The 111383-nt window shown below is 58.5% G+C and carries 110 protein-coding genes, 1 tRNA gene and 1 riboswitch (1 of these 112 running past the window's edge); of the genes, 63 read left to right on the forward strand and 48 right to left on the reverse strand.

Annotated features, from left to right (window positions below):
• The coding region (locus tag ACR0AA_RS11435; RefSeq protein ID WP_480756172.1) for a transposase at positions 1 to 179 on the forward strand (179 nt) is incomplete at its 5' end.
• A gap of 156 nt (positions 180 to 335) precedes the next feature.
• On the opposite strand, the gene ACR0AA_RS11440 is transcribed toward ACR0AA_RS11435, so the two are convergent.
• Both ACR0AA_RS11440 and ACR0AA_RS11445 read right to left on the reverse strand, forming a co-directional pair.
• Positions 336 to 2726 carry a 1-deoxy-D-xylulose-5-phosphate synthase N-terminal domain-containing protein gene (locus ACR0AA_RS11440; protein WP_480756102.1) on the reverse strand — a complete coding sequence of 797 codons (2391 nt, stop codon included), beginning with the start codon at positions 2724 to 2726 and terminating at the stop codon, positions 336 to 338.
• 10 nt (positions 2727 to 2736) lie between these two features.
• Positions 2737 to 3939, reverse strand: coding sequence for a methionine gamma-lyase (locus ACR0AA_RS11445; protein ID WP_480756103.1), 1203 nt, complete (start codon positions 3937 to 3939; stop codon positions 2737 to 2739).
• Positions 3940 to 4053: 114 nt separating this feature from the next.
• On the opposite strand from ACR0AA_RS11445, the gene ACR0AA_RS11450 reads away from it, so the two are divergent.
• Positions 4054 to 4512 carry an Lrp/AsnC ligand binding domain-containing protein gene (locus ACR0AA_RS11450; RefSeq protein ID WP_170758992.1) on the forward strand — a complete coding sequence of 153 codons (459 nt, stop codon included), beginning with the start codon at positions 4054 to 4056 and terminating at the stop codon, positions 4510 to 4512.
• 292 nt (positions 4513 to 4804) lie between these two features.
• Here ACR0AA_RS11450 and ACR0AA_RS11455 read toward each other — a convergent pair whose 3' ends face one another.
• Complete coding sequence (locus tag ACR0AA_RS11455; RefSeq protein ID WP_480664853.1) at positions 4805 to 5818, reverse strand: zinc-binding alcohol dehydrogenase family protein; 1014 nt, start codon at positions 5816 to 5818, stop codon at positions 4805 to 4807.
• Positions 5819 to 5899: 81 nt separating this feature from the next.
• Positions 5900 to 6190, reverse strand: a complete 291-nt coding sequence (locus tag ACR0AA_RS11460; RefSeq protein ID WP_480664854.1) for a putative quinol monooxygenase — start codon at positions 6188 to 6190, stop codon at positions 5900 to 5902.
• A gap of 104 nt (positions 6191 to 6294) precedes the next feature.
• Between ACR0AA_RS11460 and ACR0AA_RS11465 the strand changes: the two genes are divergently transcribed.
• A complete protein-coding gene (locus ACR0AA_RS11465; RefSeq protein ID WP_480664855.1) occupies positions 6295 to 7188 on the forward strand; it encodes a LysR family transcriptional regulator in 894 nt (297 codons plus the stop codon).
• Positions 7189 to 7324: 136 nt separating this feature from the next.
• On the opposite strand, the gene ACR0AA_RS11470 is transcribed toward ACR0AA_RS11465, so the two are convergent.
• On the reverse strand, positions 7325 to 7984 hold the full coding sequence (locus tag ACR0AA_RS11470) for a TetR family transcriptional regulator C-terminal domain-containing protein (RefSeq protein ID WP_480664856.1): 660 nt from the start codon (positions 7982 to 7984) through the stop codon (positions 7325 to 7327).
• A gap of 190 nt (positions 7985 to 8174) precedes the next feature.
• Here ACR0AA_RS11470 and ACR0AA_RS11475 point away from each other — a divergent pair, with 190 nt between their 5' ends.
• The 7 genes from ACR0AA_RS11475 (at position 8175) to ACR0AA_RS11505 (ending at position 16979) form a co-directional block, all read left to right on the forward strand.
• Positions 8175 to 9038, forward strand: coding sequence for an ABC transporter permease (locus ACR0AA_RS11475; protein ID WP_480664857.1), 864 nt, complete (start codon positions 8175 to 8177; stop codon positions 9036 to 9038).
• On the forward strand, positions 9035 to 9829 hold the full coding sequence (locus tag ACR0AA_RS11480) for an ABC transporter permease (RefSeq protein ID WP_480664858.1): 795 nt from the start codon (positions 9035 to 9037) through the stop codon (positions 9827 to 9829). The genes ACR0AA_RS11475 and ACR0AA_RS11480 overlap by 4 nt, the downstream gene beginning before the upstream one ends.
• 20 nt (positions 9830 to 9849) lie before the next feature.
• Positions 9850 to 10965, forward strand: coding sequence for an ABC transporter ATP-binding protein (locus ACR0AA_RS11485; RefSeq protein WP_480756104.1), 1116 nt, complete (start codon positions 9850 to 9852; stop codon positions 10963 to 10965).
• Entirely contained in the window at positions 10962 to 12017 is a 1056-nt protein-coding gene (locus ACR0AA_RS11490; protein WP_480664860.1) for an extracellular solute-binding protein, read from the forward strand. Before ACR0AA_RS11485 ends, ACR0AA_RS11490 begins: the two co-directional genes overlap by 4 nt.
• Before the next feature lie 93 nt (positions 12018 to 12110).
• Positions 12111 to 14177 (forward strand): oxidoreductase, encoded by a 2067-nt coding sequence (locus tag ACR0AA_RS11495; RefSeq protein WP_480756105.1) that lies wholly within the window; start codon positions 12111 to 12113, stop codon positions 14175 to 14177.
• An 8-nt stretch (positions 14178 to 14185) separates the two neighbouring features.
• Entirely contained in the window at positions 14186 to 15385 is a 1200-nt protein-coding gene (locus ACR0AA_RS11500) for an aromatic ring-hydroxylating oxygenase subunit alpha (protein ID WP_480664862.1), read from the forward strand.
• Positions 15386 to 15410: 25 nt separating this feature from the next.
• On the forward strand, positions 15411 to 16979 hold the full coding sequence (locus ACR0AA_RS11505; protein ID WP_480664863.1) for a trimethylamine methyltransferase family protein: 1569 nt from the start codon (positions 15411 to 15413) through the stop codon (positions 16977 to 16979).
• A gap of 64 nt (positions 16980 to 17043) precedes the next feature.
• Here ACR0AA_RS11505 and ACR0AA_RS11510 read toward each other — a convergent pair whose 3' ends face one another.
• Entirely contained in the window at positions 17044 to 18438 is a 1395-nt protein-coding gene (locus ACR0AA_RS11510) for an aminotransferase (RefSeq protein WP_480664864.1), read from the reverse strand.
• Between the two features lie 172 nt (positions 18439 to 18610).
• On the opposite strand from ACR0AA_RS11510, the gene ACR0AA_RS11515 reads away from it, so the two are divergent.
• On the forward strand, positions 18611 to 19213 hold the full coding sequence (locus ACR0AA_RS11515) for a TetR/AcrR family transcriptional regulator (RefSeq protein WP_480664865.1): 603 nt from the start codon (positions 18611 to 18613) through the stop codon (positions 19211 to 19213).
• Positions 19214 to 19249: 36 nt separating this feature from the next.
• Here the strand turns inward: ACR0AA_RS11515 and ACR0AA_RS11520 are convergent, their stop codons facing one another.
• The 8 genes from ACR0AA_RS11520 to ACR0AA_RS11555 all read right to left on the reverse strand — a co-directional run bounded on the left by ACR0AA_RS11520 (position 19250) and on the right by ACR0AA_RS11555 (position 27188).
• Positions 19250 to 21061 carry a BCCT family transporter gene (locus ACR0AA_RS11520; RefSeq protein WP_480756106.1) on the reverse strand — a complete coding sequence of 604 codons (1812 nt, stop codon included), beginning with the start codon at positions 21059 to 21061 and terminating at the stop codon, positions 19250 to 19252.
• A 269-nt stretch (positions 21062 to 21330) separates the two neighbouring features.
• Complete coding sequence (locus tag ACR0AA_RS11525; RefSeq protein ID WP_480664867.1) at positions 21331 to 21765, reverse strand: hypothetical protein; 435 nt, start codon at positions 21763 to 21765, stop codon at positions 21331 to 21333.
• A gap of 167 nt (positions 21766 to 21932) precedes the next feature.
• Positions 21933 to 23861, reverse strand: coding sequence for a 1-deoxy-D-xylulose-5-phosphate synthase (dxs, locus tag ACR0AA_RS11530; protein ID WP_480664868.1), 1929 nt, complete (start codon positions 23859 to 23861; stop codon positions 21933 to 21935).
• A 14-nt stretch (positions 23862 to 23875) separates the two neighbouring features.
• Positions 23876 to 24742, reverse strand: coding sequence for a polyprenyl synthetase family protein (locus ACR0AA_RS11535; RefSeq protein ID WP_480664869.1), 867 nt, complete (start codon positions 24740 to 24742; stop codon positions 23876 to 23878).
• The gene (locus tag ACR0AA_RS11540; RefSeq protein ID WP_058272726.1) at positions 24743 to 24985 is read right to left on the reverse strand and encodes an exodeoxyribonuclease VII small subunit; all 243 of its coding nucleotides are present in this window, start codon (positions 24983 to 24985) and stop codon (positions 24743 to 24745) included. It lies immediately after the preceding gene.
• Positions 24982 to 25908 (reverse strand): histone deacetylase family protein, encoded by a 927-nt coding sequence (locus ACR0AA_RS11545; protein ID WP_480756107.1) that lies wholly within the window; start codon positions 25906 to 25908, stop codon positions 24982 to 24984. The genes ACR0AA_RS11540 and ACR0AA_RS11545 overlap by 4 nt, the downstream gene beginning before the upstream one ends.
• Positions 25909 to 25977: 69 nt before the next feature.
• Positions 25978 to 26679 (reverse strand): response regulator, encoded by a 702-nt coding sequence (locus ACR0AA_RS11550; protein WP_480664871.1) that lies wholly within the window; start codon positions 26677 to 26679, stop codon positions 25978 to 25980.
• Positions 26676 to 27188 carry a MarR family winged helix-turn-helix transcriptional regulator gene (locus ACR0AA_RS11555; protein WP_239340233.1) on the reverse strand — a complete coding sequence of 171 codons (513 nt, stop codon included), beginning with the start codon at positions 27186 to 27188 and terminating at the stop codon, positions 26676 to 26678. Before ACR0AA_RS11555 ends, ACR0AA_RS11550 begins: the two co-directional genes overlap by 4 nt.
• Before the next feature lie 159 nt (positions 27189 to 27347).
• Here ACR0AA_RS11555 and ACR0AA_RS11560 point away from each other — a divergent pair, with 159 nt between their 5' ends.
• The 4 genes from ACR0AA_RS11560 (at position 27348) to ACR0AA_RS11575 (ending at position 31462) form a co-directional block, all read left to right on the forward strand.
• Positions 27348 to 28214, forward strand: a complete 867-nt coding sequence (locus ACR0AA_RS11560) for a branched-chain amino acid aminotransferase (protein WP_480664872.1) — start codon at positions 27348 to 27350, stop codon at positions 28212 to 28214.
• Between the two features lie 127 nt (positions 28215 to 28341).
• Positions 28342 to 29292, forward strand: coding sequence for an AraC family transcriptional regulator (locus ACR0AA_RS11565; protein ID WP_480665054.1), 951 nt, complete (start codon positions 28342 to 28344; stop codon positions 29290 to 29292).
• 109 nt (positions 29293 to 29401) lie between these two features.
• Entirely contained in the window at positions 29402 to 29767 is a 366-nt protein-coding gene (locus tag ACR0AA_RS11570) for a hypothetical protein (protein ID WP_480664873.1), read from the forward strand.
• A gap of 126 nt (positions 29768 to 29893) precedes the next feature.
• Positions 29894 to 31462 (forward strand): alkaline phosphatase D family protein, encoded by a 1569-nt coding sequence (locus tag ACR0AA_RS11575; protein ID WP_480664874.1) that lies wholly within the window; start codon positions 29894 to 29896, stop codon positions 31460 to 31462.
• A gap of 439 nt (positions 31463 to 31901) precedes the next feature.
• On the opposite strand, the gene cobO is transcribed toward ACR0AA_RS11575, so the two are convergent.
• From cobO to ACR0AA_RS11600, 5 genes are all read right to left on the reverse strand, one after another.
• Positions 31902 to 32501 carry a cob(I)yrinic acid a,c-diamide adenosyltransferase gene (gene cobO / locus ACR0AA_RS11580; RefSeq protein WP_480664875.1) on the reverse strand — a complete coding sequence of 200 codons (600 nt, stop codon included), beginning with the start codon at positions 32499 to 32501 and terminating at the stop codon, positions 31902 to 31904.
• A gap of 57 nt (positions 32502 to 32558) precedes the next feature.
• The gene (locus ACR0AA_RS11585) at positions 32559 to 33494 is read right to left on the reverse strand and encodes a DMT family transporter (protein ID WP_480664876.1); all 936 of its coding nucleotides are present in this window, start codon (positions 33492 to 33494) and stop codon (positions 32559 to 32561) included.
• Positions 33495 to 33538: 44 nt separating this feature from the next.
• Positions 33539 to 34201 (reverse strand): HD domain-containing protein, encoded by a 663-nt coding sequence (locus tag ACR0AA_RS11590; protein ID WP_480664877.1) that lies wholly within the window; start codon positions 34199 to 34201, stop codon positions 33539 to 33541.
• Positions 34185 to 35285, reverse strand: a complete 1101-nt coding sequence (aroC, locus tag ACR0AA_RS11595) for a chorismate synthase (RefSeq protein ID WP_480664878.1) — start codon at positions 35283 to 35285, stop codon at positions 34185 to 34187. Before aroC ends, ACR0AA_RS11590 begins: the two co-directional genes overlap by 17 nt.
• A gap of 94 nt (positions 35286 to 35379) precedes the next feature.
• Positions 35380 to 35820, reverse strand: a complete 441-nt coding sequence (locus ACR0AA_RS11600) for a 6,7-dimethyl-8-ribityllumazine synthase (protein ID WP_480664879.1) — start codon at positions 35818 to 35820, stop codon at positions 35380 to 35382.
• 129 nt (positions 35821 to 35949) lie between these two features.
• A riboswitch (FMN riboswitch) is annotated at positions 35950 to 36149 on the reverse strand.
• 53 nt (positions 36150 to 36202) lie between these two features.
• Here ACR0AA_RS11600 and ACR0AA_RS11605 point away from each other — a divergent pair.
• Both ACR0AA_RS11605 and ACR0AA_RS11610 read left to right on the forward strand, forming a co-directional pair.
• On the forward strand, positions 36203 to 36832 hold the full coding sequence (locus tag ACR0AA_RS11605; protein WP_480664880.1) for an FMN-binding negative transcriptional regulator: 630 nt from the start codon (positions 36203 to 36205) through the stop codon (positions 36830 to 36832).
• 56 nt (positions 36833 to 36888) lie between these two features.
• Positions 36889 to 37497, forward strand: a complete 609-nt coding sequence (locus ACR0AA_RS11610) for a glutathione S-transferase (protein ID WP_480664881.1) — start codon at positions 36889 to 36891, stop codon at positions 37495 to 37497.
• A 54-nt stretch (positions 37498 to 37551) separates the two neighbouring features.
• On the opposite strand, the gene ACR0AA_RS11615 is transcribed toward ACR0AA_RS11610, so the two are convergent.
• The 3 genes from ACR0AA_RS11615 to ACR0AA_RS11625 form a co-directional block, all read right to left on the reverse strand.
• On the reverse strand, positions 37552 to 37995 hold the full coding sequence (locus tag ACR0AA_RS11615) for a c-type cytochrome (protein ID WP_480664882.1): 444 nt from the start codon (positions 37993 to 37995) through the stop codon (positions 37552 to 37554).
• A 187-nt stretch (positions 37996 to 38182) separates the two neighbouring features.
• Complete coding sequence (locus tag ACR0AA_RS11620; RefSeq protein ID WP_480664883.1) at positions 38183 to 38716, reverse strand: GNAT family N-acetyltransferase; 534 nt, start codon at positions 38714 to 38716, stop codon at positions 38183 to 38185.
• Complete coding sequence (locus tag ACR0AA_RS11625; protein ID WP_480664884.1) at positions 38713 to 39273, reverse strand: helix-turn-helix domain-containing protein; 561 nt, start codon at positions 39271 to 39273, stop codon at positions 38713 to 38715. Before ACR0AA_RS11625 ends, ACR0AA_RS11620 begins: the two co-directional genes overlap by 4 nt.
• 420 nt (positions 39274 to 39693) lie before the next feature.
• Between ACR0AA_RS11625 and petA the strand changes: the two genes are divergently transcribed.
• From petA to ACR0AA_RS11645, 4 genes are all read left to right on the forward strand, one after another.
• A complete protein-coding gene (petA, locus tag ACR0AA_RS11630; RefSeq protein ID WP_170349660.1) occupies positions 39694 to 40278 on the forward strand; it encodes a ubiquinol-cytochrome c reductase iron-sulfur subunit in 585 nt (194 codons plus the stop codon).
• Between the two features lie 11 nt (positions 40279 to 40289).
• On the forward strand, positions 40290 to 41621 hold the full coding sequence (petB, locus tag ACR0AA_RS11635; RefSeq protein WP_480664885.1) for a cytochrome b: 1332 nt from the start codon (positions 40290 to 40292) through the stop codon (positions 41619 to 41621).
• Between the two features lie 17 nt (positions 41622 to 41638).
• Positions 41639 to 42424: a cytochrome c1 gene (locus ACR0AA_RS11640; RefSeq protein ID WP_480664886.1), complete on the forward strand. Its 786-nt coding sequence runs from the start codon at positions 41639 to 41641 to the stop codon at positions 42422 to 42424.
• 149 nt (positions 42425 to 42573) lie between these two features.
• Positions 42574 to 42987 carry a nuclear transport factor 2 family protein gene (locus ACR0AA_RS11645; RefSeq protein ID WP_480756108.1) on the forward strand — a complete coding sequence of 138 codons (414 nt, stop codon included), beginning with the start codon at positions 42574 to 42576 and terminating at the stop codon, positions 42985 to 42987.
• Between the two features lie 12 nt (positions 42988 to 42999).
• Here the strand turns inward: ACR0AA_RS11645 and mtaB are convergent, their stop codons facing one another.
• Both mtaB and dapF read right to left on the reverse strand, forming a co-directional pair.
• The gene (gene mtaB, locus ACR0AA_RS11650; protein WP_480664888.1) at positions 43000 to 44256 is read right to left on the reverse strand and encodes a tRNA (N(6)-L-threonylcarbamoyladenosine(37)-C(2))-methylthiotransferase MtaB; all 1257 of its coding nucleotides are present in this window, start codon (positions 44254 to 44256) and stop codon (positions 43000 to 43002) included.
• Complete coding sequence (gene dapF, locus ACR0AA_RS11655) at positions 44253 to 45095, reverse strand: diaminopimelate epimerase (RefSeq protein ID WP_480664889.1); 843 nt, start codon at positions 45093 to 45095, stop codon at positions 44253 to 44255. The genes mtaB and dapF overlap by 4 nt, the downstream gene beginning before the upstream one ends.
• 210 nt (positions 45096 to 45305) lie before the next feature.
• Between dapF and ACR0AA_RS11660 the strand changes: the two genes are divergently transcribed.
• The 11 genes from ACR0AA_RS11660 to ACR0AA_RS11710 all read left to right on the forward strand — a co-directional run bounded on the left by ACR0AA_RS11660 (position 45306) and on the right by ACR0AA_RS11710 (position 53514).
• A tRNA-Lys gene (locus ACR0AA_RS11660) sits at positions 45306 to 45381 on the forward strand.
• 384 nt (positions 45382 to 45765) lie between these two features.
• Entirely contained in the window at positions 45766 to 46428 is a 663-nt protein-coding gene (locus ACR0AA_RS11665; protein ID WP_480664890.1) for a lipopolysaccharide biosynthesis protein, read from the forward strand.
• Between the two features lie 666 nt (positions 46429 to 47094).
• A complete protein-coding gene (locus tag ACR0AA_RS11670) occupies positions 47095 to 47367 on the forward strand; it encodes a hypothetical protein (protein WP_480664891.1) in 273 nt (90 codons plus the stop codon).
• Between the two features lie 58 nt (positions 47368 to 47425).
• A complete protein-coding gene (locus tag ACR0AA_RS11675; protein WP_480756109.1) occupies positions 47426 to 47842 on the forward strand; it encodes a hypothetical protein in 417 nt (138 codons plus the stop codon).
• 246 nt (positions 47843 to 48088) lie between these two features.
• Positions 48089 to 48910 carry a hypothetical protein gene (locus ACR0AA_RS11680; RefSeq protein WP_480756110.1) on the forward strand — a complete coding sequence of 274 codons (822 nt, stop codon included), beginning with the start codon at positions 48089 to 48091 and terminating at the stop codon, positions 48908 to 48910.
• A 204-nt stretch (positions 48911 to 49114) separates the two neighbouring features.
• A complete protein-coding gene (locus ACR0AA_RS11685) occupies positions 49115 to 49549 on the forward strand; it encodes a hypothetical protein (protein ID WP_480664893.1) in 435 nt (144 codons plus the stop codon).
• Positions 49546 to 50211: a MotA/TolQ/ExbB proton channel family protein gene (locus ACR0AA_RS11690; protein WP_480756111.1), complete on the forward strand. Its 666-nt coding sequence runs from the start codon at positions 49546 to 49548 to the stop codon at positions 50209 to 50211. Before ACR0AA_RS11685 ends, ACR0AA_RS11690 begins: the two co-directional genes overlap by 4 nt.
• Positions 50212 to 50242: 31 nt before the next feature.
• Positions 50243 to 50569: an ExbD/TolR family protein gene (locus ACR0AA_RS11695; protein WP_480664895.1), complete on the forward strand. Its 327-nt coding sequence runs from the start codon at positions 50243 to 50245 to the stop codon at positions 50567 to 50569.
• Positions 50566 to 50943, forward strand: coding sequence for an ExbD/TolR family protein (locus tag ACR0AA_RS11700; protein ID WP_480756112.1), 378 nt, complete (start codon positions 50566 to 50568; stop codon positions 50941 to 50943). The genes ACR0AA_RS11695 and ACR0AA_RS11700 overlap by 4 nt, the downstream gene beginning before the upstream one ends.
• Positions 50940 to 52085 carry an energy transducer TonB family protein gene (locus ACR0AA_RS11705; RefSeq protein WP_480756113.1) on the forward strand — a complete coding sequence of 382 codons (1146 nt, stop codon included), beginning with the start codon at positions 50940 to 50942 and terminating at the stop codon, positions 52083 to 52085. Before ACR0AA_RS11700 ends, ACR0AA_RS11705 begins: the two co-directional genes overlap by 4 nt.
• 382 nt (positions 52086 to 52467) lie before the next feature.
• Positions 52468 to 53514 carry a porin gene (locus ACR0AA_RS11710; RefSeq protein WP_480756114.1) on the forward strand — a complete coding sequence of 349 codons (1047 nt, stop codon included), beginning with the start codon at positions 52468 to 52470 and terminating at the stop codon, positions 53512 to 53514.
• A gap of 61 nt (positions 53515 to 53575) precedes the next feature.
• Here ACR0AA_RS11710 and ACR0AA_RS11715 read toward each other — a convergent pair whose 3' ends face one another.
• The 5 genes from ACR0AA_RS11715 to ACR0AA_RS11735 are packed head-to-tail and all read right to left on the reverse strand — an operon-like array spanning position 53576 to position 57782.
• Positions 53576 to 54118 carry a DUF3833 domain-containing protein gene (locus ACR0AA_RS11715; RefSeq protein ID WP_480756115.1) on the reverse strand — a complete coding sequence of 181 codons (543 nt, stop codon included), beginning with the start codon at positions 54116 to 54118 and terminating at the stop codon, positions 53576 to 53578.
• The gene (locus tag ACR0AA_RS11720) at positions 54115 to 54732 is read right to left on the reverse strand and encodes a DUF3833 domain-containing protein (RefSeq protein WP_480756116.1); all 618 of its coding nucleotides are present in this window, start codon (positions 54730 to 54732) and stop codon (positions 54115 to 54117) included. Before ACR0AA_RS11720 ends, ACR0AA_RS11715 begins: the two co-directional genes overlap by 4 nt.
• Complete coding sequence (locus ACR0AA_RS11725) at positions 54729 to 55952, reverse strand: MFS transporter (protein ID WP_480756117.1); 1224 nt, start codon at positions 55950 to 55952, stop codon at positions 54729 to 54731. Before ACR0AA_RS11725 ends, ACR0AA_RS11720 begins: the two co-directional genes overlap by 4 nt.
• A complete protein-coding gene (locus tag ACR0AA_RS11730; protein WP_480664902.1) occupies positions 55952 to 56497 on the reverse strand; it encodes a hypothetical protein in 546 nt (181 codons plus the stop codon). Before ACR0AA_RS11730 ends, ACR0AA_RS11725 begins: the two co-directional genes overlap by 1 nt.
• Positions 56451 to 57782, reverse strand: coding sequence for an NAD(P)/FAD-dependent oxidoreductase (locus tag ACR0AA_RS11735; protein ID WP_480756118.1), 1332 nt, complete (start codon positions 57780 to 57782; stop codon positions 56451 to 56453). Before ACR0AA_RS11735 ends, ACR0AA_RS11730 begins: the two co-directional genes overlap by 47 nt.
• 229 nt (positions 57783 to 58011) lie before the next feature.
• On the opposite strand from ACR0AA_RS11735, the gene ACR0AA_RS11740 reads away from it, so the two are divergent.
• Positions 58012 to 58737: an SDR family NAD(P)-dependent oxidoreductase gene (locus ACR0AA_RS11740; RefSeq protein ID WP_480756119.1), complete on the forward strand. Its 726-nt coding sequence runs from the start codon at positions 58012 to 58014 to the stop codon at positions 58735 to 58737.
• Between the two features lie 16 nt (positions 58738 to 58753).
• On the opposite strand, the gene ACR0AA_RS11745 is transcribed toward ACR0AA_RS11740, so the two are convergent.
• Together ACR0AA_RS11745 and ACR0AA_RS11750 are read right to left on the reverse strand one after the other, a co-directional pair.
• Positions 58754 to 60406 (reverse strand): DUF6504 family protein, encoded by a 1653-nt coding sequence (locus tag ACR0AA_RS11745; RefSeq protein WP_480756120.1) that lies wholly within the window; start codon positions 60404 to 60406, stop codon positions 58754 to 58756.
• Between the two features lie 61 nt (positions 60407 to 60467).
• A complete protein-coding gene (locus tag ACR0AA_RS11750) occupies positions 60468 to 60755 on the reverse strand; it encodes an I78 family peptidase inhibitor (protein WP_480664906.1) in 288 nt (95 codons plus the stop codon).
• 130 nt (positions 60756 to 60885) lie between these two features.
• On the opposite strand from ACR0AA_RS11750, the gene ACR0AA_RS11755 reads away from it, so the two are divergent.
• Positions 60886 to 61998, forward strand: a complete 1113-nt coding sequence (locus ACR0AA_RS11755) for an S-(hydroxymethyl)glutathione dehydrogenase/class III alcohol dehydrogenase (protein ID WP_480664907.1) — start codon at positions 60886 to 60888, stop codon at positions 61996 to 61998.
• A gap of 63 nt (positions 61999 to 62061) precedes the next feature.
• Here the strand turns inward: ACR0AA_RS11755 and ACR0AA_RS11760 are convergent, their stop codons facing one another.
• The 3 genes from ACR0AA_RS11760 to ACR0AA_RS11770 all read right to left on the reverse strand — a co-directional run bounded on the left by ACR0AA_RS11760 (position 62062) and on the right by ACR0AA_RS11770 (position 66546).
• Entirely contained in the window at positions 62062 to 63018 is a 957-nt protein-coding gene (locus ACR0AA_RS11760; protein WP_480664908.1) for a DMT family transporter, read from the reverse strand.
• Between the two features lie 147 nt (positions 63019 to 63165).
• Positions 63166 to 63579 (reverse strand): group III truncated hemoglobin, encoded by a 414-nt coding sequence (locus tag ACR0AA_RS11765; protein ID WP_480664909.1) that lies wholly within the window; start codon positions 63577 to 63579, stop codon positions 63166 to 63168.
• Between the two features lie 48 nt (positions 63580 to 63627).
• Positions 63628 to 66546 carry an error-prone DNA polymerase gene (locus ACR0AA_RS11770; RefSeq protein WP_480664910.1) on the reverse strand — a complete coding sequence of 973 codons (2919 nt, stop codon included), beginning with the start codon at positions 66544 to 66546 and terminating at the stop codon, positions 63628 to 63630.
• Positions 66547 to 66655: 109 nt separating this feature from the next.
• On the opposite strand from ACR0AA_RS11770, the gene ACR0AA_RS11775 reads away from it, so the two are divergent.
• Positions 66656 to 67120 carry a DUF1203 domain-containing protein gene (locus ACR0AA_RS11775; RefSeq protein ID WP_480664911.1) on the forward strand — a complete coding sequence of 155 codons (465 nt, stop codon included), beginning with the start codon at positions 66656 to 66658 and terminating at the stop codon, positions 67118 to 67120.
• Here ACR0AA_RS11775 and ACR0AA_RS11780 read toward each other — a convergent pair.
• Positions 67117 to 68109: an ABC transporter ATP-binding protein gene (locus ACR0AA_RS11780; RefSeq protein WP_480756173.1), complete on the reverse strand. Its 993-nt coding sequence runs from the start codon at positions 68107 to 68109 to the stop codon at positions 67117 to 67119. The two genes, ACR0AA_RS11775 and ACR0AA_RS11780, sit on opposite strands and share 4 nt — an antisense overlap.
• 87 nt (positions 68110 to 68196) lie before the next feature.
• On the opposite strand from ACR0AA_RS11780, the gene ACR0AA_RS11785 reads away from it, so the two are divergent.
• Positions 68197 to 68373 (forward strand): zinc-finger domain-containing protein, encoded by a 177-nt coding sequence (locus ACR0AA_RS11785; protein ID WP_480664912.1) that lies wholly within the window; start codon positions 68197 to 68199, stop codon positions 68371 to 68373.
• Positions 68374 to 68380: 7 nt separating this feature from the next.
• On the opposite strand, the gene ACR0AA_RS11790 is transcribed toward ACR0AA_RS11785, so the two are convergent.
• Positions 68381 to 68872 (reverse strand): hypothetical protein, encoded by a 492-nt coding sequence (locus tag ACR0AA_RS11790; protein WP_480664913.1) that lies wholly within the window; start codon positions 68870 to 68872, stop codon positions 68381 to 68383.
• Between the two features lie 27 nt (positions 68873 to 68899).
• Between ACR0AA_RS11790 and polA the strand changes: the two genes are divergently transcribed.
• On the forward strand, positions 68900 to 71701 hold the full coding sequence (gene polA / locus ACR0AA_RS11795) for a DNA polymerase I (protein ID WP_480664914.1): 2802 nt from the start codon (positions 68900 to 68902) through the stop codon (positions 71699 to 71701).
• A gap of 43 nt (positions 71702 to 71744) precedes the next feature.
• On the opposite strand, the gene ACR0AA_RS11800 is transcribed toward polA, so the two are convergent.
• A complete protein-coding gene (locus ACR0AA_RS11800) occupies positions 71745 to 71975 on the reverse strand; it encodes a DUF2798 domain-containing protein (RefSeq protein WP_480664915.1) in 231 nt (76 codons plus the stop codon).
• A gap of 62 nt (positions 71976 to 72037) precedes the next feature.
• Positions 72038 to 72793 (reverse strand): hydroxypyruvate isomerase family protein, encoded by a 756-nt coding sequence (locus ACR0AA_RS11805; protein ID WP_480664916.1) that lies wholly within the window; start codon positions 72791 to 72793, stop codon positions 72038 to 72040.
• A 176-nt stretch (positions 72794 to 72969) separates the two neighbouring features.
• On the opposite strand from ACR0AA_RS11805, the gene ACR0AA_RS11810 reads away from it, so the two are divergent.
• Positions 72970 to 73914: a DMT family transporter gene (locus ACR0AA_RS11810; protein ID WP_480664917.1), complete on the forward strand. Its 945-nt coding sequence runs from the start codon at positions 72970 to 72972 to the stop codon at positions 73912 to 73914.
• Here ACR0AA_RS11810 and ACR0AA_RS11815 read toward each other — a convergent pair.
• Positions 73911 to 74489: a DUF1285 domain-containing protein gene (locus ACR0AA_RS11815; protein ID WP_480664918.1), complete on the reverse strand. Its 579-nt coding sequence runs from the start codon at positions 74487 to 74489 to the stop codon at positions 73911 to 73913. The two genes, ACR0AA_RS11810 and ACR0AA_RS11815, sit on opposite strands and share 4 nt — an antisense overlap.
• Positions 74490 to 74553: 64 nt before the next feature.
• On the opposite strand from ACR0AA_RS11815, the gene ACR0AA_RS11820 reads away from it, so the two are divergent.
• From ACR0AA_RS11820 to ACR0AA_RS11835, 4 genes are read left to right on the forward strand one after another with little or no spacing between them, the layout of a single operon-like run.
• Complete coding sequence (locus ACR0AA_RS11820) at positions 74554 to 75561, forward strand: AAA family ATPase (protein WP_480756121.1); 1008 nt, start codon at positions 74554 to 74556, stop codon at positions 75559 to 75561.
• Positions 75558 to 76433, forward strand: coding sequence for a DUF58 domain-containing protein (locus ACR0AA_RS11825; RefSeq protein WP_480664920.1), 876 nt, complete (start codon positions 75558 to 75560; stop codon positions 76431 to 76433). Before ACR0AA_RS11820 ends, ACR0AA_RS11825 begins: the two co-directional genes overlap by 4 nt.
• The gene (locus ACR0AA_RS11830) at positions 76430 to 79192 is read left to right on the forward strand and encodes a DUF4159 domain-containing protein (protein ID WP_480664921.1); all 2763 of its coding nucleotides are present in this window, start codon (positions 76430 to 76432) and stop codon (positions 79190 to 79192) included. Before ACR0AA_RS11825 ends, ACR0AA_RS11830 begins: the two co-directional genes overlap by 4 nt.
• Complete coding sequence (locus tag ACR0AA_RS11835; RefSeq protein WP_480664922.1) at positions 79189 to 81231, forward strand: hypothetical protein; 2043 nt, start codon at positions 79189 to 79191, stop codon at positions 81229 to 81231. Before ACR0AA_RS11830 ends, ACR0AA_RS11835 begins: the two co-directional genes overlap by 4 nt.
• Before the next feature lies 1 nt (position 81232).
• Here the strand turns inward: ACR0AA_RS11835 and ACR0AA_RS11840 are convergent, their stop codons facing one another.
• Positions 81233 to 82078, reverse strand: a complete 846-nt coding sequence (locus tag ACR0AA_RS11840; RefSeq protein ID WP_480664923.1) for a 2-keto-4-pentenoate hydratase — start codon at positions 82076 to 82078, stop codon at positions 81233 to 81235.
• A gap of 115 nt (positions 82079 to 82193) precedes the next feature.
• Here ACR0AA_RS11840 and ACR0AA_RS11845 point away from each other — a divergent pair, with 115 nt between their 5' ends.
• Together ACR0AA_RS11845 and ACR0AA_RS11850 are read left to right on the forward strand one after the other, a co-directional pair.
• A complete protein-coding gene (locus tag ACR0AA_RS11845; RefSeq protein ID WP_480756122.1) occupies positions 82194 to 84407 on the forward strand; it encodes a response regulator in 2214 nt (737 codons plus the stop codon).
• Positions 84408 to 84416: 9 nt separating this feature from the next.
• Positions 84417 to 84878 (forward strand): VOC family protein, encoded by a 462-nt coding sequence (locus ACR0AA_RS11850; protein ID WP_480664925.1) that lies wholly within the window; start codon positions 84417 to 84419, stop codon positions 84876 to 84878.
• Here ACR0AA_RS11850 and yaaA read toward each other — a convergent pair.
• The 3 genes from yaaA to ACR0AA_RS11865 all read right to left on the reverse strand — a co-directional run bounded on the left by yaaA (position 84869) and on the right by ACR0AA_RS11865 (position 88078).
• The gene (yaaA, locus tag ACR0AA_RS11855; protein ID WP_480664926.1) at positions 84869 to 85639 is read right to left on the reverse strand and encodes a peroxide stress protein YaaA; all 771 of its coding nucleotides are present in this window, start codon (positions 85637 to 85639) and stop codon (positions 84869 to 84871) included. The two genes, ACR0AA_RS11850 and yaaA, sit on opposite strands and share 10 nt — an antisense overlap.
• 33 nt (positions 85640 to 85672) lie before the next feature.
• Complete coding sequence (recQ, locus tag ACR0AA_RS11860) at positions 85673 to 87712, reverse strand: DNA helicase RecQ (protein ID WP_480756123.1); 2040 nt, start codon at positions 87710 to 87712, stop codon at positions 85673 to 85675.
• A gap of 78 nt (positions 87713 to 87790) precedes the next feature.
• Positions 87791 to 88078 carry a YggT family protein gene (locus ACR0AA_RS11865; RefSeq protein WP_239343434.1) on the reverse strand — a complete coding sequence of 96 codons (288 nt, stop codon included), beginning with the start codon at positions 88076 to 88078 and terminating at the stop codon, positions 87791 to 87793.
• Positions 88079 to 88208: 130 nt separating this feature from the next.
• Here ACR0AA_RS11865 and ACR0AA_RS11870 point away from each other — a divergent pair, with 130 nt between their 5' ends.
• The 10 genes from ACR0AA_RS11870 (at position 88209) to smpB (ending at position 96425) form a co-directional block, all read left to right on the forward strand.
• Complete coding sequence (locus ACR0AA_RS11870; protein WP_480756124.1) at positions 88209 to 89576, forward strand: MFS transporter; 1368 nt, start codon at positions 88209 to 88211, stop codon at positions 89574 to 89576.
• On the forward strand, positions 89573 to 90436 hold the full coding sequence (gene mepA / locus ACR0AA_RS11875) for a penicillin-insensitive murein endopeptidase (protein WP_480664929.1): 864 nt from the start codon (positions 89573 to 89575) through the stop codon (positions 90434 to 90436). Before ACR0AA_RS11870 ends, mepA begins: the two co-directional genes overlap by 4 nt.
• A complete protein-coding gene (locus tag ACR0AA_RS11880) occupies positions 90409 to 91293 on the forward strand; it encodes an esterase-like activity of phytase family protein (protein WP_480756125.1) in 885 nt (294 codons plus the stop codon). Before mepA ends, ACR0AA_RS11880 begins: the two co-directional genes overlap by 28 nt.
• Before the next feature lie 91 nt (positions 91294 to 91384).
• Positions 91385 to 92029: a queuosine precursor transporter gene (locus tag ACR0AA_RS11885; protein ID WP_480756126.1), complete on the forward strand. Its 645-nt coding sequence runs from the start codon at positions 91385 to 91387 to the stop codon at positions 92027 to 92029.
• A gap of 264 nt (positions 92030 to 92293) precedes the next feature.
• Positions 92294 to 92713, forward strand: coding sequence for an alternative ribosome rescue aminoacyl-tRNA hydrolase ArfB (gene arfB, locus ACR0AA_RS11890; protein ID WP_480664932.1), 420 nt, complete (start codon positions 92294 to 92296; stop codon positions 92711 to 92713).
• 60 nt (positions 92714 to 92773) lie between these two features.
• The gene (locus ACR0AA_RS11895) at positions 92774 to 93520 is read left to right on the forward strand and encodes an SDR family oxidoreductase (protein WP_480664933.1); all 747 of its coding nucleotides are present in this window, start codon (positions 92774 to 92776) and stop codon (positions 93518 to 93520) included.
• An 81-nt stretch (positions 93521 to 93601) separates the two neighbouring features.
• Positions 93602 to 94612: a P1 family peptidase gene (locus ACR0AA_RS11900; protein WP_480756127.1), complete on the forward strand. Its 1011-nt coding sequence runs from the start codon at positions 93602 to 93604 to the stop codon at positions 94610 to 94612.
• Positions 94613 to 94730: 118 nt separating this feature from the next.
• Positions 94731 to 95144 (forward strand): c-type cytochrome, encoded by a 414-nt coding sequence (locus ACR0AA_RS11905; protein WP_480664935.1) that lies wholly within the window; start codon positions 94731 to 94733, stop codon positions 95142 to 95144.
• A gap of 208 nt (positions 95145 to 95352) precedes the next feature.
• Positions 95353 to 95895 (forward strand): isopentenyl-diphosphate Delta-isomerase, encoded by a 543-nt coding sequence (gene idi / locus ACR0AA_RS11910; RefSeq protein ID WP_239343416.1) that lies wholly within the window; start codon positions 95353 to 95355, stop codon positions 95893 to 95895.
• 47 nt (positions 95896 to 95942) lie between these two features.
• A complete protein-coding gene (gene smpB / locus ACR0AA_RS11915; RefSeq protein ID WP_170382128.1) occupies positions 95943 to 96425 on the forward strand; it encodes an SsrA-binding protein SmpB in 483 nt (160 codons plus the stop codon).
• Positions 96426 to 96438: 13 nt separating this feature from the next.
• On the opposite strand, the gene glpK is transcribed toward smpB, so the two are convergent.
• The 3 genes from glpK to panB all read right to left on the reverse strand — a co-directional run bounded on the left by glpK (position 96439) and on the right by panB (position 99662).
• Positions 96439 to 97917: a glycerol kinase GlpK gene (glpK, locus tag ACR0AA_RS11920; RefSeq protein WP_480756128.1), complete on the reverse strand. Its 1479-nt coding sequence runs from the start codon at positions 97915 to 97917 to the stop codon at positions 96439 to 96441.
• Positions 97918 to 97983: 66 nt separating this feature from the next.
• Positions 97984 to 98826, reverse strand: a complete 843-nt coding sequence (gene panC / locus ACR0AA_RS11925) for a pantoate--beta-alanine ligase (RefSeq protein WP_480756129.1) — start codon at positions 98824 to 98826, stop codon at positions 97984 to 97986.
• Positions 98823 to 99662 (reverse strand): 3-methyl-2-oxobutanoate hydroxymethyltransferase, encoded by an 840-nt coding sequence (panB, locus tag ACR0AA_RS11930; protein ID WP_480664938.1) that lies wholly within the window; start codon positions 99660 to 99662, stop codon positions 98823 to 98825. Before panB ends, panC begins: the two co-directional genes overlap by 4 nt.
• A gap of 170 nt (positions 99663 to 99832) precedes the next feature.
• Between panB and ACR0AA_RS11935 the strand changes: the two genes are divergently transcribed.
• From ACR0AA_RS11935 to ACR0AA_RS11960, 6 genes are read left to right on the forward strand one after another with little or no spacing between them, the layout of a single operon-like run.
• Positions 99833 to 101320, forward strand: a complete 1488-nt coding sequence (locus ACR0AA_RS11935; RefSeq protein WP_480756130.1) for an ABC transporter substrate-binding protein — start codon at positions 99833 to 99835, stop codon at positions 101318 to 101320.
• Between the two features lie 59 nt (positions 101321 to 101379).
• Positions 101380 to 102450 (forward strand): ligand-gated ion channel, encoded by a 1071-nt coding sequence (locus ACR0AA_RS11940; protein WP_480664940.1) that lies wholly within the window; start codon positions 101380 to 101382, stop codon positions 102448 to 102450.
• 40 nt (positions 102451 to 102490) lie between these two features.
• Entirely contained in the window at positions 102491 to 103438 is a 948-nt protein-coding gene (locus ACR0AA_RS11945) for an ABC transporter permease (RefSeq protein WP_480664941.1), read from the forward strand.
• Entirely contained in the window at positions 103435 to 104250 is an 816-nt protein-coding gene (locus tag ACR0AA_RS11950) for an ABC transporter permease (protein ID WP_480664942.1), read from the forward strand. Before ACR0AA_RS11945 ends, ACR0AA_RS11950 begins: the two co-directional genes overlap by 4 nt.
• On the forward strand, positions 104247 to 105845 hold the full coding sequence (locus ACR0AA_RS11955) for an ABC transporter ATP-binding protein (RefSeq protein WP_480756131.1): 1599 nt from the start codon (positions 104247 to 104249) through the stop codon (positions 105843 to 105845). The genes ACR0AA_RS11950 and ACR0AA_RS11955 overlap by 4 nt, the downstream gene beginning before the upstream one ends.
• A gap of 34 nt (positions 105846 to 105879) precedes the next feature.
• On the forward strand, positions 105880 to 107331 hold the full coding sequence (locus tag ACR0AA_RS11960) for an aldehyde dehydrogenase family protein (RefSeq protein WP_480664944.1): 1452 nt from the start codon (positions 105880 to 105882) through the stop codon (positions 107329 to 107331).
• Positions 107332 to 107334: 3 nt separating this feature from the next.
• On the opposite strand, the gene pncB is transcribed toward ACR0AA_RS11960, so the two are convergent.
• A complete protein-coding gene (pncB, locus tag ACR0AA_RS11965; RefSeq protein ID WP_480664945.1) occupies positions 107335 to 108627 on the reverse strand; it encodes a nicotinate phosphoribosyltransferase in 1293 nt (430 codons plus the stop codon).
• A gap of 165 nt (positions 108628 to 108792) precedes the next feature.
• On the opposite strand from pncB, the gene ACR0AA_RS11970 reads away from it, so the two are divergent.
• Positions 108793 to 109326: a hypothetical protein gene (locus tag ACR0AA_RS11970; protein WP_480664946.1), complete on the forward strand. Its 534-nt coding sequence runs from the start codon at positions 108793 to 108795 to the stop codon at positions 109324 to 109326.
• Here ACR0AA_RS11970 and pncA read toward each other — a convergent pair.
• Entirely contained in the window at positions 109323 to 109916 is a 594-nt protein-coding gene (gene pncA / locus ACR0AA_RS11975) for a bifunctional nicotinamidase/pyrazinamidase (RefSeq protein WP_480664947.1), read from the reverse strand. The two genes, ACR0AA_RS11970 and pncA, sit on opposite strands and share 4 nt — an antisense overlap.
• Positions 109917 to 110012: 96 nt before the next feature.
• On the opposite strand from pncA, the gene trhO reads away from it, so the two are divergent.
• Together trhO and ACR0AA_RS11985 are read left to right on the forward strand one after the other, a co-directional pair.
• A complete protein-coding gene (gene trhO / locus ACR0AA_RS11980) occupies positions 110013 to 110918 on the forward strand; it encodes an oxygen-dependent tRNA uridine(34) hydroxylase TrhO (RefSeq protein WP_480664948.1) in 906 nt (301 codons plus the stop codon).
• 75 nt (positions 110919 to 110993) lie between these two features.
• Positions 110994 to 111383: the 5' portion of an ion channel gene (locus ACR0AA_RS11985; RefSeq protein ID WP_480756132.1), read on the forward strand. The gene runs 114 nt beyond the window's last position; 390 of the gene's 504 nt are visible here — the first part of the coding sequence; it begins with the start codon at positions 110994 to 110996; its stop codon lies off the right edge, out of view.

Below are 111383 nucleotides of genomic sequence, written 5' to 3' on the forward strand. Positions count from 1 at the left end.
GGAAGCAGCGCAAGACAACGGTGAAGCACGACAAGCGCCGATACAAACGCCGCAACCGGATCGAGATCATGTTTGGCAGGCTCAAGGATTGGCGCCGCGTGGCAACCCGGTGCGACAGGTACCCGAAGGTCTTCCTCTCAGCAATCGCCCTCGCAGCTCTCGTCATCTATTGGCTATGAGTCCTGACCCTAGCGCCTGCGTGGCGAGCGCCACATTCCGGACATTCGCTGCGGTCGCTAAATTCGTGCTGTGAGTGAGAGGTTACCTCACGGAAGGTCGGGCAGCCGCCATTCGCCGCACCAGCGTCGAATGACGGCTTTGGTGCGACGTTAGTTTTAGACCGAGGGCACCAAGTTGGCGCGGCACACATGCTTCCCTACCGTCAATCCGTTTACCTTTTCGACGATGGCATCGGCGTCAATGCCGTGATGGCGGTAGAGGTCACCGATCGTGCCGGTTTGACCGAAATGTTCGACACCCATCGGGATGGTCTGATGGCCAGCAACAGAGCCAAGCCAGGACAGCGTCGCCGGGTGACCATCGATGACCGTGATGACTTTGCAGTGGGGCGGAAGGTCCCCCATCAGGGTCTCGATGTGGGACTGCGCGGACTTATTCCCGCGAGACCGGGCACGTTGGGCTGCGGTCCAGCCTGCGTTGAGTCGATCGGCTGAGGTCACGGCCAGCACTCCGACGTCCTTGCGCCCCTCTCCGATCATCCCGGCCGCCTTGATCGCCTCGGGGGCGACGGCGCCTTGATAGGCGATCACGATCTCGCAGTTTGGTCCGGGTTCGCGCAACCAATAGGCCCCGTCGATGGCCCCTTGTTTGAACGCGTCGTCATGGCGCTTGCCGGGTTGCTCGATCGGGTTGGTGGTCAGGCGCAGATACACCGAGCCTCCTGTTTCGTCTCGTAACCATGTGCGCTCACAGGGATCGCCCTCTCCATCGCGCTGAAGATAGTCGAAGGCCCATTTCATGATCACCGCAAGCTCATCTGCATAGGCAGGCTCGAACGAGGCAAGCCCGTCCTGGCTCATCCCGATCAGAGGCGAGCCGACCGATTGGTGCGCTCCGCCTTCCGGGGCCAGCGTGACGCCAGAGGGGGTGCCCACCAAGATGAACCGGGCATCTTGGTAGCAAGCGTAGTTCAGCGCATCGAGGCCGCGCGCCACGAAGGGATCATAGACGGTGCCGATGGGGATTAGCCGCTTACCGAAGATCGAATGTGACAGGCCTGCGGCGCCCAGAAGCAGCATCAGATTCATCTCGGCGATACCCAACTCGATATGCTGTCCTTCCGGCGTGAATTCCCATTTGGCGGTCGACGGGATGCGATGTTCGATAAAAGCATCTGCCTGTTCGGACCGGGCGAAAAGCTTGCGCCGGTTCACCCAAGGTCCAAGGTTGGTGGTCCCCGTTACATCCGGGGACGTGGTGACGATCCGGGCAGCCAAATCACTGTTCCCCTTCGAGAGTTCGTCGAGGATCTTGCCAAAGGCCATCTGGGTCGAGGTCTCACGGGAGGTATCAATTTCGATGGCGGGCACGGCAAGCTTGTCATCGTGATACCGCCGGATGCCTTTGGCAAAAAAGGGAACCTTGGTCAGGAAGTCACGCAGTGCGGAGGGGTTTTCGACCGTGGCCAGAGGCTCCCACTCGTCACCCGTCGCTACACCCATGTGCTTTTGCCAGGCGGCGAACTGCGTGTTGTTCATCAGCCCCCCGTGATTGTCCTTGTGGCCAGCAATGGGCGTACCCCAGCCTTTCACCGTATAGGCTAGGAAGCAGGTGGGGCGGTCGTGATCGATGGCATCAAAGGTTTCCGCCATGGTCTGGACGCAGTTACCGCCGAGGTTTTCCATCAGGGCAGCCAGTTCGTCGTCGCTGTGCCTGTCGATCAGGGCAGAGACATCGCCCTGGTCTCCAAGATCATCCATTAACCGCTTGCGCCAGACTGCTCCGCCCATAAACGTCAGCGCCGAATATTCCTGGTTGGGACAGGCGTCGATCCAGTCGCGCAATTTGTCGCCGCCCGGCTCCTCAAAGGCCGCGCGCTGCAATGCCCCATGCTTCACCCGCACCACGTCCCATCCGAAGGCATCGAAAATCTTCTCGATCCGTGCAAACAGCCCCTCGCGCACGATCCCGTCCAGCGACTGCCGGTTGTAATCGATGATCCACCACGTGTTACGCAGGTCGTTCTTCCAGCCTTCCTGCAGGGCCTCATAGATGTTGCCCTCATCCAGTTCGGCATCGCCCACCAACGCAACCATGCGCCCCATCGGGGCATCGCTTCCCCAGCTCTTGGCATTGATGTAATCTTGGATGATCGAGGCGAAAGAGGTGATCGCAACGCCCAGTCCGACCGAGCCGGTCGAGAAGTCCACATCGTCTGTATCCTTGGTCCGACTGGGATAGGACTGCACCCCGCCAAAGCCCCGGAAGTTCTCCATCTTCTCGCGTGTCTGGTTGCCCATCAGGTATTGCATTGCGTGAAATACCGGTGATGCATGAGGCTTGACGGCCACGCGGTCCTCAGGCTTCAGCGCCGAGAAGTAGAGCGCCGTCATTATCGACACCATCGAGGCCGACGAAGCCTGGTGCCCACCGACCTTGATACTGTCCACCTTTGGGCGCACGTGATTGGCGTGGTGGATCATCCAATGTGAAAGCCACAAAAGGCGTTGCTCGATGGTCTTCAGGTGGGTGATGTCCGTGGGCATGAGGCTCTCCTTATTCGGCGGCGTGATGCAGGGGGCGAGGCAAGGCTTGATCCAGGTCGGCAATAATATCCGCGACATCCTCCAACCCGACTGACAGGCGGATCAGCCCGTCACTGATACCGTGTTCGGCGCGCTCTTCGGGCGTATAGGTCGAATGGGTCATCGAGGCCGGATGCTGGATCAGCGTTTCGGCATCGCCCAGAGAAACGGCCCGCTGTATCATATTGAGATTGTTCATGAACTCAACGCCAGCCGCCATGCCGCCGTCGACTTCGAAGGCAATCATCGCACCGGGTTTGAACATTTGGCGCGTGGCAAGTGCATGTTGAGCAAAGCTTTCCAACCCGGGGAAATGCACGGCCCGCACCGACGGGTGATTTTGAAGGTAGTCGGCAACGACCTGGGCCGAAACGCAATGGCGCTCCATCCGCAGCGACAGGGTTTTCAACCCCCGCAGGATTAGCATTGCGTTGAACGGTGCCATGACAGCGCCTGTCATGTCTTTCATTCCTATTAGTCGGATCTCGGCGATCTGTTCGGTTTTTCCAGCTACCAGCCCCGCGACCACGTCGCCATGTCCACCAAGGTATTTGGTGGCCGAATGCACAACGAGATCGGCACCCAGCTCAATCGGCCGTGTCAGAAAGGGGGTGGCGTAGGTGTTGTCGACGACCACCTGTGCCCCGGCCTCATGCGCGATCGCGGCGGTGGCAGCGATGTCAACAAGTCGCATATTCGGGTTGGCGGGGGTTTCGAAATAGATCGCTCGCGTCCGCTCCGAAATCGCCGCGCGCAGGTTTTCAGGGTTGGTCATATCCACATGGGTGATTTTCACTCCCCATTTTTCCAGCCCATGCCGCATGAAGGCGAAGGTGCAGCCATAAAGGGTTTTGTCCACGATCACCTCGTCCCCAGGGGACAACAAGGTCCACAGCACAGCGGTGATCGCCCCCATGCCTGATGAAAGCGCAAGCCCGGCCTCGGCTCCTTCAAGTGTTGCAATACGGCTTTCAAGCAGATCACAGGTCGGGTTCGAAATCCGGCTATAGATATGCCCCTGGCGTTCACCAGCGAACATCTCGCTCCCGGCCTCTGCGGTCTCGAACACGAAGGTCGATGTCAGGTGCAGGGGCGGCGTCAGTGCACCATCGTTCTGCTGGGGGTCATAGGCGTAGTGGATGGCTCGGGTGGCGAAGCCTTTGGGTGAGTTCATGGCAACCTCTCTCATAGTGTTTGAGGCAGGATACGATGTGTTGGCAGGCAAAAGATTGCAAGTTATGCTGCATTGGTTAATGAATTTGGCATTATCTGCCAATGAGTGAGGGAAATGGACGCTAAAGACCGACAGATCATCCGCGCCCTGCAGGCAAACGGGCGTATGACCAATCAGGATCTTGCGGCTGAAGTTAACCTGTCGCCTTCGCCCTGCCTTCGCCGATTGCGCAATCTCGAAGACAGCGGCACGCTCCGGGGTTACAGCGCCGAGGTGGACGCGAAGGCCTATGGTCTGCCGATCACGGTCTTTGTGCGTGTTCGGCTGGAACGGCACAACGAAGACGATGTCCGGCGCTTCGAGAGCCGCATTCATGCGATTGATGAAGTGCTTGAGTGCCATGTCTTGACCGGTGCTTCAGATTATCAGTTGCGTGTGGTGGTGCCTGGGCTGGATGCCTATGAGGATTTCATCCGCCATCGCATCCATCCCATCGGAGGCATTGCCTCGATCGATACCAGTTTCGTTTATTCTACCGTGAAGAAGACCAACGTGTTTCCGGCAATCGACTGACTGCCCCTGTACCGTCTGTATTCATTCAATGCAGTTGGCCCGGGGAAGTGAGCACAATCTATTCCGGTAGAAGGCACACCTTTTTTGATCGCGTCTACTTCGGGGCGCAGGTGGGTCGCATAACGGATCATCCGGTGCAACAGCCACCTTGGGCGATGCCAGACAGTGCTCAGGTTCTTTGCGCAGGTCCCCATGTTCGTCGTCTCCGCGGGCGATCGTTTTCGTTCATTCTTTGGCGGCGAAATCGAAGGCCTTTTTCCTTCAGCCTGCCGTCGAACTCCGCACCTGCATTTCAGAAGCCTTCCAGCACGATCTTGCCCTTGGCCTTGCCACTTTCCAGCAGTGCATGGGCGCGGGTCAAGTTGGCAGCATTGATTGTGCCGTAGGTCTCGGTTGCCGTGGACTTGACCTTGCCGATGTCAATCAGCTCGGCGACTTCGTTCAGAATGTCGCTTTGCCGCGCAATATCGCCCGTCTCGAACAACGACCGCGTGTACATGAACTCCCAATGGATCGAGACCGACTTCTGCTTGAATGGCTTGATGTCAAAATTCTCGGGATCGTCGATCAGGCCGAATCGACCCTGGGGGGCAATGAACTCGGCAACTTGCTGGACATAGTTTTCCGAGTAGTTGGTCGAAAAGACAAAGGCTGGCGCCCCAATGCCAAGGGCTTCGATCTGTTCGGGCAGCGGTTTGGAGTGGTCCACTACATAGTCGGCGCCCAAGCCTTTGACCCAGTCCCGCGTTTCAGGGCGCGAAGCTGTTGCGATGACGACCGTATCGGTCAGCGCCTTCAAAAGCTGAATGGCGATCGAGCCAACACCTCCGGCGCCACCGATGATGACAATGGCGTTGAGCGCGCCAGAATTTGGTCGGATGACGTCTAAACGGTCGAATAGCATTTCATAGGCTGTCAGCGTCGTCAGAGGCAGAGCCGCTGCCGACGCCGTATCGACAGAAACTGGTGCCTGCCCAACGATGCGTTCGTCAACAAGATGATATTCGGAATTCGTGCCTGGGCGATTGATCGCACCCGCATACCAAACCTTATCGCCCACATTGAAGCGGGTAACGTCCGCTCCAACGGCAACGACCTCGCCTGCAGCATCCCAACCCAGAATGCCGGGCGTGTCGCCTTCGGGAGCGTGGCGCTGCCGGATCTTGGTGTCCACCGGGTTGACAGAAACCGCCTGCACCTGGACCAGCAGGTCGTGGCCAGCGGCAACAGGGTCTGCAGCTTCGAAATCAATTAGCGCATCGGAGCGGTCTATCGGGCCAGCGCTGTTGTAACCTACGGCTTTCATATTCATTTCCTCTTGAGTGCGGCGTCGGAGTTTGCCGTTGTTTTTTGTTGGCGGAGGGCCTCGCCCGCAGCCTGAGCGGCCTTAGGCGATCACGCTCATTTCGTTCAGCGTGAATTTAGCAACGGCACCCTCTGTGGCTGCCATGTAGGCCGCCAGATGCGGTGCGCTCATGTGGATCTGCCACAGTTCACGGCTCTCCCAGTTTTCATAAAACATGAAATGCGCCGGGTTTTCGTTGTCCTGATGCAGATCGTAGTTGATGCAGCCATCTTCGGCGCGGGTGATATCAACCAGCTTTTCAAGCTCGGCCTTCACAAGATTGATCTGGTCCGGATTGGCTTTGATGTTGGCGACGATGGTCAGTTTCGACATTTAATATTCCTTTCGGTGCGTCGATTGCTTGAGCGGAATATACTGCTGTGATAAATCCGGATAAACGCGTAGATCGAAAAAATATAATCCGGAAATTTCGTATAATGCTGATCGACAATATCCGCTTGTTTTTGAAGATTGCCGAGAAGGGCAGCATGGTCGCAGCTGGCCGGGAAGTTGGGCTGTCGGCGACGACCGTGTCCGAGCGGCTTGCAGCACTCGAAAACCACTATGGAGTTGTTCTGTTCAATCGAACGACGCGTTCCCTCAGCCTGACTGATGAAGGGCGCACCCTCATCGAAGGCGCAAAGGCCGTATTGGCAGAAGTGGATGATCTGGACACACGCATTCGCTATGGCGCGGAGGCCATTTCGGGGCCCATCCGTGTCAGCGCACCCGTTGATCTTGGGCGAAGCATCATTTCCGAGGTTATCGCCCGTTTCACCGAGAAGCACCCGGCGGTTTCGGTCGAGTTGTCCTTGTCAGATGGATACGTGGATATGGTTGGTGAAGGGTTCGATCTGGCCCTCAGATTTGGAACAGTAACCGATAGCACTCTGCGCGCAAGAAGGTTGGGTGAGTACAGGCGCGTTGTGTGTGCAGGTCCGTCATACCTCGAAGCGCACGGTATTCCTCGGAAGCCGTCCGACCTAGCGGATCACAATTGCCTAGTTATGCGGTTTGGTAGAACCTTGGACAATGTTTGGCGTTTCGGGACTGGCAAGGCGTCACAAGTCGTGACGGTGCGTGGAAACAAGATCGTCAATGACGGCTCATTGGTGCGCCACTGGGCCTTGGCGGGGCATGGCATTATCCTGAAGTCGGAGCTTGATGTGGGCGCCGATCTGAAAGCAGGAAAGTTGATCGCCTTACTGGAAGATCATGCCTCGCCCGCGAACCCCTTGCAGATGATGTATCCCCCAGGCCGTGCACAGCCACGGCGTGTACAGGCACTTGCCGAAGAGCTGAGTAATGCCATGGCACGAGTTTCGGTTTAAGCCCTCTGGAACAGACCACAATTGCGATGTTTGCCGCAGTTACACCGAACCATCCCAGGGGCCGGTTGCTTGCCTTGCCTGTTATGGCGGTGCCTTTTCGAAATGTACTTGTCTCATGGCGCGCAAAAGCGTGAACTCAAACCTGCCGCAAATTCTGCGCATGTATCAAGGCGCCGCTCAGGTCAAAATGCTGAGGGAACATTGCGCGCAGAAATCGAAAAACAATTCTCATTGCTTCGTCGCGATCAAATGAATCCGGGTGGAGTAGGTAATCGGTCCACATGCCTTCCAACATGGCGAGTGTGCCGTGCGTAGCGTCCCTAGCAACTTGATTAGGGTGTTCGGTTCCGGCTTCTTTCGCTATTCGAACGAAAGCGTTGAAAACCAGATTACGAAGCTTAGCATCGCGGGTATCTGAAAACGCAGCGATTGCGGCTCTGTTTCGGGCTTCGCCGCGAAATGCGTACCAAATTGACACGTTCTTCTTGTTGAGGATGGCTTCACTTAAGTCTCCTCTAACAATCATCTCAATATGTTCCTGACCCGTTTGTCCGGTCGTTTCCAGCAAAGCGTTGATACCGTTGTAGTATTGCTCGGACGAATAGCGGGCGGCTTCGTCAACCAGGTTGTCCTTGCCGCCAAAATGAAGGTGAATCATGCCACGGGACAGCTCGGCGCGTTGAATGATTTCGCTGACTGAGGTCTCGGAAATCCCTTTTTCTGCAACCGAGTCGAGTACTGCCTCGATCAGGGAAAGGCGATTTCGTTCGCGTATTTCTTGGCGTCTTCCAGTCATAGGATTAGGCGGCTCTGTTTGTTTTCAGTCTCTTGCGGTGTCTTCTAGTGGCCAGTGTGAAATTGGCCATCTCCAGATGCGAATTTATCAGTTGACACAGCTAGTCCAAAAATTCCAGATTTAAATGGACGATTGTCCATTTTGTGATCGAAATTGTCGCGCCACCGAAAGTACAGTTAAGCAGGGAAGCATGGCCGGAGTACTACGAAGTGAAACGGGCAAGGGCCTGGCACTGAGCGCGCCTGCGACGCTCTACGTCGGCCTGCTTGTGGCTGTGCCTCTTTGCATTCTTGTCGCCTATAGCTTTTGGACCCAGACCTATGTCGAGATTGACCGCACGCTGACATGGGCGAATTACCAAGAGGCGTTCACTGACCCATTGGTCCGACACCTGATGATCCGTTCCGTTGCGATTGCGGGAGCGGTGACACTAGCGACGGTCTGTCTTGCCTATCCGATCGCCTATTTCATCGCATTTCGGACACAGAAGAAAACCCTCTGGCTATTGCTGATCACCATTCCCTTTTGGAGCAGCTACCTGCTGCGGGTGTTCAGCTGGAAATTGATCCTTGGCTTCAATGGGGTGATGAACTCAGCATTGATTTCGCTGGGGCTGATACAGGAGCCGCTTACATTCCTGCTCTACAATGAATTCGCCGTTGTCCTTACACTTGCACATGCCTGGGCGCCGTTTGCGATCCTGCCGATTTATGTGTCGCTGCAAAAGATCGACCGCAGCCTGTTAGAGGCGGCAACCGACCTTGGTTGCAGCAAGTTGGAACGGTTTGTGCGCGTAACTTTGCCCCTGACGGTGCCAGGGATCATCGCCGCTTGCTTGATTATCTTCATCCCCACGGTTGGCGACTATGTCACGCCAGCCCTGGTCGGCGGATCGCAGGGGAAAATGGTGGCCAATTTGATCCAGGTTCAGTTTGGCGCGGCCAATAATTGGCCATTGGGTGCAACCCTGTCTCTGCTTGCCATGCTTTCGGTCGGCTGCGTCGCAATCCTGTTTGTGGTGGTCGTCACCGCACTGGGGCGGAGGATCAGATGACCAAGGCGTTTCGTATCCCATGGTTGCTTGTTTACGCGATCGCCTATCTGGTGTTTCTGTACCTGCCAGTTCTGCTGTTGCCGCTGTTTTCATTCAATGACGGAACCATCGTGGCTTTCCCGCTAAAGGGGTTCACGTTGAAGTGGTACGCGCAGTTGGGTCAGCAAGACACGTTGCTGCAGGCGATGGTCAATTCGCTGATCGTCGGCAGCGTGACTGCCTTGATGGCGACGTCTCTGGGCCTGTTCGCCGCCCGCGCCTATGTCCGGTACCGTTTCAAGGGTCGGGAATTCTCCGAAGGTCTGGTCATGCTCCCGCTGGTCGTGCCCGGTATCATTGTCGCCAGTTCGATGCTGGTACTGTTCATCAGCGTCGGGCTGAAGCCATCGCTGACGACGGTGATCCTGGGCCATGTCTTTGTGGCTTTGCCCTTTGCCGTATCGATCATGAAATCCGCCTTTGACGATTTCGACCAGTCGTTGGAAGAGGCCGCCTTTGACCTCGGCGAAAGCGTTGTGGGAACATTTAGGCGTGTCACACTACCAATCGTTGCGCCGGGGATCATCGCCAGCCTTCTGGTCACGTTCACCGTGTCGTTTGACGAGTTTGTCCTGGCCTTCTTCCTGTCCGGGAACAGCCCGACATTGCCGGTCTATATCTGGAGCCAGATCCGCTTCCCGGCAAAATTGCCCAACACACTGGCGCTTGGGTCGTTGCTTTTGCTGTCTTCGGTCCTGCTGCTGTTGATTGCCGAATACTTCCGCCGCCGTTCCATCCAATCCTCCGATTGAAGCCAAAGGAAACGAGTAAGATGAGCGAACAGAACATCATCGAAATTCAGGGCGTCGAAAAACGCTTTGGTTCCTTTGTTGCTGTGTCTGATCTGAACCTGACCTTGAAAGAGGGTGAGTTCTTTTCGCTGCTTGGGCCTTCGGGCTGCGGTAAGACAACAGCGTTGCGCATTATTGCGGGTTTTCAAGATCACGAAGAAGGCGAGATCCGGATCGATGGTCGTACGATGGGAGAGGTGCCTGCCAACAAGCGTCCCACTAATATGGTGTTCCAAAGCTATGCGATCTTTCCGCATCTCAATGTCGGCGACAATGTTGGGTTCGGTTTGCGCAAGACAAAGCTATCGCGCAAGGAAATCAAGGAGCGCGTTGCCGAGGCGCTTGAGATGGTTGAGCTTGGCGGCTTGCAGGACCGTAAAGCCAATGAGCTGTCGGGAGGTCAGAGGCAACGTGTAGCGCTCGCCCGAGCGCTGGTCATGCGGCCTAAAGTGTTGTTGCTCGATGAGCCTCTATCCGCATTGGACAAAAATTTGCGCGAAGCGATGCAATTGGAAATGCGCCGTCTTCAGCAGAAGCTTGGAATTACTTTCGTCATGGTCACGCACGACCAGTACGAGGCGATGACCATGTCTGACCGCATCGGCGTCATGTTTGCGGGGCGGCTCAAGCAGGTGGATAAGCCAGAGGTCCTGTATTCCCAACCGTGTAACCGGGAAGTGGCGTCTTTCATCGGTGGAATGAACTTTCTGGATGCCGAGGTGACAACAGAGAGTTCTGAAGTGCTGGAAGTCAATGTTCAGGGCTTTGGGCAGATGAAAATCGGGGTGAACCCCAATGTTCAGGTGCATGACAAGGAACTTCTTGTCGGCGTTCGGCCTGAGCAATTGGAGATCAGCGCCGAAAAACCGGATGGTTACGACGCTCTTGTTCAGGGCGAGGTGTCGGACGTCGCCTTCTATGGTGAGAGCGTCCACTATTATGTGCGCGTCGATGGCCTGAAAGATAGCATCGCCGTCGCAGTGCCTAACTACTTTCACACAGTTGATCACAGCCGGGGCGATACCGTCTGGCTTGGCGTTCAAAGCGCCTCGGTGATCGACTTGGGCAAACGTGAATCTTTGGGAGGAGAGAAATGATTAAAACAGCATCACTTACAGCAGCAGTCGTTGCTACCTTTGCCGCCGGCCAGGCTCTGGCAGACGCGGCTGATCTGACTGTCTTCGACTGGTCCGGATATGAGGATCAGGGGTTTTACGGCGACTATGTCGAAAAGTACGGCGGGGCACCCAGCTATACTTATTTCGGCAGCGTGGAAGAGGCGTTTACCAAGCTTCAATCCGGGTTTGAGGCTGATCTGGCCCACCCCTGCACAGACGCCCTGAGAAAATGGGTGGCGGCAGACATGATCAAGCCGATCGACACCAGCAAGCTGGAGTACTGGGACAAGCTGATGCCCCAGATCAAAGAGGTCGATGGCATCACGATCGACGGGCAGACCTACATGGTGCCGTTCGAATGGGGCAACACTGGCCTTATCTATCGAACCGATATGATTTCGGCAGACGATGTTTCGCTACAACTGCTTGCGGATCCTGCTTATCAGGGCAAGGTCGCCGTTCCGGACGCTGCGTCCAGCGCGTTCGCTATGGCCGCATTGGCCACTGGTGCCTCCAGCTATACCGATATGAGCGACGAGGAATTCCAGAAAGCGGCGGACTACCTGCGGGCGATTCATCCAAATGTGCGCTTTTACTGGTCTGACGCTGGCCAGCTGGACCAGGCAATTGCCAGCGGCGAGGTGACACTGGGCTGGGGCTGGAACCAATCGGAACTGAACCTGATCTGGAACGAGACCCCGGCCGTCATGATGCGGGATGTGGACAAAGGCATCGCAACTTGGGTCTGCGGTTACGTGCATCTGAAATCCGCCAAACAATCGGATGAGCAGGTCTATGACATGCTGAACGCGCTCAGCTCCGCGGCAAGCGGCAAATACATCATTGAAAGCTGGGGATACGCCCACGCCAACGAAGAGGCATTTGCACAGGCAGATCCGGAGTTGATTGAAACTTACGGGTTCTCGGATGTGGACAGCTTCTTTGAGGGCAGCCTGTTTTTTGACGCTGTTAACCCTGAGCTGGAAGCTAAAATGTTGAAGGAGTTTGAGCGCATCAAGGCTGGCTTCTAGGCGCACCTGAACAACACAGCCGGGTGTGGAGGGACTAAGAAACCCCTCCGTTCCCACGAAACTATTTCCGATATTTTTGGAGGAAGCGCGGCAATGTCAGGCGCTGACGGATACTCTGTTCTCTTCGAACCGGTTCAGATCGGGCCAGTGACGGCTCGAAACCGGTTCTATCAGGTGCCCCACTGCAACGGATTGGGGCATTTGCGACCTCAAGCCGAAGCCGCCATGCGGGCGATGAAGGCCGAGGGCGGTTGGGCCGTGGTGTCTACCCAGGAGGCCGAGATTCATCCAACTTCGGACCTGTCTCCCTATTCGGAGAACCGGATTTGGGACGATCGGGATATTCCTGCACTGCGTCTGATAACCAACTCAGTTCATGAAAAAGGGTCGCTGGCTGCAATCCAGCTGGCGCATAACGGCCACCATGCGCAGAACCACCTGAGCCGCGCCCCGTTGTTGGCCCCGTCGGAACTCGCCCTGCAAACCGCGTATCCCAAACAGGCTCGGGCAATGGACAAGTCGGACATTCGTGAGTTCCGAAAATGGCACCGTGCGGCGGCCCGGCGCTCGCGCGAAGCGGGCTTCAATATTGTTTATGTCTATGCCGGCCATCACATGACTTTGCCGCATCATTTTCTGCTGCCGCAGTTCAATGACCGTACAGATGAATACGGCGGCTCGTTAGAGAACCGGGTGCGCCTGACTCGTGAGCTTCTGGAGGAAACCAAAGGAGAGGTCGGGGATGATTGTGCCATCGCCCTTCGGTTTGCGGTCGATGAAATGCTCGGGTCAGACGGGATGCAGGCGCAGGAAGAAGGTCGTGCTGTAGTCGAATTGCTGGCCGAGCTTCCGGACCTTTGGGATGTAAACGTGGCGGATTGGAGCAACGACTCTGCAACGACCCGCTTTGAGCCACAAGACGGCTTTCAAACCTCATATATCGAATTCGTCAAACAGGTGACTTCCAAGCCAGTCGTGGGCGTCGGGCGCCTGACTTCTCCGGATTTGATGGTGTCACTGGTCAAGCAAGGCATTCTTGATTTTATAGGCGCGGCGCGACCATCCATTGCTGATCCATTTCTTCCGAACAAAATCAAGGAAGGTCGCATCGAAGAAATCCGCGAATGCATCGGCTGCAATATCTGTGTTTCATCCGATACGTTGGGCGTTCCAATCCGCTGTACCCAAAACCCGACGATGGGCGAAGAGTGGCGGAGGAAATGGCATCCTGAGATCATAGAAAGCCGCGCGAATGAAGAAGCCGCGCTTGTTGTCGGCAGTGGACCAGCCGGACTTGAATGCGCCATGCAATTGGCGCGTCGTGGCTATGAGGTGACGTTGGCCGAAGCCAAGCAAGAGCTTGGTGGACGTGTGTTGCAGGAATCCAGCCTGACCGGTCTATCCGCCTGGAGGCGTGTGACAGATCACAGGATTTATGACCTTCAGCAACGAGGGAATGTCCAACTGTTCACCGACAGCCATTTGTCAACAAGCGAGGTGGTCGAGTTGGGCATTCCAAATGTCTTTCTGGCCACCGGCACGACATGGCGGCGAGATGGTCGCGGAAAATCCGCGTTTCAGGGCGTTTCGATAGATCCAAGCTCTCAAGTATTGACTCCGGACAACATTATGTCGGGCACAATGCCTGGGGACGGTCCGATCATGGTCTACGATGATGACCAAGCTTATCTCGGAGGAGTTTTGGCGGATCATTTGGCTCAGTCCGGTCGAGAGGTCGTCTTTGTGACGCCGGCCTCAATGGTTTCGCCGTTTACCGAATTGACGTTGGAGCAGACCAAAGTGCAACGAAGTCTGTTGGAAAAAGGCGTTCATCTGAACCTGTCGCAGACCTTGGTCAATATCGCGTCCGGTCAGGCGACCTTGCAGTGCGTCTACACGGGACGAGAGAATTTCATTGAATGCGGCTCCGTCGTGCTGGTGACGCAGCGAATGCGAGAAACCACCCTTTACGACGAGCTTTGCGGTTTGACTGCAAGTCCGCTGAATACGTTGGAATTGATCGGAGATGCCGCAAACCCAGGCTTGATCGCGGACGCTGTATATGCGGGCCACATGGCTGCCCGAAATTTCGAACGTAACGCGGAAGACATCGACCGTGAATTCTTCCGCCGGGAAGTCGTTTCCCTTGAATCTGTATGAGGTGCGCTATGCCAAAAGATGACTTGCAAGTAATGCGCGATTTGATGGAAGCACAGCGGAAAGGGTTCGCCTTGCCGCGTCACTTCTATACGTCTCAGGCGGTTTACGAAAACGATATCAGCACGTTCTGGAACCGCAACTGGATCTGGGTCGGCCATGTCAGCCAGATCGCTGAACCCGGTGACTATTTCTTGTTCGACTATGGGACCGAGTCCATCATTGTTGTTCGGGATCGTGAGGGCGAGGTGCGAGCGCATCTGAACGTATGCCGCCACCGTGGATCGCGGGTTTGCATTGAACAGAAAGGCAAGGCGCGCAACTTCATATGCCCTTATCATGCATGGACTTTTGACCTGAACGGCAAGCTACGAAACGGGCGATCGATGGGGCAGGACTTTGATCCAGGCCAGTACGGGTTGTTCCCGGTGCAGGTGAAGATTTTTCAGGGTCTGATATTTGTCTGCGCCGCAGAAGATGCTCCGCCGCTGGATGCTGCCTTGGAAAGGCTGGGCCCACTTTCAAAGCCTTTCGATTTTGAAAACCTGAAGGTCGCGCATGAGGCGTCATACCCGGTTCCAGCGAACTGGAAGCTGGCCCTTGAGAATTACTTGGAATGCTATCACTGCGCGCCGTCCCATCAGGATTATTCGCGCAGCCATTCCCTGAAAGACCCCGCCCAGGTTCTGGAGTTTAGCGGGGCACTTCATGAGCGGATGGAAGAGGTTGGAGTACCTGCTGAGGAGCTGGACCTGACCGGAGAAAATGCGGTCGCGCCAGGTGCGGATGTCTATTGGCGGCGTTACCCGCTGTTCCCGGGGTATCTGACAGGCAGCAAGGATGGTGCGCCACTTGCGCCACCTTTGGGTGAGCTAAAGGGCCATGACGGTGGCGCTACTGATCTGGGGATCGGGACGCTGAACTACTTCCTCGTCTACGCAGATCATGTGGTTGGGTATCGGTTCGTGCCGCGTGCCCTACAGGACACGGATATTCAGATCGTCTGGTACGTGCGCGGCGACGCCAGAGAGGGTCGAGACTACGATAAGGACGCCCTGACATGGCTCTGGCATGTCACGTCGCTCGATGATGAGCGGATCATCCGTCACAATCAGGAAGGCGTGAATTCCCACCATTTCGTCCCTGGACCGCTGTCCGAGATGGAATGGAGTATTCCAGGCTTCTATCGCAACTACTTCAGCATGATCTGACACGCTCAGTATTCGGAGATTAAACATGACAGAATTTACGCAGCGCAGATCAAGGCGGCGCGGGGGCGGGCGTGAAGCACGTGCAGCAGTACGAACCAGCAACGCCGCCTCGCAGGCAATCTGGCCCGGTATCCCGGGTGGTCGGTATAAGCCACTGTCAGACGCCGATATGGTGCGCATTCACGAAGCCGCGCTCAACATTCTGGAACGGACTGGGGTAGGGGACCCCACGCAAGAAGTTCTTGATCTCGTGTTGCCCAAGGGGGCGACGGTGAACGAGCACGGCAGGCTGTGCTTTCCTCGGGCGTTAATGGAAGATCTGTTGGCCAAGGCGGCCAGCGAATTCTATGTCCACGCACGCGGTTCACGAGCCGGCAAGGACGACATGCATTGCACCAAGGACAAAGTGTACTACGCAAATTCCGGTACGGCAGTGACCACGTTCGACGCGCAAACGCGCAGTTACCGACCGTCAACACTAAAAGACATCTACGATTTCACACGTCTGGTAGACCGGCTCGACAACATTCACATGACCGGCGACACGGTTCTGGCAACGGATGTCCCGCAGGATTACGAGCATGACATGAGCATGCTCTACGCCATTCTGGCGGGTAGCGAGAAACCATCCTGTCTGACGTTCCGCACGCGCGAGCACATTAAAGACGCGATCCATCTGTTCGATTTGGCGTCGGGCGGTGAGGGTAAATTCCTCGAGAAACCCTCGGTCATCTTCGGTGGCTGCCCTGTCGTTTCACCGCTCCGTTTCGGGCGAGAAAATCTGGAAATCCTGATTGATACAGCGAGGATGGGCCTTGTCTGCGATCTGGCTGTTCCGCCGCAAGCCGGGGCTACCTCTCCTGCGCCGTTGGCCGGTACGTTGGCGCAGGCGGTGGCCGAGACCCTGTCATGTGTCGCCATTGCCAATTTGATCAATCCGGGAACCCCGGTGGTCTTTGCGGCTTGGCCATTTATCACCGACCTGCGTACCGGCTCGTTCACGGGCGGCAGCGGCGAACAGGCGTTGATTTCGGCTGCGGCCATCCAGATGGGCAATTTCTACAATCTGCCGACCAGCGTCGGATGTGGTATGACGGATTCCAAGATACCCGACGCGCAATATGGTTTGGAAAAGGCGCTGACCTTTGCGTTGGCGGCCCATGCCGGAGCTAACCGGCTCTGCGAGTTTGGTGGAATGCTTGGCAGCCTGATGGGCTGTAGCTTTGAGTCAATGGTCATCGACAACGAGGCTGCGGGCATGATCTCGCGAACGCTCCGGGGTATTGAGGTGAGCGACGACACGCTTTCGGTCGACGTCATCCATGAATGTGCTATCGACCCCGGACATTTCCTCGGGAATCCTCAAACCTTGCAGTACATGGAAACCGAGTATGTCTACCCGACACTGATGGACCGAGAGTTGACCGACACCTGGGAGAAAGCCGGTCGTCAGGACATGTTCGAACGGAGCCGATCCGTTGTGGATGACATTCTGTCCAATCACTACCCGAACTACTTTGGCAGCAAGGTGGACGAAGAGGTTCGGTCCAGATTCCCGATCAAATTGCCCCCCGAGGCAATGCGCGCTGGGTAAGCGCCGCGGAGCGTAGGGCAGGCTTCGTAACGTAAAAAGTTGCGAAGCCGCGCCGAGGTTGTACCTAAGATCTAAACGCGCCCTGGCGCGCAAGGTCGTCGGTCGCCAGCCGGATGCCTTTTTCAAGGATGTCAAACATCTGGTTCAACTCACCTTCCGTGATAATCAGAGGCGGCGAAAACACGCACATATTGATGATGGGCCGCAGGATCAGCCCGTTCTCCTGACAATGCAGGTCAATCAATGCGCCAACGGATTTATCCAGGTCCAATAGGTTCTCAGCCTCGGCGTCCGCAACGCACTCAACGCAGCCAACGAGGCCCATGCCTCGGGCATCGCCGACCAGCGGCAAGTCTGCCAGAGCCTGAAGACGCTCTTCGAACAAGGGCGTGATCGCGCGGACATGTTCCAGAATGCCGTCGCGCTCCATGATTTCGATTGTTTTCAAACCTGCCGCTGCGCTCACAGGATGGCCTGAATACGTGAAGCCGTTTGAAAAAGTAGCGTTCCGCCCGTTGTTTCCGCTCACATCTGCAATCAGTCGATCAGAGATGATACAGGCCCCCATAGGTATATACCCGGACGTCATGCCTTTGGCGCAAGTGATTATGTCAGGCTGAATTCCAAAGACGTCTTCGGACGCAAACCAATGTCCTAGCCGCCCAAATCCGGTTACGACCTCGTCTGAAATATACAGGACATCGTATTTCCGGCAGATTTCCAAACAGCGTTGATGATAACCCTGCGGAGGCACAATGACACCACCTGAGCACAGTATAGGTTCAGCGATGAAGGCAGCGACCTTGTCTGCTCCGGTCTGCAGGATCATGTTTTCCAGATCCGCTATTTTTTCGTCCAGAAAGTCGTCGACAGTCTGATCGCAGCGACGCGTATGCGGATTCACATTCGGCAGGAAACGCGTCAGGTGACTTGCCTGATCCAACCACCCCTTGTCACGTTCCTTTCCAGATACCGAGGCGGCCAGGTACGTCGATCCGTGATAGGCCTTCTGCCGCGAGATCACGATCTTCTTTTCGGGATTCCCCAGCAGGTTGTTTCGGAATTGGACGAAGCGAAGCGCGCTGTCCACCGCTGTCGACCCACCGGTTGTAAAAAACACATGGTTCAGGTCACCCGGGGTTCTCTTGGCAATCTCATGTGCCAACCGGGCCGGGGCCGAGTTGGCATTATTGAAGGGCGAAAAATACGCCATTTCTTTCGCCTGCCGGGCCATTGCGTCGGCAATCTCGGTGTTTCCATAGCCCAGTTGAACGCACCACATGCCGGCAGGCCCGTCTATCAGGCGCTTTCCGTCCTCTGTCACGACGTGGATACCAAGACCGCTTTCGGCAAAGGTTCGGTCATTTTGACCCAGATATGCCATGCCCTCCCACGGGTGCAGAAAGTTCTCGTTGTCCCAATTGCGTATGGATTGAAAGTCGGAGTTCGAAAGGGTCATAGGGCACCGTGATGTAACACATATCACAAAATGAACAATCATTCATTCAAAGTCAATCCTTGAACCCCCGCTCTTTAAAATGCGAGAAGATCAAGATAGAGCACCCCAGCGAAGGACAAGCAAAATTACTCTCGAGCCCGATACTCCGACCAACGCCCGGGAGCTCAGCAGGTTGCAGAACCGAAATCAGCTGATCCACGCGGCTGCAGAAGCTATCCATATATTCGGAATACGCGGAACAACCACGGCAAGAATTCAAGAGTTGTCGGGATTGTCGAGAGGGATGGTGAACCTGCACTTTGGTTCCAAAGAGATGCTGTTGCTTGCGGTGGCTGAGGAACTCTCAGCCCGCTATGCCGGGCAGTGGAAGGCAATCTCAAACGATCCAGAGTTAAGCCCTGCAGAAAAGTTGATTTCCATCGTAGAAGCAGATTTCGACCCCTTGGTCCTTAATGCGAGAGACGTTGCGATATGGTTTTCTTTTAGGGCCGAAGCACTCTCGAACCCACACATATTTCCCTTCATCGACTCTCGAGACAATCGATTCCGGGCGGTAATTCTGAAGCTGTTAGAACAAATAAAGAGCGACGGTGATTACGAGGATGTAGACACCAAACTTGCAACAGATGCATTGATTGCTTTGCTGGAAGGGCTCTGGACCGACTTCCATTTGCATTCGGATACCTTCAAATCCGAAGATGCATTGAAGATCTGCCTGTTTGTCCTGCAGTCAATGTTTCCGAAGCACTTTGTGACACAGTCGTTTCACATGTGACCGCGACTGAAAAGATCGGGAGCGGACAACGGTTAATCACAAACCAGTTCGGGTTTCGCGGTTCAATCGGCGCAGGTCGTTTATCATTGCTTTGGCCAGAGAGATGCACATGAGCAGCAAGACGACACTGAACGGCAGTGCGCCGATTATCATGGAATTGGTCAAAGCCTCTAACCCGCCGCCGCCCGCGATAAGCAAAGTTCCAATGACAAGAGTCAGAAGAACGCCCCAGATGATGCGATGAAGCAAACCGGTCACTTCAGACCCTCCGGACATGATCGTGTTCATCACAAGGATGCCAGAGTCGGCGGATGTAACAAGGAATGTCATAGTTAACAGAACACACATGACGCTCACTACCGTGAGCAAGTCACCCGATATCATTTCCCCTAAGGTGACGAACAGTGTTGCCGTTGTTGATGCGGCAAGGATCGATCCATTGGCATCTCCATTCAATTCCAAATCAATGGCGGCCCCGCCCAGAATGGCCATCCAGGCGAAACAAACGAGGGACGGGGCAATGACCGCTCCAAGAATAAACTCGCGTACGGTTCGCCCTCTGGAGATACGCGCTAGAAAAAGGCCGACAAAGGGTGAAAACGCGATCCACCATGCCCAATAGAATGTAGTCCACCCGGCCTGCCATCCGAACAACCTGCCTCGTGTGCCCGCGTCGTAAGCTGCGGTCTTGGTTGCATCGGGAAGGCCGGCGGTATCGTTACTCAAACCTTCAAGAAAGGCTGCTTTTGTTCCCCAAGGATCAGTTGCACCTGTGAAGAGCTCTCCGACGTAGGGGGCCGCCTCAGCCGGTAAAACTGATGCAAACTCGACTTCGGAAATCGTGCGAAATGTTTGGAAACTAAGGGGGATGAAGTTTTTTATGTAGTCAACCAGCGCCGTAGCATAGGTCGTCGACGCAAAAGCGAATGAGCCATAAACAATGAAAACTGCCAGCAAAACCAGTGAAAATAGAAGATTAATATTGGACAAGTATTTGACACCGCGCCCAACGCCAGAGACTGCAGAAAGTGTCGACATCAACATGACAACTACTAACGCCGAAATCAGGCCGGTGGTCGACGGTTTCTTTGTGGTTGTCGCATTCTCCACAAGCCAATTCGCACCGGTAATCAGAAACGCACCATCCACCAATTGAGAAACGCCATATCCGATTGTTACCGCCACGCCGAGTATCGTCGCCACGACCCCGAGTATATCGATTGCATGACCTGCAACACCGTTTGAGTATTCGCCCAGTAACGGGGTCAGCGCAGTGCGTATCGTAAGCGGCATGCCTCTGGTAAATGCGTAATAGGCAAGGCTCAGACCGGTGACGACGTATATTGCCCAGGCGTGAAAGCCAGTGTGCAAAAACGTATAGCGATAAGCTCCTTCAACCGCCTCCTCGCTCTTGGGTGTGACTTCCCCGGAAACGGTCAATGGATTGGTTTCCCAAAGGCCAAGTGGTTCAGCGGTTGCATAGACCATGAGACCCACGCCAAGCCCCGCTCCAAACATCATTGAAAACCAGGAGAAGTTCGAAAATTCGGGTTTCTCATCTTCTGCGCCCAGCCGCATTCGTCCGGTTGAAGGAATGAGCGCGATAAGAAACAGGAAGATTACAAACAATCCAACGGAAAGGTTGTAGAAGGTATTGAACTCGGCCAACAACCCTGACTTCCAAGATCGCAGTGTATCGTTCGCAGATAGAGGCCACACCAGTGCCCAGAGGATCAGCAGGGAAACCGAAAATTTGCTCACCACCGCAATCGGCAGATTGTATCCTTTGTAAAACCCAGTCCGCTGAGTTTTTATTTTGAGGTCTGTGAAGGGATCCTCAAGCGCCATATTATCCCGGTCTTACAAAGATAGACTGCCTTGCGCGCCTCGCCGCCAGTCGTCAGCATTCGCGAGGACGTTTACGATGCTTTTAGCATCCAAAGAATAGACATGAACTGCAACATTTTTCCACTGCACTGCCTTTGATACGCCGGATGAACCAAATAAGTTTCTGAATGTTTGGCGGTTGGATGTTGCCCGAAACAAGTGGAGTTTGGCTGCCTCAAAGGCGTCGAAATTCTGCCTATGTGTCTGTCACAACCTGAGAGCACAGAGCCCTAAGCGCATTCCTTTATGCCGAGCCCTATCAGGTGCTCTCCGGAAACAAACAAAAGCTCATCCGGTCCCACAAATCTCGCTTTGGACATAAACCAGCTTCGTATCGGATGAGGGTAGTACTGGGAAAGAGACGCGCTTTGTCTGTCGAATTCATCGACCGTCATTTTGGCCCGTTTGAAACGGTGGGGGCCATGGAAGCCAAACATTGTTTCGGGTGAGATGCAGACATCATCCGCGCCCAGCAACATGGTGCAGCTGGAATGGCAATACTCTCCGATGATTTGGAACTGCGCGTTGGTCTTGTTGGCAATTTCAATCTGCACCATGCGGTCCACAATGCGACCGCCGGGATCATCGACAACCTGTATCTCTTTCGATGCCGCCGGCACACTCATCAGGAAGAGCGCTGCCAACGCTGCTATAGTGCCTCTCATCCGCCCGCCTGCTCAAAGGGTGGAGTTTTTTGGTTTTCAGGCCATTTAACAGAAAAATTGAGACACAGAAAGATACGCCAGAGACGAGCAAAAAACCTGTGGGAACAAAACCTCACCCGGCGGATAGGAAAAGCGCGCAGCCCGATTGCGCGCTCTGAACAGGCCTCTTAAGCTCGCTTCTCGCCGATTGTTGCGACACCCAGAACGGATAGCACTTTGGCTTCGATCTGCTCGGCATTCAGGCCTGCGACCGCATACATATCGGCCGGGCTGGCCTGATCGATAAACGTGTCAGGCAGCACCATCGAGCGGTACTTCAGCCCGTGATCAAACACGCCTTCATCCGCCAACAGTTGGGCAACATGGCTGCCGAATCCACCAACTGCGCCTTCTTCGATCGTGATCAGGGCTTCGTGGTTGGCCGCTAGGTCCAAAATCAGGTCGCGATCCAGCGGTTTGGCAAAACGGGCGTCCGCGATGGTGGGGGTGATGCCCCGCGCAGACAGAGCTTCGGCCGCTTTCTGAACTTCGGCCAGCCGTGTTCCAAAGGACAGCAGCGCGACGCGTGCGCCTTTCTGGATGACCCGTCCTTTGCCGATCTCCAGAACCTCACCGCGCTCGGGCAGGTCGACGCCGACGCCCTCGCCTCGTGGATAGCGGAAGGCAATCGGGCCGTCGTTATGCGCGGCGGCTGTGGCCACCATGTGCACCAGTTCGGCTTCGTCCGCAGCGGCCATGACGACCATGCCCGGAAGGTTGGCCAGATAGGCGATGTCAAACGATCCCGCATGGGTCGCGCCGTCTGCGCCAACCAGACCCGCGCGGTCGATGGCGAACCGCACCGGCAGGCGTTGAATGGCCACGTCATGTACGACCTGATCGTAGCCACGCTGCAGGAAGGTGGAATACATCGCACAGAAAGGTTTCATCCCACCGGCTGCCAGAGCCGCGGCGAAGGTCACACCGTGCTGCTCGGCAATCGCCACGTCAAAACAGCGAGATGGATAGCGGTCGGCAAACAGGTTCAGCCCGGTTCCGTCCGGCATGGCGGCCGTCACGGCAACAATCTTGTCATCCCGCGCGGCTTCTTCGACCAGTGTTTTACCAAAGACCGAGGTGTAAGAGGGCGCATTTGACGGTGCCTTCTTTTGCTCACCGGTAACAACGTCGAACTTCGCCGTAGCATGGCCCTTGTCGCGGGCCTGCTCGGCGGGTCCGTAGCCTTTGCCCTTCTTCGTCAGCACATGGATCAGGATGGGTCCGGTCGCCCGCGCCTTGACCGTGCGCAGAACCGGCAGCAGCTGATCCATGTCGTGGCCGTCGATAGGCCCAATGTAAGAGAACCCAAGCTCTTCAAAGAACGTCCCGCCCATCGCCATGCCCTTGAGCATTTCCTTGGCGCGCTTGGCCCCCTCGCGGAAGGGCTCCGGTAGCAATGAAACCGCGCCCTTGGCAGCGGCTTTCAGATCGTGGAACGGTGCCTCGGTGTAAAGCCGGGACAGATAGCTGGACAACGCGCCAACCGGCGGAGCAATGCTCATTTCGTTGTCGTTCAGGATGACGATCAGGCGCTTTTTGAGGTGGCCGGCGTTGTTCATCGCCTCAAAGGCCATACCGGCGGACATCGAACCGTCGCCGATTACAGCAATCGCATCGCCCAATCCTTCGGGCGTGACGCCACCCAGATCGCGCGCGACCGCAAACCCCAACGCAGCGCTGATCGAGGTCGAGCTATGCGCCGCGCCAAACGGGTCATAGGGGCTTTCGCTGCGCTTGGTGAAGCCGCTTAGCCCTTCTTTCATCCGCAGGGTGCGGATGCGATCCCGCCGCTCGGTCAGGATTTTGTGCGGATAGCACTGATGGCCAACGTCCCAGATGATCTTGTCGCGTGGCGTGTCGAATACCGCATGCAGCGCAGTGGTCAGTTCGACCACACCCAGACCTGCGCCCAGATGCCCGCCAGTGACAGACACGGCCGAGATCGTCTCTGACCGCAATTCCTGTGCCACCTGATGCAATTGCGCGTCCGAAAACTGCTTGAGGTCCGCAGGGCGGCTCACAAGGTCCAGCAGGGGTGTGTTCGGGCGGTCAGACATTTGGCGTTCCTGGCTTAGCTGTCCCGGGCAATAACGAAGCGAGCCGCGTCCTTCAAGGTTTCAGCCCCGGAACCGTATCCATCCAGCGCCGCACAGGCCTGATCCACCAGATCAGCGGCGCGGGATTTTGCGGCGTTCAGACCCAAAAGCGAAACAAACGTGGCCTTGCCGGCCTCGGCATCCTTTTGCAGTCGTTTACCGGCCTTCTCGGCATCACCTTCAACATCCAAAATGTCATCAGCGATTTGAAAAGCAAGTCCAAGCGCTTGGGCATATTGGCGCAAGGGTTCAGGGTCGGCCTGCGCCAGACGGGCCCCTGCGCAGGCTGACCATTCGATCAGCGCGCCGGTTTTGCCGGCCTGCAGCTTGGTGATCTGCTCAAGCGTCAGTGGATCAGGTGCCGTCTCGGCCGCAATGTCCAGCGCCTGGCCCAATACCATCCCCTGTGCTCCGCCGGCTTTGGCCAGTGTTAGAGCCAAATCGGCGCGAACGTCGGCATTTCCAACTTCTGGTCGGGTGCACAGTTCAAATGCCAGTGTCTGCAGGGCATCACCGGCCAGAACTGCAGTGCCGTCATCCCACTTCACATGCACCGTCGGGCGTCCGCGTCGCAGATCGTCGTCATCCATGCAGGGCAGGTCGTCATGAACCAGCGAATAGGCATGCAAGGCTTCGATCCCTGTTGCAGGCCAGATCGCTTGCGCGGCGTCGACGCCATGCATCCGGGCGCTTTCCAGCACCAGAAAGCCGCGCAACCGCTTGCCGCCTTCGGTGGCATAGGCCATCGCCTGGGTCACATCCAGATCGTCCAGCGCGCTCAGGACCAGATCGAACTGAGCCTGAATCCGCGCGGCGTCCTGCGCCAGAACTTCCTTGAACATTTACTGACCTTCGACAGGGGTCGTCCCGGTTGGCTGTCCATTAGCGTCCAAAGTGATCGCCGCCACTTTTTCCTCGGCCCGCTTCAGTTCGTCTTCGCAGCGTTTCTTCAACGCGGCACCGCGCTCATACAGGGCAATGGACTGATCCAGAGCCACGTCACCACGCTCCAACTGGCCGACAACGGCCTCAAGCTCTTTCATCGCTTGTTCGAATGTCATCTGATCAACTGGAGTATCGGTCATCGGGCTGCCTTCATCAGTTCTTCCACATGGGCGCGAGTGGCCTCGGCAAGTGCGTTCAGATCATACCCACCTTCCAAAGTCGAGACGATACGGCCTTCACACAGCTCGTCGGCGATTTTGCACAGCTCGGCGGTGATCCAAGCAAAATCGCCTGTGGACCAGTTCAGATTGGCCAGCGGATCGTCCTGATGCGCGTCAAAGCCTGCCGAGATGATGATCAGTTCCGGCTTGAACGCGCGTAGGCGCGGGAAGGCCTGCGCCTCATATGCGGCGCGCATCTCGGCCCCGCCCGAACCGGGGGTAAGCGGGATGTTCAAAACGGTGTCATAAGCACCGGTCTCATCCGGACGACCCGATCCGGGCCATAGCGGCATCTGCTGGCTGGTAACCACCAGAGCGCGGGCTTCGTCCCACAGCAAATCCTGCGTGCCATTTCCGTGGTGCACGTCGAAATCCACGACGGCCACGCGGTTCAAGCCGTGATGATCCAGCGCGTGTTTGGCGGCCAGCGCCGCATTGCCGAACAGGCAGAACCCCATTGCTGTTTCCGTTTCGGCATGGTGCCCAGGTGGGCGAATGGCGCAAAAGGCGTTCGGGGCCTCGCCGCCCAAAACCATATCCACCGCGCGCACAACTGCTCCGGCGGAGCGATAAGCCGCATCGACCGAACCCGGCGACATGAACGTGTCACCGTCAATCTGCGTAAAACCGTCCGACGGCCGGTTGTCACGGATATCCCGGATGTGGCTTTCGGGGTGGACGCGCAGCAGATCGTCATCTGCGGCCAAAGGGGCCGTTATACGGGCAATGTCCAGCCCTTCCAGCGCGTGAAGGATGTGTTCCAACCGCGCTACCCGTTCGGGGTGTCCGTCAGGCGTCACGTGGCCAAGGCAATCGGCGTGGGTCAAAAGGGCGGTCTTCATCGTGATCCCCAGTTCATCTTGCTAAAAATACCTTCGCCGAAAGCGCGAAAACGCCGCGTAGCGGCAGGCTTAATCCGGCGCCAACATATATCCGGCCCCGCGAACAGTCTGCAAATAGCGCGGCTGCTTGGGGTCCTGTTCGATCTTGCGGCGCAGACGCGTGATCTGAACGTCTACCGCGCGCTCCTGCGCCTGACCCTTGTCGCGACCCAGATCCTCGACCAGTTTGGCCCGGCTGATCGGCTCGCCGGGTTGGGCCGAGAAAATCTTCATCAACTGGCTTTCCGTCGCCGTCAGGCGAACCGGTTCCTCGCCCTGCCACATCTCGCCACGCTCGATGTCGTACCGGATCGGACCGAGATGCAAAATTTTTGCAGCCGTATCCTGCGCCGGAGTTTCTGGCATCCGCCGCAGGATCGCGTTGATCCGCAACAACAGCTCTTTCGGCTCGAACGGCTTGGCCAGGTAGTCATCGGCACCGGCCTCAAGCCCGGCAATGCGGTGCTCGGTCTCACCGCGCGCGGTTAGCAGCAGGATCGGTGTGGCATGGGTCTCGCGCAGGGCTTTGGTCAGGCTGACACCATCTTCGCCCGGCATCATCACGTCCAGAACGATCATGTCGAAATCCAGCCCGGACAACACCCGTCGCGCATGAGCAGCATCCCGCGCGGCCGTCACCAAAAAACCGCTCCGCATCAGGAACTTCTTCAACAGGTCACGAATGCGTTCGTCGTCGTCGACGATCAGCAGGTGGGCGTCCATATCGCTCATGAGGTGGTATCCCGCAATTTCGTATATGCATGACGCATATCAGCATCCATCATCGCTTCAAGCACTTTACGAAACCCTGACACCGCCTCAGGACCCGCCTCTTTATAAGCCGCGCGCATCCGCACGCGCTGGGCCTCAGAGAGTTTGGCTTCAAGCGCCTTGCCTTGTTCCGTCAGAAATAGGTGTCTTTCGCGTTTGTCCACCGATCCGACCCGGCTTTCGACAAGACCATCCTCGATTAGCGTGCGCAAAACACGGTTTAGAGACTGTTTTGTGACGCCGAGAATGGCCAGCAGGTTGTTGACCGTTGTCCCCGGCGCACGGTTGATGAAGTGGATCGCCCGGTGATGCGCCCGACCATAGGCCATCTGTGTCAGGATTCGGTCCGGGTCGGCGGTAAAGCCGCGATAGGCGAAGAACATCGCCTCGATCCCCTGTCGCAACTGCTCGTCGGTCAAAAACAGCAGGCTCTCGCCGCCGAAGACTTGGGCGGGGCGCGTATCCGACATATTATGCCTCATTCGTTACACCGAGCCGAGTTTATGTCAGCGTTATTGACATTCCAAGGGTGGACAGGTATCGAATCTCAGTTTTTGCGCAATAATATGTCCGGTTCGGACTTAAGTCGCGCAACAATCGGAAATTGATCCCGGGTCAGGAGGATTCGTATGGCGGGGTATGATGATCGTGATGGAGTCATCTGGTTGGATGGCAAACTGGTGCCCTGGCGCGAAGCCAATGTGCACATCCTGACCCACGCGATGCACTACGCGTCTTCGGTGTTCGAGGGTGAGCGCGCCTATAACGGCAAGATCTTCAAAAGCCGCGAACATTCCGAGCGTCTGATCGCCTCGGCCGAGGCGCTGGACATGCCGATGCCCTATTCGGTTGATGAGATCGAAGCGGCCAAGGAAGAGGCGCTGAAGGCCAGCGGTCTGCAGGATGCTTATGTCCGTGCGCTGGTCTGGCGCGGGTCCGGGGAAGATATGGGTGTGGCATCGGCCAAGAACCCGGTTCGGATGGCCGTCGCCGTCTGGCCCTGGGGGGCCTATTATGGCGATGCCAAGATGCAGGGCGCCAAGCTGGACATCGCGGAATGGAAACGCCCCAGCCCAGAGACCATCCCGGTTCACGCCAAGGCGGCCGGTCTTTATATGATCTGCACGATTTCGAAGCATAAGGCCGAGGCCAAAGGCTGCTCGGACGCGTTGTTTATGGACTGGCGCGGCTACGTGGCCGAGGCCACCGGGGCCAATGTGTTCTTTGTAAAAGATGGCGAGGTCCATACGCCTCTGGCCGACTGCTTCCTGAACGGCATCACGCGTCAGACAGTGATCCAGATGCTGAAAGACAAGGGCATCACCGTCCATGAGCGCCGCATCAAGCCCGAGGAAATGGCCGATTTCGAACAATGCTGGCTGACCGGCACGGCGGCTGAGGTCACTCCGGTGGGTCAGATCGGCGACTACACGTTCGAGGTCGGAGACCTTACGCGCGAGATCGCCGCAGATTACGAGGCTCTGGTCCGCGTCTGATCGCATCCAAAAACGTAAACCAGAACCCTCGCGTATTCGCGGGGGTTTTTCTTTGCCGAGCGTTCAAGTTTCTGTGCAGATCGTTCAGGTGACTGGACGACTGCGCAATCGCGTATACGTTACGACCATGTTGGACCTGCTCAGCGATATTCTCACCCGCCTGTCCCTGCGCGGGACATTCTACTTCCGAACCTCGTTCACGCCGCCCTTTGGCATTCAGGTGCCAGCGTTACAGAACGTCGCCCGGTTTCACTTTGTGCAGCGTGGGGAATTGAAAGTACATGTCTCTAACACAGGCGAAACGCTGCGTTTGAAGCAGGGCGACCTGATCCTGATTCCTCACGGCACCGCCCATGCGTTGCTGTGTAATGAGGTCAAACCGCTGGATGCGTTGCCGCTGGAGCAAGTGCTGGAAGATGCCGGGTATCAGGGTGATGGCGTCCTGATATATGGCGGCGAGGACAAAAGCCGCGACACCCAGCTGATCTGCGGCCATTTCTCGTTCACCGGTCCGCCCGGACGGCAAGGCACCGGGCATATGCTGATCGACCGACTGCCCCCATACATCCTGATCGAAAACTACGGCGAAGAAGCGGGGTCGTGGATTGAGGCCACACTGCGCATGATCGGGTCCGAGATCAACGGCGCACGGATTGGAGGCGACCTGATTGCCCTGAAGCTGTCCGAAGTGCTGTTTGCCCAGGCCATTCGCGCGCATCTAGAACATCAAAGCCCCAGCGACACCGCTTTGGCCGGGTTCGCTGATCCACGAATCTCACGCGCGTTGACCGCCTTTCACAAGGCTCCGGCTGAAAATTGGAGTGTTGAGACACTGGCGCGCGAGGCCGGGATGTCGCGCACTGCTTTTGCACAACTGTTCGCCGAGAAGATGGGGACGACACCGATTCAGTATCTGACCGATTGGCGAATGCAGATTGCCTGCCATGGTCTGACGGAAAGCCGCTGGAACGTCGCCGATGCAGCCGCTGAGGTTGGATACGCGTCCGAGGCAGCGTTTTCACGGGTGTTCAAGAAACAGATCGGCCTGTCGCCGGCCGCTTATCGATCAATGCACTGATCCAACCCGGTTCTGAACGATCTGCAATTTTTTGCGGACGATGCGGAGTTAAACGTTCGGGCTCTCCGACCTAGCTTGAGGCTATGCCAAGCAAGGAAAGGAAATTTAAATGTCCGTTCGTTTCGTTACCCGCTCTGTTCACGCCTATCTGGACTACCCCGTTGCCCTGGCCCTGATGGGGCTACCCTTTGTGCTGGGCTTGGGGCAGTCCAACCCGATAGCCTTGTGGCTGTCCGTCGCTACAGGGGTAGCCGCCTTTGTGCTTACGGTCCTGACAGACCATCACTTGGGGATCTGGAGGGTTCTGCCCTACAAGTTTCACCTGGCGGTCGATCTGCTGGTCGGCGTTGTTTTTCTGGCCGCGCCCAGCCTGTTTGGGTTCTCGGGGTTGGACGCGATATATTACTGGCTGAATGGCGTGGCGGTCGTGGCCGTTATTTCGCTCAGTGCGCCGGAAGAGGGCGTGACAGCCTAAGCCATCCGGTGTCACAAATTCATCGTGATAGTTTCAAGAATCTGAGCCGCTTGTTTTACAAACAGGCGGCTCACTGCCGCTCACCAATCGCGTGACCCCGATGGGTCGCAAGTCAGGAGAGCTTTAATGACACGAATCCTTCGCCCCAACCGCCGTGCCTTTCTGGCCGGCAGCACCGCATTTGCCGCGTCTTTGTCGATGCCTGCGATCAGCCGAGCATCGTCGCGCCCGGTGTTCACCCACGGTGTCCAGTCGGGCGATGTGGATATCACTTCGGGTATGATCTGGACCCGAACAGACCGCCCCGCCCGCGTGACGATGGAGGTGGCGACAACCGAAAGCTTTGCCGATGCCCGCAAGCTGGCTCCGCTGGACGCAATCCCGAACAGCGATTTCGCCGTAAAGCGGCTTGTTGACGGGCTGCCATCCGATCAGGACATATTCTACCGGTTCGTGGCCGCCGATCTGAGCGATATCAACGTCACATCAGACCCTATTGTAGGTCAATTCCGCACTGCACCGACCTCGCGTCGCAATATCCGCTTTGCCTGGTCGGGTGACACGGCCGGTCAGGGCTGGGGCATTGATGACGAGGGTATGCGCACTTACGCCACAATGGCGCAGCATAAGCCGGACTTTTTCATCCACTCTGGCGACACGGTCTATGCAGATGGTCCGATGAAGGACGAGGTCGAAAAAGACGGGCAGGTGATCTGGAAAAACACCACTCTGATTGACGAGAAACGCAAAGTGGCCGAAACGCTGGACGAATTCCGCGCCCAGTGGAAATACAACATGATGGATGAGCATGTGCGCGCGATGAACGCCGGCTGCCCGACCTTCTTCCAGTGGGACGACCATGAGGTCGTCAACAACTGGTCGGACGCCAAGGATCTGATCTCGGATGACCGTTACACCGAGAAATCGGTGCATGTGCTGCAATCCCGTGCCGGCCGCGCCTTCCATGAGATGACGCCGCTGCGTTTCACACCGGCTGAGCCGGGGCGAGTGTATCGCAAGATCTCGTACGGCCCGATGCTGGACATATTTTTCCTTGATCTGCGCAGCTATCGCGGACCCAACGGGCCGTCCATGGAAGAGGGCATCACTGATCAATCCCGCATTCTTGGGGCCAAGCAGCTGGCATGGCTCAAGCGCGAGCTGGCATCGTCGCAGGCGACATGGAAAGTGATCGCATCGGATATGCCGATTGGACTGATTGTCTGGGACAACTGGAAGGAACAGGCCGGAGCAGAGGCGATCTCGAATGGTGACAGTGGACTGGCTAGGGGGCGTGAGTTGGAGATCGCCGATCTGCTGCAATATATCAAAACAGCCAATGTCACCAATACGGTCTGGTTCACTGCCGATGTGCACTACACAGCTGCGCATTACTATGACCCTAACAAAGCGCAATTTCAGGATTTCGTGCCATTCTGGGAGTTCGTTTCAGGCCCACTGCACGCCGGAACATTCGGTCCGAATGGGCTGGACGGAACGTTCGGCCCCGAGGTGAAATTCATCAAGGCACCGACCGAAGAGCAGGGCGCGAACCTGCCACCAAGCGCTGGTCTGCAGTTCTTTGGTCTGGTCGACATCGACGGAAGGACCCAGCAGATGACCGTGCGCCTGATGGACCGGGCTGATAACGAGCTCTGGTCGATCACTCTGGACCCGCAGACCAAAGCCATCTGATCGTTTTGGTCGATTTCTACGCGCCCCGACAGTTAGGTCGGGGCGTGTCCGTTTTCACTTGAAATTTCCGACAAAAATAATCAGATAATGGCCAGGGCCAGATGTGTTGACATCCAGCACAGGATTTCGAGGCGGTCTGCGGGCTTAGCGCAAATTTGGTGAGGGCGCGCCACCGCCTCGGAAACGACGCAGATAACAGAGGTTGATGATGGGCGATCCGCTCGACGAAATCATGGCGCGACACGAGGCTGCAACCGCGTGCGGATGTTGCTGTGATGACGACTATTGCGCCTATGTCGATACACCCAAAGCCATAGGTCCTGACAAAGAGGATCTGTCGCTACCCCACAGCGCCGCAAGCAGACGCGGGTCGGTTAGGTTTCTCAACGAACATCCGCCGGCATAGCAGCCCCATTTGGGGCTGTTTAGGCTCTGACCTTCAGAAATCCACGCCGCGCTGGGCTTTGATTCCAGCTTGGAATGGGTGTTTCTCTTCGGTCATTTCGGTGACCAGATCGGCATAGTCACGCAACGCCTGCGGGGCGTCTCGCCCGGTCAGGAACACGCTGGTTTTTTCAGAGCGTTCGTTCAGCCCGTCGATCACTTGTTCGATCGACAGGTATTCATAACGCAAGGCGATGTTGATCTCATCCAGCACCACAAGATCGTAGTCGCCGCTGGACATCAGGGCGCGGGCCTTGTCGAAGGCGGCATTTGCGGCGGCGATGTCCCGCTCGCGGTCCTGCGTGTCCCAGGTAAAGCCTTCGCCCATCGTGTGCCAGGTCACCAGATCGCGCTCTTCGAAGAAACGCCGCTCACCGGTTTTCCATTTACCTTTGATGAATTGCACAACGGCGACCTTCTGGCCCCACCCCAGCGCGCGGATCACAACGCCGAACGCGGCCGAGGATTTGCCTTTGCCCTTGCCGGTGTTGATCAGAACAAGCCCGCGTTCCGGATCGACGGCCTCGGACACTTTCTTGCGGTGCTGGGCTTGCACCTTTTGCATCTTTTCCTTGTGATCTTGTGCGTCGCTCATGGGAAACCCTCATCTTTTGTTGGGCACACCCTAGGGGAAGTTCCGCAAAGGTAAAGGTCAGGCTTTGGGATCCGTGACCGCGCGGGCCTTTCCGCGTTCCAACCCCAACTGATGTTCGCGCCAGATCACCACGATGTTGCCTGCGATCACCAGCGCTGCACCGGCCAGCATCACCAGAGTCGGCAACTCGCTGAACCAGACATAGCCAATGATGATGGCAAACAGCATGGATGTGTAGTCATAGGGCGCCAGCATCGAAGCCTGCCCAAAACGATAAGAAGAGGTCACCAGAATTTGGGCAACGCCACCGACCAGACCAGCCAGGATCAAAAAACCAGCTTGCTCCCACGTCGGTAAAACCCAGCCCCAAAAGAAGGTCAGCCCGGACAGAATGGTCGCGGTCATCGAGAAATAGAACACGATAGCGGCCGGATGATCGACCTGCACCAACTGCCGGATATGGATCTGCACAAAGGCGCGGGCGACGGTCGCGCCCAGAATGCACAATGCGCCGATGGTTGCCGCGGCTTCCATGTTGTTGCCGCCCAGTCGAGGCCAAATCATGATCAGAACACCCAACAGGCCGATGGCCACGGCGGCGATTCGGATTGCTCGGATGCGCTCACCCAACATGATTGCTGCCAGGATTAGAGTGAAAATCGGCGTGGCGTATCCAATCGCGGTGGCCTCGGGCAGAGGGATCAGGCCAAGGCCGGTGAAGGTCAGCCCCATCGCGGTGGTCCCCAGCACGCCGCGCCAGAAATGGCCCATGGGTTTGCGCACAACGAATCCCCGCGCCAATTCTCCGCGTGCGATCAGCCAGATCATAATCACTGGAATGGCAAAGAGGGACCGGAAGAACACCATCTCGCCCGGTGGAAAATGATCAGACTGCGCCTTGATTATCGCCGCCATGACCGTGAACAGAAACACCGCGCTCGACTTCAGAGCGACGGCCAATATGGGTCGATGCGATGTTAAGGGTTTTGCCATCGGCGCGAACCTGCGCTTTTGGCCGGGAAAGATCAACGCGTAGTTTACAGATTCGTCCAATCAGGCGGCAGAGGACTGCCGATCTCTTGCGCGAATTCTTCGAGAAACCGGATCATCCGTTGGATCCTCCGCTCGGCGATCTCTTTACCGGTTTCCGTCAGCATGTCGCCGGGCAGGCGCAACAGTTTGACCTTCCAGTGATCGATTGAAAAATGCAGATCGTCCAGCGGGCGATTGGCGGCAAACGGGTCCGCCGGGTCATACAGCGACCGCCCCAATGCTCCGGATACCGAGAAGTTTCTAGCCACCCCTATGGCCCCCAGCGCATCCAGCCGGTCCGCATCACGCAGGATACAGGCCTCGGGCGTTTCCGGCGTGATATTGGCCGAAAAACTATGTGCCTCGATCGCGTGTTTGATCGCTTGGACCTGATCTTCAGAATAGCCGAGATTGCCAAGAATAGGCTCTGATTCTTCGGCTGATCGGCGCGATGCCATTTGGCGATCCGGGTCATCTTTGGACAGGTTGACCAGATCATGCAGATAAGCCGCAGCCAGCAGCACAGGCATGTCGGTTTGGTCAGTGGCTATGGCCTGGGCGTTCACCCAGACCCTGTCCAGATGGGCCAGATCATGTGCTGGGTCGGTTTCCATGCGCTGCACGACAACGGCGCGCAGGCGGGTGCGCAGATCAGCCGATCCGTCCACGGTTTTCTCCGATCTGGCCACGGTGCAGCAGCAGGTGGTCTAGGATCACACAGGCCATCATCGCCTCACCCACAGGCACGGCGCGAATGCCAACGCAGGGGTCGTGGCGGCCTTTGGTGATAATCTCGGTTTCTTCGCCGGATTTGGTGATGGTTTTGCGGGTTGTCAGGATCGACGAAGTCGGTTTGACCGCAAAGCGCACGACGATGTCTTGCCCGGTTGAGATACCGCCCAAGATGCCGCCCGCGTGGTTCGAGCTGTATTGCGGGCCGTTCTGACCCATAAAGATCTCATCCGCATTGGCCTCACCTGTTAGTTCGGCGGCGGCCATCCCTTCACCGATCTCAACGCCTTTCACCGCGTTGATCGACACCATCGCAGCAGCCAAATCAGTGTCTAACTTGGCATAAACTGGTGCTCCGATCCCGGCGGGTACACCGCGCGCCACGACCTCGACCACCGCGCCAACCGAGTTGCCGGACTTGCGCAATTCGTCCAGATAAGCGGCCCAGTCCGCAGCAGCCGTAGCATCAGGGGTCCAGAAAGGGTTCTGTTCGATCTGGGACCAGTCGAAATTGCCCCGGTCAATCTTGTGGGGTCCGATCTGAGTCATATACCCGGTGATCTGAACGTTGGGTGCGATCTGCTTGATCGCTTCTCGAGCCAACCCGCCAGCTGCTACACGCGATGCGGTTTCCCGTGCCGAGCTGCGCCCGCCGCCCCGATAGTCCCGGATGCCGTACTTTTGCCAGTAGGTAATATCAGCGTGCCCTGGACGGAACTTGTCCATGATATCGCCGTAGTCTTTCGAGCGCTGATCCGTGTTCTCGATCATCAGCTGCACCGGCGTACCCGTTGTCTGGCCTTCAAACACGCCGGACAGGATTTTCACCTGATCAGGTTCGCGCCGCTGGGTGGTGAATTTGTTCTGACCCGGTTTGCGTTTGTCCAGCCAGTGCTGAATCATGCCCTCGTCGATCGTGACGCCCGGGGGGCAGCCATCGACGGTCGCACCCAAAGCGGGCCCGTGGCTTTCACCCCAGGTGGTAACGCGGAAGAGGTGGCCAAAACTGTTCATCGACATGGGGCATGCTCCTTTGAGCGTCGTGATTAGCGGGCAAGGCCCTTGGCCTCAAGCGGATTTGCAGTTGGGGCGTGTTGGCCCCAACCCAATGAACTTACGCAGCGGTGGCCAGTTGTGCGCGTGTCGCGTTGATTTTCAGCGCAGCTTGAGCAGCTTCGCGGCCTTTCTCCACAAAATGCGCGCGATAGATTGCGTTGTGGTGATCTGTCTCCTGATACTGATGCGGCGTCAGGGAAACAGACAGGACCGGTACACCGGTATCAAGGCCGGCGCGCATTAACCCGTCCACAACGGCCTGAGCCACGAAATCATGCCGGTAAATGCCACCGTCGACGACAAATGCGGCGCAGGCGACAGCCGCATAGCGGCCGGTTTCAGCAAGATCGCGGGCGAGCAGCGGCATCTCGAACGCGCCGGGGACGTCGTATACGTCGACCTGATCGGCAGGGATGAGTTCAAGAAACCCTTCGAGAGCCTGGTCAACGATATCGGAATGCCAGTTGGCTTTTACAAAAGCATAGCGGGTGTGTGTCATCGTGATCTCCTTTCAGTTTGGTGGCCTGCTGGCGGTCGCGAAAAACCGGTTCCCACTTTTCGCTGCCAGCCCGGCATGACACGTCACCCAAGGCGATCACGGGCAAGCGCACGGCAAGGCCGACGCGCTGCACGTTCTCTTTCATCCGGACTGTAACCGTCGGCTCTGGCCTCTCACCAGATCTGCTGACACCCTTCCATGGTTCCACAATTCCTCCGAAAACCGGTTCCCACTTTTCGGATCGTGGATACGGCAGAGCCGCTCGCGGGCTTACGGGTCGTAGCCCGCATACCGCCGGTGGGGAATTGCGCCCCGCCCTGAGAACGGGCGGACCTTGCCAAGGTGCGGGCAGTTCTGCAAGAGATTTTGCAGGAGGATTCCCATGCATCCCAATCCAGCCTTTCGCGCGGAAGAAACCGCGCGCCACATCTCCTTTGCACGTGACCGGGCATTTGGCGTTTTGGCCGTGTCGACAGAGTCCGCGCCGTTGATCAGCCATGTCCCGTTTCTGCTGTCCGAGGATGGGTCACTGGCGGAACTGCATCTTGTCCGGTCTAACCCGATCGTACGCGCGATAGCAGGCTCTAAACAGGCCCGGATCGCCATAAATGGTCCGGATGGGTATGTTTCGCCGGACTGGTATGGTGTCGAAGATCAGGTTCCGACCTGGAACTATGTTGCTGTTCATCTGACAGGCCAATTCGAGCAGCGCCCGCAGGAGGAGCTGTTGGACCTTTTGGATCGCCAGTCGGCGTTCTATGAGGCGCGGCTGTTGCCGAAAACCCCGTGGGTCACCAGCAAGATGAGCCCGGGCGCGCTGGAGCGGATGATGCGTATGATCGTGCCGTTCCGCCTTCGAATAGATGATATTCAAGGCACCTGGAAACTGAACCAGAACAAACCGGATACGGCGCGTAGGAACGCTGCAGAGCATATCGCGCGCGATGGATTCGGCTCTGAACTGCAAGCCCTGCGGGCGTTGATGGCCGCCACCGGACCTGACACCAACTGACGGGTTTTGTTTTGCATTTCGTCGTGTAGAGTTCGGGCAATTCAGGGAGATCGCTAATGAAGCTCTATTTCAGCACAACCTCACCATATGTACGCAAGGTCATGGTTTTATTGCATGAAACCGATCAATTGCAGGACGTGGAGTTGTTGTCCGTGGCGACGACACCCATGACCCCTGCCGAGACATTGCTCGCCAAGGCACCCTTGACAAAAGTTCCGGCGTTAGAGCGCCCGGATGGGCCAACCCTGTTCGACAGCCGCGTTATCTGCGCCTTTCTGAACGACCGCGCGCTGGCCGGGTTGTATCAAGAAGGGGCCGCGCATTGGGACGTGCTGACATTGGAAGCACTGGCTGATGGTATTCTGGATGCGGCGCTTCTAATTACCTACGAAGGCAGGATGCGACCCGAAGACAAACAATGGGACGGCTGGGCCGACGCGCAGTGGGACAAGATCGAACGTGCCTGTGCGGCGTTGAACCAGCGCTGGATGGCCCATCTGTCTGGGACATTGGATATGGGGCAGGTGGCAGTAGCCTGTGCGCTGGGCTATCTCGACTTCAGGCACGATGCGCGCGGCTGGCGCAAAGGAAATGATGCGTTGGCCGCCTGGTACGAGAAATTTTCGGAACGCCCAAGCATGGTCGCGACACAACCGCCAGCCTGATCCGGGTATTTAAGGTGCTTGCCGCTCTGGAATCAGAGCGGCCAACGGACGAAGTTACTCGCTGAAGGTCGCCAGATAGGCCGCGATATCCTCGGCGCCCTTTTTCAGTTTGACGCTCATGTTCGGCCGCGCGGTTTCGTCGTCCAAATACTCCTGAATGAAGCCAATCGGGTTTTTGGAGTAAGTGGCGATGTTCTCCTCGGTCCAGACCAGACCTTCCTGACCGGCCCGGATCATGTCGTCGGTGAACATTCCGACCGGCAGACGCTCGCTTCCGTTCAGGTAATCGTATTCGGTTCCGGCGGCGCGACCGACTACTCCATAAAGATTCGGGCCGGTGATGCCACCTTTGACCAGAACCTCGCCATCTTTGATGATCGCATGGCACGAAGAACAGCGGTTATAGAGCTTTTCGCCTTTCGCCGGATCACCGGCTGCAAATGCCTGAGACGAAACGGCAAGCGTGAAGGTCAGAAATGTTGCACAGAGCTTTGACATGGGTGACGTCCTGCTAAGGTTGTATTACCCTGGGCTTTCGATCATTCGCGTCGAAAGTGCAATCAAAATCAGGCTCGTCTAAGTGCTTGTAAAATATCTATTTTTAACTCAGGTTTTCCGCACCTTTGCGATTTGAGGGCGCTGCAAGCTGCGAAACGTAAATCGCTGTTTCATTTTTGGAACCGAACTAAAGATACCGGTACATGTAGGTCGTCGCGTGGCGGGATTTACCATCGGGGTCGAATGCGAAATCGGGGATGACGCCTGCCGGTTGGAAGCCGACGGACTTGTATAGGGTTTCTGAGACGTCGCCCGTGCGCGTGTCCAAAGTGACGAGCGTCTTTCCCGCTTGTTGCGCGGATGTCAGAGCTTCACTCATCAGTGCCTTTCCCAAACCACGGCGTCTGGCCTGGGGGTGCACGATCATCTTCGAGATTTCTGCCCGGTGGGGTTGATTAGGGGGCATGCTGAGCAAAACCTGAACCGTGCCGATCAGCGAACCCTCCCCAAACGCACCGAACAGATGCCGCCCACCCTTTTCTACGGCGGGTTTGACGTCATCCGTCCAGAATCGTGCGGCGGTCTCGTGGTCGAGGGGCATCATGAAGCTGATCGCGGCGCCGTCGGCAACACTGTCGACAAGCAACCGGCACAGGTCTTTCAAGTTTTCGTCGATGTCCGTTGCGGTAAGGCGGGAAACGCGAGGTGGCTGATATGTCATGACAGGGCGATCATATAAGTGCAGGGCGTTTGGGTCGTTTTGAAAACGGTCTCGCCGAACAGGATGTAACGAAGACAATCCCCTTGGCGAAGGTCATGCGATTTCCCCTCGACCGTGATTTCGATCTGCCCGGACAGGACATACACATGATGCTCTTGCCCCGGGATCGCGGGAGCGTCGTAGGCAATGCGCTGCTGCGCACCCAGAGTGCCTTCGATCAGCTCAACCGAAAGCTGCCCGCTGGGAGGCGACACGTTGCGGCGTTCAAATGCTTGAGCGGGATCCGTCCAAACCGGTTGGTCTTGCCGCCGGACGATCGGTTGGAAACTCTGCTCTAAAGGCGCAAGAAGCTGAGAGATTGGCAGCGCATAGGCTGCGGCCAAACGTCCAAGCGTCTCGGCGGTTGGGCTGACTTCGTTTTTTTCAATACGCGACAGGGTGGCGCGGCTTAATCCCGTTTTGCCGGCCAGCGTATCGAGTGTCATGCTGTGATGCTCTCGCAATCCACGCAAATGTGCAGCCAGTTTCTCTGTGGTGGGGTTTAAAGCGTTGCTCATATATGGGAATATTCCCGAATATGATCGATTGATCAAGAGGCATCAGTGGAGTTTTCAATCAGGAGCTAAAAATCGGAAAGCGGCACACCCTTTACCGCCGGCAAATTTCGCAGAGGGTTGGCATATGCTTGAACTGTAAAGAGCTGGATCACCCCAGCATCCAGGTATCCCGCCGGTGCAAACCGAATCACATTGTCAGCGAGTTGGGTGACCGGCGTGTTTTTCCCGAAATTCAGGTCCGTATCTTGAAATTTTAGCCCCTCGTTGTGACATGAATGCCCGGATGTGGCGCACTGCGCGCCTATGACCGCTGGACGAACCGATTTCTCCCGGCTAGATAGCCGCGATGAGACGCCGCTTTGATGCGGTGCTGATGCATGTTTGCCCGCACCCGCGGGCGCCGGAATCGGAGAAAACCTCGTGTCCCACGCAGAAGACCACGAAGGCACCCGCAGAGATTTCCTCTACTACGTCGCTGGCGGCGCAGGTGTCGTTGCGACGGGTGCAGCCGTATGGCCCCTGATCAACCAAATGAATCCCTCGGCAGACGTTCAGGCGCTGTCCTCGATCCGTCAGGACGTAAGCGGGGTCGAGCCGGGCACGCAGCTGACCGTTAAATGGCTGGGTAAACCCGTATTTATCCGTCACCGCACCGGTGCTGAGATTCAAGAAGCTCAGGAACAGGACGCCGAAGGCGTTGACGCGCTGCCTGATCCGCTGGCGCGCAACTTCAACCTGCCTGCGGACGCGCCGGCGACCGACGCCAACCGCGTAATGCCGTCGCCCGAAGGCGAAGCACCAGGTGCATGGATCGTTCAGATGGGTGTTTGTACCCACCTCGGCTGTGTGCCGCTGGGTGATGCCGGGGACTTTGGCGGCTGGTTCTGCCCCTGCCACGGTTCGCACTATGACCTTGCCGGTCGTATCCGCAAAGGCCCCGCGCCTGAAAACCTGCCCGTTCCGCCCGTTGAATGGGTGGATGCGACAACCATCAAGCTCGGCTAAGGGAGACCCAGATGTCCGGAATTCCCCACGATCATTACGAGCCGAAGACAAACGGCGAAAAGTGGCTGAACAGCCGCCTTCCCATCGTCGGCCTGATTTACGACACCATCATGATCCCCACCCCCAAGAACCTGAACTGGTGGTGGATCTGGGGCATCGTCCTGGCGTTCTGCCTGGCGCTGCAGATTGTCACCGGTATCGTTCTGGTGATGCACTATACCCCGCATGTTGACCTGGCCTTCGCCAGCGTCGAGCACATCATGCGCAACGTGAATGGCGGCTACTTTATCCGCTACCTGCACATGAACGGCGCGTCGCTGTTCTTTGTTGCGGTCTACATCCACATGTTCCGCGGCCTGTTCTACGGCTCGTACAAAGCCCCGCGTGAGATCACGTGGATCATCGGGATGCTGATCTACCTGATGATGATGGGCACCGCGTTCATGGGCTACGTTCTGCCCTGGGGTCAGATGTCCTTCTGGGGCGCGACCGTGATCACCGGCCTGTTTGGTGCCATCCCGTTTGTGGGTGACGCGATCCAGACCTGGCTGCTGGGCGGACCGGCGGTGGACAACGCCACGCTGAACCGCTTCTTCTCGCTGCACTACCTGCTGCCGTTCGTTATCGCGGCGCTGGTCATCGTGCATATCTGGGCCTTCCACACTACCGGGAACAACAACCCGACAGGCGTTGAAGTGCGCCGCGGTTCAAAAGCCGAAGCCGAGAAAGACACACTGCCGTTCTGGCCGTACTTCGTGATCAAGGACCTGTTCGCCCTGGCTGTGATTCTGGTCGTGTTCTGGGCCGTTGTTGGCTTCATGCCGAACTACCTGGGCCACCCGGACAACTACATCGAAGCCAACCCGCTGGTGACCCCTGCGCACATCGTGCCCGAATGGTACTTCCTGCCGTTCTACGCGATCCTGCGTGCCTTCACTGGTGAGGTCTGGGTCGTACAGTTCGCCAGCTTCATCACCGGCGGCATCGTCGACGCAAAGTTCTTTGGTGTTCTGGCGATGTTCGGCGCGATCCTGGCGATGGCTCTGGCCCCCTGGCTGGACACCTCGACCGTGCGTTCGGGTAAGTACCGTCCGCTGTTCAAATGGTGGTTCTACCTGCTGATCATCGACTTCTTTGCCCTGATGTGGCTGGGTGCGATGCCTGCGGAAGAGCCCTATGCGACCTTCTCGCTGATCGCGTCCGCCTACTGGTTCGCCTATTTCTTCGTGATCCTGCCGATCCTTGGTGTGATCGAGAAGCCTCTGGCCCAGCCGGAAACCATCGAAGAAGACTTCAACGCGCATTATGGCAAGGCTGACGCCGACGCCACGCCGGCCGAGTAAGAAGAGGGACCGGAAACATGTTCAAGAAACTTGCAATCGGTGCCGCGTTTGCTCTGGCCCTTACCCCTGCTGCGTCCTTCGCAGCGGGCGGCGGCGAACAGCACATCGAAGACTTCCACTTCTCGTTTGAAGGCCCCTTTGGCACCTGGGATCAAAACCAGCTACAGCGTGGACTTCAGATCTACACCGAAGTCTGCGCGGCCTGCCATGGCCTGCGCTATGTGCCTCTGCGTGATCTCGAAGCGCTGGGATATTCGGAAGAAGAAGTCATCGCATATGCGGCGGGCAACTTCGAAGTGTTCGATCCTGAGCTGGACGATTTCCGTCCGGCCATCCCGACCGACCACTTCCCGGTCAACGACGGTGTTGGCGCACCGGACCTGAGCCTGATGGCCAAGGCCCGGGCCGGTTTCCACGGCCCCTATGGTCTGGGGATCAACCAGTTGTTTAAAGGCATGGGTGGTGCAGAATACATCGCCTCGCTGCTGGACGGTTACACCGGTGAGGAAAAAGAAGAAGCAGGCACCATCCTGTATGAGAACAAGGCCTTCCCCGGAGGCTGGATCTCGATGGCGCCGCCGCTGGCTGACGATCAGGTCGAATTCGCCGACGGCCACCCGGCCACCGTCGAAGCTCTGTCCGAGGACGTCGCGGCCTTCCTGATGTGGACCGCCGAGCCCAAGATGATGGAGCGCAAGTATTCCGGCTTCGTCGGCGTCATCTTCCTGACCCTGTTGTCGGTGCTGCTGTACCTGGTCAACAAGCGTCTGTGGGCAGGCGTGAAGGGCAAAAAGACCGTCTGATCGGTCTCTGACCACTACATTCCGAAAGGCCCGGTGCTTAGCGCCGGGCCTTTTTTCGTTCTGAGGCCGCACAGTGTTATACTGGTGCCGCGCCTCTCCTCTGCAGGGGGGCGGATATTTTCACAGAAATCTATTTGGGAGGGCGGGTCATGGACACGCAAAGCAATGTTGAAAAGCTGCGGGCTGCTTTCGGGGCATGGAACGACAGCAAAGCGTCTGACATCGGGATGTGGGAAAAGTACACCACCAAGGATTTGTGCATACGCTCGCTTGGGCGGGGTCAGTATGGGTTGGATTTCAGTTGCTCGCGGGACGGGCACGCCGAGTTGAAGGAATACCTTGAGGACCTGACAAGTGCGTACCAGATGGAACATTGGACCCTGAAGGACACCGTTGCCCAGGATGACCGTGTCGTCGGCATAGGCGTCACTGCCTGGACGCACAAGAAAACCGGTAAGACGGTGGAATCACCGATTGTCATTATCTGCCGATTCCGCGACGGGCTTGTCTGCAAATACGAAGAGTTCTACGACACGGCCGCATTTGCCGCCGCCGCTACCTGATTTAGTTCTGCCTCAGGCCGTCAGCTGGGTCGCGGTTCGGCCCGAGACCGTGGCGGTCACGATCTGACCTTCGGTTTGCGGGCTATCGAATGTGACTTCGGTAAATTGCTCAGTCCGGCCCATATGCGGATTTTCCATCAGAATGTGATGGGTTTTGCCGATCTGCGCTGTCAGGTGCTTTGCCACCTGGGCTTCACCAGCAGCACGCAGGCGGGCGGCGCGGTCCTTGATGATATTGCCATTGATCTGCTGCGGTATCCGGGCCGCTGGCGTACCTTCGCGCTTGGAATAGGGGAAGACGTGCAACCAGGTCAGGTCGCACTCGGAAACCAGCTTCAGCGAGTTCTCGAAATGCGCATCCGTTTCGGTCGGAAAACCCGCGATGATATCAGCGCCAAAGGTCATCTTGGGGCGCAGCTTGCGCGCCTCTTCGGTAAAGCGGATGGCATCGTCACGCAGGTGGCGTCTTTTCATCCGTTTCAGGATAAGGTCGTCACCATGCTGCAGTGACAGATGCAGGTGGGGCATCAGGCGCGGCTCGGTCGCAATCGCCTGCATCAGGTTCTCATCCACCTCGATCGAATCGATCGAGCTGATCCGAAGGCGCGGCAGGTCGGGCACCAGTTTCAGAATCCGCATCACCAGGTCGCCCAGTTTGGGCTGTGCGGGCAGGTCGGCACCCCACGAAGTCAGGTCAACACCGGTAAGCACGACCTCGTTATACCCCCGGTCCACCAACCGCTTGATCTGGTCCACCACCACGCCCGCAGGGACGCTGCGCGAATTGCCGCGGCCATAAGGGATGATACAGAACGTGCAACGATGATCACAGCCGTTCTGGACCTGCACATAAGCGCGTGAACGGGTGCCGAATCCATCGATCAGGTGCCCGGCGGTCTCAGTAACGGACATGATGTCGTCGACCTGCACCGCCTCGGTCTCGCCGATGAAATCTGCCGCCATACCTTTCCAGGTGTCCGGCTGCATCTTTTCGGTGTTGCCGATGACCGCGTCGACTTCATCCATCTGAGTGAATGTTTCAGGTTCGGTTTGCGCTGCGCACCCGGTCACGATCAACCGCGCATTGGGGTTTTCCCGCCGAAGCTTACGAATCTCCTGCCGTGCCTTACGCACCGCCTCGGCTGTTACCGCACAAGTATTCACCACGACCGCGTCGGTCAGGCCTGCCTGCTGCGATAGCTCCTTCATCGCCTCGGTCTCATAGGCGTTCAGGCGACAGCCCAGCGTGGTGAATTTGGGGGTGCTCATCCCAACGACTCCAGAAACGCGGGCGTCAATGTGCCCGAGAAGACATGGCAGGTGGGTCCGGTCATCCAGACACCATCCTCACGCCAGTCGATCCAAATGGTTCCGCCATCCAGCTCGATTTGGACTTTGCGCCCGGTCAGTCCGCGACGGGCCGCGGCGACGGCGGTCGCACAGGAAGACGAGCCCGAGGCCAGCGTGATCCCCACACCACGTTCCCAGACGCGCATGCGGATATGATCCGGCCCGATGACTTGCGCCACCTGCACATTGGTACGCTCAGGATACAGCGGATGGTATTCGTACCGGGCGCCAAACTCGGTCAGTGGGACGGCTTCGGCATCTTCCACAAAAAATGTGCAATGCGGGTTGCCCACCCCGGTTGCCGTAGGCGCACCTTCAATCGGCAGTTCCAGCGTGTCGAATTCTTCGGCCAGCGGAATCTCGTGCCAGTTCAGTTGCGGCTGCCCCATATTGACCGAGGTCAGCCCATCCCCGGCTTCGCGGGCGTAAAGCGTGCCGCGCTCAGTCGTCAGGGTCAGTTCCGATACCCCCGATTCTTCCATCAGGAAGCGGGCAATGCAGCGCGTTGCGTTTCCACATGCAGCCGAGGTCGACCCGTCCGCATTGTAGAACACCAGATGTGCATCCGATTCGCCGTTCTCGATAACCGCTAGCTGGTCGAAGCCGACCCCGAACTGTCGATGCCCGATTCCCTTTGCCAGGGCGGGCGTAATCTCAACAGATTGCGCGCGCGCATCCACAATGACAAAGTCATTGCCCAGCCCGTGCATCTTCATGAAGGGCAAACCGGTGTTCTGTAATCCTTGCATGGCGGGCATATAACCCTGCGCCGGAAAGGAATCCAGCCTGCGGTGAAGATTCCTGAAAAAAGGGGTTGACCCCCCCGCGCCACCTGCCTAATTAGGCCGCCTATCGGGTCGCCTGAAACAAGTTAAGTGACGGTGAAACGAGGTGCAAATAAGGTCTTGAACCTGGTTGGGAAAATGCCTTAAAGAGCGCCACGGATCGACAAGATCCAACAAAAGAGTGGGCCGTTAGCTCAGTTGGTAGAGCAACTGACTTTTAATCAGTGGGTCGCAGGTTCGAATCCTGCACGGCTCACCACTTTTTTAGCTAAAACAATACGTTACACAGACCTCTGAGGTGGGCTTAGATGACGACAGATCCGTGTCCGTCTTGTGTCCGCAGATTCAACGTCGTTGAACATAGTCTCGCGCGGTGGCCGATTTCCCATAATTGGCACTGTTTCATATGCCGGGTATCGAAGTGACACTCTAAGTGTTGCCAATCATGTGAAGCACAAGACCAACTTTTGGACGACCCCAAAACTAAACAGTGATCTCACGTTTTCGATCAGGCATTTGTCAACGCTTGCTAAGAGCGAAGCTGTCGGTCAACCAATAAAGGTCGCTCATGTTACCGCTCCTTTTTACGAGCCGTGAAAATCAATGCATCCTGACCCTAGCACTTCGGCTGTGAAACCTACCTGTGGTTCGGTTTCCCGCTGGCGGTAGTATCGTCCGGCTCGCCCTTCTTTGCGATGTCGACACAGCCCCACTTGCCCTTTTGGACGGAATGAATTTCACCGGGTATTTTGCTGCCGCCCAGTCGCTGGCGACCCGGACACTTAGGCTGCCGATGTCGACCTTGTCGCGCGTTGTAGAACCGTCCGTGTTCCAGGCACAGGAAGTAGAGGGCACAAAGTCTCCGAATGCCGTTTTGCACTGCTATTTTTCGTTTGTGATGCTGATCTCGTTGCTTATTGTCGCCGCGCTGATTTGCGCTGCAGATGTGTTTTCCAGACCGTTGTTTGACCGCGACTTCGCCGGTCAAACGGCAGGGTATCTGCGGGTCATGGCGCTCGCATCCTTCCTTCCGGGGCTGCAGGGCGCGTATTTCAGCTATTCGTTTTCGCGGTCAAGGAAGACCGCATTACAGTTGGGCATCCCACTCTACTCACTGGTCGTGCACATCATATTGTCCTTCGGAATTATCTACCTTTTTGGCGCGCAAGGAGCCTCAATCGCGTTTTTGATCGACGCGGTGCTCAGCTTCATGGCCTATTATCTTATCGGCAGAAAGATCGCCCGATCAGCATTCCGGAAAGGGAAATTCCCAAGGCAGTTGCAGGCGTTATCGCTTCTCGACTGAACTGCCGGTGCAGTTTTCTCTACTTCTCCTGAGGGCGACAGCAATGTTTCTTACTCTTGTCGGAGTTCGCCAAACCGCTGCTGTCGCGGTGTGGCAAAAAACCAAACGAATACTGGTCTAGCGTGAATTAGAAGGTGCGGTTTTACTGCGCGGTAACAGTCAGGTAACAACATTATTGCACCGTTTTTCCCAAAGCGCAGCGATATCTTGCCAAGCGGTATTGTGTTTTCCGACTTGGTACCACAGATATGTCAGTGTCTGGCAGATGTGGCGTTATGGTGAAACTGCGTTCAAATCGATGCGCTGGCAAAAGGCGGATGGAACCAAGCCAACAGGGTTCTGGGATGGCCGCCTAAAAAAGCGCACAATTTGAAAGCAGAGTAGACAAACGCAAGAACGTTGCGAAAAACCGAGAGCAAGAGCTAAGTACGAAATGGTCGTAGTCTATTTACTGTCGGGTCCATTGGTCGCTGCGATTTGTTTTGTGGCACTTTTATATTCCGGAGCAAGCATTGGTACGGCTGTGGTCGGCGCAATGCTTATTAGCAGCTGTGCGTCGGTTTTGATCGCCGGGCTTTACATTGTTTGCGACAGCAAGCTCCGGCCGAAGATCATTAGTAAGTTGCCACTGAAGACTGACGGAACCAGCTGAAAAGCCCGTTTCGGATGGCCTTCAGCGAAGCCCTGCATTTCTGTCAGGCGGGCTACCCGCTGACAGACCCTAAGAAGGCGTGTGTCGGCGGTTGGTGGGGCCAAACCGTGAATGGGCAGGTGGGTGGCACGGATGGCCTATTGTCCGAAGCCACGGGCTGGCGTTTGATTGCAGTTCAGGACGATGCCGAGGTGCTCTCGGGCTCACTGACCTTGGCCAAACCCGCATCGCAAAGACCTGAACTTCAACGGGTGCGATATCTACGAAGCCGATTTCACGGGGCTTGATCTGGAAGGTGAGTTTCGCCTGCAAGCCGACGGTCTTGGCGTATCCTTTCCCTTTGCCGTGTCACCGGCACCCTATGTCGAGCCGCTGAGACTGGCCGCGCGGTGGTACTACCACCAAAGGTCGGGTTGCGCGATTTCCGAACCGTATGGAGAGGGTCGAACGCGACCCCGCAACGGCCATCCCAAAGATGGGCTGACCGTTTGGCAAACAGATGTGCAATTGGGCGAGACCGGTAAGGGTTATGGCAAAAACAATGCCGGGAAACTGTTGACCGAACGTGCCGATGGAACGGCGGAGAACCCTGACGCATGGGGCGGCCGGCATGACGCGGGGGATTGGGACCGGCGCATTCAGCACATGGATGTCGTCTATCACATGGCGGATCTGGTCGAGACCTTCGAACATGTCCGCTTATTGCACCTGAACATTCCCGAAAGTGGAAAACCGTTTTCGCACCCCGACATTGAAGCCTGAAAAAACGATCTGGATCAGGGCGACGGAGAAACGGTTCTGCCGGACCTTATTCACGAAGCCCTATGGGGCATTTCCCTGTGGCGCAGAACCCAGGGCGCAGACGGCGCGATCATCGGTGGTGTCGAGTATTCGGTCAGCGGGAATCTGGGGTCTGTTTCCTGGAATCCGGTTCAGGCAACCTATGCCTATGGCCCCGAAGCCTGGGCGGCTTACCAGTTTGCCTATGCGGCGGCAAAGCTGGGCTATGTGATCGGGACCGTTTGCGGCGATGTTGCGCTGGGCATTACGCTGACCGCCGAAGCATTGCAGGCATGGCAATGGGCCGAAGGCCAGACGTTGGCGCAGACCGACCCGAACGAGGTGGTCTCGCGAGCCCGAGTTGCGGCGGCGGCCATGGTGTATCGGGCCAGTGGCGACATCAGCGCCGGCGCCGTGTTCGAGGATCACAACCCATTTGCGCCGCAGTCTGAAAACCCGTTGCCAGGGATCAAAAAAGAGGTGCTGTCCAACGCATATCTGGAATATGTCCAGGCAGGCCGCGAGGGGCGCGCGACGATGCCGGTGATCGCCGAGTCGATAAATACATGGATCAAGAACCGCGCTTTGAACAGGAAACGGATGGGGCGCGATTTCGAATTACATAACACCACCGCCTACCCTTGGGGTCGGGGTTGGCTGCGGTTCGGCCCGGGCTCAAACTGGCGCGCAAATCACTTTGCGCTGTATTACGCCGCAAACCGCATGTTGCCGCCTGAGATGCGTGACGCAGCAATTGAAGGCATGTGGTTCGGTCTAGGTTGCAATCCTGCCAATGTCAGCTTTGTGCAGGGGCTTGGTCACGGCAGGTTCGCCGACCCTCTGCTGACGGATGCCCACGGCAATGCGCCTATCCCGGGGCAGATCAGCTTTGGCGTGACCGGGGAGAAGATGCATGGCTGGGAGAAACGAAAGACTTCAGGAGCCTTCTACCCGTTCAAACAGGATGATTGGCCGATTTACACGCAGGTATTTGAAAGCCGCAGCATCGCGATCTCTGCCGAGCACGGCATAAAGTCAAATGCGATGTAATGGCTGATTGCCCGGCCGTGGCCACATCGCGCTGAACCTGTATTGATCGGCGCGTTTCAGGCTTGGCTATGTACGCTGCTGGCCTATTTTCACAAAGGTGTCGGTCCCCCTTTCGCCTGTTTCCTGCATTTACTATGTGTAGCTGAACGCCAGCGGAGCTTCGCCGGCCCTTGATGTCCGTGTTGAACAATCGGGAGCGCGTCAATGTTCTTTCTCCGTCCGGCCCTTGCCGCATTATGTGTTTGCTTATTGCCATTTTCCGCGCTTGCGCAGTCTGAAGAGGCTGCCCCGTCTGGTCTTCTTGTTGAACTGAATACGGTACAGGATGTCGAACAGGCCTGTCGGCTGACCTTTGTCGTCGAAAACGGGACCGGCTCGGCCATCGACGTTGCCAGCTATGAGGCGGTTATTTTTGATACGTCAGGCGGTGTTGTCCGACTTACGCTATTTAATTTTCGCGACCTGCCAGAAGGCCGCCTGCGTGTGCGCCAGTTCGATCTGCCAGGCATCGCCTGTAACACGGTCGGGAAGGTTCTTTTCAACGGTGCAAATGCCTGTACCGTAGCCGAAGCGGACAGTCTGGTCTGTCACAAAGCCCTGAAGCTAAAAAGCCGGACAGAAGTGGAGTTGATCGGATGAGCCCCTTGGAAGCGCTGCGAGAAATTCTTGATCTTGGTGGGCCTGTCGTTGCGATCCTGATCGCGATGTCGGTCGTGACCGTCGCGGTCACGCTTTACAAACTCTGGCAGTTCGCGGCCTCGGGCGTTGGGCGTCACCGGGTGCTGTCGCAGGCGCTTGTGGCCTGGGACGCAGGTGATCCGCAAACCGCTCGTGCGCGGCTGGCCAAAAGCCACAGCTACCTTGCCCCCCTTGTTCAGGTCGCGATGGAGGCTCCGGATACGCCCGGTCTGGACCAGAGGCTGGACGCCGAGGCCGGCCTTGCGCTTGCCGGGCTTGAACGCGGTTTCCGGTTGTTGGACACGGTGGCACAGCTTGCACCCTTGCTGGGATTGTTTGGCACGGTTCTCGGCATGATCGAAGCATTCCGAAGCCTGCAGGCGGCGGGATCTTCGGTTGATCCCTCGCTGCTTGCGGGGGGGATCTGGGTGGCGCTGATGACAACGGCCGTGGGCTTGGCGGTGGCAATGCCGACCTCGATGGTTCTGTCCTGGTTCGAAAGCCGCACGGCGCGCGAGCGGGTGTTTGCGGACAAGGCGCTACGGACGATTCTGGTGCCGGGGCAGGCGGTTCCGCAGGCCGAAGACGCCTCAACAATGGTGACCGCGCAAGGACATGCGTAACCCAGCCCCCTTTGTCCGGCGTCCTATGTCGATGACTCCGCTCATCGACGTGATTTTCTTGCTGTTGCTGTTCTTCATGCTGTCCTCGACTTTTTCGAAATACGGCGAGATCGAATTGAGCAACGCAGTGGGCGGTGGCGCTGCTTCAGGGGCACGTTCCGAGCGGCTGTTCGTTCAGTTGGGACCGGAACGGCTGGTTCTGAATGGACAGGCCGTTACTCTGAATGATCTGGAAGCCCAATTGGAGACCGGGCAGGTTCTGGTCAGTCTGGACCCCGACACAACGGCCCAACGTGTAATCGACCTGCTTGTGCGGCTGCGCGGGCGGGACGGGCTCAGCGTTCTGGTGCTGGAATGATCAAGTATCGTCGCCCCAAACGCAAACGTGACTCGACGATTGCTCTGATCAATGTCGTGTTTCTGATGCTGATCTTTTTTCTGATCACCGGCACGCTGGCCCCGCCGCTGGACCCTGATCTTGAACTGGTGAACACGTCGGAACTTGAAGGGCGCGAACCGCCGAATGCGCTGGTTCTGCACAAGGACGGAACGCTGACGTTTCAAGGTATTCCGACCGACCCCGAGACCCACATGCTGGGGCGCAGATCGGAAGCCGTGCGCATTGTTCCCGACCGGCAGGCCCCCGGCCCCCGGCTGATCGAAGTGACCGGCGCCTTGCGGCGTCTTGGCGCCACGTCGGTCCTGGTAGTGACTGAGAAAGCTCTGGAATGATCCGGACGTCGGCCATCATCGCAGCAGCGGCTATTCTGGTGTCGCTGATCCTGCACCTCATGGGTCTGAGCTACACTGGCCCGCGGCTGTCCAAAGACTTGCCGGGCAGCAGCGCCCCCGACGCGATTGAGCTGAGCACAACGTTCGAGGATATTGCTGATGTCGTCGCGGATCCTGTTGAGCCCGAACCGGCTGAAGCACCGGAACCGCCATTGGAAACGCCGCCCGAAACGCCCGAAATCCCGGTCAGCGAAGCCCTCGTGGCATCTGATAACCCGCAACAGGTATCTGCACCGGATATTGGTGAGGCCGAAATTGTCGAGCCGGTCGCAACTGAGCCAGTCGAGCCGGATGCGGTGGACACCGACAACACTTCGGAGGGGGATGCTTCGGCCAGCGAAGCCGTGGACGAAACCCCTCCGCCGGAAACGGAGACCGCGACTGAAATTCCAGAGGGAAATCCGGACGCTGACACACCCCTGCCCGAGGTCGCAACCGAGGTTCAGCCAGTGCCCCTCGAGCCGCAAGAGCTTGCGGCGCTGCCGGTCACGCCCTCGCCCGAAGCCGCTATTCCTGTCGTTCCGCTGGAAACCGAGGCCATCGATCCCGACGCCTCCGTCGCACCGGCCGAACCTGCGCCTGATTCCGACACTGCCGACGAGGGATCAGAGCTGGCTGTAACGTCGTCGATCCGTCCTCGGGTTCCGGACAGGCGACCAACGCCAGAGCGGCAAGGGGTGCTGAGCGGTTCGCGTGATTTCAGCGAATTGGCGTTCCCGGAGGAAATTGAATCGCCGCTTTACGCCTACAGGCGCGAAGGATTGGATGCCTTTACATCGGGCAACAGCGGCAGCCGTTCCGGTGGGCGCGGCCCCGGAAATTCGGACACCACAAATTATGCAGGCAGGGTGTTGGTTCATCTGAACAGAGCGCCCGTGGTTTTCGTGTCCGCCCGGGGATTTGCTAAGGTCTTTTTCGAGATCAACCCTGACGGAACACTGGCCTGGGTCGACATCGTGGACAGTTCCGGATCGTCCGAAGTCGATCGTGCCGCCCGCGCGCAGGTGCAGGCGGCATCGCCGTTCCCGCTGCCGCCCGGAGGTGTCAGTCGCAAGCTGTCCTTCTTCTACACAAGCAATTGAATAGCGCGTGCGCCGTTTTCCCATTTGCACTTCAAAATAGCTGTTTTAGGCGAAAATCCGCCCGAATCCGCGTTCTGGCGATGTCTGGTCACACGCCTTGGGAAGTCTCAATTGCCGACATGTCGGTTTATTGGCATTTAAAGGGGCATCGTTGCATTTCTGTGATCAAATCTTTGTAACGAAACCCGGCTGACTGCGAAAACACACGTATTTACTCGGGGAATTGGGCCGCCGGTCGCTTTCTGCATTTGCAAAGATGCAACAAAAAACTGCCTCGGCCCCAGAGAAATGCTGCGAAACCATTGCGTGCGCTCGGAAATTGTCCGAGTAGGCCAGCAGTCGCTTTGGCGGCTGCACTCCTCTCAAAACTTATGGGTTTACCATGAAAAAACTTCTCATTGCATCGACCGCGTTGATCGCAACTGCAAGCGTTGCGGCAGCTGAAGTTCGCTTCAGCGGTTATGGCCGTTTTGGTATTGGCTACGAAGAAGACCGCTCGGGCTCGGTTCCGGCCTTCACCACTGTGAACGGTGAAGTTGTTCGCGGAAACAACGGCGTTGCCGATCCGAACGCAACTGCATCCGTCAAAACCGACAGCACCATCCTGGTCTCGCGTTTCCGTCTGAACATTGATGGTACTGCCGAAACCGATGGCGGCGTAGAGTTCCAGGCGCGTGTGCGTCTGCAAGCTGACGAAGATTCCGGTAACGGTGAACAGAACCGCGCTGGCCTGAACGGCGCACGCTTCTCGGTCATCTACGGTGGTCTGCGTGTTGACGCCGGCAACGTCGCCGGTTCGTTCGACAACATGGAAAACTACTTCGGCAACGAGCCGGGCCTGGAAGAGTTCCTGGGTCAGTACTCGGGCGTCGACTATGAGTTCCTCGAGTACACCTCGACCGGTTCGGGCGCAAACGCTGTGTTCTTCCAGTACGCAGTCGGCGACTTCGCCTTCGGCGCGTCCTACGACCAAGCAACCATCGCATTTGATGGCGCTCCGCAGGATGCAGACCGCTGGGACGTCAGCGCAACCTACACCTTCAACAACATCACCGCTGCTCTGGCCTACGGTCAGACCAAGGCGAACGTGAACAGCAGCAGCGAAAAGCAGTCGCTGACCGTTCTGACCCTGGGCGGCGAATGGGGTGACTTCTCGGGTACCCTGTTTGTAGCGGACGATGACGTTGTCAACAATGCCGAAAACGGCACCGCATATGGTCTGTCGGCAGCCTACAACATCGGCGCGGCAACCACGCTGCAGTTCGCCTACGGTGACGGTTCGGCGGACAATGATACCCGCAACATCGGTATCGGCGCCATCTACGACCTGGGCGGCGGTGCATCGCTGCGCGGTGGTATCGGTGAAGAAAAAGTCGGAGACGCAGACGGCAAAATCCGTGCTGACTTCGGTGCGCAGTTCAACTTCTAAGTTGATCTGAACCGTAAAGTTTAAGGGCAGGTCTTCGGACCTGCCCTTTTTTGTTGGTTGCTCACTTCTTTTCGAAGAACAGAATAACTTCTCCCAGCCGTACGCCGTAGCGCGAGACATAGGCCCGATTCAGCAGGCGGTCATCCTCCAGCAGCCACATCCAGTCATCGAAATTGACCCGCATGGTGCCGTCCTTGACCGGCAGGTCGATCTTGTATTTCCAGTTGAATGTATCGCCCCGTTCAATCCCGGTGGCGGTGCCCAGAACGCCTGGGGCTGTGCCGGTCCACGTATTCTCGCCCGTTTTGGTCAGGGTCCAGATGCGTTGCTCGGTCGCTCCGTCATCATAGACGAAGTCCTCGACAAGGGTCAGGGTTTCGCCGTCCCAGGCGCCGTCGATGTCGACCGTAAAGCGGCGCGGTACGTTGCCCAATACGTCCTGAAACTGACCATAGGCCACGGTTTTGCCCTCAAAGAACTCTTCGAGGTTCAGTTGCCTGTCAGACAGAAAGGTTTTGGGAACCCGCGGCTTGGCCGAACAGGCGGCCAGAGCGGCAAGCCCGGCGATGGCAATCGTTGAAATCAGAACCCGGCGCGAGATCATTGCAACGGCCTCTGTTCAGCATCCGCGTCATATCTGTTCGCGCCGTTCAGGTGCGCTTTTTTTACTTCAGGCGCGGGCCGCATGGTGGCGACCAGCTCGGCTGCCTTGATGCCCCATTTGCGCATTTCCGAACGGTTCATGATCACACCGTTTTCGGTGAGGTACATCCAATCGGTGACGTCCAGCGTGTGGCGACCGGCGTCTTCGGGCAGAATGATCCGGTAGGACAGTTTGACGGTCGAGCCTGATATCGTCCCCTGACCTTCGCCCACAATGTCGTCGGCCATGGCAGTGAACGTGTTGCCGGTGCCCAGCGTCAGGTACCATTTGCGCGTCATCTGTTTGCCGTTGGAATAGGTGAAATACTCGGCCAACGTGCCGGAGTTACCGTCCCATTCCCCGACCATTCGGGCGACAAAGCTGTTCGTCACCTTGCCGTTTGGGCCATAGATCAGACCCTCGGACAGGATCTCTCCGTTCAGGGTTTCTTTCATACGAAACGCGGGACCCGTCCCGGCGTAATCCTTGGGGGACTGGGACCGGAAGCTTAAGAACCGGCCTTTGGCCGCAAGCAGGGCGAGGATGGCGAGCAGTATGATCAATGTGATCGTCATTTGGCTGTGACCTCAGTGGGCAGCGTCAGAACCATTCCGAACGCGCCGAGTTTCAGGATGCAGGGCAGTACCGCATAAGCCAGGTTGAGTGTTTCCAGCGCCTGTGCGGAATTTGACTGTCCGGGGTTGAAGCCGCTGCGTTCAAGCAGGGGCAGAGTGAAAAAGGCGGCGAGCGCAAGGCCCAGCTTGCCGGCAAAAGACCAGATGCCGAATGCGGCCGAAGCATTCAGGCCCGCGCGCGTCAGAACGACCGAAAACATGGCCGGCAGGACGACCATGTCGGCCCCAAGTGCGGCACCTGAAGCGAGGCAGATTACAGCAAAGCCCAGCAGTTCACCGGCAGGCAACATTGCTGCCCCGATGAAGCTGGCAATCGACAGCGGCATGGCGATTATCAGAGTCCGTTTCGGGCCAATTCGATTACTGAGCTTGGCCCAAAGCGGCACGCTGGCCCCGGCGCTGAGGAAGAACAGGATCAGCAGAGGACCGGCTTTGCCCGGCAATTGCAGCCTGTCCTCGACAAAGAACAGGAACAGGGTTGAAGTGATGGCGACCGGCAGGCTGTTCACCAAAGCCAGCACCAGCAGGCGTAGCGCTCCGGCCTGACCGAGGCCCGAAAAGGACAGGCCCTCACCCGTGATCGGCGTACGCCGCCACATCGGGTATGTCAGAACGATGGTCACGATGGCAAGCACGCCAAGGAACAGCCCGAAGGCGGGATAACCCTGCGCTCCGGCTCCCAAAGCGACGAGCAAGGCAGGCGCGCTGGCGGCGATGACAACACCTGTCAATTGTCCGCCCTCGCGGAAGGCGGCCAGCGTCATCAGTTCCTTTGCATCAGGTGTCTTGGCCAGAGTCGCACTGCGCCCATACAGCAAGATGGTCCCCAGACTGTAGGCGGAGAACAGCAGGATCAGGATGAGGATCAGCGACGTCACGCTTGCACCCTCTGACAGAGAGAAGAGCAGGGGAAAGCCGACTGCCAGCCCAAGCGACGCCGCAAAAGCAAACAATAACTGGCCACCCGGCCAGCGATCGATTGCCCAGCCAATCAGCGGGTCCTGCACCAGATCGACCAACCGTATCACCAGCAAAACCGTCCCCAGCACCCCGAGGCTGATGCCAAGGTTGACCGAAGCAAAGCGCGGCAAATGAATATAAAGCGGTATACCCGCCGCTGCGAGCATCAGCGCATAGAGGCTGACCCGGGGATACAGCATCACCGACCCTTCAGTTGCCGCGTAAAGCTTGCGGATCTGGTGTTGTTACCGAGGAAGATCGACATGAACGACTTTTTCACGCCCGGGTGGGTCAGAGTGCAGGCCTTGCGCCCGTTGCGCCAGAACCCGACCTTGTTTGGCCCTTCCGAGATGGCGAGATAGCTGTCGCCTTTGCCGACGGCCTGAAAGCATTGCTCCAGCTGTGCCTGTGTTGGTCCACTATTGCCCTGCCGCGCCATCTCATCGAGCGTCGATTCAACCAGCGCCTTCTGTTTCAGGTTTTTTCGGTAGGTCAGTTGCAGCCCGAAATCCTCATTCCAGCTGAACGGCGCACCTGCTGGCGTGTAGAGCTTTGCGTCATAGATCGGCAGGCCCAAGTAGCGAAAGGTCGCTGTTCCCCGAAGCTCAGCGTTGGGCAGCTGGTTCGTCACCGTTGATGCCGCCAGCCCGCCAGGGGCCAGCAAGGTCAGTGACACAAGCGCCGCGCGCCATGTTCCTTTATTCGGCCGGGACAGGGATGGCCGGGTCTTTTTCAAGATTGCCATTGTCAGCTCCGATGGTTTGCGGGGTGCCTTTCAACCGCTCGACAATGTGCATCGCGCTGGCAATCCCGTCTTCGTGAAAACCGTGCCGGTTATATGCGCCGGCAAACCACGTTCTGTTTTGTCCCTGCATTCCGCGAATTTGCCCTTGTGCCTTCAGGGCTGCCTGATCGAATACCGGATGCGCAAACTCGACCTCGTCGTAGATCTTATCCTTGGGGATGTCTGCCGCGACATTCAGCGTCACAAACATCGGGTCCGAGTCCGGAATGTTCTGCAACCGATTCATCCAATAGGTTACCCCGACATTCCCGGCCTGCGAGCGATAGGTCCAGCTAGACCAACAGGCGCGTCGTTTTGGCATCTGGCCCGGGTCGCAATGCAAAACGGCTTTGTTAGGCTGATACTTGATTGCGCCAAGCGCTGATCTCTCCTCGGCCGTTGCGCTATCGCCCAAAATGGCCAGCGACTGGTCAGAATGGGTGGCGAGGATAATTTCGTCATACAGGTCGACCTGCCCATCGCTGTGTACCGTGACCCCAAGCTCGTCACGCTGAATGTGCCGTACTGGCGAGGCAACGCGGATTTCGCTGCCGCGTGCGCGCAAGGCGGACTCAATCCGGCGAACATATTCGATACTGCCGCCTTTGACCGTCCACCACTGATGCTGTTTCGAGCGGTCTCCGGCCAGCAAGGCGTGATTTCGGAAGAACTGCACCAGAGAACGCGCCGGAAAGCGATCAATGAACTCGACTGGTGTCGACCAGATGGCCCCGCACATGGGCATCAGGTAGTTGTGACGGAACCAGTGACCCAATCGCAATTCGTCGATCAACTCACCAATGGTGGTATCGTCATCCTTGGCCGCTTCGGGGGCTTCTTTCCCGAACCGCAGAATATCTGCGATCATTTTATAGTATGCCGGGCGCGCCAGATTGCGCTTTTGCGCTGTCAGGGTGCGCAGGTTGTTTAACCCATACTCGATGCGGCCATTGTCGATCGTGGCCCCAAAACTCATTTCGCTTTTGATAACGGGTACGTTCAGTTCGTCGAACAATCTGGTGAGGTTCGGGTAGGTGGCATAGTTGAACACGATGAAACCGGTATCGACTGGTTGATCCCCGTTCTTGCCAGCCATCACTGTTCGGGCGTGACCACCAAGCCTCGGTTCGGCCTCATACACCGTTACGTCGTGGTCTTCTGAAAGGTAGTATGCTGCGGATAGACCGGAAATGCCTGCACCTACTATTGCGATTTTCTTACGTACGCCCCGTGGTTCGTCGAACATGTGATCCTCTTAGTGCGACATTTTACAGAGGATTACGCAGCAGGTTCGAATGCGGATCAATCACGTTGGATTATTTTTGCAACTGCCCTAGATTGTGCGGTCTGGCCTGATTTTCTTGTGCGTTGACGTGATCCGTCTTTGTCGCCGCTCCGTAAACTCCTTAGCATGACGAAATCGACGCAACCCATGTCCCGGGCCGGTGGTCCCCGACATTCCGGATGACCAGAGCATGAGCAGTTTTGAGGGAAAAACCTATTGGATTATCGGCGCCAGCGAAGGGCTGGGCCGGGCTTTGGCCGAGGCATTGAGCCGTCAGGGTGCCACCCTGATCCTGTCGGCCCGCAATACCGACCGTCTGGCCGAGATCTGTGCGGCCCTGCCCCATGCAGAGGCCGTTCCCTGCGATGTGACCGATCTGGATTCGGTGCGTCGTGCCGCGGTTGAGGCCGGAGAGGTCGACGGGCTGGTCTACAACGCCGGCGCTTATGAGCCGATGCGCACGGGCGATTGGGATACGGAGGCCGTTTTGGCGATGACGGATGTGAATTATGTCGGCGCGCTGCGGGTTCTCGGCGAGACGGTGCGCAGGTTCGTGCGTGCAGGCCAAGGGGATATCACTCTGATCGGGTCTCTGTCCGGCTATCGCGGTCTTCCTGCGGCGGTGGGCTACGCGGCCAGCAAGGCGGCGCTGGTTTCTCTGGCCGAGACGATGCGGTTCGATCTGGCGGGCACCGGGGTGACGGTGCGCATCGTCAATCCGGGGTTCATCAAGACGCGCCTGACCGAGAAGAACAATTTCAAGATGCCGATGCTGATGACGCCTGAGGATGCAGCGGATCGGGTGGTCAAGGCAATGTCGCGCCGCCGCTTCCGCACCGATTTTCCGGTACCTTTTTCCTGGGTGATCCGGTTGCTGGACTACCTGCCGGATTTTCTGGTTTATCGCGGAAAATAGACTCTAATTTGGTGATCTAGCCAAACTGCCCCTGACAAAACCAGCCAGCCGACATGGTGCCGCCATGGCCGTAGAACAGCCAGAGACGCTCACCCTGTTCGGTCACCACCACCCAGTAATCGCGCACACCGCTGCGCCAGTTGGGGTCGTCCAGCCACCATTCCGGTGCGATGCGTTCCGGGCCGGTGGCCTGCGCCAGTTGCCAGTCGCGCCCGCGCCAGCGAAAGGCGGTTGGAACATCCGGAGTTTCCGGTGCCATCACCGGCTCGGGTTGCCACATTTGCAAGGGGCGTGGACGCGGCGGGGCAGGCCAGTCGCGCGCGGGTTCCGACCACGCAGCGGCCAGTGTCTGCGCCGTTTTCTCGGGGATATGAGAGGCCGCCGGGTGACGCCTTGTGATTGCTTCCAACCCCACCCGCGCACCCAGTTTGCCGATCAGGTCATCCACGGCCGTATTGCCCGCCAACCGGTCACGTACGGCGCGGCCGGCCTCGGCATGACCGGCCATGGTGCGGGCGTGGATGGGTTCGGTCTGCACGGCTTCAAGGCGTATCATATCGATGCCATAGCCTGCATCGATCTTGTCGATTTTCATCTCTAACAAAGGCCGAATGCGGTATTTGTCATAGGTTGGACGTGCCAGACCAACCTCGACAATCTCAGCCGCCTGGTCGGCGCGATGCGCCTCGAGCCGCAAAGTTCGCACCCCGCGTCCTTTCTCTTCCAGCTTGGCGCAGAGTGTTGGCAGTACCCGGTCGATGGCGGCCATCACATCTTCGGTCAGTCCAATCGGGTTGGGCAGGGTCATCCGCACCGCAAAGTGATGCGGCGGACGGGCGGGTGAAACCGGCTCGGGTGCGCTGCCCATCGCCTGATCCAGCCGCAGCACCAGCCCCCGCCCGAACCGCCGCGCCAAACTGGCGCGCGGCTGGCCCAGCAGATCGCCGATCCGGCGCAGACCCAGGCGGTTCAGCTGCGCCACGATCTGATCCTCAAGCCGCAGCGCTGCGATGGGCAGGGGGCTCAGCGCGCCATAGGATTGCCCTGGTGCTGCGATCCGCGCGCCACCACCCAGGGCCATCACCTGCGGCGCAGCCCCGCCTTTGGTCCAGTGCCGTCGCTTTCCCGCCCGGGCGCGGGTGGCGCGGGCCTCCTGGCTGATGGCGTCGCCGTTGCGGTCGGATGTGGCCTCTTGTCCCGCATAGCGCGCCAGTGCCCATGCGGCCCCCAGCGTGTCCGCGATGCCCATCTGCACGCTAAGCCCCATATCGGCGCAGTCGGTTTCAAGGACGCTCAGCAAGGCCTCTTCGCCACCGAACAGATGGGCACAGCCCGACAGGTCAACGATCAGGCCATCCGGCGATTCCTCGGCCACCCAGGGGCTGAACTTGCCCGCCCAACGGCGCAAAGCGGTCAGGAACGCGGCCTCAGCCGGGGCGTTACGCGGGCGTGTCACCAAGGTGGCGCACATCGCATGAGCGTCCCGCACCGGCTGACCCACGCGCAGACCGGCGGCCTGCGCTTCGGCGTTCAGAGAGGTGACGACCTGCATGTTCGACTGCTCGGCCACCACGGCCAAAGGCCCATCCTGCAGGCCCCGCGCAGCGCGGACCAGCCGTTCAGCCCCCAGACGGGGAAACCAGAGCGAGAGTATTCGGCGTTTGGGCATCGGCAGACATCAAAGTGTTCCCATTTTGTTCTTATCGCAGAATCAGCGCCCGAGTCCACGCTTACCCGCAGGTCAGGCGCTGAATGATCCCAGACCCGGTCACATAAACGTTCAGACGGTCAATGCGGTAATCCTGTGTGGCAATGTCATCCGGGCCCAGAACGCGCGACCGTTCGGGCAGCTGGGCCTGAATGGTCGAAACCGGCTGGCCAATGGAATCCGCAAAAGCCTCGCCCTGACAAAAGGCCAGATCAACAGGGGCGGCGTCCGTCGAAGTCGGCGTTTCCACAGGCGCGGTTGTCTCGGCGCAGGCTGCCAGCAGGACTAGCGCTGGAATAAAACGATACATTGGCGTTTCTCCTTCTGACAATGTCGTTACTGCAATATCAAACAATTAGCCAACCTGTCACCAAAGCGCAGTTGAAAACGCCCTGCAATTGACGCAGGGTCGGGGCAAATAAGACAGGGAGACAACGACCATGCGTACCCGTGCCGCCGTCGCCGTTCAGGCGGGCAAACCTTTGGAAGTGATGGATGTGAACCTCGAAGGCCCCAAGGCGGGCGAGGTTCTGGTCGAGATCAAAGCCACCGGCATTTGCCACACCGATGAGTTCACCCTGTCGGGTGCCGACCCCGAAGGCCTGTTCCCGGCCATTCTGGGCCATGAAGGCGCAGGCGTCGTGGTCGAGGTCGGTCCGGGCGTAACAAGCCTGAAGCCCGGCGATCACGTGATCCCGCTCTACACCCCGGAATGCCGCGAGTGTGAATACTGTCTGCACCCCAAGACCAACCTGTGTCAGGCGATCCGCGAAACGCAGGGCAAGGGCCTGATGCCCGACGGCACTTCACGTTTCTCGACACTGGATGGCGATCCGATCCTGCACTACATGGGCTGCTCGACCTTCTCTAACCATACGGTTCTGCCTGAAATCGCGTTGGCAAAGGTGCGTGAGGACGCGCCGTTCGACAAGATCTGCTATATCGGTTGCGGCGTGACCACCGGTATCGGTGCGGTGATCAACACCGCCAAGGTCGAGATCGGTAGCCGCGCTATCGTGTTCGGTCTGGGCGGCATCGGCCTGAACGTGATCCAGGGCCTGCGTCTGGCCGGAGCAGATCAGATCGTTGGTGTCGACCTGAACCCATCGAAGGTCGAAATGGCCACCAAGTTCGGGATGACCGATTTCGTGAACCCGAAAGAGGTCGAAGGCGATTTGGTTCCCTATCTGGTCAACCTAACCAAAGGCGGAGCAGACTATACGTTCGACGCCACCGGCAATGTCGGCGTGATGCGCGACGCACTGGAATCGGCGCATAAGGGTTGGGGTGAGTCGATCATCATCGGCGTGGCACCTGCCGGCGCTGAAATCTCGACCCGTCCGTTCCAGCTGGTTACCGGCCGGTCATGGCGCGGCACCGCGTTCGGCGGCGCGCGTGGCCGGACCGACGTGCCCAAGATCGTTGACTGGTACATGGAAGGTAAGATCGAGATCGATCCGATGATTACTCACACCATGGGTCTGGATGACATCAACCACGGCTTTGACCTGATGCATCGGGGCGAAAGCATCCGGTCTGTGGTCGTTTACTGACCGGAAACAGGCTCTAAAAAACTGAAAACGAATTGATCGGCGCGCTTTCTTGAGCGCGCCGTTTTAGTTTTCGGCGTCCGTATTTCGGTTGGGTCTTGCCGATGCACCAGTATCGACCCGGGGCGAGCGCACGCGCAGAACCGGTTTGTTGGGGGATACGTTCGTCCGGCTTTCGCGCCAAACGACAAAAACGCCCGACGCGATAATGATACTTGCACCCACCGCGACCCAGACATCCGGGCGTTCGCCAAAGAAAACCATACCAAAGATCGTGGCCCAGATGATCTGGCTGTACTGGCTGGGGGCGACAACACCGGCAGGTGCCGCGCGATAGGCCAGGATGATCAGATGTTGGGCGATGACGGAGAACAGGCCGACCAGGGCCATCATAGCCAGATGCAGTAGGGACGGGGGTTGGTACACGGCGGGTTGCGCGGCGCTCATGACGACGATGGCCAGAAGCATCGGATAGAGGATCAGGACAGCGGATCGCTCCTCATTCCCGATCTTGCGTACCAGAACCGACCCGAACGCACTGCAGAACGCAGCCGTCAGCGCGGCCAGATGGCCCAGAGTGATCTCAGTCGTGCCGGGGCGCAGCACGATCAGGACGCCGATCAGGCCGACGCCGACAGCCGCCCATCGCTGAACTCGCACGACTTCGCCCAATATCGGTATCGACAGAACGGTGACGATCAGGGGAAATGAGAACAGCAGCGAATAGACTTCGGCCAGTGGCAGGACCGAAAAGGCATAAAACGCACAGGACATGGCAGTGACCACAAGGGCCGAGCGCAACATCACCAGCCAGGGATGGTGCGGGCGGAAGTTGCTGGGCGTCCGGTCGGCCAGCATGGAAACCGCCATCGGCACAAAGGAAAACAGCGTGGCGAAAAAGATGATTTGCATCACCGAATAGGTGGCACCCAGCGTCTTGATCAGCGCGTCATGACTGGCAAAGACCGCAAAGCCCACAAATGCATAGCCAAGTCCCCGGAGGGTGGAGTTCTGAGTGCTCATCGGTGCGGCCTCGGGTGATGTGTCGGTGTTGTGACGTGCCACCACATCGCGGGCGCTGCGGCTGGCTTGCCTTTGAGTAAACCGATTTTGGCGGGGCGCATAGCCCCTAATTTACCGCTAACATCGCATGGCCGCTATGATGCGGGTTCATCGCAGGATCGGCGGAGCATCCTTGGGTTGGCGCGCCGATTGCACACCGGCCTTCATCCCCACACCGATACGCCGGGCCAAAGCGACCCATGGCGTGGCGGTCTCGGGCGGCAGGGTCTGGGTCGCGACTTCTTCGAACAGGTCCAGCCAGTGGGCGAAGAATTCGGGCTTTACATCGGGACGTTCGATATGAACGCGTTGCGGATTGCCGTCATAGCTGCGCTCGAACAGGATCGCATTGCGCCAGAAGGCGGCGATCTTTTCCTCATGCGCGGGCCAGTCGGTGACGTGTTTGTTGAAGACAGGCCCCAGTATCGCGTCGTCTCGAACACGGGCGTAAAACGCGCGGACCTGCGCGTTGATCTGGTCTGGCGTTGCGGGAAAGCGCGGTGGTAGGGTTGGTCTGGTCATTTCGGGCCTGATTTCGACTCTGTTCTGGGCGGATACCCGGTTCAGGCGTCAGGCAACAGGCGTGGTTTTGTCGCGCTGCCCGGGCGTCAGAATATGCCGCAGCAGGGCCACCGGATGCGCCTTGAGGCTGAGGCGGGTGGCGACGTAATCCTCGACCACCTGCTCGCCCAATGTCATTTTCGGCAAATAGGCTTGGGGTTCGTCTAGCGCCTCGCCCTCCAGATCCTGCGAGAACAGCGGCAGCGGTTTGGTGGTGGCAATCGCTTTGGCCTGCCACAATGCCTCGCGCCGGGTCAGGCCGCAGGCGGCAAAGGCATCGGCCTCGGCCAGACGCTCGATCACCGAGGGGCCAAGGCCCGCGCGGCGCCAGACGTCGTCAACCTGGTGGTAGCCGTTTCCGCGCGCGGCGGTCAGCCAGCTGGCGTCCTCTTCGCTCAGCCCCTTGATCTGACGAAAGCCCAGCCGCAGGGCCAGCCCGCCCTGGCCGTCTGGCTCCATCACATTGTCCCAGAAGCTGGCATTGATGCAGACCGGACGCACCTGCACGCTGTGTTCGCGAGCATCGCGCACGATCTGGGCCGGGGCGTAGAACCCCATGGGCTGCGAGTTCAGCAGGGCGCAAGCGAAGATGCCCGGGTGGTGGCATTTGATCCAGGCCGAGGCATAGACCAGCAGCGCAAAGCTGGCTGCGTGACTTTCGGGGAAACCGTAGGAGCCGAAGCCTTCGATCTGAGAAAAACAGCGCTCGGCAAAGTCATCCTCGTATCCGTTGCGCTTCATACCGCGCAGGAACAGCGCGCGGAACTCGCTGACGGACCCATGCTTCTTGAAGGTTGCCAGCGATCGCCGCAGCCGGTCGGCCTGTTCCGGGGTGAACCCCGCGCCGACGATGGCGATCTGCATGGCCTGTTCCTGAAACAGGGGCACGCCCAGCGTCTTTCCCAATACCTCACCCAGCTCGTCCGAGGGGAAGCTGACCTCCTCCTCTCCGTTCCGGCGGCGGATATAGGGGTGGACCATGTCGCCCTGAATGGGGCCGGGGCGGATGATGGCGACCTCGATCACCAGATCATAGAAATTGCGGGGCCGCATGCGGGGCAGGAAGTTCATCTGCGCCCGTGATTCCACCTGGAATACACCGACACTGTCCGCCTTGCACAGCATGTCATAGACCACCGGGTCCTCAGGCGGCAGGGTGGCCAGCGTATAGCTGGTCTGGTGGTGCTGGCCGATCAGGTCGAACGCCTTGCGGATGCAGGTCAACATCCCAAGGCTGAGGACATCGACCTTGAGGATGCCCAGAGAGTCGATATCGTCCTTGTCCCAGCAGATGACCGTACGGTCCTCCATCGTGGCGTTTTCAATGGGGACAAGCTCGTCCAAACGCCCCTCGGTGATGATGAAGCCGCCGACATGCTGAGACAGATGCCGGGGGAAGCCGTCGATCTCATAGACCAGCATTAGAGTCTGCTTTAACCTCCGGTCCTCTGGATCAAGGCCGATTTCACGCATGCGCTGGGCTTCAAGACCAGAGGCCGAGAAGAAGCCCCAAAGTTGCGAGGAGAGGGCCGAGATTGTGTCTTCGGTTAGCCCCATAGCGCGGCCGACCTCGCGGATGGCGCGCTTGCCGCGGTAGTGCACAACTGTAGCGCAGAGACCCGCGCGTTCGCGGCCATAGCGGTCATAGATGTGCTGGATTACTTCCTCGCGGCGTTCATGTTCGAAATCTACATCGATATCGGGTGGTTCATCCCGTGCCTCGGATACAAAGCGTTCAAAGACCATCGTGCCCATCTCGGGGCTGACCTCGGTGATGCCGAGACAGAAACAGACCACCGAATTGGCTGCCGAGCCGCGCCCCTGGCAGAGGATACTGCGGGAGCGGGCGAAATGGACGATGTCGCGGACGGTCAGGAAATAGGGTTCGTATTTCAGCTTACCGATCAAGGTGAGCTCATGCGCCAGCATCTTTTTTGCTTTCTCGGACGCGCCCGCCGGATAGCGCCATTTCAACCCTTCATGCGCCAGCCGATGCAGGCGCTGGGTCGGGGTTTCCTGTTCACTGCCTTCGCTGGGATATTCATAACGCAGCTCGTCCAGCGAGAATGTGAGCTGTTCGCTGAGCTCATGCGCGCGGGCGACGGCCCCCTCATGGTTTTTGAATATCCGCAGCATCTCGATCTCGGATCGCAGGCGCTGTTCGCCATTGGCCAGTGCGTCGCGGCCCAGATCGTCGACCTTACGGCGCAGGCGGATGGCGGTCACCACATCGGCCAGTTTACGGCGGCTCCCGTGATGCATAATCGGCGTGGCGCTGGCGAGGGTGGGGATGCCGAGCTGTTTTGATTTAGTCTCTAACACGGAGAAATATGTGCTATCTGCGCCATCATACCGGGGGTGCATCAACAGATGCATCCGCCCGGAAAAGCGGCGCGTCAGCTGTTGCGCCTGTGTCCGCCACACACTCGCGCCGCCCTGGGACCGATCCGCTTGTGGCCAGAGCAGCAGGTGAAGGCCGTCGGAGAACTCCAGCAGGTCTGACAGGTGCAGGATGCAGTCGCCTTTTTCGGCGCGCAGACGGCCCGCCGACAAGATACGGCACAGATTGCCCCAGCCCTGCCGGTTTAGGGGCAGGGCAGTGACAGTGGGCGCATCGGTGAAGATCAGCCTTGCCGCCGGGATCAGGCGGGGCACCGCGTGGATCGGATAGGATGGCGGTTTGGGGATGTGATCGGGGCAGGGCGGGCCAATCGACGTGTTCTGTGCCTCCCACTCCAACCGTTCGCGCACCTTGCGGGCGATTTCGCGCCCCTGCGTATGGGCGCGGACGATGCCGGCGACCGAGTTGTCATCGGCGATGGCGATAGAGGGCAGACCGAGGGTGACAGCACGCTCCATATACTCCTCGGGGTGGGACGCCCCGGTGAGAAAGGTGAAATTCGACGTGATCGATAGCTCGGCATACATGGCGATTCCATATTATATTCACGTTTTGTTCTTTTTCGAGTCCTTTCCGCAGGAAACGGGTCGCGCGGGCCGGGACACATGGGCATGGTCACGAAAAAGGAGACCTGAGATGTTCAAGATCACTGCACTACCCACAGAAGAGGTGCGCGCACTGCAGGCGGGCGGCCCGGATGCTTATGGCGCGGCACCCGAGCGCGCCGTTTCGAAAGGTGCAGGCAATCCCTGCCGCCATTGTCTGCAGAATATCCCCGAAGGCGCTGAGATGCTGATACTGGCGCATCGGCCCTTTTTAGAGTCACATCCTTATGCCGAAACCGGCCCGATCTTTCTGTGTGCCAAGCCATGCGACCGGTATGAGGGTGGCGCGATGCCTGAGGTTCTGACCACCTCACCGGACTATCTGGTCAAGGGCTATGGCGCGGATGACCGGATCGTGTATGGCACCGGTTCAATAACGCCTAAGGATCAGATCGGCGCGGCGGTCCGGGACATATTTGCCCGCTCCGACGTCGCCTACATCCACGTTCGGTCTGCGCGGAACAACTGCTATCAGGCCCGGATTGATCGCGTCTAAAGCTTGACCCGATGCATCCCCCGGTGCGGCTGATCCTGATCACCCGCCGGGAGGTCTTCGGCACGGCTGGAGGTCAGTTCGAGGAATACATCCTCAAGATCCGCTTCTTCGGTGCGGACGTCGCGAATGCGGATGTTGGCAGCCCGCACAGCTTCCAGAACCCGCTCGGCACTGGTCAGGGTGCTGCGGTATTGCAACACAAGGTTGCCATCGTCGCGCAGGGCGGCCTCGACGCCGTCGGTGGCGGGCAGATCGGAAACGGGGCCGTCGGGAACAATGACCATCGTGCGGCTATCCATGCGGGACAGCAGGTTGCTGGTGCTGTCCTGCGTCACCTTTTCACCGTTGTTGATGATGGCGACTTCATCGCACATCTCCTGCGCTTCTTCCAGGTAGTGGGTGGTCAGGATGATGGTCATACCCTGTTCGTTCAGCTTGCGCACATTGGTCCAGAGCATCTGACGCAGCTCGATATCCACGCCCGCGGTGGGTTCATCCAGCACCAGAATTTTGGGGTGATGCACCAGCGCTTTGGCCAATAGCAAGCGCCGGCGCATGCCGCCCGACAGGGTGCGGGCATAGGCCTCGGCCTTGTCGCTGAGCCCGACCAGTTCAAGGATTTTGTCGCTGCGGCGTTGCGCTTTAGGCACGCCATAAAGTCCTGCCTGAACCTCCAGCGCGCCGCGCGGGGTAAAGAACGGGTCAAGGTTCAGTTCCTGCGGCATGACCCCAATCGAAGCGCGGGATTGGCGCGGATTTCGGTCCTGATCGAAACCCCAGATCGAAACGCTGCCCGCCGATTTCACCACCAGACCGGCCAGGATGTTGATCAGAGTCGACTTGCCAGCCCCATTCGGACCCAGCAGGCCAAAAACCGACCCGCGCGGAATGGTCAGATCGATGCCCTTCAGCGCATGCTTCTCGGGCTGACCTTTGCCACCACGATAGATCTTGCGCAGTCCTTCGATCCTGATTGCCGCATCTGCCATGTGGCTCTTGCTCCCGGTTTGCTCATCGCTCATAAACGCACCTAATGCATGCCCGCGAGGCCGACAACCAGTGAAGGATCGCCAGCCGTGACCATCGAAGCGCCGGAAATCAAGATCGTCGAAACCGCCCGTGTCGCCTGTGACGGTGGCGAGGGTTCATTGGGCCATCCGCGTGTCTGGTTGCAGATCCCCGAGGATGCCGGTTGGGTCGAGTGCCCCTATTGCGACTGCAAATATGTTCTGAAGGGTTCAGAGCAGGGTTGATCGCCCGTCAGGCACCGGGTTTGGAAAAACTCTGACAGAGCGCACCTGCATCGACGTCGCCGTACTTGTTGATCAGGAACTGATCGACATTGGCACCGGACCAAACGCGAAACGATTCACCATTGCTAAGCTTGCCTAAACCGCTGGCCGTGCCGGTTTGCGGGTGCTGGTAGGTGAAAAAGGCGCGCCCGGTCAAGCCATTGTCGCATTCGATCGTGGCTTCGCCGAAACCGAAGCTTCCTTTTGCCGTCCACTCGCCATTGCACGCGAAATCGGCACTGGTGCGTCCGGCGTGCGTGCCGCTTCCCCACCCTATGGCACGTCCGGTGAAGTAAATCCCATTGTCGCCCAAACAAGCCAGAATCGGCGCGCAGTTAGAGGTGCTGCTATGTGCGCCAACGCAGTCGGATGGCAGTTTCGGGCCTGCCGATACGGTTGTTGCCACGAGAGTGATTGCGGTTGCGGGCGCGATGACCGATAAAACGTGCAGATTGACCATGATCATGATCTTATGAGGCGCACCAGCATGAGCAAGAGCGAATTCGGAAAAGGGTGCCACCTGCATCTGATCGATGGATCGGCCTTTATTTTTCGGGCCTATCACGCTCTGCCACCGCTGACGCGGAAATCGGATGGCCTGCCGATTGGGGCCGTTTCGGGCTTCTGCAACATGCTGCAGAAATATGTCGAAGGGAACGAGGGGCCGGATGCGCCGACTCATGTGGCGGTGATCTTTGACAAGGGCTCGCACACTTTCCGCAATGATCTGTATGACCTCTACAAAGCCAACCGCGAGGCGATGCCCGAGGATCTGCGCCCGCAGATGCCGCTGACCCGCGAGGCGACCAAAGCGTTCAACATCGCCTGTAAAGAGCTGGAAGGCTACGAGGCCGACGACATCATTGCAACTCTGGCCGTTCAGGCGCGTGAGGCGGGCGGGCGTGTTACCATCGTCAGTTCAGACAAGGACCTGATGCAGCTGGTCGGTGACGGGGTCGAGATGCTGGATGCGATGAAGAACAAGCGCATCGACCGCGATGGGGTGTTCGAGAAGTTCGGCGTCGGGCCGGAACGCGTTGTGGACGTACAGGCACTGGCCGGGGACAGCGTGGATAACGTGCCTGGTGCGCCGGGGATTGGGGTCAAAACGGCGGCCTTGTTGATCAATGAATATGGTGATCTGGAAACGCTGCTGAACCGCGCGGAAGAGATCAAGCAGCCCAAGCGTCGCCAGACCCTGATAGAAAAGCGCGATCAGATCGAGCTGTCGAAAAAGCTTGTGCAGCTGGATGAGAACACGCCGCTGGATTTCACGCTGGATGACCTTGAGGTGAAAGATCCCGAGCCGGAAACCTTGATGAACTTTCTGGCCGAGATGGAGTTCCGCACCCTGACCAAACGGATCGCTGACAAGCTGGGCGTTGAGACACCGGTCATTCCTGAAGCGCCCGCCGCTGTTGCCGAACCCGAGGCTGAGGCGACCCCGTTCGACGCGTCTAAATATGAATGCGTGCGGGATGCGGCGGCGTTGCAGAAATGGGTCGATCAGGCCTATGAGCGCGGCTGGGTGGCGGTTGATACCGAAACCACCGGTCTGAACGAAATGATCGCCGATCTGGTGGGTATTTCGTTGTCCGTTGAGCCGGGTGAAGCCTGCTATATCCCTCTGACCCACCGCGATGGAGCGGTGGATGACCTGTTCGGCTCGGATGCGCTGGCCGAAGGGCAGATGCCGTTGGATGAGGCTCTAACGCTGCTGAAACCGATGTTCGAGGATCCGTCGATCCTGAAGATCGGGCAGAACATGAAGTATGACGCCAAGATATTTAAGCGTTACGGGGTGTCTGTTGCGCCGATCGACGACACGATGCTTATGTCCTACGCGATGCACGGCGGTGAGCATGGTCACGGTATGGACACGCTGTCCGAGCGGTATCTGAGCCATACGCCGATCCCGATCAAACCGCTGCTGGGAACAGGCAAATCCGCCATCACCTTCGACAAGGTTCCGATTGACGTGGCGACTGCCTATGCGGCCGAAGATGCCGACATCACTTTGCGTTTGTGGAAGCTGTTCAAGCCGCAGCTGCATCAAGTGCAGGTGACGACGGTGTATGAGACGCTCGAACGTCCGCTGGTGCCGGTTCTGGCCGAGATGGAAATGCACGGTATCAAGGTCGACCGCGATGTACTGAGCCGCATGTCCAACGCATTTGCGCAGAAAATGGCTGGATTAGAGGCTGAAATCCACGAATTGGCTGGTGAGAATTTCAACGTCGGTTCGCCTGCGCAGCTGGGTGAGATCCTGTTCGACAAGATGGGTCTGGAAGGTGGCAAGAAGGGCAAGACCGGCAAGTATTCGACCGGTGCGGATATCCTAGAGGATCTGGCGACCGAGCATGAGTTGCCGCGCCGGGTGCTGGACTGGCGGCAGCTGTCCAAGTTGAAATCGACCTACACCGATGCGTTGCAGACCCATATCAACCCCGATACCGGGCGCGTGCATACGTCTTACTCCATTACCGGAGCCAATACGGGTCGTCTGGCTTCGACCGATCCGAACCTGCAGAACATCCCGGTGCGCACCGAGGAAGGGCGGCGCATTCGCGAGGCGTTCATTGCCGAACCGGGGAACGTGCTGGTCAGTCTGGACTACAGCCAGATCGAGCTGCGGATTCTTGCGCATATTGCGGATATCCCGGCTTTGAAACAGGCGTTTGCCGATGGGCTGGACATTCACGCCATGACCGCGTCCGAGATGTTCGACGTCCCGCTGGACGAGATGACGCCGGATATCCGCCGTCAGGCCAAAGCGATCAACTTTGGTGTGATCTATGGCATTTCCGGCTTTGGCCTGGCGCGCAACCTGCGCATCCCTCGGGCCGAAGCGCAGGGCTTTATTGACCGCTATTTCGAACGCTTCCCGGGCATTCGGAAATACATGGATGACACGGTCGCATTTGCCAAAGAGCATGGCTATGTGCAGACGCTGTTCGGGCGGAAAATCCACACGCCAGAGATCAACGCCAAGGGACCGCATGCAGGGTTCTCGCGCAGGGCGGCGATCAACGCGCCGATACAGGGCACGGCGGCGGATGTGATCCGACGCGCGATGGTACGGATGCCGGATGCCATCAACGGGTTGCCTGCAAAGATGCTGCTGCAGGTGCATGACGAATTGTTGTTCGAAGTAGCCGGAGATGCGGTGGATCAGGTGATCGACGTGGCGCGAGGCGTCATGGAAGGCGCTTCTGACCCGGCGGTGAAGCTGGATGTGAAGCTGAGCGTGGATGCCGGAAAAGGTGCCAACTGGGCCGAGGCGCACTAAGGCGCGCTGCTCATCAGGCCCGGCGAGGCCTCTTCGCAGCGGGTCAGTCCTGTGGACTGACCATGCGGTCGACCAGCCGTTGCACGGATGGGCCAAACAGCAGGATGACGGAGAAGGCGATGGGCCAGCTGAAGGCCCAGGACGCCATCCAGTCACCGAGGGTGTCGGGGCCAAATCCAATGGCTTTCACGGTCGCGATGCCGGTCACGATGCAGGACATCAGGCCGGACATGATCAGGCTGAACACGGCGCGGGCATAACGGGCAGAAATCATTTTGGGCATCCTGAGTGTCGAGACGTTCCCGATGTGCTGTATTTTCAATCAAAAGGCCAGAGCTAGACCCGCATCCAGCCAAAACTGTCAGGTGTGCGTGGCGTTGAGGGCGTGTATTCGGCGCTGACCCAACCGGCATAGCCTGCGGCATCCATCGCGGTGAACAGGCTAGCGAAATCCGTCGGACCGCGTCCCGGTTCGCTGCGATCCGGGGCCGCACCGATCTGGGCGTGGACGACCCGAGGGTGAAAACGATCCCAGATCGCCTGCGCATTGCCGTGGATCATATGGGCGTGGAAACTGTCAAATTGCAGGCCGACATTAGGGCGATCCACCCGGTCCAATACCTGCGCCGCCAATTCATAGTCGTTCAGGTAGTAGCCGGGCTGCGACACGGGGTTGAGCGGTTCAATCGTGAATTGCTGCTGGGGTGCCTGGTCGGCTGCCCATTGCAGGTTCCGCACCATGCAGTCAAAGGCATCCGGCCCAGCGGAATAGCCTGACATGATGTGGATCAGTTCAGGGCGCAGGACGTCGGCATATCGCAGAACGCGGCGGATATCTGATTGAAACCTTGCCTCGCCACCGGGGATGGCGGCATAGCCGGGGTCGCCGCCCGTGTAATTGGGCGGCGGCGCATTGATCAGAACCAGATCGAGCCCGCTGGCCAGCAAGGCGCGGCGTGTTTCTTTGGCGGCCAGATCGTAGGGGAACAGTATCTCGACAGCCTTGAACCCGGCATCTGCTGCGGCCTGAAACCGGTCCAGATAGGGAAGTTCGGCAAAGAGCAGGGATATATTCGCTGCGAATTTTGGCATTGGTGGCCTTTGGATAGCTGATGGGCCGACCTTATCCGCGAGCCAATTTCAGCGAAAGAGACTGAAAACGACAGTTTGTCGAAATTCGACCAGATCGCGCGGATTGAATCAGAGACCTTCATTGCGACGCGGCGAATCATTTCAACGGTGCCGTGCCAACAGAAGGTTTGATCACGATGGCGATGAGCCCAGACCCCGTGCGCGGGAACACTCTTTCTGCGCCTGCAGGACAGAACTCTGCATTGTCCGGCAACGGTTTGGCGGTGGCGTCGATGTTGACGTGGGCGGCCGGTTTTCCGGCAGCCGAGGTGTTGTTGCAGACGTGGCCTCCGGTCGCTTTGCTGGCTGCGCGACTGGCATTGGCCGTTGTTGTCATGGTGCCGATCTGGATGCTGATCGATGGGCCGCGCCGCGTCGTGTCCGCGCGGTGGGGGCACGCGATGCTGGTCGGGGGATTTGGGCTTGGTACGGCCATGCTCCTGATGATCGTGGCGCAAAAACTGACTGACCCGGTGACGGTGGCGATCATCGCCTCGTGCGCGCCATTGATGGCCACGCTGCTGGAACTGGCAGCGGGAACGCGCCGGCTGAAGTGGAACTTTGCGCTGGGGGTACTTGTGTCGATTGTCGGCGGTTTGATTGCCACCAGCGCTCTGGCACCGGCGCAACTGGGGTTGGGGGCGGCCTGTGCCGTTGTATCAACGGCCTTGTTCTGCTGGGCGAGCATGGCGACGGCCCGGGATTTCCCCGAGCTCAGCCAGACCGGGCGTACAACAATAACCTTCGTCGGCGGGCTGGTCATGGCGACGCTGATGATACTGGGGGCAACGCAAATTGGCATGGATGTGATGCCTGCGACCCCGTTTGACCTTCAACAGGCGGGGATGCTGGTCATCTACGCGCTTGTTGCGATGGGGCTGAGCCAGGTTTTGTTCATCGCGTCGATCGGTAGGCTGGGTGTTGCGCTATCGTCCTTCCACATCAATATCGCGCCATTCTACGTGATGCTGATCATGCTGGTGCTGGGTGAAGAGTGGAACTGGACCCGGGCGCTGGGCGCGGGGATCGTCGCAATGGCCGTTGTACTGGCGCAGGAACGGCGATCCGCGCAGTCTGCCTAATCCGGCAAATCATCCGATCGGATAAGCGGGAAAAACTGCCCGCTGGACCAAACGCCGAACCAGTCGTCCTTATGCATGGCGATGTCGACAAGCCGATAAAAGCTTTTGCGATCTATCCGCGCCTCAAGGTTTGCGCGAACCAATACATAGGGAGATGGTTCATCTGTCTCGGGATCAATGACAATTCGGATCGGGTGGTCAGGTCCGGCAATCGCAGTATCGCCGACATGGGTCGTGAAAGTCAGGGTTTGCGCCTGCCCTTCGCCGCTCGTATCGAAATCAACGGCAACAAAGGGCGCATCCTCGACAGTGATTCCCACCTTCTCGACCGGGGTCACCAGATAGTATTTCCCGTCTTCTTTCTTAAGAATTGAGGAAAAAAGCTTCACAAGCTCGAACCGATTGATGGGCGAACCTAAATAAGTCCAGGTGCCATCTTTTGCGATCTTGATGTCCAGATCGCCGCAAAACGGAGGATTCCATAGGTGAACAGGGGGTAAACCCCTGGTTTTGGCCGCCTTGACCGAGGCCGCCAGCCCGTCCGGAGAGGGGGTCACAGGTTTTTGTCCGCTCATTGCTTTTGCCATTTCCTTTTCGCGCGATACACTTCAACCATATTAGTCCACGGAAGGGAAAGTCATGACCGAACCTGCCGACCTCGTGTCCGAGATCGAAGCGCTGGAAACCAAGCTGCAAGAGGCCAAGTCCTCGATCACCCGTCGCTTTATCGGACAGGAAAGGGTTGTGGACCTGACTCTGACCGCGTTGCTTTGTGGTGGCCACGCCCTGCTGATCGGTCTGCCGGGGTTGGGCAAGACGCGATTGGTCGAGACTTTGTCGACCGTAATGGGGCTGCATGGCAATCGCATCCAGTTCACGCCCGACCTGATGCCCGCCGATATTCTGGGCTCCGAAGTTTTGGACACCGCCGAGGATGGCAGCCGCCACTTCCGCTTTATTCCCGGCCCGATCTTCTGCGAATTGCTGATGGCGGATGAGATTAACCGTGCCAGCCCGCGCACCCAATCAGCGCTGTTGCAAGCGATGCAAGAGCGCACCGTGACTGTCGCCGGTGAAGATCGCGCATTGGATGAGCCGTTCCACGTATTGGCGACGCAAAACCCGATCGAACAGGAAGGCACCTATCCGCTGCCCGAGGCGCAGCTTGACCGTTTCTTGGTGCAAGTCGACGTGGAATACCCCGACCGGCAGACCGAACGTGATATTCTGCTGGCCACGACGGGCGTAGAGGAAGACGCGGCGCATCAGATATTCGCCAAAGAGGAACTGCTGGCCGCGCAGGTGTTGCTGCGCCGGATGCCGGTCGGCGACTCGGTTGTGGAACTGATCCTCGATCTTGTTCGCGCTTTCCGCCCTGAAGAGGCTGGCGTTTCCGAACGCGTTGCCGAAACCGTTGCCTGGGGTCCTGGCCCTCGCGCGGCGCAGGCGTTGATGATGACGGTGCGGGCGCGGGCGATGTTGCAGGGGCGTCTGGCACCGAATGCCGAGGATGTGCTGGACATGGCGCGCCCGGTCCTCAGCCACCGGATGGCGCTGAACTTTGCGGCGCGGGCGCGTGGTGACAGCCTGGCTGACCTCATTGACACCACCGCCGCAGGGTTGGTCCGCACCGAGGCTGCGGCGTGAATGCCGCGCTGACCCTTCGCGAAAGATCCGAGGCCGAGGCGTCCCGGCTGCCGCCCCTTTTGGCCAGAGCGGAACATTTGGCGGGAACTGTCCTTCTGGGTGACCACGGACGGCGCCGCTCGGGCCTTGGCGATGACTTTTGGCAATACCGCCCTGCCCAGATTGGGGACAGCCGCCGAATGATCGACCACCGCCGGTCGGCGCGAGGCGATCAGCAGTTTGTGCGCGAGCGCGAATGGCAGATTGCTCAATCGGTTATGCTGTGGGTCGATCAGGGCGCGTCGATGCGGTTTGCGTCGGACAAGAACCTGCCCACCAAGGCCGACCGCGCTCGCTTGCTGGGTATGGCGACGGCGATCTTGTTGGTGCGAGGTGGCGAACGTGTGGGCCTGACCGGTACGACCCTGCCGCCGCGGCGTGGCAATGCCCAGATCATCCGGCTTGCACAGGCATGGTCCGAGGATGCCGAGGCAGACTACTCCCCACCTGAACACCGCGCCATGATCCCACACGCGCGGGCCGTATTCATTTCCGATTTTCTCGGTCCGATGGACGAGGTTGAACTGGCCCTGACCAAAGCCGCCGACCGGGGCGTACGGGGTCTGGTCCTGCAGGTCCTCGACCCCGGGGAAGAAACATTCCCCTACCGGGGCCGCACGATTTTTGAAAGCGTCGGCGGATCCGTTCGACACGAAACGCTCAAAGCCGGAGATTTGCGTGAACGGTACCTGGAGCGGCTTGCCAAACGCAAAGATGCGTTGACGCAATTGTGTCGTGCAACGGGCTGGCAACTGGGGCTTCATCACACCGGTGACAGCGCACAAGCGGCTCTGTTGTGGCTCTACCGCGCGCTGGATGGGGGAACGGGATGACGGTTCTGGCGGGCATCGGCTTTACCGCACCATGGGTGTTGCTGGGTCTTCTGACCCTGCCGATCCTGTGGTTGATCCTGCGTGCCGTACCACCTGCACCGATCCGCCGGTTGTTCCCGGCGGTGACGCTGTTGTTGGGCCTGAAAGATGATGAGAGCGTTTCCGACCGTACCCCGTGGTGGTTGTTGCTGCTGCGGATGCTGGCGGCTGCCGCGATTATCATCGGATTGGCCGGGCCGGTCCTGAACCCATCGCGTGATCAGACTGGAACGGGTCCGCTGTTGCTGGTGCTTGATGCCAGTTGGGGCGGGGCCACGCGGTGGTCCTCAACTCTGGACCAGATCGACGCGCAACTGACCGAGGCTGGCCGCGCGGGGCGTACGGTTGCAATCCTGCGTCTGACCGAACCCGAAGCCCCGGTATTTCAGGCAGCTGAGGCATGGCGCGGTCGCTTGCCAGGGCTGGTCCCGATGCCGTGGCAACCAACAAATGTACAGATCGACCAGACACTGGCCTCGCTGGATCAGGTGGAGGGCGAGTTTGATACCCATTGGTTCAGCGATCGCCTGAGCTATGAGGGGCATGATAACATCCTGTCCGCGCTGCGTGCACGCGGGGCGGTCACGGTCTACCAGGCTCCGACGCCTGCAGTTGCCATCCTGCCCGCCGCCTATCAGGACGGTGTCATTCAATTGACAGCCCAGCGGGCAGAACCCGGACCATTCGAGCGCATCACTATTCTGGCGCAGGGCCGCGATCCGGCCGGTGCCATGCGGATTCTGCAATCGGTTGATATGGAGTTTGCAAGTGGCGAGACGCTGGCTGAGGTTGAATTGGCCCTACCATCAGAGCTACGCGCGCGGATCACACGCTTTGAAATTCAGGGGCAGCGTTCGGCAGGGGCTGTGACGCTGACCGATGACAGCCTGCGCCGGCGCGAGGTCGCCTTGATTGCCGGAACACTGAACCGCGAAGGGTTGGAACTGCTGTCACCGCTGCATTATCTGACGCAGGTTCTGATCCCCACAGCGGATTTCGTCGAAGGTGGATTGCTTGAAATCCTGCCCGCAAACCCCGACGTGATTGTCCTGGCCGATGTGGCGAAACTGGCCGGATCAGAACAGGCGGCGCTGGTCGAATGGGTCGAACAGGGCGGTCTTTTGCTGCGCTTCGCCGGCCCGCGCATGGCTGCCAGCGATCTGGGCCGAGATTCCGAAGATGCCCTGCTGCCGGTGCGCCTGCGCAGCGGCGGCCGCTCGGTCGGAGGTGCGATGAGCTGGGGAGAGGCCAAAGGTCTGGCACCATTCCCCGAAAGCTCACCTTTCTATGGGTTGCAGGTGCCTGAGGACGTGACGGTCACGACCCAGGTCATGGCGCAACCAGACCCTAATCTGGCGGATCGCGTCATTGCTTCGCTGTCGGATGGCACGCCTCTGGTGACACGCAAGGCACTGGGTTTGGGGCAGGTCGTGCTGTTCCACGTGACTGCAGATGCCGAGTGGTCCAGCCTTCCCTTGTCCGGCCTGTTTGTTGAGATGCTGGACCGGCTTGCGGTGGCATCGGCGGCCAAATCCCGGCAGGAGTCACAGTTGCAGGGCACTACTTGGGAGCCAATTCAAGTCATGGACGGCTTTGGCACCCTGTCTGATGCGGGCAATCTGGCGGGCGTCGATGGGGTGGAACTGGTGTCCGGCAAGATCGGCCCTGACCTGCGACCGGGTTTGTACGAAAGCGGCAAGCAGAAATTGGCGCTGAACGTGTTGAATGACGAGGCGGTGCTCAACCCTGCGATCTGGCCGTCGGATGTTCCGATCAAGGGGCAAGAGGTCAGCACCGAAACCCCCATCGGGGGCATTCTGCTCAGTCTCGCGTTGCTGTTGCTGACTATTGACGTGATCGCTTCACTGGCGTTGTCGGGTCGGCTTGGTCTGGCCAAGGCGGCGGCCGTTGCGCTGGGCGCGATTCTGCTGGTGCCCGAGGCTCAGGCTCAGACGCCCGAGGAAACGGATTTTGCGTTGAATGCGACAAAGGAATTGGTGCTGGCGCATGTTCTGACCGGAGATGCGCAGGTCGACGACATCGCCGCCGCCGGGATGCGCGGTTTGGCGCAGACGCTGTTCTATCGCACCTCGGTGGAACCCGCCGAACCCTTTGGCGTTGATCTGGAACGCGACGAACTGGCGTTCTTCCCGCTACTCTACTGGCCAATCTCGCCGGATCAGCCACAACCATCGGTCGAAGCTTACGCCAAGCTCAACGCCTATCTGCGGTCGGGCGGCATGATCCTGTTCGACACACGCGATGCCGATGTCGCCCGGTTTGGGGCCGCGAGCCCGAACGGGCGCAAGTTGCAACAGATTGCAGCGCCGCTGAATATCCCTTCGTTAGAGCCTATTCCCAGAGACCACGTTCTGACCCGAACCTTCTATCTGTTGCAGGATTTCCCAGGGCGCTATGCCGGCACCGAGGTTTGGGTCGAGGCCGCTCCGATGGATGCTGAGCAAATCGAAGGAATGCCGTTCCGCAACCTCAACGACAACGTGACGCCGGTGGTGATCGGCGGCAATGACTGGGCCGGGGCCTGGGCCGTGGATCGTAACGGGCAGGCTTTGCTGCCGGTCGGACGCGGTTATGCTGGCGAGCGCCAGCGTGAACTGGCCAACCGCTTTGGCGTCAATCTGGTGATGCATGTGCTGACCGGGAACTACAAATCCGATCAGGTGCACGTGCCTGCGCTGCTGGACAGGTTGGGACAATGACTGGAACCGTCATCTTCGATCCGCTGATCCCATGGCCCATTCTGGCCATCGTAGCTGCTATTGCGGTGGGCGGTGTCATTTTGGCCCTATGGCGGGGCCTGTCGGGATGGGCTTTGCGCGGGCTTGCGGCCTTGGTCGTGATCGCTGCACTGGCTGGCCCGGTCTACCAGATCGAGGATCGTGCGCCGCTGACAGATATCGTGCTGATGATCGAGGATGAGAGCGCCAGTCAGACACTCTCGGACCGGACGGATCAAACCGCACAAGCGGCCGAGGAACTGTCGGCCGAAATCGAATCCCGCGACAACACGGAATTGCGTCGCATTCGCGTGGGGGACGGCGACGGGGACGAAGGCACGCAGGTGATGGCTGCGCTGAACGAAGCGCTGGCCGAAGAACCTCGCGCCCGGATCGCTGGTATTCTGGTTTTGTCGGACGGTATCGTGCATGACGCCGATCAGGCGCCGGACCTGCCTGCGCCCATGCACTTACTGCAAACAGGGCGAGAAACGGATTGGGATCGCCGTCTGATTGTCCGCAATGCGCCAGCATTTGCCATTATTGGTGAACCTGTCACTCTGACCCTTCGTGTCGAAGACAGCGGTGCCGCGCCTGCGGGGGCCACAACTGCGCCGCTGGAGATTTCTGTAGACGGGGGCGAGGCCGAGCAATTCAATATTCCCATCGGCATCGATGTCGAACTGCCGATCACTCTGCCCCACGGCGGGCGCAACGTGATTCAGTTCACGGTGCCAGAGGCCGAAGGCGAACTGACTGACCGCAACAACACCGCGTTGATACAGATGAACGGTGTGCGCGACCGGCTGCGCGTTCTGCTGGTCTCGGGTGAGCCGCATCCGGGCGGGCGGACGTGGCGCAACCTGCTGAAATCCGACAGCTCGGTCGATCTGGTGCATTTCACCATTCTGAGGCCACCGGAAAAGCAGGACGGGGTGCCGGTGGACGAGCTGTCTCTGATCGCTTTCCCGACGCGTGAGCTGTTTCTGGAAAAGATCAACGATTTCGACCTGATCATCTTTGACCGTTACAAGCGTCGCGGCATCCTGCCGGCGATCTATCTGGACAACGTCACCAACTATATCAACGAAGGCGGTGCTGTTCTGATTGCCGCAGGACCGGATTTCGCAAGCGCCGACAGCATATTCCGCTCGCCACTGGCCCCAATCCTGCCCGCACAGCCCACTGCGCGCGTGATCGAGGAGCGTTATGTGCCGATGGTCACCGATCTGGGGCATCGTCATCCGGTCACAACCGACCTTGGCAATTCCGAGGATTGGGGTGCGTGGTTGCGCCAGATCGACGTGAACCACCGCACAGGTGAAGTGTTGATGACGGGTGTTGATGATCGGCCGCTGCTTGTGCTCAACCGGGTTGGTGAAGGCCGCGTGGCGCTTTTGGCATCGGATCACGCCTGGCTTTGGAGTCGGGGTTTTGAGGGCGGCGGTCCGCAACTGGAACTGCTGCGCAGGCTTGCCCACTGGATGATGAAAGAACCCGAGCTTGAGGAAGAGGCCCTGTGGGCCGAAGCCAACGGTCAGGTGATGCGCATCATCCGCCAAACGCTGGGGGACAAGGTCGGGCCAGTTACCGTAATTCGCCCGAACGGCGAAACGCAGGAAGTCACGTTAAACGAGGTCTCTCCGGGGCGGTTCGAGACCCAGTATTACGGGCCCGAGATTGGCCTCTATCGCCTGCAGGAAGGCGATCAGTCCACTGTCATCGGCCTGGGTCCGGCAGCACCTAAAGAGTTCGAGCGTACAATTGCCACGCCTGACGTTCTGGAGCCTGTAGTGGCCGAGTTGCGTGGTGGCGCACTGCGGTTGGAGGACGGCTTGCCGTCAATCCGAAACGTGCGTTCCGGGCGTCCCGCAGCAGGGCGCGGATGGATCGGGCTGACACCGCGGAATGCGTATGAAACCCGCGATGTGACTCAAGCCGGGCTGCTGCCGCCCTGGTTGGTTTTGTTGCTAGCGGGTGGGTTCCTGCTGGCGGGCTGGCTGCGCGAGGGGCGGCGCTAGGTCAGTCGAACACGACGCTGACCGTTGGATCACCGGGCAAACCTTCGTATGTGACAGATGCCCCGCCTTCGCCTTTGGCGGGCGGAAACAATGGCCCGAAGGACCCTACTGAAATTAGGTCGCCCGGTTCGAATTCGATCCCTTTGGACATCAGCCAAAGCGCCGCGTTGGCCGGGTGACCCAACACCGCCGTACCCGGCGCTTGGGCCAGAACCTCGCCATTTGCCGTGCGGAGTGTGACGGTCATATCTGCCAGGGCCCGCGACATCGTCGCCGGGTCCGTCACCGGAATTTCAGCGCCCAGAACACCCAGCTTGGGCGCAACACCGATGGCCGTCAGGGTGACCGGGGTAATCGGTTCGCCTTCGGCGAGGGTCAGGTCCGGCAGCTCGATAAAGGGGCGGATGGCCGAGACATTCTTCAGAACGCCCTCGGGTGTCGTGGCCTGGTTGATCCCTTCATCGCCTACGACCAGGATCAGGTCGGCCTCGAACACGGGTCGCGCGCCCCAGCCATACGGAACGGACGCACCATCTTCCAGCATCATGTCGCGGAACAGCACACCCTGCACCGGCTCGGATGCACCAAACCTTTCCTGTGCCGGAGCACTGGTCAATCCGGCCTTATAGCCGATGATGGGGCCCATATGTGGCTCTAACGCTACTACTATGCGCTCCTGCGTGCAGAATGCGTCCTCTATCGTGCCACCCGTCGACAGAGCTACAGTGGGCGTATTGGAAATGTAATCTGCGACAAACCGTTCGATCTGAACATCCGTGGCACACTTCGCCGCCACGGGTTGGGCAAACACTCCAAAAACCATCAAAGCGCCAAGAAAAACCCGCATGTTACACCTCCGTTTTGCCAAGACTGGCACGGGCTTTGAACTTTGGGCAACGGTTTAAACAGTTCTTCACGCTCTGCCGGGATGCTGGGCGCGGATTACTCCGGGATCACCACAGATGAGTCTTGCAGGAAAACTGGCACAGGAACGGCGCGCGCGCCTTGCGGCAGAACGGTTACTAGAAATGAAACAGGCGGAATTGTCTGCCGCCAACCGCAAACTGGGCCTGCACGCGATGGCGCTGACCAAGCGGATCGGAGAAACTCAGGCCGAGGTCGAAACGGTTCGGGATGAAAACGAAAAGGTCAAATCCGATCTGACGGTCGCAAACGCCAAAATCGAGGTGGCCGAGCGCCGGTTGTGGCATTCCATTCAGACTATTCAGGACGGGTTCGCATTTTTTGACGAGGAAGGCCGTCTTATTGGAGCCAATGCGGCATACCTGAGTGTGTTTGACGGGTTGGAAGAGGTCGCGCCGGGTGTCACCTATCCCCGGCTTCTTGAAATTCTGACGACCGAAGGGCTTGTCGATATCGGATCGGAAACTGCCTCCAGTTGGTGCGACAGGTTGCTGAAACGGTGGGCTGTTTTGAATCCTCAGCCCGAGGTCATACGATTATGGAACGGCCACTACATCAAGCTGATCGACCAACGGGGCCATGGCGGCGACGTCGTGAGCCTGGCCCTGAACATCACCGCATCAGTGCGCCACGAGGCCGAGTTGACCGCCGCCCGCGAACGGGCCGAGGCGGCAAACCGTGCCAAATCGGCTTTTCTGGCCAATATGAGCCACGAAATCCGAACCCCGATGAACGGCATCGTAGGCATGACCGAACTGATGTCCGAAACGCCTCTGGACGAAGAGCAACGGCTTTACCTGAACACCATCCGCAATTCGGGCGAAGCGCTGCTGGTCATCATCAACGACGTCCTGGATTACTCGAAGATCGAGGCTGACAAGCTGACCCTGCATCCGGAACAGTTCGATTTTGAACGCTGCATTCTTGAGGTCGCGATGCTGTTGCAACCCAGCGTTCGCGACAAAGGGCTGACGCTGCTGGTGGACTACGACCTGTTCCTGCCCACTTTGTTTGTGGGTGATCCCGGACGGGTCCGGCAGGTTCTGACCAATCTCGTCGGCAATGCGGTCAAATTCACCTCTGAGGGTCACGTCCTGATCCGTGTCACCGGCGTGCCCAACGCGGACACGCAGTCCTGCGACGTGCATGTCGCGATCGAGGACACGGGCATTGGCATCGATGAAGACAAGATCGGGCACATCTTTGGTGAATTCAATCAGGTCGAGGATGAACGAAACCGGGCGTTCGAGGGAACAGGTCTTGGTCTGGCCATCACCAAACGGCTGATCACGCTGATGGGCGGGTCCATCTGGGTAGAAAGCGATCCGGGTCAGGGCTCCTGTTTCGGGTTCCGGGTCTCGCTGCCTACAGCGGAGGGCCCGCAACCCGCTCCACCGGATCTCGATGGTCGCCTGCGCCACGTCATGATCGTCGAGAACCTGGCTGCCAACAGGGCGATATTGTCGAAACAACTGGGCCGTTTGGGATCGCAGGTGACGGTCTGCGCATCGGGTCGCGAGGCATTGGCCGAACTGGATGACAGCGTGGATCTTCTGCTGTGTGATCATGATCTGCCTGACATGGATGCGCTGGAACTGGCCGTCACGCTCAGAGATCGGGGATGGAGCGACCTACCGGTTGTGGTGATGTCGGCCAATCCCGGTGTCATTCACGCCCACCCGGCGCGTCATCTGATCGAAGGCGTTCTGCAAAAGCCGATTCCTCGGGCCGAGTTGTATGCGCGACTGATGGCGCTCGGAGGGCCGTCGCATGACACGTTTTCAGAAGGTATTCCGGTTATCAACCAGCCAAACCGGGCCGTGCAGGCGGCAAGCGCGCGTAAAATGCGCGTGCTTGCCGCCGAGGATAACCGGACCAACCAGTTGATCCTTCGAAAAATGGTCAAGGATTTGCACATCGACCTGCGGTTTGCCGGTGACGGAATCGAAGCGGTGCAAGAGCATCAGGACTTTGACCCCGACCTGATCTTCATGGACATCTCGATGCCGAAAATGGACGGCAAACAGGCGACGGAGGAAATCCGGCGGCGCGAGATTGAGACCGGTCGGCACGTTCCGATCGTTGCTTTAACAGCGCATGCGATGGCCGGGGACGATCAGGGTATTTTGTCGGCCGGACTGGATCACTACCTGACCAAGCCGTTGCAAAAGCAGAAGATTCATAAAATGATTTTGACGCACAGACCGGACGGTTGCTCTTCGGTCATTGCCGACGGCAGTCAGCCCGAATAGGGTGCGCTCATGACTGAAGATCGAGGTTTCCAGCCCCGCGCGTTGGGTGAGATTGCTATCCGCTGCGCCGATATGGGTACGATGGTTGAATTTTATGAAAACGTGATTGGGCTAAAGCGCCTGAGCGGGGATCATAACAGCGCGATTACCTTTTTTCAGATTGCACCGGGATTCGGCGGGCACACGCAGGTTCTGGCACTGTTTCATTACACCGCTGCGCCGCGGCCCGGGCTGCACCCAACAGGCCGGCAGAAACCGGCAACGGGCGGAGGGTCGTCGCTGCATCATATCGCCCTATCGCTGCCCTTTGACGAGCAGGAAGCGGTGATGCGCTGGTACGACAATATCGGCCAGCCGTACCGCGTCGAGCAGTTCGGCTGGATCGGCTGGCGTGGCATCTTCACCGAAGATCCCGAGGGCAACACTGTCGAACTAGTTGCCTACGACCCATCGATGCTGGATCAAGCCTGATAGGGGCGGAGAAAGACCGGTTTGTCCTCTTCCGACAGCTCGGGGCGGTACTCGTAGCCGCCGGTGTCGAAGTCCAGCAACCCTTTCGGATCGGTTAGCCGGTGCTGGATAATGTAACGCGCCATGGCTCCGCGTGCCTTCTTGGCGAAAAAGCTGACGATCTTGGGTGTGCCCCCTTTGTCTTCCATGAAAACAGGTGTGATGACCCTCAATTTCAGCGATTTAGGGTCTACTGCGCCGAAATATTCCTGGCTGGCGCAGTTCACCAGTACATCCGATCCGATCTGATCACCCTGCGTGTTCAGCGCTTTGCTCAACTGGTCGCGCCAGTACTCATACAGGTTCTTACCGCGCCGCGTTTTTAGTTTGCTGCCCATCTCCAGACGATAGGCCTGAATCGCGTCCAGCGGCCGTAGAACGCCATAAAGCCCAGACAAAATGCGCAGATGATCCTGTGCCCAAGCCATTTCTTCGGCGTCCAGCGAGGTCGCTTCAAGGCCCTGATAGGTGTCGCCGGCAAAAGCCAATGCCGCAGGGCGGGTTACCGCGGCTTCGGGCTCATCTGAAAAGGCGCGATACCGGTCACGGTTCAGGCGCGCCAGATCGTCGCTCAGATCCATCAACTTTTTCAGATCGCCCAGCGTTAGGTTGCGGGCGGTTTTTGACAGGCGGATTGCATCGTCCTGAAAGTCGGGCTGCGTGACCTCAACGTCCCGCTCTGCCCAGTCCAGCCGTTTGGCCGGAGAAATCACTACCAGCATATCCGCCCTCTTTCCTTGCCTGTTTCGGGGTATCTAGCCCGCCATGCGCAGCACGTCCAGAAAGGCGGCCCCAAACCTTTCGTGACGACGGTCGCCCAATAGCTTTTCCATCGCCTGGGGATCGTCCGTGCGCAACTGTGCGACCTTGGCAAGCTGCGAGGCCGAGCAGGTGAGCGGTTTGTCGATGCCATCCGGACCGCGCGACAGTTGCGACTGCACTTCGAGCAACCGGTCATAGATCTCGCCCTGATCCCGACCGGCCAATTTGCGCCGTGCGGGATGAACGGCCTCGACGGCGCCTGCGACGACCTCAAGAAACGTGTCGCCATAGCGTTCCAGTTTCTTTGCACCGACGCCCCCGATGCGGGCCATCTCGTCCAGCGTTGTCGGGCGTTTCTCGGCCATCTCAATCAGCGTGCGGTCGGGGAAAATCACATAGGCCGGGACGCGTGCAGTCTCTGCCAGTGCACGGCGTTTGGCCTTGAGAGCGGAGAGCAACGGCGCGTCTTCTTCCGAGACCATCATCTTGACGGCCGGTCGCCGTCCCGCTTTGCGCAGCGTGTCTTTGCGCAGATTGATCTGCGCCTCGCCTTTCAGGATCGGTTTGGCCGTCTCGGTCATGCGCAGCGCGCCGTGGCGTTCCGGGTCAGGGCGTACCAGATCGTGCCCCATCATCTGCCGGAAGATTGCCTGCCATTGCGGACGCGACCAGTCCTTGCCGATCCCATAGGTCGAAAGCTCATCATGGCGGCGCGCGCGGATCTTGTCGGTTTCGTTTGCCAGCAGGATATCGATCAGATGACCTGTGCCAAACCATTCCTCGGTGCGCAGGATCGCGGACAGGGCCATGCGAACCGGCGTGGTGCCGTCAAAAATCTCGGGTGGGCTGTCGCACAGATCACATTTACCGCAGGGCGTGGCTTCCTCACCAAAGTAGCCCAGCAGAGTCTGACGGCGGCATTCCAACGCCTCGGCCAATCCCAGAAGGGCGTTCAGCCGCGCATGGTCGGCCATGCGCCGCTCGGGTGGGGCCAGCCCTTCGTCAATCTGCGAGCGGCGCAGGCGGATATCGTCGGGACCGAACAAGGTGAGAGTTTCGGCCGGGCCTCCGTCACGGCCCGCGCGGCCGATTTCCTGATAATAGGCCTCGATGGATTTGGGCAGGTCGGCATGGGCGACCCAACGGATATCGGGCTTGTCTATCCCCATGCCGAAGGCCACCGTGGCGACCACGATCAGGCCGTCTTCGCGGGCAAAGCGGGTCTCGACGATGCGGCGATCTTCGGCCTCCATGCCGCCGTGATAATGGCAGGCTGAGTGTCCCTCGGCACGCAGGGCCTGCGCCAGAACTTCGGTCTTGTTGCGGGTCCCGCAATAAACAATGCCGGACTGGCCTTTGCGGGCTTCGGCGAAATCGAGGATCTGCTTGCGGGGGCCATCCTTGGCGGCAAACGCCAGGTGGATGTTGGGACGATCAAACCCGCGCAAAAATTTGTTGGGCGGAGCACCGTCGAACAGCTTTTCGACGATCTCATCCTGCGTCTCGGCGTCAGCCGTAGCTGTGAAGGCTGCCAAGGGCACGTTCAAAGCACGGCGCAGCTCTCCGATCCGCAAGTAATCGGGGCGAAAGTCATGGCCCCATTGGCTGACACAATGCGCCTCGTCCACGGCGATGAGGTTGACGTTGATCCGGCGCAGCATCCCCAGCGCCGACCCGGCCGCCAGGCGTTCAGGCGCCATGTATAGCAGTTTCAACCGTCCGGCTTCCAACGCCGCCCAAACGGCATCGGTTTCTTCCGGGGTGTTGCCCGAGGTCAGCGCCCCGGCCTCAACCCCAGCCTCCTGCAGTCCGCGCACCTGATCGCGCATCAGGGCGATCAGCGGTGAGATCACTACCGTTACGCCGTCCCGCATCAGTGCAGGCAGTTGATAACACAGGGATTTGCCGCCACCTGTCGGCATGATCGCCAACACATTTTCGCCTGCGGTCACGGCATCGACGATCTCTTCCTGGCCGGGGCGGAAATCGTCGAATCCAAAGACATCTCGCAGCATAGGTGCGGCGTCGAACATGTGCGGGGCGGCCCTGTTTTAAGGTTTATCTGCTCTTAAGACAGGACCATCACATACTAAGAATCCGTGAACAAGGCCTCAGACGAAATACACCGCATTGTTGATCAGGATAATCCGCAGGGCATAAACGGCCACCAGTACGACCAGAGGTGTCAGGTCGAGCCCGCCCATATTGGGCAGCACCCGGCGGATCGGGCCATAGATAGGCTCTAATATGCGGTTCAGCCCGTACCAGATTTGCGCAACCAGCTGCTGATGCAGGTTGAGAACCTGAAAATTGATCAGCCAGCTCATGATCACATGTGCCAGAATAATGAACCAGACAATGTCCAGGATCAGCAGAAGGATTTGGATCAGCGACAGCATGGGCACTCCGATTTCTAACTAGCTGAGACCTAAGCGCCTCTGTGGCAAAGAGCAAGTGCGCAACAATAGAACGCTTGCGAATTGGCCTAAAGACCCGTCTTATGACGGCAACGATAAAACAGGGGCAGGCATGGCAGAGATTTCCAAGCGCAAGCGCATCTGGGGCTGGTGGTTTTTCGATTGGGCCAGCCAGCCGTACCACACTCTGCTTGTCACCTTTGTTTTCGGTCCATACTTCGCCGGGGTAGCGGCCGGGTATTTCGCGGAAACCGGTCTGGATGCCGAAGCCGCCGCCGCGCGGGCGCAGACGGTTTGGGCCAACTGCCTGACGATCACCGGGCTGATCATTGCGTTTGGCGCGCCTTTACTGGGGGCCATGGCCGATGTCTCGGGTCGGCGCATCCCGTGGATTTTTGCCTTTTCGGTCATGTATGCGGTGGGCTCTGCGGCATTGTGGTACACGCTGCCGGACGGGTCGAACATGTGGCTGATGCTGTCGGCTTTTGGCCTGGGCTTTGTCGGTGCCGAATACGCGCTGATCTTCATCAATTCGCAGTTGCCCGATCTGGGCGACGACAACGAGGTTGGTGAGATTTCAGGTTCCGGCTTTGCTTTCGGCTATTTTGGCGGGCTGATTTCCCTCGCGATCATGCTGGCGCTGTTCGTTGAGCAGGCCAACGGCAAAACCCTGATCGGGATGGATCCGATGTTTGGGCTGGATGCCTCAACCCAGCAGGGCACACGTTTTGTCGGCCCGTTCACGGCAGGGTGGTTCGTTCTTTTCATGATCCCGTATTTCCTGTGGGTCCGGGACGATGAACCCAAGGACAAGAATGGCAGCGTGGGGGAAGCGCTGAGCCTGCTGGCCAAGTCGATCTCAAACCTGCGTCACCGGATTAGCCTGGCCAGCTATCTGGGTTCGTCGATGTTTTATCGCGACGCGCTGAACGGGCTTTACAGCTTTGGCGGCGTGTATGCGCGGCTGGTGCTGGAATGGGACCTGATCAAGATCGGAATCTTTGGCATTGTCAGCGTGCTGGCCGCTGCCGCGTTTTCCTGGATTGGCGGTAAGCTGGACAAGCAGTACGGCCCTAAACCGGTGATTTTGGTGGCCATCTGGGTGTTGATCTTTGTCTGCACAACCATTGTGTCGATGGACCGGACGCAGATCTTTGGCATTTCCCTGCCCGAAGGGTCCGGCCTGCCGGATCTGGTGTTCTTCGGTTGCGGCGTTCTGATTGGCGGTATGGGCGGCATTTTGCAATCGGCCAGCCGTTCGATGATGGTGCGGCATACCGATCCTGATGCACCGGTTGAAAGCTTCGGCCTCTATGGCCTGTCGGGTCGTGCAACCGCGTTTGCCGCCCCTTTGCTGATCGGGATTGCCACAACGGCGACGGGCAGCGCGAGACTGGGGGTGTCACCAATCGTTCTGTTGTTTATTCTTGGACTATTCCTGATGCGCTGGGTGAAACCGGAAGGGGATCAGAGCAGATGATAATACTACGTTTTTTAGCAATACTGGCAACAATTGCCCTGGCGAACACAACCTCGGCACAGCCCTTGGCAAAGCAGTTGTTCGGGGCTCAGAAGGCAAGTTCACAGCAAAAACCGGCCGCCTTCGGCAGTTATTCGCGCGGATGCGCGGCGGGTTCGGTTCAATTGCCCGAAACAGGGCCGACATGGCAGGCGATGCGGCTGTCGCGCAACCGCAACTGGGGACATCCGGCAGCGATTGACTATGTACAGGACCTCAGCCGGTTTGCGGCTAACCAGCCGGGGTGGAATGGTCTCTATATTGGGGATATCAGCCAACCGCGCGGTGGGCCGATGACCTCGGGCCACCGCTCGCATCAGTTGGGTCTGGACATCGATATCTGGATGCTGCCCGGCGACAACATGCGCCTCAGCCGGAAGGCGCGCGAGAATATCTCATCCATTTCGCTGCGCCGGTCCAACGGGGCATTCGTGAACCAAAACTGGACCAAACAGCACCATGCGGTGCTGCGCGAGGCGGCCAAGGACAAACGGGTCGCGCGGATATTCGTGTTTCCCGGTGCCAAGGTCGAAATGTGCAAGAATGAGAAGGGCAATCGCGCCTATCTGCGCAAGATCAGGCCCTGGTGGGGGCATCACTACCATTTCCACGTGCGGCTGAAGTGCCCGCGGGGATCCGGCGGTTGCGTTAACCAGGATCCTCCGCCAAAAGGCGATGGCTGTGCCGAGGCGCAGCAATGGGTGAACAACATTCTCAACCCGCCCCCGCCTGACCCGAACGCCCCTGCACCTAAGCCACGACGGGAATACCGATTGGCCGATCTACCTCAGCAATGCGCACAAGTTCTACAATCCAACTGATCGTCGCAGTACTGCTGGCCAGTGCAGTTTGGGCCGTCGATAACAGGGCGGCCAGCCCACTGAGCAGTTTCACCTGGCGTCACACGGCCGAGTGGTTTGGCGGGTTCTCCGCCATCCACCTCGCGAATGGCGGTCGCGACATGATCGCCGTGACCGATCGGGCGAAACTGGTAACCGCCCGAGTGGATCGCGAGGATGGTAGAATTGTAGACATCCAAATCACCGGGCACTGGCCGCTTCTTTCCAGCACAGGTCGGAAGCTGACCAAACGCAATGGAGACTCTGAGGGCATAGCCGTTGCGCCGGATGGTGGTCTTTTTATCTCGTTCGAAGGTACGCACCGCGTGGCCTATTACTCGGCTCCGGGTGCATGGGCGCAGGTTTTACCACGCCCCAAAGTGTTCGACGGCTTTGAAGTCAACGGGTCGCTCGAAGCTTTGGCAATCGATAAATCCGGTTATCTTTTCACGATGCCCGAGGAAAACCGCACGAACGACGGCGATATTCCGGTCTATCGATGGGACGGGCAATCATGGTCGACACCTTTTGTCTTGCCGCAACGGGGAAAATTCCTGCCGGTTGCTGCCGATTTCGGCCCCGACGGCAGGCTTTACGTACTGGAACGCGACGTCGGCTGGACCGGATTCCGCTCGCGACTTCGCCGATGGCAGGTCGACGGAGATACCCTGCGCGCTGAAGAGGTTGTGTTTCAATCGGGAACCGGCGCGCATGACAATCTCGAGGGGGTGTCGATCTGGCGCGACGATCAGGGCAGTTTGCGCGCGACGATGGTGTCAGATGACAACTTTCTGGCGCTGCAACGCACAGAACTGGTCGAATTTCTTCTGCCCGATTGACTTGGCAAAACCAAAGGTCTAAACGCACGGCTTGCCTTGGGATGAGCCCGGGGCCAAGTCGCCGCTACCTTGTCAAAACGGGCATCTGAAAATGCAACGCGCTTACATACCCGGCATCATTGCCATGGCCGCCATTGTTGTGGCCTCGAACATTCTGGTCCAGTTTCTGCTGCTTGATGGTCTTTTGACCTGGGGCGCATTTACTTATCCGCTGGCCTTCCTCGTCAACGACATAATGAATCGCGTCTATGGTGTAGGCCAGGCCCGCAAAGTTGTGTTTGCCGGTTTTCTGACAGGTGTCGTCTGCTCGCTGATCGGAACGCAAATCATGCTTCAGGGCGACGGATTTACCTATGCCGCTGTGCCATTGCGTGTCGCCGTTGCATCCGGCACCGCATTCCTGATCGCACAGCTGACTGACATCACGGTATTCAATTCCCTGCGTGGCGGTCGCTGGTGGCGTGCCCCGTTGGCGTCGACTCTGGTAGGGTCTGCGCTGGACACCACGCTGTTCTTTGTCATCGCCTTTTCGGCCTCGGTCACGATTTTCGGCGCAGATGCTGACGCGGCAATCAGCTGGGCGTGGGAGCCTGTGCCCTTCATGCTGACCGGCCCGATGGCACCCTTGTGGGTAACGCTAGCTTTTGCGGATTGGCTGGTGAAACTGTCGCTGGCTCTGATCGCGCTGATCCCGTTCAAGCTGATCGTTGCGCGGTTGACCGCTCAGCCCGCGTAAAAAAAACGCTTTGCGTTTTGCGCAACTCGTGGCACGATTCAGGGTAACGGAAACAGTTTGAAAGGAGGTGATCCAATGTCGAGAAAGGGATTGGAGAGAGGTGTTGGAACAACCGGGGGGATCGCCTGTTAAGGCAGCCCTTGGCGGAGCGCTCGCTCCGGCTGGTCGATTGATCTAACCGACCCAACCTCCTGAGCTTTCGAAGGGCCGTCCCATATGGGGCGGCCCTTTTTGTTTTTCTTTCAAGACTGTAAAGTCACGCTTATGTTGCGCATTACCGACGATATCACCCTGCAGGACTGGGAAATGACCGAGAGCTTTATCCGCTCGTCGGGCCCTGGCGGGCAGAACGTGAACAAGGTGTCTACTGCCGTCGAACTGCGGTTCGAGGCGGCGCGCTCGCCCTCATTGCCCGATCCGGTCAAGTCGCGGCTGAAACGGCTGGCAGGGCGACGCTGGACCAAAGAGGGCGCAATCATCATTCAATGCGACGAAACCCGCAGTCAGGCGCGCAACCGTGAAATAGCCCGCAACCGGTTGGCCGAGCTCATCGTCCGCGCTACGGTTAAACCCAAGCGCCGTATCGCCACCAAACCCACATATGGTTCGGTCAAGCGACGTCTGGCTTCCAAAAAGGCTCGGTCGGACGTCAAAGCCCTGCGTGGCAAGGTCTCCGAAGATTGATCTGGTATCTTTGCGGTGCTTCGCTACTTTGATCTGGCGCAGCTGCAAGAGGACAAGATCATGAGGTTAGAGGGAAAAACCGCAATCGTAACCGGTAGTGCTTCTGGTTTTGGTGCCGGTATCGCGCGGAAATTCCTGTCCGAAGGGGCACGTGTCATGATCGCGGACATCAATGGCGATGCGGCCGAGGTTCAGGCCAATCAGCTGGGCCCGAACGCTTTTGCGCACCAGGTCGATCTGGCCAATGGCCCGTCGGTACAAGGCATGGCGGACGCGGCTTTTGACCGGCTTGGGCATCTCGACATTCTGGTGAACAACGCCGGCGTTACTCATATGCCGACCCCGCTTGAGGATGTGAGCGAAGAGGACTTCGACCGTGTGTTCAACGTGAACATGAAGTCCGTTTACCTGACTGCGCGTGCACTAGTGCCACATATGAAATCTCGGGGCTCTGGGGCGATCCTGAACGTTGCCTCGACTGCTGGGCTGTCGCCGCGTCCGAACCTCAACTGGTACAACGCCTCCAAGGGTTGGATGATCACCGCTACCAAGACCATGGCGGTTGAATTGGCCCCATCGGGGGTCCGGGTGAATGCGATCTGTCCGGTAGCAGGGGAAACGCCGCTGCTCAAATCCTTTATGGGAGAAGACACGCCAGAAATGCGCGCAAAATTCCTTTCGACAATCCCACTGGGCCGCTTTTCAACGCCCGAAGACATGGCAAATGCGGCCTGCTTCCTATGTTCCGATGAGGCCAGCATGATCACCGGCGCCGCGCTAGAGGTCGACGGTGGCCGCTGTATCTGATCCGCTCTTCATCTGGCCAAAAATACCTCCGCCGGGGGCAGCGCGCCCGCGCGCTTTCCGGCCCCAACGTCAAAGATAGCGATGACCCCCGGACCCCGAAACCTAATCACCGATGTCCCTGGCCTGCTGGTCGGGAACGCACAGGACGACACGCTGAAATCCGGAACCACGGTACTCACGGCGGAGGACCCCTTTATGGCGTCTGTTCACGTCATGGGCGGCGCGCCCGGAACGCGGGAAACCGACTTGCTGGCTCCGGACAAATCGGTCTCGCGGGTTGATGCGATTGTTCTGTCGGGCGGTTCGGTATTTGGATTGGACGCCTGTTCCGGGGTATCCGAGGGATTGCACGGGCAGGGTCGCGGTTTTCAGGTTGGCAACGCGGTTGTTCCCATCGTGCCCGGCGCGATCCTGTTTGATCTGCTGAACGGCGGTGACAAGGCATGGAGCAAAAACCCCTATCGCGCCCTTGGACGCAAGGCCTTCGACGCCGCCGCCGAAGTGTTCGATCTGGGAACCGCAGGTGCAGGCACCGGGGCACTGGCCGCTATGCACAAAGGCGGGCTGGGGTCGGCCTCGATCGTGATGGAGAACGGCGTCACAGTTGGCGCATTGGTTGCAGCCAATCCGCTGGGCAGCGTTACCACTCCCGGAGACCGCCATTTCTGGGCAGCCCCGTTTGAAATCGGGGATGAATTCGGCGGATTAGGGTCTGATTCCGCCACCGGTCTTGGTCGCACGGTCGACAGCCGCAAGGCGAAGGCGATGCGACCTGCCGAACCGGATAAGGGCAACACTACCATCGCCATTGTTGCCACGGATGCGGCATTGACCAAACCGCAGTGCCAGCGGCTGGCCGTGGCGGCACATGATGGCATCGCGCGGGCTATTGTTCCCGCGCACACGCCGGGCGACGGCGATCTGGTGTTTGGTGTCAGTACCGGTGCACGGAAAATTGAGACGGACGCGAATCTGGGCCTTCTGGGACATGCGGCCTCACTGTGCCTTGCGCGGGCCATTGCGCGGGCGGTGTATCTGGCCTCGCCGGCAGCGGGCGATCTTTTGCCCTGTTGGTCGGATTACATGACTTAAGTTAAGGACGGCCTATATGCCGCAGTGGCACAGTGCCCTCGCGCGGCAATCTGCGCGTTGACTCTTTTTTGCGCCGACGGTCCATTCGGTGCAGCCAATTCGTATCGGAGCAAAAGCTATGAATCGCATCCTCGCGACCGCAATCGTCGGCCTTCTGGCCCTTCCCGCATATGCAGAAGGTGACGCTGACGCCGGCCAGAAGACCTTCAACAAGTGTAAATCCTGCCACCAGATTGCTGACCCGGAAGGTGAAGTAATCGTCAAAGGCGGTAAGACCGGTCCAAACCTCTACGGAATCGCCGGCCGGACTGCCGGAACCGTCGAAGGGTTCAAATATGGCGACAGCATCGTTGCCGCAGGCGAAAACGGCCTGGTCTGGGACGAGGCCACCTTTGTGGAATATGCTCAGGACCCCAAAGCGTTCCTGAAAGATTATCTGGGTGAAACCTCGGCCAAGTCCAAGATGACATTCAAGCTGAAGAAGGGTGCCGAAGACGTCTACGCCTATATCGTCAGCGTTTCCGGCGAATAACGCCTGAGATTTCGCACCTCATGAGGTTACAAAAGGCCGCAGCCCCTGCGGCCTTTCGTGCGCTTGATAACCTTGTGGATCAGCGCCACCTTGGTCGCGCGCAGTTTTTCATGCATCGCACGCATGGCTTCGCAGAGCCAAGCCGAACCGGCCGCAGCCAATTTCGAAGGTCTGGCCCTTCAGGCGGATCGGCAGCAGGAGACGACAGATGGGAATCATGATCCCGGCCTGGGTTGATGGCGAGTTGACCCCCGTAGACAAGCTTGAGGCGCATGAAAAGGGCCTGCGGCACAAGGCGGTGTCGGTCTTCGTGGTGCGCGGCACCGAGATTTTGCTGCAGCGCCGGGCCATGGGCAAATATCACACCCCGGGTCTTTGGGCGAATACGTGCTGCACCCATCCCGACTGGGGTGAGACGCCCTCGGAATGCGCGGTGCGGCGTTTGAAAGAAGAATTGGGGATCACCGGCCTGTACCCGGAATACCGTCACCGGCTGGAATATCACGCCGATGTCGGCAACAACATGATCGAGCACGAAGTGGTCGACATCTTTCTGGCGCATGTCCGTGGCCCGTTGAAAATCGAGCCTAATCCGGAAGAAGTCATGGATATCCGATGGACCGACTACCACGATCTTCTGGCCGAAGTGCAGCGCCACCCCGAGCGCTTTACGCCGTGGCTCAAGATCTATCTGCACAATCACGCCGACACGATTTTCGGCCCCGATCTGATTATCTCGGCCAAGTCCTGACGGCTACGCCTTGCAAGGGCCGCCCAAGCGGCATAAATCAACGCGTCATGGCCAAGCAAAAGCAGAAGACTGACCCGAATTACAAAGTCATCGCCGAAAACCGGCGTGCCCGCTTCGATTATGCGATCGAAGAGGATATCGAGTGCGGCATCGTGCTGGAAGGATCCGAGGTCAAATCATTGCGCGCAGGCGGGTCGAACATTGCCGAAAGCTATGCCTCGGTCGATGACGGAGAGCTGTGGCTGATCAACAGCTATATCGCACCCTATGAGCAGGCGAAGGTCTTCAAGCACGAAGAACGTCGCCGTCGCAAACTGCTGGTGTCCCGCAAAGAGCTGTCGAATCTGTGGAACGCGACCCAGCGCAAAGGCATGACGCTGGTACCGCTGGTTTTGTATTTCAACCACAAGGGCCGGGCGAAGCTGAAAATCGGCATCGCAAAGGGCAAGAAGCTGCACGACAAGCGCGAGACTCAGGCCAAGCGCGACTGGTCACGTCAGAAACAGCGGTTGATGAAGGATCACAGCTGATCCTTCATTTCTCTCAGAACGCCATTGCGGCGGAAACGGCGCGTTTCCAGCGATCATAGGCGGCGTCACGTTCTTCGGCGGATAGTTCTGGTTTGAACCGGCGGTCCAACTTCCAGGTTTCCGAGAAACCTTGTTGGTCCGGGTAAATGCCGGCTTGCATCCCGGCCAGCCACGCCGCGCCCAGAGCCGTTGTTTCCTGCATCACCGGCCGGTCGACTTCAGCCCCCAGGTAATCTGACAAGCCCTGCATAGCCCAATCCGATGCACTGGCGCCCCCGTCTACACGCAAGGTGACGTCGGTATCCGCGCCCCAGTCGCCCTGCATGGCATGCCACAGGTCGCGGGTTTGGTAGGCGATGCTTTCCAATGTGGCTTTGGCGAACTCGGCGCGGCCCGAGTTGCGGGTCAGTCCGAAGACCGCACCCCGGCAGTCGGGTTTCCAATAGGGCGCGCCGAGGCCGGTGAACGCGGGCACAAGAACAACATGCTGGTTCGGGTCGGCCTGCTGCGCCAGCTCGCCGCTTTCCGGGGCGGTTTCGATGATTTGCAGCGCGTCACGCAGCCATTGCACCGCAGCGCCCGCCACAAAGATCGAGCCTTCCAGCGCATAGGTCCGTTTGCCGTCCAGCTGATAGGCAATCGTGGTCAGCAGGCGGTTTTTCGATTCAACCGGCTTGTCGCCCGTGTTCAGCAGCGCGAAACACCCCGTGCCGTAGGTCGATTTCATCATGCCGGGTTGGAAACAGGCCTGCCCGATCGTGGCCGCTTGCTGATCTCCTGCCACGCCCAAAATCGGGATATTTCCCCCAAATAGAGTCGTTTCTCCGAAATCCGAGGCGCAATCCTGCACCTCGGGCAGCATGCTCATCGGCACGTCCAGTAGGTCGCAAATCTCGTTGCTCCACGTGCCTTTGTGGATGTCGAACAGTAGGGTCCGGGCCGCGTTGGTCGCGTCGGTGGCGTGACTGCGGCCTTCGGTCAGGCGCCAGATCAGAAAGCTGTCGATGGTGCCGAACAATAGCTCTCCGGCCTCGGCCCGTTCCCGTGCGCCGGGAACAGTGTCGAGCAGCCATTTGACCTTGGTGCCCGAGAAATAGGGGTCCAGAAGCAGCCCGGTCTGGCCGGTCACATCATCCTCGCACCCGGCCTGTTTGTAGCGGGCGCAAATCTCGGCGGTCCGGCGGTCCTGCCAGACGATGGCATTGTGAACGGGCTCACCTGTGGCGCGATCCCAGACCACAGTGGTTTCGCGCTGGTTTGTGATGCCGATACCGGCGATCTGATCGGGTGTGACGCCAGTGGTTTCCATCACCTCGCGGCAGACGGCCAGCACACTGGTCCAGATTTCCTCGGCGTCGTGTTCGACCCAGCCTTCTTGTGGGAAGTGCTGGGTGAATTCCTGCTGCGCCGTGCCTGCGCGCTGCATGTCTGCGTCGAACAGAATTGCCCGCGATGATGTGGTGCCCTGATCAATGGCAAGAATATAGGTCACGCCTGCGCCCCTCCCGTGTCGTTTTGCGGGACTTTAGCGCAAACAATGACAGACGTGCCAGTGCGTTCATACAGGAATATTGTCGATCAGCCGCACACCATCAGCCCAGGCTGCGGCAAACAACCGGGCAGGCTGGGTTGCATGGGTCAGAGGCTCCAGCGTTTCGGCGCAGCGCAGTTGCACATACTCCACCTGCGTGAATCCGGCGGCCAGCAGATCGGCCGCGGCTTGTGCCGCCAACTGATCGAACTGCGCGCCATCTTTCAGGGCATTGGCTAGGCCCCGCATGATGCGGTGCTTGTTGGCGGCGATATCCAGCCCTTCGGGCGACAGGCGCAGATTGCGTGAGGACATGGCCAGACCGGACGGCTCGCGCACCGTGGGGCAGCCGACAACTTCGGTCGGAATGTTCAGATCGCGGGCCATGCGGGTCACGATCATCAACTGCTGATAGTCTTTTTCCCCGAAATAGGCTCGATCCGCCTGCGTTTGCAGGAACAGCTTGGCCACGACCGTGGCGACGCCGTCAAAATGGCCGGGGCGGAATTCCCCCTCCATCACATCGGTCAGCCCCGCGACGGAGACGGTGGTGGCAAAACCCTGCGGATAGATTTCTTCGGGTTCCGGAACATAGATCGCGTCGACACCGTAAGGCGCCAATTTCTGCGCATCCTCGTTTTCGGTGCGTGGATATTTCTCAAGATCTTCGGGGTTGTTGAACTGTTTGGGGTTCACGAAGATCGTCACCACCACGCGGTCACAACCTGCCTTGGCGGCCTCGACCAGAGACAAGTGGCCCTGATGCAATGCACCCATGGTCGGGACAACGCCGATCACCTCGCTCTGGCGCTTCCAGTCCGAGGTCAGAGCACGCAGGTCGGCCAGACGGCGCAGAATTGGGGCAGTCATGTATTGGGTCCTTTGGTCGGGGCCTGATCGGCAAAGACATGTTCGTCCGCCGGAAAGCTTCTTGCGCGCACCTCGGCGGCGTATTCGGCAATGGCGGCTTCGGCCAAGGGGCCAAGCTCGGCATAGCGTTTGACGAATTTCGGTTTGAAGGCGGTGAAAAAGCCGACCATGTCGTCCACGACCAGAATCTGTCCGTCGCATCCGGCCGATGCCCCGATGCCGATCGTCGGGATGGCGATTTCAGCCGTGATCTGATCAGCCAGACCTTGCGGTACTTTTTCCAGCACCACCGAGAACGCACCCGCGTCCGCAACGGCCCGGGCATCGGCAAGAACGGCCTCGGCCTGATCGTCGCGACCCTGAACCTTGTATCCACCCAGCGTGTTGATCGATTGCGGTGTCAAACCAATATGCGCCATCACCGGGATACCGCGCTTGACCAGAAAGCGGACAGTCTCGGCCATTTCGACGCCGCCCTCCAGCTTGACCGCACCAGCGCTGGTTTCCGACATCAGCCGGGCGGCGTTGCGGAAGGCCTCAGAGGGTGAGTGCTCATAACTGGCAAAGGGCATGTCGATGACCATCATCGCCTTGTTCAGGCCACGGGAAACGGCCTGACCGTGCATCACCATCATCTCCATCGTCACGCCCAGCGTTGATTCCAACCCATGCAGCACCATGCCAACGCTGTCGCCCACCAGGACAAAATCGCAGTGGTCATCCATCAACCGCGCCATCGGTGTTGTATAGGCGGTCAGGCTGACCAGAGGATCGCCACCTTTTCGGGCGCGAATATCCTCGGCGTTCGGGGCTTTTTTGCGGGCCGTGGCGCTCATCGTCGCTCCTCCGGTTGTCATGTTGCAGCGCGGCATAGCAGAAGGGAACGGGCTATAGAAACCCCGGTTGCGCGAACATTTCCTTGAATGACCTAAGGTTTAAAGGGAAATTGGTTACAGAAAGGCCCAAAAAATCACAGGGTTCCATGATTCAGTGGGGAGATATTTACATGACAAAGCAGACATTTCGGTCCTTTGCATCGGTGCTGGCAGTCAGCGCCAGCCTGTTTGGCACACAGGTTTTCGCCAAATCCGACATTACGATCGCGATGCAGCTTGAGCCGCCGCATCTGGACCCGACCAGCGCCGCAGCGCAAGCCATCGATTCGGTGGTTTATACCAATATCTTCGAAGGCCTGACCCGCTTTATGGGCGACGGATCGGTGGTCCCGGGCCTGGCGGAAAGCTGGGAGATTTCGGATGACGGCACAGTCTATACCTTCAAGCTGCACGATGGAGTGACTTTCCACGACGGCACCACGATGGACGCCGAGGACGTCAAGTTCAGTCTGGATCGCGCCCGGTCAGAGGACAGCGCAAACGCGCAAAAAGCCCTGTTCGCCGGGATCGAAAATGTCGAGGTCGTCGACCCGCTGACCGTTAAGGTGACCCTGTCTGAACCGAATGGCAATTTCCTGTTCAATCTGGCCTGGGGTGACGCGGTGATCGTTGCGCCCGAGAGTATTGAAAACATCAAGACCAACCCGGTTGGAACCGGAGCCTTTACCTTTGGTGAATGGGTGCAGGGCGACAGCATCACGCTGAACCGGAACCCGGAATATTGGGGTGAACAGCCTGCGTTAGAGACTGCTACGTTCAAATTCATCTCGGACCCGACGGCGGCTTTCGCGGCGATGATGGCTGAGGATATCGATGTGTTCGACAATTTCCCGGCCCCGGAAAACCTGCCGCAATTCGAGGCGGATCCGCGCTTTCAGGTGCTTGTCGGCTCGACGGAAGGAGAGACCATCTTGTCCACCAACAACAAGATGCCGCCCTTCGATGACATCATGGTGCGGCAAGCGTTGGCCCACGCCATCGACCGCCAGGCGATCATTGATGGCGCGATGTTTGACTATGGCACGCCCATCGGCACCCATTTCGCGCCACACAATCCGGCCTATGTCGATCTGACCGGGAATTCGGCCTATGATCCCAAGAAAGCAGCGGAATTGCTGGCCGATGCGGGCTATGCCGACGGGTTTGAAACCACACTGCACCTGCCGCCCCCATCTTACGCGCGGCGCGGAGGTGAGATCGTGGCAGCGCAGCTTGCCGAGGTTGGGATCACGGCCAATATCATCAATGTTGAATGGGCCCAATGGCTTGAGACTGTATTCAAGGGCAAGGATTTTGGCCTGACCATCGTCAGCCATACCGAGCCGATGGATATCGGTATCTATGCGCGGCCTGACTATTATTTCCAGTATGACAGCACCGATTTTCAGGCGCTGATGGATACGTTGAATTCGACCACGGACCCCGAAGAACGCACCCGCCTGCTGGGCGAGGCGCAGCGTCTGATTTCGGACGACTACGTCAACGGGTACCTGTTCCAGCTGGCCAAGCTGGGCGTGGCCAAAGCCGGAGTGCAGGGGCTTTGGAAAAACGCACCTACGGCAGCAATTGACCTGACACAGATCAGCTGGTCCGAGTAATCTGGGGCAGGGACCCATAGTTCAGGGTCCCTGCGTCTTGTGTATTGAGTAAACTAGCGATGACTTTGTTTCGTGCCCTGACCCTGACCATTTTGACCGCCGCGATGATGGCAGCGTCGCTGGGGCCGGTCAGAGCGCAGAACATTCTCGACAATCGGTTGGACGTTCTGGTCGGCACACCCGAGAATCCATTGGACGTCGGGATCGGCATCAAGATCGATCAGATCACCAGCGTCGACCAGAAGGCCGAGAATTACGGCGCTGTTGTCGTGCTGCGTGTGGAATGGACCGACCCGGCGCTGGCTTTTGATCCACAAGAAGTGGGGCGGGATATTCGGGTGTTTAATCCCCCGGCGCTGGCCGATCACGCCGCAGAGATCGGGACTGTGGTGCCCGCCTTCGTTATTCACAATCAACAATCCAACAAGTGGATTCACGAATCCGCAGCCTCATTGCGGTACGATGGGCGTGTGCTGTACGTCGAAAAATCCTCGCTGACATTGCAGGCACCGCATTTTGATTTTCGCAAATACCCCTTCGACACACAGGAATTCCATTTCGAGGTCGTCTCGATCTTTCCGTCCCAATATGTGTCCTATTACCCGCTGGAAGAGTTCTCGGGCCTTGGGGATTTGCTGGGCGAGGAGGAGTGGATTCTTGAAAATGCGCGAATTGAGACCTCTCAGGTGACCGGCTTGTCCGGACAGGACAGCGATCAGGTCGCTCTGGTGTTTGAGGGGCACCGGCACCTGACCTACTACGTTATCCGAGTGTTCCTGCCGATGCTGGTGCTGATCACGGTCGGTTGGGCGCTGTTTTTTCTGGATGAATATCGTCGGCGGATCGAAATCGCGGGGGGCAATCTGCTGGTGTTTGTGGCCTTCAACTGGGCCATATCCGCGGACCTGCCAAAGTTGGGCTATCTGACTTTTCTGGATTTCATTCTTCAGTGCATGTTCCTGATGACCGGGGCGCTGATCGTGTTCAATGTCGCCCTGCGCAAGCTGAAGGTCTCGGGCCGCGAGACAGGCGCGCGCAAGCTGGACAATTACGCGATCAAGTGGATCTATCCGCTGGGCTATGCCGCGATCGTCGGTTACGCGGTATTTGCCTATCTTCTGGTGCCATAGGTGCTGGACCCGCGCCACATGTGACCCTAACGTGGCCTCAATGCTTCGCTATGCCCTCAAACGTCTGATATCGCTGATAATCAGCCTGGCTGTTGCCTCGGTGGTGATCTTCGCCGTGATTGAGGTGGCACCGGGTGATCCGGCATCCTTCATGCTGGGTGTCAACGCGCAGGAAGATACGCTGGCCGCCCTGCGGGCAGAACTGGGTTTGGATGTTTCCAAGGTTCAGCGTTATTTCAATTGGATCGGCGGGATGGTTGTGGGGGATTTCGGTACGTCCTACACCTATCGCACACCTGTTTCGCAGATGATCGCGGACCGGATGTGGGTCTCTTTGCCCTTGGCGCTGTATGCTCTCACGCTCTCTACTGCGATCGCATTTCCGGTGGGCATCTACGCCGCCGCGCGTCGGGGAAAACCGGGTGATCTAACGGTGATGGGAGCGACACAGCTGGGGATCGCGGTGCCAAATTTCTGGTTCGCGATGATGCTGGTCCTGATCTTCGCGATCAACCTGCGCTGGTTCAACGCCGGAGGGTTCGCAGGCTGGGACAAGGGCGTCTGGACAGGACTGCATTCCTTGACGTTGCCTGCCGTCGCGCTGGCCCTGCCACAGGCCGCCATTCTGGCGCGGGTCATGCGGTCGTCCCTTCTGGATATCCTGGGCGAGGATTTCATGCGCACCGCGCGGGCCAAAGGGCTTTCGCGCCGTCAGGCGCTGTGGCGGCACGGGGTGCGCAATGCGCTGATCCCGGTCCTGACCATCATAGGGCTGCAGTTTTCCTTCCTATTGGCGGGATCGATCATCATCGAACAGGTCTTCTATCTGCCCGGCCTCGGACGGCTGGTGTTTCAGGCGATCTCGGCCCGCGATCTGATCGTGGTTGAATCCGTGGTCATGCTGTTGGTCTTTGCCGTTATCACCGTGAATTTTCTGGTCGATCTGGCCTACGCTGCCGTTGATCCAAGGTTAAGGAGCCGGACATGAGCCGCAACCTGATCCTTGGCGCATGCCTGTCATCGCTGGTCCTGCTGGCAGCGCTGGTGTCATTTGTCTGGACACCCTACGACTACGCCGCGCTGAACATTCCTGACAAGCTGAAACCGCCAAACGCGCAGCACTGGTTCGGCACGGATCATTTTGGCCGCGACATGTTCTCGATGATCATGGTCGGCGCGCGCACCTCTATTGCGGTGGCACTGGTGGCGGTTGGTATCGGCATGGCGCTGGGCGTGCCCCTTGGCCTGACAGCCGCCGCGCGCAAGGGATCCTGGCTGGACGAGTTGATCATGCGCGGAAACGATCTGGTCTTTGCCTTCCCTTCGCTGGTCATTGCAATCCTGATCACTGCCGTGTTCGGCGCCGGAGCCATCAACGCCATCATCGCAATCGGTATCTTCAATGTCCCTGTCTTCGCGCGGATCACCCGTGGTGCTGCCCTATCTTTGTGGGAGCGCGAATTCATCCTTGCAGCGCGCGTCTCGGGCAAAGGGGCTGCACGGATATCGGCCGAGCATATCCTGCCCAATGTGGCCAACCTGCTGATCGTTCAGGGGACTATCCAGTTCTCACTGGGAATTCTGGCGGAGGCTGGCCTGTCCTATGTTGGTCTGGGGGCGCAACCACCGACGCCCAGCTGGGGCCGAATGCTGGCTGACGCGCAGACGATGTTCAGTTTTGCCCCGCATTTGGCTCTGATTCCCGGTCTGGCGATTATCGTCACGGTCCTGGGGCTGAACCTCTTGGGCGACGGATTGCGCGATTGGCTGGACCCCCGGATCAGGGTGGCGCGCGTATGAGTTTGCTTCAGATCGAAAACCTGTCGCTGTCCATTCACGAGACGGACATCCTGAACCAGGTTAACTTGTCCATCGCACCGGGTCAGATCGTGGCGGTGACGGGGGAAAGTGGATCGGGCAAGTCGATGACGGCGCTCGCGGTGATGCAGCTTTTGCCGAACGGGGCTGAAACGGATGGCACCATTCGATTGAACGGCCTTGATCTGCTGAAACTTCCTGAGGATGATATGTGCGCCCTGCGTGGCGCCTCGATTGGCATGGTGTTTCAGGAACCGATGACCGCCCTGAACCCTGTCAAAACCATCGGAGATCAGGTGATGGAAACCATCCTGATCCACAAGGCCATGCCGCGCGCGCAGGCCCGCGACCGAGCTGAGGAAGTTCTGACCCGCGTCGGATTGCCAACGGATCGGTTTCCCCTGTCACGCTTTCCGCACGAATTGTCCGGTGGCCAGCGCCAACGCGTCGTGATCGCCATGGCCATCGCCTTGCGCCCCAAACTTCTGATCGCGGACGAACCGACCACCGCGCTGGACGTGACAACGCAGGCGCAAATTCTTGATCTGCTCAAAGGATTGGTTTCAGAATTTGGCATGGGCCTGCTGATGATCACCCATGATCTGGCCGTCGTTGCGGACATGGCCGATCAGATCGTTGTGATGCGTCATGGCGAAGTGGTTGAATCCGGTGCGACCGGTCATCTGTTGCGCCACATGCAGCATCCATACACTCGCATGCTGTTCGAGGCCTCGGGCCATCAGGTGGCGTTGCCCGAAACCGCGCAATCGCAACCGCTGCTTGAGGTGACCAATGTCGTGCGCGACTACCGATTGCCTCGGAAACGTCTGTTCGATATGCCACAGCAACACCGGGCCGTGGATAGCGTCAGCTTTACCCTCAACCGAGGCGAGCGCCTGGGGTTGGTCGGAGAATCTGGATGCGGAAAATCGACCCTAACACGGGCGATTTTGGGGCTGGAGGAGGTTCAGGGCGGCGATATTCGACTGGACGGCCAACCAGTATTTTCCGGCCACAAGCCCAATCTGGCGGTGCGCCGCAAGATGCAGGTGGTCTTTCAGGACCCCTATGGCAGTTTCAACCCGCGTCATCGCGTTGCCCGCCTGGTAACTGAGCCGTTTCACCTGCTCGACTCCCCACCAAAAGGAAGGGAAATGGAGGACCGGATCGCAGAAATGCTGACGGCCGTGGGTCTGAGCCCGGATGACATGGGAAAGTACATCCATGAGTTTTCGGGCGGTCAACGGCAGCGGATCGCCATCGCGCGTGCCTTGATCATCCGCCCGGAACTGATCCTGTTTGATGAGGCGGTCTCGGCCCTGGACGTGTCGGTCCGGGCGCAGATCCTCGATCTGTTGGCCGAATTGTGCGAAGCCTATGACTTGACCTACCTGTTCATCAGCCACGATCTGAGCGTCGTTCGTACCATTACCGATCGCGTTATGGTGATGCGGGCTGGTAAGATTGTGGAAGAAGGGAACACGGAAACCGTCTTTTCTGATCCGCAACACCAATACACGAAAGACCTGATCAATGCTGCGCCGGTTTTGCCGGATATTGGTCAGGACGTAGCATGAAAACCCTGTTTTAGAGCCGAATTAGGAGTGTCACATGTCCAGCCCTCTTTGGTTTGATCCCAGCCTTTGTCTGATTGGCGGCAATTGGATTGCGCTTGCGTCGCAAAAGACTTTGCCGCTGATCAACCCTTCGGACGGTTCGGAAATCTCCCGGATCGCAGCGGGTGATACGCAGGATGTGGACGCGGCCGTCACCGCGGCACAGGCCGCGCTTGATGGTGAATGGGGGCGCATGACGGCGCTGGAACGCGGCCGCATCCTGACCCGACTGGGGCAGTTGGTGACCGCTCGCGTTGATGAATTGGCGGCGCTTGAGGCCATGGATGTGGGCAAGCCGCTGACTCAGGCGCGGGCAGATGCCGTGGCTCTGGCGCGGTATTGTGAATTCTACGGTGGCGCTGCGGACAAGGTCATGGGCGAGACCATTCCGTACTTGGACGGTTATACCGTCTATACTTTGCGTGAGCCGCACGGCGTGACAGGGCATATCGTGCCGTGGAACTATCCAATGCAGATCATTGGCCGTTCAGTCGGTGCCGCGCTGGCGATGGGCAATGCGTGTGTTCTGAAACCTGCGGAAGAGGCCTGCCTGACCGCGCTGGCCTTTGCGCATCTGGCACAAGAGGCTGGTTTGCCCGCCGGCGCCTTGAATGTTGTACCCGGTTTGGGGGCCGAGGCCGGGGCTGCGCTGTCGGGTCATCCGGGCGTGCACCATATCTCGTTTACCGGTTCGGTCGCCACTGGGGCGTTGGTCCAGCAGGCTGCGGGGCGAAACGTCGTGCCGGTGACGTTGGAGCTTGGAGGGAAGTCGCCGCAGCTGGTCTTTGACGATGCCGATTTGGATGCCGCCCTGCCATTTCTGGTGAACGCCGGGATCCAGAACGCAGGACAGACCTGTTCGGCCTCGTCGCGCATCCTGGTGCAGCGGGGTGTATATGAACAGGTCCGGCAACGAATGGCTGAAGCCTATGTGGGTCTGACCGTTGGCCCTGCGCAGGACGATCTGCGGGTTGGCCCGTTGATATCTGCCCGTCAAAAGGACATCGTTTCTGGCTTTCTGGCCAAAGGCGCGAATCTGGCGGTTGCCGGACAAGGGCGGATCGTCGACGGAGCCCCGTCAGAGGGGGCATATGTTTTACCCACCCTATTTGCTGACGTTCCGCCCGACCACACACTGGCCAAAAATGAAATCTTTGGCCCGGTTCAGGTTCTGATCCCGTTTGACACCGAAGATGACGCGATCCGAATAGCCAACGGTACCGATTACGGGCTGGTCGCCAGCATTTGGACCCGCGACGGGGCACGGCAGATGCGGTTGGCAAAACGTCTGCACTCGGGGCAGGTGTTTATCAATAACTATGGCGCAGGCGGCGGGGTAGAACTGCCGTTTGGTGGCGTGGGCAAATCCGGCCATGGCCGCGAAAAGGGTTTTGAGGCGCTTTATGGGTTCTCACAGCTCAAAACGGTCGCAGCTTACCATGGTTAGAGCCTAAACGATGACCTTGATCGCCTCTTGTGCACCCACTCCAAACACGCGTTTATAGCGTTCGATCTCATCCTTGGGACCCATCGCCTTTTCGGGGTTGTCCGACAGTTTCACAGTTGGCCGACCATTGGCGGAAACCGCTTTGCAGACCAGAGAGAACGGCGCCAGCGCATCATTTGGCACAAGCCCACGGAAATCGTTGGTCAGCAATGTGCCCCAGCCAAATGACACCTTGGTCCGTTGGGCAAACTGCGTGTGCAGTTCGCGGATCTTGTCGACATCCAGACCGTCCGAGAAAATCACGCGCTTTTCCATCGGGACTTCGCCGCGCGATTTCCACCATTTGATTGCTGTTTCCGCGCCCGCAGCCGGATCGCCGCTGTCGATCCGGATACCGGTCCATCCCGCCAGCCAGTCTGGCGCGCGATCCAGAAAACCTTCAGTCCCATAGGTGTCAGGCAGAATGATGCGCAGATTGCCGTCATGTTCCTCGTGCCAATCGCTGAGAACGTCATAGGGCGCTTGCGCCAGTTCAGAGTCGTCTTCGGCCAGGGCGCTATATACCATGGGCAATTCGTGTGCATTGGTGCCGATGGCCTCAACTTCACGCCGCATGGCGATCAGACAGTTCGATGTGCCGGTAAAGGCCGGACCCAGCCCTTCGATCATGGCCTGGACGCACCAGTCCTGCCACAGGAAGCTGTGTCTGCGGCGGGTCCCGAAATCGGCGATGCCAAGTCCGTCAATTTCCCGGAGATTCTCGATTTTCTCCCAAACGCGGGTCATGGCGCGGGCATAAAGCACCTGCAGCTCGAACCGCCGCATGTCGTTCAGCACCGCGCGCGAGCGTAACTCCATCAAAACCGCCAGGGCAGGGATTTCCCACAGCATGACCTCGTGCCACTTGCCCTCGAATGTCAGCTCGTACTGATCACCCTTCCGTTCCAGGTGATAAGGTGGCAGGCGCAGGTTTTCGAACCATTCCATGAAATCCGAGCGGAACATCTGGCGTTTGCCATAGAACGTGTTCCCCCGCAGCCAGGTACTTTCCCCCCGGCTGAGGCTGAGCGAGCGGATATGGTCCAGCTGCTCGCGCAACTCGCCTTCGTCGATGAGTTTGGCCAATGGAATGTGATTCGACCGGTTAATCAGCGAAAAAGCCACGTCCGTTTGGGGCTTATTTCGAAACACTGACTGGCACATCAGCAGTTTGTAGAAATCTGTGTCGATTAAAGACCGTACAATCGGGTCAATCTTCCATTTATGATTGTACACACGCGTCGCAATATCGACCATGGGGAACTCCTGCGATTTCCAGTGTTAGATCAATCGGTGCGTGGATTGGCAAGAGTCGCTAGAATGATGACAATGACAAGGTCAGGTCACAATCCGAGCATATTGTGTGATCTTTTCACCGTTTAGTGAAAAGAAAGGGATGGTTGAACGAGGTTAAGTTGGTGAATGGTTCTCGAGTACGATTTTGACATCGTTGTTGGTGAACAGCGGGATATAGACCCCAATTCAGGGCAATCCGACGCGTCGAGCGGCGCGGGGGTACGCGCGCGGTTTCGGAATGTCAAAACCGCAGACGCCCTGAGAGCTGCGTCGCCGAAAATCCGTAAGATCTTTCAGGATGCCGGTTTCGATCTGGAATCCACTGGCAGTGACCAGAGCCATGGGTTCTATCCTCCCCGGGATGCAGCCGAACGTGAGCGGATTTTACGCGCGTTATTCGCCAATATTCGCGAAATGGGAATTCAGGGCGAGTATTGCGGCGAGTTCGATTTCCATGGCTTTTTGGACGACGTCAGAACGGCCAAACCGCGCAATGGTCAACGCCAGACAGTCGAAAATTGGACACCTAACCCACGCTATAAATCACCTGCGACGCCGGAGCGCCGGACATTGCCGGGACGAATTGGCATCGCATTAGGACTGGCGGTGATCTTGTTTGCAGTGCTCAGGTATCTTGCCGAAAAAGGTTCCGCGCCTTAGATCAGCTTAACGCCAGCATCACGCATCGCAGCCTCTGCCGCTGCCAAAGAACCGTCGAGGTCAATCGCCCGGCAAGCATCCAAACGAACGGTGACGTCAAAACCCAGCCGGGCTGCATCTACGGCTGAGAAATGCACGCAGAAATCCGTCGCCAGACCAACAAGGGTCAGCTTGGTGATGCCGCGTGATTTCAAATACCCTTCCAATCCAGTCGGTGTCTTCTGATCGTTTTCGAAAAACGCCGAGTAACTGTCGATGCCGGGCCGAAACCCTTTTCGAATGACCAGATCAGCGTGCGTTTTCAGGTCCGGATGAAAGCTTGCGCCTTCGGTGCCCTGAACACAGTGATCCGGCCACAGAACCTGTGGTCCGTAATGCATGTCGGTCACGTCAAAGGGGCCCTTGTCGTCATGTTCGCTGGCGAAGGATGAATGCCCGGCCGGGTGCCAGTCCTGCGTCAGGATCACGGTGTCGAACTCGTCCATCATCGCGTTGATGGGCGCTACGATTTCGTCGCCTCCGGGTACGGCCAGCGCTCCGCCGGGGCAAAAGTCGTTTTGAACGTCGACTACAATCAGGGCATGGGTCATCGGGGTCTCCTCGCATTGTCTTATCGGTAGGGGGCTGGGCGGTAGGCGTCAATCCGGTCCCTTGCGACTCTTGATCAGCAGGTTTAGACCGCGCGCATGTATACGATCGCTGCTCTTTATCACTTTACCCGTTTCGCGGATCACGTTGCCTTGCGCGAACCGCTGCTGGATCTTTGCCGTGCGCAATCGGTGAAAGGTACACTGTTGCTGGCCGCCGAGGGAATTAACGGCACCATCGCCGGACCCCGCGCCGGGATCGATGCGGTTCTGGCCCATATCAAGGCTCTGCCCGGATGCGCCGATCTTGAGTGGAAAGAGGCGACTTCCGACCACCCGCCCTTTGGCAAGATGAAGGTACGCCTGAAGAAAGAGATCGTTACCATGGGCCAGCCGGATGTCGATCCGCGCGCCCGCGTCGGCAACTATGTCGAGCCCGAGGATTGGAACGATCTGATCCGATCCGATGATGTGGTGGTGATCGACACACGTAACGACTATGAGGTGGCGATTGGTACGTTTGAGGGCGCGATAGACCCTGAAACGGCCAGTTTCCGCGATTTCCCGCAATGGTGGGAAAAAAACAAGGACCGCTTTCACAACAAGCGCGTGGCCATGTTCTGCACCGGCGGCATCCGCTGTGAGAAATCGACCAACTACCTGCTGGGGCAGGGGGTCGAGGACGTGTATCACCTAAAGGGCGGCATCCTACGCTATCTCGAAGAGATGCCTGCCGAGGACAGCACCTGGCAGGGTGAGTGCTTCGTCTTCGACAACCGCGTCTCCGTCGGGCACGGGCTGGTCGAAGGGCCGCACAATCTGTGCCACGGCTGCCGCCGTCCGATCCTGCCCGAGGACATGAAGCGGCCGGAATACGAGCATGGCGTATCGTGCCATCAATGTATCGATGAGACCTCGGAAGCCGACAAAGCCCGTTTTCGCGAGCGTCAGAAACAGATCCTGCTGGCGCGTCGGCGCGGTCAGGAACATCTTGGGACCGAATAGTCGCCAATTGTTAAGGGTTGCGGGCGCAAGCCTGATTCCTGATGATCCTGTCAGGCCTTAAACACCGGAGAGTCCATGCACAGCGACCCGAAAACCCTGGATGAATGGAAGTCGACACTGGTCGCAGCTCTTGGTCTGGTCATTGTCAGCTTTCTGGCATGGTATGGGTTTTCACGGCTGAGCGAGGCCACTGCGGGTGACAGGATCGGTACAGCGACAACCGTGTTGCTGGTGCTCTGGCTGATTTCGCAAACCTGGTACTACATGACTCAGGTTAAATCGCCCAAGCGGCAGCTGTTGCTGATGGGAATCTCTTTTATTCAGGTCGTCCCGTTCCTGTTCGCGGCTGTTTACGGATCGTTCGGGTACTACGATCTATGCATTGTCGGCGCAAAGGGGCCATCGGATGTTCTGTACTTCTCGTATGTAACCTTCACGACCGTCGGCTTTGGCGATCTGCACCCC

The sequence above is a fragment of the Ruegeria sp. CE8 genome (assembly GCF_056537465.1).

Excerpts from the sequence above, each read along its gene's own strand:
- ACR0AA_RS11815 (WP_480664918.1), bottom strand. The coding sequence starts at position 74,489 with ATGAGCGGACAAAAACCTGTGACCCCCTCTCCGGACGGGCTGGCGGCC.
- ACR0AA_RS11960 (WP_480664944.1), top strand. The coding sequence starts at position 105,880 with ATGTCCAGCCCTCTTTGGTTTGATCCCAGCCTTTGTCTGATTGGCGGC.
- ACR0AA_RS11495 (WP_480756105.1), top strand. The coding sequence starts at position 12,111 with ATGTCAGGCGCTGACGGATACTCTGTTCTCTTCGAACCGGTTCAGATC.
- ACR0AA_RS11900 (WP_480756127.1), top strand. The coding sequence starts at position 93,602 with ATGACCCCCGGACCCCGAAACCTAATCACCGATGTCCCTGGCCTGCTG.
- dxs (WP_480664868.1), bottom strand. The coding sequence starts at position 23,861 with ATGTCTGACCGCCCGAACACACCCCTGCTGGACCTTGTGAGCCGCCCT.
- ACR0AA_RS11505 (WP_480664863.1), top strand. The coding sequence starts at position 15,411 with ATGACAGAATTTACGCAGCGCAGATCAAGGCGGCGCGGGGGCGGGCGT.
- ACR0AA_RS11690 (WP_480756111.1), top strand. The coding sequence starts at position 49,546 with ATGAGCCCCTTGGAAGCGCTGCGAGAAATTCTTGATCTTGGTGGGCCT.
- ACR0AA_RS11750 (WP_480664906.1), bottom strand. The coding sequence starts at position 60,755 with ATGTATCGTTTTATTCCAGCGCTAGTCCTGCTGGCAGCCTGCGCCGAG.
- panC (WP_480756129.1), bottom strand. The coding sequence starts at position 98,826 with ATGACTGCCCCAATTCTGCGCCGTCTGGCCGACCTGCGTGCTCTGACC.
- ACR0AA_RS11485 (WP_480756104.1), top strand. The coding sequence starts at position 9,850 with ATGAGCGAACAGAACATCATCGAAATTCAGGGCGTCGAAAAACGCTTT.
- ACR0AA_RS11555 (WP_239340233.1), bottom strand. The coding sequence starts at position 27,188 with ATGTCGGATACGCGCCCCGCCCAAGTCTTCGGCGGCGAGAGCCTGCTG.
- ACR0AA_RS11950 (WP_480664942.1), top strand. The coding sequence starts at position 103,435 with ATGAGCCGCAACCTGATCCTTGGCGCATGCCTGTCATCGCTGGTCCTG.
- ACR0AA_RS11830 (WP_480664921.1), top strand. The coding sequence starts at position 76,430 with ATGACGGTTCTGGCGGGCATCGGCTTTACCGCACCATGGGTGTTGCTG.
- ACR0AA_RS11935 (WP_480756130.1), top strand. The coding sequence starts at position 99,833 with ATGACAAAGCAGACATTTCGGTCCTTTGCATCGGTGCTGGCAGTCAGC.
- ACR0AA_RS11940 (WP_480664940.1), top strand. The coding sequence starts at position 101,380 with ATGACTTTGTTTCGTGCCCTGACCCTGACCATTTTGACCGCCGCGATG.
- ACR0AA_RS11710 (WP_480756114.1), top strand. The coding sequence starts at position 52,468 with ATGAAAAAACTTCTCATTGCATCGACCGCGTTGATCGCAACTGCAAGC.
- pncB (WP_480664945.1), bottom strand. The coding sequence starts at position 108,627 with ATGGTCGATATTGCGACGCGTGTGTACAATCATAAATGGAAGATTGAC.
- ACR0AA_RS11545 (WP_480756107.1), bottom strand. The coding sequence starts at position 25,908 with ATGAAGACCGCCCTTTTGACCCACGCCGATTGCCTTGGCCACGTGACG.
- panB (WP_480664938.1), bottom strand. The coding sequence starts at position 99,662 with ATGAGCGCCACGGCCCGCAAAAAAGCCCCGAACGCCGAGGATATTCGC.
- ACR0AA_RS11800 (WP_480664915.1), bottom strand. The coding sequence starts at position 71,975 with ATGATTTCTGCCCGTTATGCCCGCGCCGTGTTCAGCCTGATCATGTCC.
- ACR0AA_RS11765 (WP_480664909.1), bottom strand. The coding sequence starts at position 63,579 with ATGACCAGACCAACCCTACCACCGCGCTTTCCCGCAACGCCAGACCAG.
- ACR0AA_RS11640 (WP_480664886.1), top strand. The coding sequence starts at position 41,639 with ATGTTCAAGAAACTTGCAATCGGTGCCGCGTTTGCTCTGGCCCTTACC.
- ACR0AA_RS11500 (WP_480664862.1), top strand. The coding sequence starts at position 14,186 with ATGCCAAAAGATGACTTGCAAGTAATGCGCGATTTGATGGAAGCACAG.
- ACR0AA_RS11625 (WP_480664884.1), bottom strand. The coding sequence starts at position 39,273 with ATGAGCAACGCTTTAAACCCCACCACAGAGAAACTGGCTGCACATTTG.
- ACR0AA_RS11725 (WP_480756117.1), bottom strand. The coding sequence starts at position 55,952 with ATGCTGTATCCCCGGGTCAGCCTCTATGCGCTGATGCTCGCAGCGGCG.
- pncA (WP_480664947.1), bottom strand. The coding sequence starts at position 109,916 with ATGACCCATGCCCTGATTGTAGTCGACGTTCAAAACGACTTTTGCCCC.
- smpB (WP_170382128.1), top strand. The coding sequence starts at position 95,943 with ATGGCCAAGCAAAAGCAGAAGACTGACCCGAATTACAAAGTCATCGCC.
- ACR0AA_RS11570 (WP_480664873.1), top strand. The coding sequence starts at position 29,402 with ATGTCCGTTCGTTTCGTTACCCGCTCTGTTCACGCCTATCTGGACTAC.
- ACR0AA_RS11670 (WP_480664891.1), top strand. The coding sequence starts at position 47,095 with ATGGCCTTCAGCGAAGCCCTGCATTTCTGTCAGGCGGGCTACCCGCTG.
- ACR0AA_RS11720 (WP_480756116.1), bottom strand. The coding sequence starts at position 54,732 with ATGACGATCACATTGATCATACTGCTCGCCATCCTCGCCCTGCTTGCG.
- ACR0AA_RS11970 (WP_480664946.1), top strand. The coding sequence starts at position 108,793 with ATGGTTCTCGAGTACGATTTTGACATCGTTGTTGGTGAACAGCGGGAT.
- ACR0AA_RS11450 (WP_170758992.1), top strand. The coding sequence starts at position 4,054 with ATGGACGCTAAAGACCGACAGATCATCCGCGCCCTGCAGGCAAACGGG.
- cobO (WP_480664875.1), bottom strand. The coding sequence starts at position 32,501 with ATGAGCGACGCACAAGATCACAAGGAAAAGATGCAAAAGGTGCAAGCC.
- ACR0AA_RS11845 (WP_480756122.1), top strand. The coding sequence starts at position 82,194 with ATGAGTCTTGCAGGAAAACTGGCACAGGAACGGCGCGCGCGCCTTGCG.
- ACR0AA_RS11480 (WP_480664858.1), top strand. The coding sequence starts at position 9,035 with ATGACCAAGGCGTTTCGTATCCCATGGTTGCTTGTTTACGCGATCGCC.
- ACR0AA_RS11745 (WP_480756120.1), bottom strand. The coding sequence starts at position 60,406 with ATGCCCAAACGCCGAATACTCTCGCTCTGGTTTCCCCGTCTGGGGGCT.
- ACR0AA_RS11775 (WP_480664911.1), top strand. The coding sequence starts at position 66,656 with ATGTTCAAGATCACTGCACTACCCACAGAAGAGGTGCGCGCACTGCAG.
- ACR0AA_RS11460 (WP_480664854.1), bottom strand. The coding sequence starts at position 6,190 with ATGTCGAAACTGACCATCGTCGCCAACATCAAAGCCAATCCGGACCAG.
- ACR0AA_RS11540 (WP_058272726.1), bottom strand. The coding sequence starts at position 24,985 with ATGACCGATACTCCAGTTGATCAGATGACATTCGAACAAGCGATGAAA.
- ACR0AA_RS11525 (WP_480664867.1), bottom strand. The coding sequence starts at position 21,765 with ATGAGAGGCACTATAGCAGCGTTGGCAGCGCTCTTCCTGATGAGTGTG.
- ACR0AA_RS11605 (WP_480664880.1), top strand. The coding sequence starts at position 36,203 with ATGCATCCCAATCCAGCCTTTCGCGCGGAAGAAACCGCGCGCCACATC.
- ACR0AA_RS11840 (WP_480664923.1), bottom strand. The coding sequence starts at position 82,078 with ATGCGGGTTTTTCTTGGCGCTTTGATGGTTTTTGGAGTGTTTGCCCAA.
- ACR0AA_RS11790 (WP_480664913.1), bottom strand. The coding sequence starts at position 68,872 with ATGGTCAATCTGCACGTTTTATCGGTCATCGCGCCCGCAACCGCAATC.
- arfB (WP_480664932.1), top strand. The coding sequence starts at position 92,294 with ATGTTGCGCATTACCGACGATATCACCCTGCAGGACTGGGAAATGACC.
- ACR0AA_RS11560 (WP_480664872.1), top strand. The coding sequence starts at position 27,348 with ATGGCGGGGTATGATGATCGTGATGGAGTCATCTGGTTGGATGGCAAA.
- ACR0AA_RS11440 (WP_480756102.1), bottom strand. The coding sequence starts at position 2,726 with ATGCCCACGGACATCACCCACCTGAAGACCATCGAGCAACGCCTTTTG.
- aroC (WP_480664878.1), bottom strand. The coding sequence starts at position 35,285 with ATGTCGATGAACAGTTTTGGCCACCTCTTCCGCGTTACCACCTGGGGT.
- ACR0AA_RS11850 (WP_480664925.1), top strand. The coding sequence starts at position 84,417 with ATGACTGAAGATCGAGGTTTCCAGCCCCGCGCGTTGGGTGAGATTGCT.
- ACR0AA_RS11465 (WP_480664855.1), top strand. The coding sequence starts at position 6,295 with ATGCTGATCGACAATATCCGCTTGTTTTTGAAGATTGCCGAGAAGGGC.
- mepA (WP_480664929.1), top strand. The coding sequence starts at position 89,573 with ATGATAATACTACGTTTTTTAGCAATACTGGCAACAATTGCCCTGGCG.
- ACR0AA_RS11510 (WP_480664864.1), bottom strand. The coding sequence starts at position 18,438 with ATGACCCTTTCGAACTCCGACTTTCAATCCATACGCAATTGGGACAAC.
- mtaB (WP_480664888.1), bottom strand. The coding sequence starts at position 44,256 with ATGAGCACCCCCAAATTCACCACGCTGGGCTGTCGCCTGAACGCCTAT.
- ACR0AA_RS11770 (WP_480664910.1), bottom strand. The coding sequence starts at position 66,546 with ATGTATGCCGAGCTATCGATCACGTCGAATTTCACCTTTCTCACCGGG.
- ACR0AA_RS11865 (WP_239343434.1), bottom strand. The coding sequence starts at position 88,078 with ATGCTGTCGCTGATCCAAATCCTTCTGCTGATCCTGGACATTGTCTGG.
- ACR0AA_RS11575 (WP_480664874.1), top strand. The coding sequence starts at position 29,894 with ATGACACGAATCCTTCGCCCCAACCGCCGTGCCTTTCTGGCCGGCAGC.
- dapF (WP_480664889.1), bottom strand. The coding sequence starts at position 45,095 with ATGCCCGCCATGCAAGGATTACAGAACACCGGTTTGCCCTTCATGAAG.
- ACR0AA_RS11810 (WP_480664917.1), top strand. The coding sequence starts at position 72,970 with ATGGCGATGAGCCCAGACCCCGTGCGCGGGAACACTCTTTCTGCGCCT.
- idi (WP_239343416.1), top strand. The coding sequence starts at position 95,353 with ATGGGAATCATGATCCCGGCCTGGGTTGATGGCGAGTTGACCCCCGTA.
- ACR0AA_RS11735 (WP_480756118.1), bottom strand. The coding sequence starts at position 57,782 with ATGTTCGACGAACCACGGGGCGTACGTAAGAAAATCGCAATAGTAGGT.
- ACR0AA_RS11780 (WP_480756173.1), bottom strand. The coding sequence starts at position 68,109 with ATGGCAGATGCGGCAATCAGGATCGAAGGACTGCGCAAGATCTATCGT.
- ACR0AA_RS11905 (WP_480664935.1), top strand. The coding sequence starts at position 94,731 with ATGAATCGCATCCTCGCGACCGCAATCGTCGGCCTTCTGGCCCTTCCC.
- polA (WP_480664914.1), top strand. The coding sequence starts at position 68,900 with ATGAGCAAGAGCGAATTCGGAAAAGGGTGCCACCTGCATCTGATCGAT.
- ACR0AA_RS11600 (WP_480664879.1), bottom strand. The coding sequence starts at position 35,820 with ATGACACACACCCGCTATGCTTTTGTAAAAGCCAACTGGCATTCCGAT.
- ACR0AA_RS11695 (WP_480664895.1), top strand. The coding sequence starts at position 50,243 with ATGACTCCGCTCATCGACGTGATTTTCTTGCTGTTGCTGTTCTTCATG.
- ACR0AA_RS11475 (WP_480664857.1), top strand. The coding sequence starts at position 8,175 with ATGGCCGGAGTACTACGAAGTGAAACGGGCAAGGGCCTGGCACTGAGC.
- ACR0AA_RS11945 (WP_480664941.1), top strand. The coding sequence starts at position 102,491 with ATGCTTCGCTATGCCCTCAAACGTCTGATATCGCTGATAATCAGCCTG.
- ACR0AA_RS11470 (WP_480664856.1), bottom strand. The coding sequence starts at position 7,984 with ATGACTGGAAGACGCCAAGAAATACGCGAACGAAATCGCCTTTCCCTG.
- ACR0AA_RS11705 (WP_480756113.1), top strand. The coding sequence starts at position 50,940 with ATGATCCGGACGTCGGCCATCATCGCAGCAGCGGCTATTCTGGTGTCG.
- ACR0AA_RS11755 (WP_480664907.1), top strand. The coding sequence starts at position 60,886 with ATGCGTACCCGTGCCGCCGTCGCCGTTCAGGCGGGCAAACCTTTGGAA.
- ACR0AA_RS11740 (WP_480756119.1), top strand. The coding sequence starts at position 58,012 with ATGAGCAGTTTTGAGGGAAAAACCTATTGGATTATCGGCGCCAGCGAA.
- ACR0AA_RS11715 (WP_480756115.1), bottom strand. The coding sequence starts at position 54,118 with ATGATCTCGCGCCGGGTTCTGATTTCAACGATTGCCATCGCCGGGCTT.
- yaaA (WP_480664926.1), bottom strand. The coding sequence starts at position 85,639 with ATGCTGGTAGTGATTTCTCCGGCCAAACGGCTGGACTGGGCAGAGCGG.
- ACR0AA_RS11685 (WP_480664893.1), top strand. The coding sequence starts at position 49,115 with ATGTTCTTTCTCCGTCCGGCCCTTGCCGCATTATGTGTTTGCTTATTG.
- ACR0AA_RS11645 (WP_480756108.1), top strand. The coding sequence starts at position 42,574 with ATGGACACGCAAAGCAATGTTGAAAAGCTGCGGGCTGCTTTCGGGGCA.
- ACR0AA_RS11445 (WP_480756103.1), bottom strand. The coding sequence starts at position 3,939 with ATGAACTCACCCAAAGGCTTCGCCACCCGAGCCATCCACTACGCCTAT.
- ACR0AA_RS11615 (WP_480664882.1), bottom strand. The coding sequence starts at position 37,995 with ATGTCAAAGCTCTGTGCAACATTTCTGACCTTCACGCTTGCCGTTTCG.
- ACR0AA_RS11730 (WP_480664902.1), bottom strand. The coding sequence starts at position 56,497 with ATGGCAATCTTGAAAAAGACCCGGCCATCCCTGTCCCGGCCGAATAAA.
- ACR0AA_RS11880 (WP_480756125.1), top strand. The coding sequence starts at position 90,409 with ATGCGCACAAGTTCTACAATCCAACTGATCGTCGCAGTACTGCTGGCC.
- ACR0AA_RS11520 (WP_480756106.1), bottom strand. The coding sequence starts at position 21,061 with ATGGCGCTTGAGGATCCCTTCACAGACCTCAAAATAAAAACTCAGCGG.
- ACR0AA_RS11805 (WP_480664916.1), bottom strand. The coding sequence starts at position 72,793 with ATGCCAAAATTCGCAGCGAATATATCCCTGCTCTTTGCCGAACTTCCC.
- trhO (WP_480664948.1), top strand. The coding sequence starts at position 110,013 with ATGTATACGATCGCTGCTCTTTATCACTTTACCCGTTTCGCGGATCAC.
- ACR0AA_RS11885 (WP_480756126.1), top strand. The coding sequence starts at position 91,385 with ATGCAACGCGCTTACATACCCGGCATCATTGCCATGGCCGCCATTGTT.
- ACR0AA_RS11835 (WP_480664922.1), top strand. The coding sequence starts at position 79,189 with ATGACTGGAACCGTCATCTTCGATCCGCTGATCCCATGGCCCATTCTG.
- petB (WP_480664885.1), top strand. The coding sequence starts at position 40,290 with ATGTCCGGAATTCCCCACGATCATTACGAGCCGAAGACAAACGGCGAA.
- ACR0AA_RS11565 (WP_480665054.1), top strand. The coding sequence starts at position 28,342 with ATGTTGGACCTGCTCAGCGATATTCTCACCCGCCTGTCCCTGCGCGGG.
- ACR0AA_RS11870 (WP_480756124.1), top strand. The coding sequence starts at position 88,209 with ATGGCAGAGATTTCCAAGCGCAAGCGCATCTGGGGCTGGTGGTTTTTC.
- ACR0AA_RS11760 (WP_480664908.1), bottom strand. The coding sequence starts at position 63,018 with ATGAGCACTCAGAACTCCACCCTCCGGGGACTTGGCTATGCATTTGTG.
- ACR0AA_RS11610 (WP_480664881.1), top strand. The coding sequence starts at position 36,889 with ATGAAGCTCTATTTCAGCACAACCTCACCATATGTACGCAAGGTCATG.
- ACR0AA_RS11955 (WP_480756131.1), top strand. The coding sequence starts at position 104,247 with ATGAGTTTGCTTCAGATCGAAAACCTGTCGCTGTCCATTCACGAGACG.
- ACR0AA_RS11820 (WP_480756121.1), top strand. The coding sequence starts at position 74,554 with ATGACCGAACCTGCCGACCTCGTGTCCGAGATCGAAGCGCTGGAAACC.
- ACR0AA_RS11455 (WP_480664853.1), bottom strand. The coding sequence starts at position 5,818 with ATGAAAGCCGTAGGTTACAACAGCGCTGGCCCGATAGACCGCTCCGAT.
- recQ (WP_480756123.1), bottom strand. The coding sequence starts at position 87,712 with ATGTTCGACGCCGCACCTATGCTGCGAGATGTCTTTGGATTCGACGAT.
- ACR0AA_RS11490 (WP_480664860.1), top strand. The coding sequence starts at position 10,962 with ATGATTAAAACAGCATCACTTACAGCAGCAGTCGTTGCTACCTTTGCC.
- ACR0AA_RS11700 (WP_480756112.1), top strand. The coding sequence starts at position 50,566 with ATGATCAAGTATCGTCGCCCCAAACGCAAACGTGACTCGACGATTGCT.
- ACR0AA_RS11585 (WP_480664876.1), bottom strand. The coding sequence starts at position 33,494 with ATGGCAAAACCCTTAACATCGCATCGACCCATATTGGCCGTCGCTCTG.
- ACR0AA_RS11550 (WP_480664871.1), bottom strand. The coding sequence starts at position 26,679 with ATGAGCGATATGGACGCCCACCTGCTGATCGTCGACGACGACGAACGC.
- ACR0AA_RS11535 (WP_480664869.1), bottom strand. The coding sequence starts at position 24,742 with ATGTTCAAGGAAGTTCTGGCGCAGGACGCCGCGCGGATTCAGGCTCAG.
- ACR0AA_RS11895 (WP_480664933.1), top strand. The coding sequence starts at position 92,774 with ATGAGGTTAGAGGGAAAAACCGCAATCGTAACCGGTAGTGCTTCTGGT.
- ACR0AA_RS11620 (WP_480664883.1), bottom strand. The coding sequence starts at position 38,716 with ATGACATATCAGCCACCTCGCGTTTCCCGCCTTACCGCAACGGACATC.